This is a genomic window from Streptomyces sp. NPDC058665 (assembly GCF_042714995.1).
GTDB lineage: Bacteria > Actinomycetota > Actinomycetes > Streptomycetales > Streptomycetaceae > Streptomyces.
Map to the genome: position 1 here is coordinate 1 of NZ_JBHXRX010000011.1, position 111,100 is coordinate 111,100.

General features: G+C 69.0%; 106 protein-coding genes, 3 tRNA genes, 4 pseudogenes and 2 riboswitches (1 of these 115 cut by a window edge). Of the genes and pseudogenes, 62 read left to right on the plus strand and 51 right to left on the minus strand.

Annotated features, from left to right (window positions below):
• Together ACFWV8_RS09180 and ACFWV8_RS09185 are read right to left on the minus strand one after the other, a co-directional pair.
• Positions 1-860: pseudogene (locus ACFWV8_RS09180) on the minus strand (hypothetical protein); the annotation flags it as partial.
• 117 nt (positions 861-977) lie between these two features.
• On the minus strand, positions 978-2,597 hold the full coding sequence (locus ACFWV8_RS09185; RefSeq protein ID WP_384199122.1) for a tetratricopeptide repeat protein: 1,620 nt from the start codon (positions 2,595-2,597) through the stop codon (positions 978-980).
• Positions 2,598-2,695: 98 nt separating this feature from the next.
• Here ACFWV8_RS09185 and ACFWV8_RS09190 point away from each other — a divergent pair, with 98 nt between their 5' ends.
• Positions 2,696-4,114 (plus strand): FAD-binding oxidoreductase, encoded by a 1,419-nt coding sequence (locus tag ACFWV8_RS09190; RefSeq protein WP_384199124.1) that lies wholly within the window; start codon positions 2,696-2,698, stop codon positions 4,112-4,114.
• A gap of 2 nt (positions 4,115-4,116) precedes the next feature.
• On the opposite strand, the gene ACFWV8_RS09195 is transcribed toward ACFWV8_RS09190, so the two are convergent.
• Positions 4,117-4,593: an SsgA family sporulation/cell division regulator gene (locus tag ACFWV8_RS09195; RefSeq protein ID WP_384199125.1), complete on the minus strand. Its 477-nt coding sequence runs from the start codon at positions 4,591-4,593 to the stop codon at positions 4,117-4,119.
• Between the two features lie 231 nt (positions 4,594-4,824).
• On the opposite strand from ACFWV8_RS09195, the gene ACFWV8_RS09200 reads away from it, so the two are divergent.
• The gene (locus tag ACFWV8_RS09200) at positions 4,825-6,369 is read left to right on the plus strand and encodes an RDD family protein (RefSeq protein WP_384199127.1); all 1,545 of its coding nucleotides are present in this window, start codon (positions 4,825-4,827) and stop codon (positions 6,367-6,369) included.
• Between the two features lie 103 nt (positions 6,370-6,472).
• A complete protein-coding gene (locus ACFWV8_RS09205; RefSeq protein WP_384199129.1) occupies positions 6,473-7,186 on the plus strand; it encodes an RDD family protein in 714 nt (237 codons plus the stop codon).
• Here ACFWV8_RS09205 and ACFWV8_RS09210 read toward each other — a convergent pair.
• Positions 7,172-7,471 carry a hypothetical protein gene (locus tag ACFWV8_RS09210; protein ID WP_384199131.1) on the minus strand — a complete coding sequence of 100 codons (300 nt, stop codon included), beginning with the start codon at positions 7,469-7,471 and terminating at the stop codon, positions 7,172-7,174. The genes ACFWV8_RS09205 and ACFWV8_RS09210 overlap by 15 nt on opposite strands.
• A gap of 397 nt (positions 7,472-7,868) precedes the next feature.
• Between ACFWV8_RS09210 and ACFWV8_RS09215 the strand changes: the two genes are divergently transcribed.
• Positions 7,869-10,280: an immune inhibitor A domain-containing protein gene (locus ACFWV8_RS09215; protein ID WP_384199133.1), complete on the plus strand. Its 2,412-nt coding sequence runs from the start codon at positions 7,869-7,871 to the stop codon at positions 10,278-10,280.
• 123 nt (positions 10,281-10,403) lie between these two features.
• Positions 10,404-10,706 (plus strand): annotated as a pseudogene (locus ACFWV8_RS09220) (hypothetical protein); the annotation flags it as partial.
• 175 nt (positions 10,707-10,881) lie between these two features.
• Here ACFWV8_RS09220 and ACFWV8_RS09225 read toward each other — a convergent pair.
• Positions 10,882-11,469: an isochorismatase family protein gene (locus tag ACFWV8_RS09225; protein WP_384199135.1), complete on the minus strand. Its 588-nt coding sequence runs from the start codon at positions 11,467-11,469 to the stop codon at positions 10,882-10,884.
• A gap of 139 nt (positions 11,470-11,608) precedes the next feature.
• Positions 11,609-12,952, minus strand: coding sequence for a nicotinate phosphoribosyltransferase (locus ACFWV8_RS09230; RefSeq protein ID WP_384199137.1), 1,344 nt, complete (start codon positions 12,950-12,952; stop codon positions 11,609-11,611).
• 187 nt (positions 12,953-13,139) lie between these two features.
• Between ACFWV8_RS09230 and clpS the strand changes: the two genes are divergently transcribed.
• The 11 genes from clpS (at position 13,140) to ACFWV8_RS09285 (ending at position 22,203) form a co-directional block, all read left to right on the plus strand.
• Positions 13,140-13,445 carry an ATP-dependent Clp protease adapter ClpS gene (gene clpS / locus ACFWV8_RS09235; protein WP_329387191.1) on the plus strand — a complete coding sequence of 102 codons (306 nt, stop codon included), beginning with the start codon at positions 13,140-13,142 and terminating at the stop codon, positions 13,443-13,445.
• Complete coding sequence (locus ACFWV8_RS09240; protein ID WP_384199139.1) at positions 13,445-14,032, plus strand: DUF2017 domain-containing protein; 588 nt, start codon at positions 13,445-13,447, stop codon at positions 14,030-14,032. The genes clpS and ACFWV8_RS09240 overlap by 1 nt, the downstream gene beginning before the upstream one ends.
• A 306-nt stretch (positions 14,033-14,338) precedes the next feature.
• The gene (locus tag ACFWV8_RS09245; RefSeq protein ID WP_384199141.1) at positions 14,339-15,805 is read left to right on the plus strand and encodes an amino acid permease; all 1,467 of its coding nucleotides are present in this window, start codon (positions 14,339-14,341) and stop codon (positions 15,803-15,805) included.
• A gap of 127 nt (positions 15,806-15,932) precedes the next feature.
• The gene (locus tag ACFWV8_RS09250; protein WP_384199143.1) at positions 15,933-16,346 is read left to right on the plus strand and encodes a Mov34/MPN/PAD-1 family protein; all 414 of its coding nucleotides are present in this window, start codon (positions 15,933-15,935) and stop codon (positions 16,344-16,346) included.
• Positions 16,346-16,480: riboswitch (cobalamin riboswitch) on the plus strand. Its footprint overlaps the gene before it by 1 nt.
• A 40-nt stretch (positions 16,481-16,520) precedes the next feature.
• Positions 16,521-17,507 (plus strand): ABC transporter substrate-binding protein, encoded by a 987-nt coding sequence (locus ACFWV8_RS09255; protein WP_384199145.1) that lies wholly within the window; start codon positions 16,521-16,523, stop codon positions 17,505-17,507.
• A 12-nt stretch (positions 17,508-17,519) separates the two neighbouring features.
• Positions 17,520-18,572 carry a FecCD family ABC transporter permease gene (locus ACFWV8_RS09260; RefSeq protein ID WP_384199147.1) on the plus strand — a complete coding sequence of 351 codons (1,053 nt, stop codon included), beginning with the start codon at positions 17,520-17,522 and terminating at the stop codon, positions 18,570-18,572.
• Positions 18,569-19,405, plus strand: coding sequence for an ABC transporter ATP-binding protein (locus ACFWV8_RS09265; RefSeq protein WP_384199149.1), 837 nt, complete (start codon positions 18,569-18,571; stop codon positions 19,403-19,405). Before ACFWV8_RS09260 ends, ACFWV8_RS09265 begins: the two co-directional genes overlap by 4 nt.
• A gap of 69 nt (positions 19,406-19,474) precedes the next feature.
• Positions 19,475-19,588: a putative leader peptide gene (locus ACFWV8_RS09270; protein WP_384199151.1), complete on the plus strand. Its 114-nt coding sequence runs from the start codon at positions 19,475-19,477 to the stop codon at positions 19,586-19,588.
• A gap of 92 nt (positions 19,589-19,680) precedes the next feature.
• Positions 19,681-19,998, plus strand: coding sequence for a MoaD/ThiS family protein (locus tag ACFWV8_RS09275; protein ID WP_384199153.1), 318 nt, complete (start codon positions 19,681-19,683; stop codon positions 19,996-19,998).
• Positions 19,998-20,948 carry a PLP-dependent cysteine synthase family protein gene (locus tag ACFWV8_RS09280; protein WP_384199155.1) on the plus strand — a complete coding sequence of 317 codons (951 nt, stop codon included), beginning with the start codon at positions 19,998-20,000 and terminating at the stop codon, positions 20,946-20,948. The genes ACFWV8_RS09275 and ACFWV8_RS09280 overlap by 1 nt, the downstream gene beginning before the upstream one ends.
• A gap of 142 nt (positions 20,949-21,090) precedes the next feature.
• Positions 21,091-22,203, plus strand: coding sequence for a hypothetical protein (locus tag ACFWV8_RS09285; RefSeq protein WP_384199157.1), 1,113 nt, complete (start codon positions 21,091-21,093; stop codon positions 22,201-22,203).
• A 55-nt stretch (positions 22,204-22,258) separates the two neighbouring features.
• Here ACFWV8_RS09285 and ACFWV8_RS09290 read toward each other — a convergent pair whose 3' ends face one another.
• Positions 22,259-22,753 carry a type II toxin-antitoxin system PemK/MazF family toxin gene (locus ACFWV8_RS09290; protein WP_384199159.1) on the minus strand — a complete coding sequence of 165 codons (495 nt, stop codon included), beginning with the start codon at positions 22,751-22,753 and terminating at the stop codon, positions 22,259-22,261.
• Positions 22,754-22,964: 211 nt separating this feature from the next.
• Here ACFWV8_RS09290 and ACFWV8_RS09295 point away from each other — a divergent pair, with 211 nt between their 5' ends.
• Positions 22,965-23,717, plus strand: coding sequence for an MBL fold metallo-hydrolase (locus ACFWV8_RS09295; protein ID WP_384199161.1), 753 nt, complete (start codon positions 22,965-22,967; stop codon positions 23,715-23,717).
• Positions 23,718-23,873: 156 nt separating this feature from the next.
• On the opposite strand, the gene ACFWV8_RS09300 is transcribed toward ACFWV8_RS09295, so the two are convergent.
• Both ACFWV8_RS09300 and ACFWV8_RS09305 read right to left on the minus strand, forming a co-directional pair.
• Positions 23,874-25,136 carry a PTS transporter subunit EIIC gene (locus ACFWV8_RS09300; RefSeq protein ID WP_384199163.1) on the minus strand — a complete coding sequence of 421 codons (1,263 nt, stop codon included), beginning with the start codon at positions 25,134-25,136 and terminating at the stop codon, positions 23,874-23,876.
• A gap of 293 nt (positions 25,137-25,429) precedes the next feature.
• Positions 25,430-26,710 carry a PTS transporter subunit EIIC gene (locus tag ACFWV8_RS09305; RefSeq protein ID WP_384199165.1) on the minus strand — a complete coding sequence of 427 codons (1,281 nt, stop codon included), beginning with the start codon at positions 26,708-26,710 and terminating at the stop codon, positions 25,430-25,432.
• A gap of 203 nt (positions 26,711-26,913) precedes the next feature.
• Between ACFWV8_RS09305 and ACFWV8_RS09310 the strand changes: the two genes are divergently transcribed.
• The 4 genes from ACFWV8_RS09310 to rdgB all read left to right on the plus strand — a co-directional run bounded on the left by ACFWV8_RS09310 (position 26,914) and on the right by rdgB (position 29,125).
• A complete protein-coding gene (locus ACFWV8_RS09310; protein ID WP_266545595.1) occupies positions 26,914-27,147 on the plus strand; it encodes a PTS glucose/sucrose transporter subunit IIB in 234 nt (77 codons plus the stop codon).
• A 106-nt stretch (positions 27,148-27,253) separates the two neighbouring features.
• On the plus strand, positions 27,254-27,991 hold the full coding sequence (rph, locus tag ACFWV8_RS09315; RefSeq protein WP_384199167.1) for a ribonuclease PH: 738 nt from the start codon (positions 27,254-27,256) through the stop codon (positions 27,989-27,991).
• Between the two features lie 101 nt (positions 27,992-28,092).
• Complete coding sequence (locus ACFWV8_RS09320) at positions 28,093-28,476, plus strand: hypothetical protein (RefSeq protein ID WP_384199169.1); 384 nt, start codon at positions 28,093-28,095, stop codon at positions 28,474-28,476.
• A gap of 46 nt (positions 28,477-28,522) precedes the next feature.
• Positions 28,523-29,125 carry an RdgB/HAM1 family non-canonical purine NTP pyrophosphatase gene (rdgB, locus tag ACFWV8_RS09325; protein ID WP_329387227.1) on the plus strand — a complete coding sequence of 201 codons (603 nt, stop codon included), beginning with the start codon at positions 28,523-28,525 and terminating at the stop codon, positions 29,123-29,125.
• 76 nt (positions 29,126-29,201) lie between these two features.
• Here the strand turns inward: rdgB and ACFWV8_RS09330 are convergent.
• The 5 genes from ACFWV8_RS09330 to bcp all read right to left on the minus strand — a co-directional run bounded on the left by ACFWV8_RS09330 (position 29,202) and on the right by bcp (position 33,038).
• Positions 29,202-29,275, minus strand: a tRNA-Leu gene (locus ACFWV8_RS09330).
• Positions 29,232-30,083 (minus strand): HNH endonuclease, encoded by an 852-nt coding sequence (locus tag ACFWV8_RS09335; RefSeq protein ID WP_384199365.1) that lies wholly within the window; start codon positions 30,081-30,083, stop codon positions 29,232-29,234. The genes ACFWV8_RS09330 and ACFWV8_RS09335 overlap by 44 nt, the downstream gene beginning before the upstream one ends.
• A gap of 65 nt (positions 30,084-30,148) precedes the next feature.
• On the minus strand, positions 30,149-30,772 hold the full coding sequence (locus ACFWV8_RS09340; protein WP_384199367.1) for an HNH endonuclease: 624 nt from the start codon (positions 30,770-30,772) through the stop codon (positions 30,149-30,151).
• 167 nt (positions 30,773-30,939) lie between these two features.
• Entirely contained in the window at positions 30,940-32,448 is a 1,509-nt protein-coding gene (gene proP, locus ACFWV8_RS09345; protein WP_384199171.1) for a glycine betaine/L-proline transporter ProP, read from the minus strand.
• A gap of 122 nt (positions 32,449-32,570) precedes the next feature.
• Positions 32,571-33,038, minus strand: coding sequence for a thioredoxin-dependent thiol peroxidase (bcp, locus tag ACFWV8_RS09350; protein WP_329387233.1), 468 nt, complete (start codon positions 33,036-33,038; stop codon positions 32,571-32,573).
• 126 nt (positions 33,039-33,164) lie between these two features.
• On the opposite strand from bcp, the gene ACFWV8_RS09355 reads away from it, so the two are divergent.
• The 3 genes from ACFWV8_RS09355 (at position 33,165) to ACFWV8_RS09365 (ending at position 34,402) form a co-directional block, all read left to right on the plus strand.
• Positions 33,165-33,512: a DUF3618 domain-containing protein gene (locus ACFWV8_RS09355; RefSeq protein WP_384199174.1), complete on the plus strand. Its 348-nt coding sequence runs from the start codon at positions 33,165-33,167 to the stop codon at positions 33,510-33,512.
• Between the two features lie 104 nt (positions 33,513-33,616).
• The gene (locus tag ACFWV8_RS09360; protein ID WP_189107154.1) at positions 33,617-33,919 is read left to right on the plus strand and encodes a co-chaperone GroES; all 303 of its coding nucleotides are present in this window, start codon (positions 33,617-33,619) and stop codon (positions 33,917-33,919) included.
• Between the two features lie 70 nt (positions 33,920-33,989).
• Positions 33,990-34,050: riboswitch (guanidine-III (ykkC-III) riboswitch) on the plus strand.
• Positions 34,051-34,081: 31 nt separating this feature from the next.
• Entirely contained in the window at positions 34,082-34,402 is a 321-nt protein-coding gene (locus ACFWV8_RS09365) for a DMT family transporter (protein WP_384199176.1), read from the plus strand.
• A gap of 200 nt (positions 34,403-34,602) precedes the next feature.
• Here ACFWV8_RS09365 and ACFWV8_RS09370 read toward each other — a convergent pair whose 3' ends face one another.
• Positions 34,603-37,074: a transglycosylase domain-containing protein gene (locus ACFWV8_RS09370; RefSeq protein ID WP_384199178.1), complete on the minus strand. Its 2,472-nt coding sequence runs from the start codon at positions 37,072-37,074 to the stop codon at positions 34,603-34,605.
• A gap of 221 nt (positions 37,075-37,295) precedes the next feature.
• Here ACFWV8_RS09370 and ACFWV8_RS09375 point away from each other — a divergent pair, with 221 nt between their 5' ends.
• Genes ACFWV8_RS09375 through ACFWV8_RS09390 form a run of 4 tightly spaced genes read left to right on the plus strand, consistent with a single transcriptional unit; the run spans position 37,296 to position 40,720 of the window.
• Positions 37,296-38,096, plus strand: a complete 801-nt coding sequence (locus ACFWV8_RS09375) for an ABC-2 family transporter protein (RefSeq protein ID WP_329387241.1) — start codon at positions 37,296-37,298, stop codon at positions 38,094-38,096.
• On the plus strand, positions 38,089-38,949 hold the full coding sequence (locus tag ACFWV8_RS09380) for an ABC transporter permease (protein WP_384199180.1): 861 nt from the start codon (positions 38,089-38,091) through the stop codon (positions 38,947-38,949). Before ACFWV8_RS09375 ends, ACFWV8_RS09380 begins: the two co-directional genes overlap by 8 nt.
• A gap of 36 nt (positions 38,950-38,985) precedes the next feature.
• Positions 38,986-40,002: an ATP-binding cassette domain-containing protein gene (locus tag ACFWV8_RS09385; RefSeq protein WP_384199182.1), complete on the plus strand. Its 1,017-nt coding sequence runs from the start codon at positions 38,986-38,988 to the stop codon at positions 40,000-40,002.
• A 31-nt stretch (positions 40,003-40,033) separates the two neighbouring features.
• Entirely contained in the window at positions 40,034-40,720 is a 687-nt protein-coding gene (locus ACFWV8_RS09390) for a DUF1707 domain-containing protein (protein WP_384199184.1), read from the plus strand.
• Between the two features lie 14 nt (positions 40,721-40,734).
• Here ACFWV8_RS09390 and ACFWV8_RS09395 read toward each other — a convergent pair whose 3' ends face one another.
• Positions 40,735-42,096, minus strand: coding sequence for an SGNH/GDSL hydrolase family protein (locus ACFWV8_RS09395; protein WP_384199185.1), 1,362 nt, complete (start codon positions 42,094-42,096; stop codon positions 40,735-40,737).
• Positions 42,097-42,286: 190 nt separating this feature from the next.
• Between ACFWV8_RS09395 and ACFWV8_RS09400 the strand changes: the two genes are divergently transcribed.
• Both ACFWV8_RS09400 and ACFWV8_RS09405 read left to right on the plus strand, forming a co-directional pair.
• Complete coding sequence (locus ACFWV8_RS09400) at positions 42,287-43,771, plus strand: DUF445 domain-containing protein (RefSeq protein WP_384199187.1); 1,485 nt, start codon at positions 42,287-42,289, stop codon at positions 43,769-43,771.
• A gap of 87 nt (positions 43,772-43,858) precedes the next feature.
• On the plus strand, positions 43,859-44,431 hold the full coding sequence (locus ACFWV8_RS09405; RefSeq protein WP_384199189.1) for a dihydrofolate reductase family protein: 573 nt from the start codon (positions 43,859-43,861) through the stop codon (positions 44,429-44,431).
• 149 nt (positions 44,432-44,580) lie between these two features.
• Here ACFWV8_RS09405 and ACFWV8_RS09410 read toward each other — a convergent pair whose 3' ends face one another.
• Positions 44,581-44,991 (minus strand): MarR family winged helix-turn-helix transcriptional regulator, encoded by a 411-nt coding sequence (locus ACFWV8_RS09410; protein ID WP_384199369.1) that lies wholly within the window; start codon positions 44,989-44,991, stop codon positions 44,581-44,583.
• 216 nt (positions 44,992-45,207) lie between these two features.
• Between ACFWV8_RS09410 and ACFWV8_RS09415 the strand changes: the two genes are divergently transcribed.
• Together ACFWV8_RS09415 and ACFWV8_RS09420 are read left to right on the plus strand one after the other, a co-directional pair.
• Positions 45,208-46,089 (plus strand): nitroreductase/quinone reductase family protein, encoded by an 882-nt coding sequence (locus ACFWV8_RS09415; protein ID WP_384199190.1) that lies wholly within the window; start codon positions 45,208-45,210, stop codon positions 46,087-46,089.
• A 77-nt stretch (positions 46,090-46,166) separates the two neighbouring features.
• Entirely contained in the window at positions 46,167-47,147 is a 981-nt protein-coding gene (locus ACFWV8_RS09420) for a hypothetical protein (RefSeq protein ID WP_384199192.1), read from the plus strand.
• A gap of 10 nt (positions 47,148-47,157) precedes the next feature.
• Here ACFWV8_RS09420 and ACFWV8_RS09425 read toward each other — a convergent pair whose 3' ends face one another.
• Positions 47,158-47,823 (minus strand): class I SAM-dependent methyltransferase, encoded by a 666-nt coding sequence (locus ACFWV8_RS09425; protein ID WP_384199194.1) that lies wholly within the window; start codon positions 47,821-47,823, stop codon positions 47,158-47,160.
• A gap of 84 nt (positions 47,824-47,907) precedes the next feature.
• Positions 47,908-48,390, minus strand: coding sequence for a hypothetical protein (locus ACFWV8_RS09430; protein ID WP_384199196.1), 483 nt, complete (start codon positions 48,388-48,390; stop codon positions 47,908-47,910).
• A 356-nt stretch (positions 48,391-48,746) separates the two neighbouring features.
• On the opposite strand from ACFWV8_RS09430, the gene ACFWV8_RS09435 reads away from it, so the two are divergent.
• The 3 genes from ACFWV8_RS09435 (at position 48,747) to ACFWV8_RS09445 (ending at position 50,402) form a co-directional block, all read left to right on the plus strand.
• Complete coding sequence (locus ACFWV8_RS09435; RefSeq protein WP_384199198.1) at positions 48,747-49,172, plus strand: helix-turn-helix transcriptional regulator; 426 nt, start codon at positions 48,747-48,749, stop codon at positions 49,170-49,172.
• A gap of 75 nt (positions 49,173-49,247) precedes the next feature.
• The gene (locus ACFWV8_RS09440) at positions 49,248-49,682 is read left to right on the plus strand and encodes a hypothetical protein (RefSeq protein ID WP_384199200.1); all 435 of its coding nucleotides are present in this window, start codon (positions 49,248-49,250) and stop codon (positions 49,680-49,682) included.
• Positions 49,683-50,027: 345 nt separating this feature from the next.
• Positions 50,028-50,402 (plus strand): hypothetical protein, encoded by a 375-nt coding sequence (locus ACFWV8_RS09445; RefSeq protein WP_384199202.1) that lies wholly within the window; start codon positions 50,028-50,030, stop codon positions 50,400-50,402.
• 82 nt (positions 50,403-50,484) lie between these two features.
• Here ACFWV8_RS09445 and ACFWV8_RS09450 read toward each other — a convergent pair whose 3' ends face one another.
• The 4 genes from ACFWV8_RS09450 to ACFWV8_RS09465 form a co-directional block, all read right to left on the minus strand.
• A complete protein-coding gene (locus tag ACFWV8_RS09450; protein ID WP_384199204.1) occupies positions 50,485-50,697 on the minus strand; it encodes a hypothetical protein in 213 nt (70 codons plus the stop codon).
• A gap of 4 nt (positions 50,698-50,701) precedes the next feature.
• Positions 50,702-51,094 carry a carboxymuconolactone decarboxylase family protein gene (locus ACFWV8_RS09455; RefSeq protein WP_384199206.1) on the minus strand — a complete coding sequence of 131 codons (393 nt, stop codon included), beginning with the start codon at positions 51,092-51,094 and terminating at the stop codon, positions 50,702-50,704.
• Positions 51,095-51,207: 113 nt separating this feature from the next.
• Complete coding sequence (locus ACFWV8_RS09460) at positions 51,208-51,408, minus strand: DUF397 domain-containing protein (RefSeq protein ID WP_384199208.1); 201 nt, start codon at positions 51,406-51,408, stop codon at positions 51,208-51,210.
• A complete protein-coding gene (locus tag ACFWV8_RS09465) occupies positions 51,405-52,253 on the minus strand; it encodes a helix-turn-helix domain-containing protein (protein ID WP_384199210.1) in 849 nt (282 codons plus the stop codon). The genes ACFWV8_RS09460 and ACFWV8_RS09465 overlap by 4 nt, the downstream gene beginning before the upstream one ends.
• Positions 52,254-52,453: 200 nt before the next feature.
• On the opposite strand from ACFWV8_RS09465, the gene ACFWV8_RS09470 reads away from it, so the two are divergent.
• Complete coding sequence (locus ACFWV8_RS09470) at positions 52,454-53,146, plus strand: ATP-binding protein (RefSeq protein WP_384199212.1); 693 nt, start codon at positions 52,454-52,456, stop codon at positions 53,144-53,146.
• Positions 53,147-53,581: 435 nt separating this feature from the next.
• Here ACFWV8_RS09470 and ACFWV8_RS09475 read toward each other — a convergent pair whose 3' ends face one another.
• Positions 53,582-53,791, minus strand: coding sequence for a hypothetical protein (locus ACFWV8_RS09475; protein WP_384199214.1), 210 nt, complete (start codon positions 53,789-53,791; stop codon positions 53,582-53,584).
• Between the two features lie 395 nt (positions 53,792-54,186).
• Here ACFWV8_RS09475 and ACFWV8_RS09480 point away from each other — a divergent pair, with 395 nt between their 5' ends.
• The 3 genes from ACFWV8_RS09480 to ACFWV8_RS09490 are packed head-to-tail and all read left to right on the plus strand — an operon-like array spanning position 54,187 to position 58,111.
• Positions 54,187-56,268, plus strand: coding sequence for a helix-turn-helix transcriptional regulator (locus ACFWV8_RS09480; RefSeq protein ID WP_384199216.1), 2,082 nt, complete (start codon positions 54,187-54,189; stop codon positions 56,266-56,268).
• Positions 56,265-57,239 carry a hypothetical protein gene (locus ACFWV8_RS09485; RefSeq protein ID WP_384199218.1) on the plus strand — a complete coding sequence of 325 codons (975 nt, stop codon included), beginning with the start codon at positions 56,265-56,267 and terminating at the stop codon, positions 57,237-57,239. Before ACFWV8_RS09480 ends, ACFWV8_RS09485 begins: the two co-directional genes overlap by 4 nt.
• Positions 57,236-58,111, plus strand: a complete 876-nt coding sequence (locus ACFWV8_RS09490; protein ID WP_384199220.1) for a DUF6339 family protein — start codon at positions 57,236-57,238, stop codon at positions 58,109-58,111. Before ACFWV8_RS09485 ends, ACFWV8_RS09490 begins: the two co-directional genes overlap by 4 nt.
• Positions 58,112-58,144: 33 nt before the next feature.
• On the opposite strand, the gene ACFWV8_RS09495 is transcribed toward ACFWV8_RS09490, so the two are convergent.
• The 8 genes from ACFWV8_RS09495 to ACFWV8_RS09530 form a co-directional block, all read right to left on the minus strand.
• On the minus strand, positions 58,145-59,395 hold the full coding sequence (locus ACFWV8_RS09495) for a DNA cytosine methyltransferase (protein WP_384199222.1): 1,251 nt from the start codon (positions 59,393-59,395) through the stop codon (positions 58,145-58,147).
• Positions 59,396-59,489: 94 nt separating this feature from the next.
• Entirely contained in the window at positions 59,490-60,488 is a 999-nt protein-coding gene (locus ACFWV8_RS09500) for a DNA cytosine methyltransferase (RefSeq protein ID WP_384199223.1), read from the minus strand.
• A 40-nt stretch (positions 60,489-60,528) separates the two neighbouring features.
• A complete protein-coding gene (locus ACFWV8_RS09505; protein WP_384199225.1) occupies positions 60,529-63,456 on the minus strand; it encodes a Z1 domain-containing protein in 2,928 nt (975 codons plus the stop codon).
• 14 nt (positions 63,457-63,470) lie between these two features.
• Positions 63,471-64,442, minus strand: coding sequence for a PD-(D/E)XK motif protein (locus ACFWV8_RS09510; RefSeq protein WP_384199227.1), 972 nt, complete (start codon positions 64,440-64,442; stop codon positions 63,471-63,473).
• Positions 64,435-65,970 carry an ATP-binding protein gene (locus ACFWV8_RS09515; RefSeq protein WP_384199228.1) on the minus strand — a complete coding sequence of 512 codons (1,536 nt, stop codon included), beginning with the start codon at positions 65,968-65,970 and terminating at the stop codon, positions 64,435-64,437. Before ACFWV8_RS09515 ends, ACFWV8_RS09510 begins: the two co-directional genes overlap by 8 nt.
• 103 nt (positions 65,971-66,073) lie before the next feature.
• A complete protein-coding gene (locus ACFWV8_RS09520; protein ID WP_384199371.1) occupies positions 66,074-66,520 on the minus strand; it encodes a very short patch repair endonuclease in 447 nt (148 codons plus the stop codon).
• Between the two features lie 109 nt (positions 66,521-66,629).
• Positions 66,630-67,628 (minus strand): SEC-C metal-binding domain-containing protein, encoded by a 999-nt coding sequence (locus ACFWV8_RS09525; protein WP_384199229.1) that lies wholly within the window; start codon positions 67,626-67,628, stop codon positions 66,630-66,632.
• A 64-nt stretch (positions 67,629-67,692) separates the two neighbouring features.
• A complete protein-coding gene (locus tag ACFWV8_RS09530) occupies positions 67,693-69,135 on the minus strand; it encodes an MFS transporter (protein ID WP_384199231.1) in 1,443 nt (480 codons plus the stop codon).
• A 103-nt stretch (positions 69,136-69,238) separates the two neighbouring features.
• Here ACFWV8_RS09530 and ACFWV8_RS09535 point away from each other — a divergent pair, with 103 nt between their 5' ends.
• From ACFWV8_RS09535 to ACFWV8_RS09560, 6 genes and pseudogenes are all read left to right on the plus strand, one after another.
• On the plus strand, positions 69,239-69,769 hold the full coding sequence (locus ACFWV8_RS09535) for a winged helix-turn-helix transcriptional regulator (protein ID WP_384199232.1): 531 nt from the start codon (positions 69,239-69,241) through the stop codon (positions 69,767-69,769).
• A gap of 111 nt (positions 69,770-69,880) precedes the next feature.
• On the plus strand, positions 69,881-70,201 hold the full coding sequence (locus ACFWV8_RS09540; protein ID WP_384199234.1) for a DUF6412 domain-containing protein: 321 nt from the start codon (positions 69,881-69,883) through the stop codon (positions 70,199-70,201).
• Between the two features lie 140 nt (positions 70,202-70,341).
• On the plus strand, positions 70,342-71,106 hold the full coding sequence (locus ACFWV8_RS09545; protein WP_384199236.1) for a YidC/Oxa1 family membrane protein insertase: 765 nt from the start codon (positions 70,342-70,344) through the stop codon (positions 71,104-71,106).
• A gap of 171 nt (positions 71,107-71,277) precedes the next feature.
• Positions 71,278-72,135 (plus strand): fumarylacetoacetate hydrolase family protein, encoded by an 858-nt coding sequence (locus ACFWV8_RS09550; protein WP_384199237.1) that lies wholly within the window; start codon positions 71,278-71,280, stop codon positions 72,133-72,135.
• Complete coding sequence (locus tag ACFWV8_RS09555; RefSeq protein WP_384199239.1) at positions 72,132-72,791, plus strand: disulfide bond formation protein DsbA; 660 nt, start codon at positions 72,132-72,134, stop codon at positions 72,789-72,791. The genes ACFWV8_RS09550 and ACFWV8_RS09555 overlap by 4 nt, the downstream gene beginning before the upstream one ends.
• 189 nt (positions 72,792-72,980) lie before the next feature.
• A pseudogene (locus tag ACFWV8_RS09560) lies at positions 72,981-73,187 on the plus strand (IS630 family transposase); the annotation flags it as partial.
• A gap of 145 nt (positions 73,188-73,332) precedes the next feature.
• Here the strand turns inward: ACFWV8_RS09560 and ACFWV8_RS09565 are convergent.
• The 3 genes from ACFWV8_RS09565 to ACFWV8_RS09575 all read right to left on the minus strand — a co-directional run bounded on the left by ACFWV8_RS09565 (position 73,333) and on the right by ACFWV8_RS09575 (position 75,426).
• Positions 73,333-73,710: a nuclear transport factor 2 family protein gene (locus tag ACFWV8_RS09565; protein ID WP_384199241.1), complete on the minus strand. Its 378-nt coding sequence runs from the start codon at positions 73,708-73,710 to the stop codon at positions 73,333-73,335.
• 130 nt (positions 73,711-73,840) lie between these two features.
• On the minus strand, positions 73,841-74,329 hold the full coding sequence (locus ACFWV8_RS09570) for a heme-degrading domain-containing protein (RefSeq protein WP_329387310.1): 489 nt from the start codon (positions 74,327-74,329) through the stop codon (positions 73,841-73,843).
• Positions 74,326-75,426, minus strand: a complete 1,101-nt coding sequence (locus ACFWV8_RS09575; protein WP_384199243.1) for a Gfo/Idh/MocA family oxidoreductase — start codon at positions 75,424-75,426, stop codon at positions 74,326-74,328. Before ACFWV8_RS09575 ends, ACFWV8_RS09570 begins: the two co-directional genes overlap by 4 nt.
• A gap of 140 nt (positions 75,427-75,566) precedes the next feature.
• Here ACFWV8_RS09575 and ACFWV8_RS09580 point away from each other — a divergent pair, with 140 nt between their 5' ends.
• From ACFWV8_RS09580 to ACFWV8_RS09615, 8 genes are all read left to right on the plus strand, one after another.
• Positions 75,567-76,772: an ROK family protein gene (locus ACFWV8_RS09580; protein ID WP_384199373.1), complete on the plus strand. Its 1,206-nt coding sequence runs from the start codon at positions 75,567-75,569 to the stop codon at positions 76,770-76,772.
• A gap of 179 nt (positions 76,773-76,951) precedes the next feature.
• Positions 76,952-77,143, plus strand: a complete 192-nt coding sequence (locus ACFWV8_RS09585) for a hypothetical protein (protein ID WP_384199244.1) — start codon at positions 76,952-76,954, stop codon at positions 77,141-77,143.
• 252 nt (positions 77,144-77,395) lie between these two features.
• Complete coding sequence (locus tag ACFWV8_RS09590) at positions 77,396-77,896, plus strand: hypothetical protein (protein ID WP_384199246.1); 501 nt, start codon at positions 77,396-77,398, stop codon at positions 77,894-77,896.
• Between the two features lie 260 nt (positions 77,897-78,156).
• Complete coding sequence (locus ACFWV8_RS09595) at positions 78,157-79,254, plus strand: 2-aminoethylphosphonate ABC transporter substrate-binding protein (protein WP_384199248.1); 1,098 nt, start codon at positions 78,157-78,159, stop codon at positions 79,252-79,254.
• A 136-nt stretch (positions 79,255-79,390) separates the two neighbouring features.
• Positions 79,391-80,170: an HAD-IIA family hydrolase gene (locus ACFWV8_RS09600; RefSeq protein WP_384199249.1), complete on the plus strand. Its 780-nt coding sequence runs from the start codon at positions 79,391-79,393 to the stop codon at positions 80,168-80,170.
• Positions 80,171-80,283: 113 nt separating this feature from the next.
• Positions 80,284-81,243: a hypothetical protein gene (locus ACFWV8_RS09605; protein WP_384199251.1), complete on the plus strand. Its 960-nt coding sequence runs from the start codon at positions 80,284-80,286 to the stop codon at positions 81,241-81,243.
• 18 nt (positions 81,244-81,261) lie between these two features.
• Positions 81,262-81,951, plus strand: a complete 690-nt coding sequence (locus ACFWV8_RS09610) for a class F sortase (RefSeq protein ID WP_384199253.1) — start codon at positions 81,262-81,264, stop codon at positions 81,949-81,951.
• A 112-nt stretch (positions 81,952-82,063) separates the two neighbouring features.
• Positions 82,064-83,083: a glycoside hydrolase family 6 protein gene (locus ACFWV8_RS09615; protein WP_384199255.1), complete on the plus strand. Its 1,020-nt coding sequence runs from the start codon at positions 82,064-82,066 to the stop codon at positions 83,081-83,083.
• 53 nt (positions 83,084-83,136) lie between these two features.
• Here ACFWV8_RS09615 and ACFWV8_RS09620 read toward each other — a convergent pair whose 3' ends face one another.
• The 3 genes from ACFWV8_RS09620 to ACFWV8_RS09630 form a co-directional block, all read right to left on the minus strand.
• Entirely contained in the window at positions 83,137-85,089 is a 1,953-nt protein-coding gene (locus ACFWV8_RS09620) for a galactose oxidase-like domain-containing protein (RefSeq protein ID WP_384199257.1), read from the minus strand.
• The gene (locus ACFWV8_RS09625) at positions 85,086-87,011 is read right to left on the minus strand and encodes a glycosyltransferase family 2 protein (protein WP_384199259.1); all 1,926 of its coding nucleotides are present in this window, start codon (positions 87,009-87,011) and stop codon (positions 85,086-85,088) included. The genes ACFWV8_RS09620 and ACFWV8_RS09625 overlap by 4 nt, the downstream gene beginning before the upstream one ends.
• A gap of 428 nt (positions 87,012-87,439) precedes the next feature.
• Positions 87,440-87,513, minus strand: a tRNA-Lys gene (locus ACFWV8_RS09630).
• Positions 87,514-87,693: 180 nt separating this feature from the next.
• On the opposite strand from ACFWV8_RS09630, the gene ACFWV8_RS09635 reads away from it, so the two are divergent.
• From ACFWV8_RS09635 to ACFWV8_RS09645, 3 genes are all read left to right on the plus strand, one after another.
• The gene (locus ACFWV8_RS09635; RefSeq protein WP_384199261.1) at positions 87,694-89,040 is read left to right on the plus strand and encodes a peptidoglycan-binding protein; all 1,347 of its coding nucleotides are present in this window, start codon (positions 87,694-87,696) and stop codon (positions 89,038-89,040) included.
• Positions 89,041-89,055: 15 nt separating this feature from the next.
• The gene (locus ACFWV8_RS09640; RefSeq protein ID WP_384199263.1) at positions 89,056-91,065 is read left to right on the plus strand and encodes an SPFH domain-containing protein; all 2,010 of its coding nucleotides are present in this window, start codon (positions 89,056-89,058) and stop codon (positions 91,063-91,065) included.
• 154 nt (positions 91,066-91,219) lie between these two features.
• Entirely contained in the window at positions 91,220-91,813 is a 594-nt protein-coding gene (locus ACFWV8_RS09645) for a lytic polysaccharide monooxygenase (protein ID WP_384199265.1), read from the plus strand.
• Positions 91,814-91,974: 161 nt separating this feature from the next.
• Here the strand turns inward: ACFWV8_RS09645 and ACFWV8_RS09650 are convergent, their stop codons facing one another.
• The 5 genes from ACFWV8_RS09650 to ehuB form a co-directional block, all read right to left on the minus strand.
• Complete coding sequence (locus tag ACFWV8_RS09650; protein WP_384199267.1) at positions 91,975-92,733, minus strand: IclR family transcriptional regulator; 759 nt, start codon at positions 92,731-92,733, stop codon at positions 91,975-91,977.
• 255 nt (positions 92,734-92,988) lie between these two features.
• A complete protein-coding gene (gene ehuA, locus ACFWV8_RS09655) occupies positions 92,989-93,813 on the minus strand; it encodes an ectoine/hydroxyectoine ABC transporter ATP-binding protein EhuA (protein ID WP_384199269.1) in 825 nt (274 codons plus the stop codon).
• On the minus strand, positions 93,803-94,453 hold the full coding sequence (ehuD, locus tag ACFWV8_RS09660) for an ectoine/hydroxyectoine ABC transporter permease subunit EhuD (protein ID WP_384199271.1): 651 nt from the start codon (positions 94,451-94,453) through the stop codon (positions 93,803-93,805). Before ehuD ends, ehuA begins: the two co-directional genes overlap by 11 nt.
• A complete protein-coding gene (ehuC, locus tag ACFWV8_RS09665) occupies positions 94,450-95,196 on the minus strand; it encodes an ectoine/hydroxyectoine ABC transporter permease subunit EhuC (RefSeq protein ID WP_384199273.1) in 747 nt (248 codons plus the stop codon). The genes ehuD and ehuC overlap by 4 nt, the downstream gene beginning before the upstream one ends.
• Positions 95,193-96,116: an ectoine/hydroxyectoine ABC transporter substrate-binding protein EhuB gene (gene ehuB / locus ACFWV8_RS09670; RefSeq protein ID WP_384199275.1), complete on the minus strand. Its 924-nt coding sequence runs from the start codon at positions 96,114-96,116 to the stop codon at positions 95,193-95,195. Before ehuB ends, ehuC begins: the two co-directional genes overlap by 4 nt.
• Positions 96,117-96,288: 172 nt before the next feature.
• On the opposite strand from ehuB, the gene ACFWV8_RS09675 reads away from it, so the two are divergent.
• The gene (locus ACFWV8_RS09675; protein WP_384199277.1) at positions 96,289-96,789 is read left to right on the plus strand and encodes a DUF3830 family protein; all 501 of its coding nucleotides are present in this window, start codon (positions 96,289-96,291) and stop codon (positions 96,787-96,789) included.
• A 46-nt stretch (positions 96,790-96,835) separates the two neighbouring features.
• On the opposite strand, the gene ACFWV8_RS09680 is transcribed toward ACFWV8_RS09675, so the two are convergent.
• Positions 96,836-98,245 (minus strand): amidase, encoded by a 1,410-nt coding sequence (locus tag ACFWV8_RS09680; protein WP_384199279.1) that lies wholly within the window; start codon positions 98,243-98,245, stop codon positions 96,836-96,838.
• Positions 98,238-99,188, minus strand: coding sequence for a D-2-hydroxyacid dehydrogenase (locus tag ACFWV8_RS09685; protein ID WP_384199280.1), 951 nt, complete (start codon positions 99,186-99,188; stop codon positions 98,238-98,240). Before ACFWV8_RS09685 ends, ACFWV8_RS09680 begins: the two co-directional genes overlap by 8 nt.
• A gap of 131 nt (positions 99,189-99,319) precedes the next feature.
• Between ACFWV8_RS09685 and ACFWV8_RS09690 the strand changes: the two genes are divergently transcribed.
• The 4 genes from ACFWV8_RS09690 to ACFWV8_RS09705 all read left to right on the plus strand — a co-directional run bounded on the left by ACFWV8_RS09690 (position 99,320) and on the right by ACFWV8_RS09705 (position 103,237).
• On the plus strand, positions 99,320-100,321 hold the full coding sequence (locus ACFWV8_RS09690) for a decarboxylase (RefSeq protein WP_329387348.1): 1,002 nt from the start codon (positions 99,320-99,322) through the stop codon (positions 100,319-100,321).
• Entirely contained in the window at positions 100,318-101,037 is a 720-nt protein-coding gene (locus tag ACFWV8_RS09695) for a decarboxylase (protein ID WP_329387350.1), read from the plus strand. The genes ACFWV8_RS09690 and ACFWV8_RS09695 overlap by 4 nt, the downstream gene beginning before the upstream one ends.
• 63 nt (positions 101,038-101,100) lie before the next feature.
• The gene (locus tag ACFWV8_RS09700; RefSeq protein ID WP_384199283.1) at positions 101,101-102,162 is read left to right on the plus strand and encodes an LLM class flavin-dependent oxidoreductase; all 1,062 of its coding nucleotides are present in this window, start codon (positions 101,101-101,103) and stop codon (positions 102,160-102,162) included.
• Positions 102,163-102,307: 145 nt separating this feature from the next.
• The gene (locus tag ACFWV8_RS09705; RefSeq protein ID WP_384199285.1) at positions 102,308-103,237 is read left to right on the plus strand and encodes an NAD-dependent epimerase/dehydratase family protein; all 930 of its coding nucleotides are present in this window, start codon (positions 102,308-102,310) and stop codon (positions 103,235-103,237) included.
• 21 nt (positions 103,238-103,258) lie between these two features.
• Here ACFWV8_RS09705 and ACFWV8_RS09710 read toward each other — a convergent pair whose 3' ends face one another.
• Complete coding sequence (locus tag ACFWV8_RS09710) at positions 103,259-105,160, minus strand: putative bifunctional diguanylate cyclase/phosphodiesterase (RefSeq protein ID WP_384199287.1); 1,902 nt, start codon at positions 105,158-105,160, stop codon at positions 103,259-103,261.
• A gap of 307 nt (positions 105,161-105,467) precedes the next feature.
• Here ACFWV8_RS09710 and ACFWV8_RS09715 point away from each other — a divergent pair, with 307 nt between their 5' ends.
• Positions 105,468-106,742, plus strand: a complete 1,275-nt coding sequence (locus ACFWV8_RS09715; protein ID WP_384199375.1) for a M6 family metalloprotease domain-containing protein — start codon at positions 105,468-105,470, stop codon at positions 106,740-106,742.
• Positions 106,743-106,829: 87 nt separating this feature from the next.
• Here the strand turns inward: ACFWV8_RS09715 and ACFWV8_RS09720 are convergent.
• The 5 genes and pseudogenes from ACFWV8_RS09720 to ACFWV8_RS09740 all read right to left on the minus strand — a co-directional run.
• Positions 106,830-106,903: transfer RNA gene (locus ACFWV8_RS09720), tRNA-Lys, on the minus strand.
• Positions 106,894-107,649 (minus strand): annotated as a pseudogene (locus ACFWV8_RS09725) (bifunctional DNA primase/polymerase). The gene ACFWV8_RS09720 and the pseudogene ACFWV8_RS09725 overlap by 10 nt, the downstream one beginning before the upstream one ends.
• A gap of 144 nt (positions 107,650-107,793) precedes the next feature.
• Positions 107,794-108,141 (minus strand): hypothetical protein, encoded by a 348-nt coding sequence (locus ACFWV8_RS09730; protein ID WP_329387362.1) that lies wholly within the window; start codon positions 108,139-108,141, stop codon positions 107,794-107,796.
• Between the two features lie 136 nt (positions 108,142-108,277).
• The gene (locus ACFWV8_RS09735; RefSeq protein ID WP_384199288.1) at positions 108,278-109,633 is read right to left on the minus strand and encodes an AAA domain-containing protein; all 1,356 of its coding nucleotides are present in this window, start codon (positions 109,631-109,633) and stop codon (positions 108,278-108,280) included.
• Positions 109,630-111,100, minus strand: partial view of a hypothetical protein gene (locus tag ACFWV8_RS09740; RefSeq protein WP_384199290.1) — the 3' portion only. The gene runs 233 nt beyond the window's last position; only the last 1,471 of its 1,704 coding nucleotides appear in the window; its start codon lies off the right edge, out of view; it ends in the stop codon at positions 109,630-109,632. The genes ACFWV8_RS09735 and ACFWV8_RS09740 overlap by 4 nt, the downstream gene beginning before the upstream one ends.

Sequence of the window (111,100 nt, forward strand, 5' to 3'; positions counted from 1 at the left end):
CTGCCGAGATCGGTCGGCTTGCCGTCCTTGTCCTTCCCGCCCTTGCCCTTCGTGAAGGACTTGCCGAAACTGACGCTCCCCGCCGCCTCCGTGCTCGTCTTCGTGATGTCCACGTCCGGCGCCAGCTCCGGGTCGAGGTCGGGCTTCTTGGAGGCCGCGTCCGACTGGCAGGCTCCCATCGCCGCACCGGGGTTGTAGCCGCTCTGGTAGCGGCAGCCGTCGTTCTGTTTGAGGTACGAGGCGAACTTCTTGGCGTCCTCCAGATTCAGCTCCAGGTCCTTCTGGGGGTCGCCGGTCTTGTTGCCGTTGAACAGCCACTGACCGCCGCTGCCGCTGCCCTTCATATAGCTGCCGCTCAGCGAAGCGCTGCCACCCCAGTCCTTCAGACCGGGAATCCCGGCGGAGATGCTCGCGGTCGCGCCGATGCCGCCCTCGCCCACGCGCTCCAGGGTGACGGTGCCGTCCGACCACTGCTGGAGCTTGACCTGCTCGGAACCGCTGATCTTGATGAAGACGATCTGGACGACGACCGTGTCCTTCGTCTGCTCCTGGGCGAGCAGGCACTTCGCGGGCTGGAAGGGGTCGCCGGGTATCCCGCCGTCGTCGCCGTCCCCGCCACCTCCTCCTCCGCCGTCGTCCCCACCGCCGCCCCCGGAGTCGCAGCCGTCACCGCCGTCGCCCGCGTTGACGATCCGGCACACCGCGTCCTGAAGGCCCACGGCCGTGTCGGCGGGGACGGTCAGCGCCAGGATCGCGGCGACGACCGCGGCGACGACACCGATCATCGCGACGTACTCGACACCGCCCTGACCCTTGTCGCGTGGCCGACGTGAACTCCGTACGCACTCCGTGCCGTTCATCTGGACTCCTCGCCCAAGCCGTCAGCCATTTCCCCGAGGGAAACGGAGACTAGGGACGAGGGCGGGCCCAGACGCAGGGCCTCAGGACCCAGATTCGGGCCCAGCGGAGGCGGTCACTCAGCTTCGGGCGGCGGAAGATGCCGATACGGGCGGCGTGGACGTGGGAACGGGCTCCGGCCGGGCCGGTGACGCGGACGGTACGGACGGCCGTGCGGACCGCGCGGACGGCGTCGACGGTGACGCCGCCGACGGTGCCGTACCCCTCGACGGTGCGCCGGACGACGACGGTGCCGTGGGCTGTGCCGTCAGCGGCGTGCTCTCCCCGTCGCCGTACATGTCCTTCGGACCGCCGTCCGGCAGCTCGCCCAACTCCTTGAGCGCCGCACGTGCCTTCGGCGCCAGCAGCGGCGAGAAATGAGGATTCGTCCGCAGCGCCTCGTCCAGATGGCGGCGCGCCGGACCCTCCATCCCGAGCTCGCGCTCGATCTCTCCCCGGTGGTACGAGAAGAGCGCGCTCCGCATCCCCTGTTCCGTCGCCCGCTTCGCGTACGGCAGGGCCTTCTCCGCGTCACCCGCCCGGTACAGCGCCCACGCCAGCGTGTCGGACACCCGCATGCTCCGGTGGCCGCGCCGCCACTCCGACTCCAGCCGCTCCACCGCGGCCCGGGGACTGCCGTGGTCGGCCTCGTAACGGGCCAGCGTCAGCTCCTCGTTGACCCCGTCGGCCTGCGCCCTCGCCGTACGGTCCCGGAGCAGCTCGTACTGGCTCCGCGCGTCCCCGCCCAGCCCCTGCGACTCGTACAACTCGCCCAGTTCCAGGGCGTATTCGGGCATCGGGCGCTCCGCGAGAGCCGCCTGGTAGTCCTGGCCGGCCTCCTCGGTCCTGCCCAGCGCCGCGAGGGCCCGCGCCCGGCCCGCCAGCGACGGGTGGTGGTCCCGCGTCACCTTCAGCGCGGCGTCGTAGTAGCGCAGCGCATCCTTCGGCTCGCCGCGCTCCCAGGCGAGCCCCCCGAGCGCGTTCAGCGCGCCGGCCTTCTCGGCGGGCGTGGCCGCCCTCCCCGCCGCCTCGTCCGCCTTCGCCGCCGCGTCCTCGCGCCAGCCCCGGTCGCGGTAGACCACCGACGACATGGACAGCACGCGCACGCCGGAGCGCAGCGACCGCAGCTTGTCCAGCGCCCTGCCCGCCGCGGTGTAGTCGCCGAGCCCGTTGTACGCCTCGATCAGCACCGGGTACGTCGTCCAGCGCTCCGGGGCCGCTTTCCGTACCGCCTCGCCCCACTTCCTGGCCGCCGCGTAGTCGTGCCGCGCGTTCGCCAGCGCGGCCAGCCCCGTCGTCGCCGCCGGGTTGCGCCGCTCGCCGGGGGTGACGGCGAGCGAGCGCCGCAGCGCCTGCTCGGCCTTCGGGTAGTACGCCGTGTCCGCCCGCAGCCCGCCCCGCTCCACGTACGCCGCGCCCAGCACCGCCCAGGACCCGGCGTCCTTCGGGTTCTCCCGCAGCCATGCCTCGCGGTCCCTGATGAGCGCCGCCACGTCCGGCAGCGAGGCGGGCCCGCCCGCGCCGACGGCGGCCCGCGCCCGCGCCTCGGGGCCGGGTGGAGGAGGTGCCTCGTCCCCGTCCGGTACGAACACCAGAACGCCCACGACGAGTACCGACCCCACACCCGCGGCCAGCGCGGCCCTCTTGATGTGCCCCATGTGCCCCAAGTGCCACGTGTTCAAGATCTTCTTGGCGTCCATGTGATTACTGTGCGTCAATATGAAGAGCACACCTGTCCTTGTGGATGTGGATCGCAGACGGGTTCACACCGATGGCCCCGGGGTGCCACGCTGGGACGATGGATGACCTTGCCGCGGCCGTGCCCACCGCCTCCCCAGCCACCGTCGCCACGGACGGCCTCCTCGCCGAGCTGCGAGCCGGTCTGCCCGCCGAAGCCCTGATCACCGACCCCGACATCACGGCCTCCTACGCGCACGACATGGCGAGCTTCTGCGAGGCGGGCTCCCCGGCGGTGGTCGTCCTGCCGCGCACCGTCGAGCAGGTCCAGCACGTGATGCGCACGGCGACGGCCCTGCGCGTCCCCGTGGTGCCGCAGGGCGCCCGTACGGGACTCTCCGGTGCCGCCAACGCCTCCGACGGCTGCATCGTGCTGTCCCTCGTCAAGATGGACAGGATCCTGGAGATCAGCCCGGTCGACCGGATCGCGGTCGTCGAGCCGGGCGTCGTCAACGCGGTGCTCTCCCGCGCGGTCGGCGAATACGGCCTCTACTACCCGCCGGACCCCTCCAGCTGGGAGACCTGCACCATCGGCGGCAACATCGGCACCGCGTCCGGCGGTCTGTGCTGCGTGAAGTACGGCGTCACCGCCGAGTACGTCCTCGGCCTGGACGTCGTCCTCGCCGACGGTCGGCTCCTGACCACCGGCCGCCGCACCGCCAAGGGAGTCGCCGGATACGACCTCACCCGGCTCTTCGTGGGCTCGGAGGGCAGCCTCGGCATCGTCGTCAAGGCCGTCCTCGCGCTCAAGCCGGCGCCGCCCCAACAGCTCGTCCTGGCCGCCGAGTTCGCCTCCGCGTCCGCCGCCTGCGACGCCATCTGCCGGATCATGGAGCGCGGCCACACCCCCTCCCTGCTCGAACTGATGGACCGCACCACCGTCCGCGCCGTCAACTCCCTGGCGAACATGGGCCTTCCCGAGACCACCGAGGCGCTGCTGCTCTGCGCCTTCGACACCGCCGACCCGGCGGCCGACCTCGCCGCCGTCGGCGAACTCTGCGCGGCGGCCGGCGCCACCGAGGTCGTCCCCGCCGACGACGCCGCCGAGTCCGAACTGCTGCTCCAGGCACGGCGGCTGGCGCTCGTCGCCCTGGAGGCCGTCAAGGGCACCACGATGATCGACGACGTGTGCGTCCCGCGCTCCCGGCTCGCCGAGGTCCTTGAGGGCATCGACCGCATCGCCGTCAAGTACGGCCTCACGATCGGCGTCTGCGCCCACGCGGGCGACGGCAACACCCACCCCACCGTCTGCTTCGACGCCTCCGACCCCGACGAGTCCCGGCGCGCCCGCGAGTCGTTCGACGAGATCATGGCGCTCGGCCTGGAGCTGGGCGGCACCATCACCGGCGAGCACGGCGTCGGCGTCCTGAAGAAGGAGTGGCTCTCCCGTGAACTGGGCCCGGTCGGGATGGAGTTGCAGCGCGGCATCAAGAAGACCTTCGACCCGCTGGACCTCCTGAACCCCGGAAAGCTCTACTGACGTCAGCACTCGCCGTCCGCGGACTCGTCCGACGGCCACGGGCTCCGCAGCCACAGATCGTCGGCCGGCAGCGGGGTGAGCAGCCGGGTCAGCCCCGCGTCGATCCCCAGCCGGGCGCTCTCGGTGCCCGGCGCCACCAGCACCAACGTCCGCTCCAGCCATGCCGAGACCGCCGCCGAAGGAGCCTCCAGGAGCGCGTCGCCGTCGGGGGAGCTGAGCGCCAGACACAGGACGCTGCGCCCTTCGACCTTCGTGGGCCAGATCCGTACGTCACCGTGGCCGCACGGCCGGAACACCCCTTCGACCAGAAGTTCGCGTGCGAACGTCCAGTTGACGGGTGTGTCCGAAGAGATGTGGAAGCTCATGTGCACCGCGTACGGATCGTCCGTGCGGTACGTCAGTCTGGCGGGGACAGGGACGCTGTGCTCGGGCGAGAGCACCAGATTGAGCTCCAGCTCGCGTTCCACCACGGTGTTCATGTCAGGTGCCTCCTTCGTCGTACGACGCCCGGGAGCGGGCCGTACCGATGGAGAGCGCCGACTCCCGCCGCCATTACGCGACTTCGGCCAAGAACTTGCTCCCGCGACCTACCGTGACTCTTTCGTGACCGAATCGAGGTCCAAACGGCCGGATGGCTCCTGGGCCATGCGGTGGTCTGATAGATGTGGACCCTTGAGTTGAGCCCATCGAAGAGATACGGGACCACGGTGATGAGCGCCCCGACCTCGGCAACCGGAGACGGCAGCCCTTCCCCCGGCTACTACCCGGACCCTTCCATCCCCGGATACGTCCGGTACTGGAACGGCGGCTCCTGGGTACCCGGCACCAGCCGGCCCGCGCCGCAGGCCGGCGAGGCCATGCCGGAGCCGCCCCCGGGAGTGGCCGCGGCGGCCACCCCGTCCCCGGCCCGGCGGGCCCCGGCGACCCCGGCGGTCGAGGAGACCGGGCCGATGTTCTTCGACGAGGACCCCGCCGATGAGCCCCGTCAGGAACCGGCCTCCGCCTGGCAGGCGGACACCCGGCGGCAGTCCGGCTTCGGCGGGGAGCGTGACGCCCGGGTCTCCTGGGGCGAGTCCCCGTCGTCCGCGCCCGCCCCGGAACCGGAAGACGCCAGGGACCCCCGGTACGCCCGGGACACGCGCGACCCCCGGGTGCCCGGCCAGGCCACGGATCCGGCGGCCGACCCCACGGGCGGCGCGCTGCCCGGCGTACGGTCCCTGGGACCGGGCCCCGATGCCGGCGCGGATGACGGGGACTCACCCCGTAACGAGGGCACGGTCGCGATCCGCCTCCCCCGCCCGGGACGCGGGGGACAGGGCCAGGGTCAGGCTCAGGGCGGCCGGGCCCGTACCGGCGAGGGCACCACGCCCGCGCCCCGCAGCGGCGAGGCGCCCGACGGCGGCGGCGCGCCGCAGAGCCGGCAGGCCACCGGACGTACCGGCCAGACCGAGGGCACCATGGCGCTGCGCGCCCTGCGGCCCCGTGCCGCCGGCCCGGCGCCCGCCCCGCCGGTCCAGCCCCAGCCTCAGGCGCCTCAGCCTCCGCAGCAGCCGGACGCGCTCGGCTCCCGCTCGATGCAGCCCCCCGCCAACCCGGTCGCGCCGGGCCCAGGACCCGGCGGCGGCTCGGCCTCCTGGGCACAGCAGGTGCACCAGCTCGCGCAGTCGGCGTCGGCGCCGTCCGCCGGGGGCGGCCCCGCGCAGGGGCAGCCGGTCGTGCCGTGGAAGCCGCCGGTCGACGACCCGTTCCTGCGGGCCGCGCAGGCCCAGGCGGCGGCCCGCCCCGCCGGGCTCGGTAAGCGGTTCGCCGCCAGGCTGATCGACACCGTCGTGCTCCTCGGGGTCGTCGGGGCCGTCTCCGTACCGCTGGTGTCCAAGGCGCTCGCGCACATCGACGACAAGGTCGAGGCGGCGAAGCAGACCGGCGAGACCGTCACCGTCTGGCTGATCGACGGCACGACCGGCGGCTACTTCGGCGGGGTGCTCGCCGCGCTGCTGATCATCGGCGTCCTGTACGAGGCGCTGCCCACCGCCAAGTGGGGCCGCACGCTCGGCAAGAAGCTGTGCGGGCTTGAGGTGCGGGACATCGAGTCGTTCGAGTCCCCGTCCTTCGGCTCGGCCCTGCGCCGCTGGCTCGTGTACAGCGTGCTCGGGGTGCTCGTGGTCGGCATCGTGAACGTGGTGTGGTGCTTCTTCGACCGGCCGTGGCGGCAGTGCTGGCACGACAAGATCGCGCGCACCTTCGTCGCGGGGTGACGCCGGGTCACCCCTAGGCCCTGTCCGGCCCTGTCCGCCGGGGGCTCCCCCGAACGGCGGGTGATCCGTTGCGGGCGTGCACGCGGCGCGGTGCACTGCCCCCATGAGCAACGATCAGCCGCCGCCCGGTCAGCCGCCCGAGGACGACCCGTTCCGCAAGCAGCCGCCGCCCGGCGGCCCACCCCCGGGTGGCGGCACGCCCCCGCCCTACGGCGGGGCCAATCCGCCTCCGCCGGGTCAGCCGTACGGTGGCGCCAATCCGCCACCGGCGGGTGACCCGTACGGCGGATCCGCTCCGCCGCCCCCCGGCGACCCGTACGGCGCGAACGATCCCCTCCGCGGGATGCCGCCGCTCGCGTCCGTGGGCAAGCGCGTTCTCGCCCGCATCGTCGACTGGATCATCGTCGCGGTCCCGCTCGCGCTGATCGCCATCCCGTTCAGCGTCTACCGGCACTGGTCGGACGAGTCCAACAGCTGGGACGACACGGTCAACGGCATGAACGGCGGCGGCCAGTGGGTCTTCCGGATCATCACGATCATCGCGTACGTCGGCTACGACACGGTGATGACGCGATGGCGCGGCCAGACCGTCGGCAAGAAGCTCTTCAAGATCCGTGTGGCGATGCTCAACGACGGCCGGGTGCCCGACTCCCGCGCCTCGTTCCTGCGGGCCGTCGTGCTGTGGCTGCCCGCACTGATCTGCTGCGCCTGCCTCTGGCCGCTGCTCCTGCTGATCCTGATCCTGCTCGACCGGCCCTACCGGCAGGGCCTGCACGACAAGGCGGCGAGAACTGTCGTGGTGTCAGCGCCGCAGTGACGCGGGAATCCTGTTCTCGGCGGCGGCCGGTGACGGGCCCACCACCGGGACGACGGAAGCGGCGGTGGAGTGGCTCGCGGGGCTCGTACGGACCGGCCGCAGCGCCGTGGAAACGCGCGGACGCACCGCCTTCACCGAGACGAGAAGCCCGAGACAGAGGGCGAAGAGTGCGATCACCGCGATGCCGACGACCGATGTGATGCCGGAGAGCAGCAGCATCGCGAGTGTGGAGAGGACGACGGTGGCGGAACCGTAGGCAAGCTGTGCGGCAGTCGGACGCGGCATGGCTGATCCGTCCCTCGGGGCGATCGGGTTTGGTTTCGGGGGTGTTGGGGGTGTCTCGCGTGTCCGTGCGGAGTCGCACTGCAAGCGACCCTACGACGGTGGATGCCCGGCAGGAACCGACAGTAAGCGTGACCTAACCCACGACGCCGGAGCATGGGGGGCGCACGGAGTCACGCGCCCCCTGTATATGACATATCGATGCGCCCACCGACGAGCCTTCGGGGTGTCCGGATACCGGAACGGAACGTCTGCATAGTGCAGTTGGCCTGTGCAAGTCAAGGGCTGTCTTTTCTCCATCAACTCCGGTCGAATGTCGTCACTTGTGACGCGCACCCCGCGCGCGGATCCCCACACAGCCGGTCCGCGGACTCCGGGTGCGGGGAGAGGACAGCATCAAGTGACCATCAATCGACGGGCGATCAGAGCGTCCGCGGTGTTCGTGGCACTCGCCACGGCTGCCGCGACGGCGTCGGCGCTCGCCCCGGCCCAGGCCGAGGGCAACCCCACATCAGGTCCGGCGAGCATCGAGCGCCGTGATCCGGCGCCGCGGAAGGGTGATGTCGAGCACGACCTCGAAGGCCCCTTCAGCAAGCAGCGGGAACAGCAGCGCAAGGCCGCGCTGGAGCAGGTGATCTCGGGTGACGCCAAGATCCTGAAGCGCGGCGGCTCCCAGGTCGTGAAGCTCGACGACAAGAAGTACGTCGAGCTGGGCCGGGAGAAGACCGACAAGATATTCACGATCCTGGTGGAGTTCGGCGACGAGGTCGACGACACCACCATGTACGACCCGGACGGCGCGGACGGCCCCGAGGCCCCGATCAAGAAGTACGGCGGCGAGCCCGGCCCGCAGCACAACGAGATAGCCGAGCCCGACCGGAAGGTGGACAACTCCACCGCCTGGCAGGCCGACTACAACCAGCAGCACTTCCAGGACCTCTACTTCGGTGAGGGCAAGGACAGCGAGGGCAAGCAGAAAGAGTCGCTGAAGACCTACTACGAGAAGACCTCGTCCGGCCGCTACTCGGTCGACGGTGAGGTCTCCGACTGGGTCAAGGTCAAGTACAACGAGGCCCGTTACGGCTCCAACTACTGCGGCGACAGCAACTGCGCCAACGTCTGGGACGCGGTACGCGACGGCACCGAAGCCTGGGCCGCCGACCAGAAGGCCCAGGGCCGTACCGACGCCGAGATCAAGGCGGACCTCGCGAGCTACGACGAGTGGGACCGCTACGACTTCGACGCCGACGGCGACTTCAACGAGCCGGACGGCTACATCGACCACTTCCAGATCGTCCACGCGGGCGAGGACGAGTCGGCCGGCGGCGGCGCCGAGGGCGAGAACGCCCTGTGGGCGCACCGCTGGTACGCGTACGGCACGGACGCCGGCAAGACGGGCCCCGCGGAGAACAAGTCCGGCGGCACGCAGATCGGTGACACCGGCATCTGGGTCGGCGACTACACGATGCAGCCCGAGAACGGCGGACTCGGCGTCTTCGCGCACGAGTACGGCCACGACCTCGGCCTGCCCGACCTGTACGACACCGCGGGCGGCGAGAACTCCACCGGCTACTGGACCCTGATGTCCGCCGGTTCCTGGCTCGGCCGGGGCAAGGGCTCGATCGGCGACCTGCCCGGCGACATGACCGCCTGGGACAAGCTCCAGCTGGGCTGGCTCGACTACGACGAGGCCAAGGCCGCGACGGCGTCGACCCACAAGCTGGGCGTGTCGGAGTACAACACGAAGAACCCGCAGGCGCTCGTCGTCGAGCTGCCGAAGAAGCCGGTTACCACGACTGTCGTGAAGCCCGCCGAGGGCTCCAGGCAGTGGTGGAGCGACATGGGCGACGACCTCAAGAACACCCTGAGCCGCCCCGTCGACCTCACCGGCAAGGCCAAGGCGTCGCTGGAACTGGACGGCTGGTGGGACATCGAGGCCAACTACGACTACCTGTACGCCGAGGTGTCGGAGGACGGCACCAACTGGACGCCGGTCGACGGCACCGCCGACGGCAAGGCCATCACCCGTGACGCGGGCGACAAGCCGGCCCTGACCGGTCCCTCCGGCGCGTACAAGAAGCTCGTCTACCCGCTGGACGCGTACGCGGGCAAGAAGATCGACGTCCGCTTCCGCTACCAGACGGACGGCGGCGCCGGCGGCAAGGGCTTCGCGGCCGACGCGATCAGCGTCGTCGCCGACGGCACCCCGCTCTTCACCGACAACGCCGAGACGGACGACGCCGGCTGGACCTCGAAGGGCTTCTCGCGCATCGAGGAGTCGTTCACCAAGGACTACGACCAGTTCTACATCGCGGAGAACCGGCAGTACGTCAGCTACGACACGACCCTGAAGTCGGGCCCGTACAACTTCGGCTTCAAGGCGCCGAAGGACGACTGGGTCGAGCACTACGCGTACCAGAACGGCCTCATGGTCTGGCTCTGGGACACCTCGCAGAAGGACAACAACACCAGCGTCCACCCCGGCAAGGGTCTGATCCTGCCGGTCGACGCGCACGCCAAGCCCCTGAAGTGGGCCGACGGCACGGTGATGCGCAACAAGATCCAGACGTTCGACTCGTCGTTCAGCTGGTACCCGACGGACCTGTTCCAGCTGCACAACGCCGACAAGGCGCAGTGGATCAAGCCGCAGGCCGGCAAGCCGGTCTTCGACGACCGCAAGGGCACCTACTGGTACAAGGAGAACCCGACGGGTTCCGTCGACGTTCCTGACACCAACACCAAGATCTCCATCGTGAGCGAGCCGCTCAGTGGCTCCACGATGACGGTGAAGGTGGACCGCTCGACCAAGTAACGGACATCGCCGCAGGTCAAACCATGATCGGCCGTCGCCCTCTAGCGGGCGGCGGCCGATCGTGTTTAGGTGCGTCCTATCGACTCTTATTGACACGACGTCTTACGGGGGGATTGAGGACATATGGCAGGTGGAGGCTTCAGCAGACTCCCGAACGGCACCGTGGTGGTGGCTCTGACCGTGCCCAGCCCGGTGAGCGAAGGCCGTACGGTCCGGATCCTGGTCCATGCGATGAACCGGGCCCGCGCCCTGACCAGGCTGCGGAATCTGGGGCTGCGCGCCGTCTATCTCCGCGGCAACGCGGAACCGCCCACACCGGACGAGATCACGGCGGTGCTGCACCATCCGGACGGCCTGCTCTGGCGGGGCACACCGGAGCGCGCACAGGAGCTCTGGCAGCCCATACGGGCCCTGCTGCGCCCCGCACGGCGCTACGGGAGCGGCGAGCCGCGCGGCGGGCGCACAGGGGTGCCGGCGGGGCCCCCGCCGGGCGCGCTGCCGGGCCCGCCGGCGGGACCGTCGACCGCGCCGCGCCCGGAGCTGTCGAGGGGCAGCGGGAGCGACCTGAGCGCCGCGTAGCGCGAGCGGGCGGGCGGCGGGGTCAGGCCACGACCGGTTTGCCGGTCAGGCGCACACCCGCCGCCCGCAGCTCCTCCAGGGCCCGCTCCGTCGTCCCCTCGGCGACGCCCGCCGTCAGGTCGAGCAGCACATGTGTGGCGAATCCCTCACGCGCCGCGTCCAGGGCGGTCGCCCGTACGCAGTGGTCGGTGGCGATCCCGACGACGTCGACCTCGGTGACCTCGCGTGCCTTCAGCCACTCCGCGAGCGACACGTTGTTCTCGTCGGCGCCCTCGAAGCCGCTGTACGCGCCCGAGTACGCGCCCTTGTCGAAGACCGCGTCGATCGATCCGGAGGCGACGGCGGGCGCGAAGTTGGGGTGGAAGCCCACCCCCTCGGTGCCCGCCACGCAGTGGACCGGCCAGGTGTGCTCGTAGTCGGGCCGGGCGGAGAAGTGGTTACCGGGATCGATGTGATGGTCACGTGTCGCGACCACATGGCGGTAACCGGCGGTGGTCTGGCCGATGAGGTCGGTGATGGCCGCGGCCACGTCGGCGCCGCCGGACACCGCGAGGCTGCCGCCCTCACAGAAGTCGTTCTGAACGTCCACGACTATCAACGCGCGGTGCATGGCGGGTGTCCTTCGGTGGGGAGCGGGCGGGCGCTGGTGCGAGTCTTCCGGATCCTGTCGGAGGCCGGTCTGTCGGAGCCTGGCGTTCCCGGTGGTTCTCCGTTCATGCCTTCCACACCTCATCCATGCCTCGTGTACGTCACATGTAGACGGTCGGGATGACCGGCTCGCCGCGCGACAGCTGGATCGCCGACATCGGCAGTCCGGCGCGCGCCGCGACGTGCCTCTCGCGCACCGCGTCCAGCGGCTCGCGGGCGACCACCTCGCCGCCCTTGACCAATTCCACCAGCAACTGGCGGTCCAGCAACTCCGCGGGTACGGGGCCGGTGCCGACGACCTCGGCGTCCGCGTACCCCTCCGCGTCCACCCGGCGGGCCGCCCACTTGCGGCCGCCGATCGACGTCTTGCCGCCCAGCGACTTCTTCGCCACCGCGTGCAGCGGCGCCTTCGGATCGGCGGAGTGGGCACGGGCGACGAGTTTGTACACCATCGAGCAGGTGGGGTGGCCGCTGCCGGTGACCAGCTGGGTGCCGACGCCGTACGCGTCCACCGGAGCCGCCGCCAGCGAGGCGATCGCGTACTCGTCCAGGTCGGATGTGACCACGATCCGGGTGTTCACCGCGCCCAGCTCGTCGAGCTGCTGCCGCACCCGGTGCGCGACGAGCAGTAGGTCGCCGGAGTCGATGCGTACGGCGCCGAGACCGGGCCCCGCGACCTCCACGGCGGTACGGACCGCGTCGGCCACGTCGTAGGTGTCCACGAGCAGCGTCGTACCGCTGCCGAGCGCGTCGACCTGCGCCTGGAAGGCGTCCCGCTCGTTGTCGTGCAGCAGCGTGAAGGCGTGTGCGCTGGTGCCCACCGTCGGGATGTCGTAGCGGAACCCGGCCGCCAGGTCGGAGGTGGTGTCGAAGCCGCCCACGTACGCGGCGCGCGAGGCGGCGACGGCGGCCAGTTCGTGCGTACGGCGCGCGCCCATCTCGATCAGCGGGCGTCCGCCGGCCGCGGCGGACATCCGGGACGCGGCGGCGGCGATCGCCGAGTCGTGGTTGAGGATCGACAGGACCACGGTCTCCAGCAGCACGCACTCGGCGAAGGAGCCCTCGACGCGCAGGATCGGCGAGCCGGGGAAGTACACCTCGCCCTCGCGGTAGCCCCAGATGTCGCCCCTGAAGCGGTAGTCGGCGAGCCAGTCGAGTGTCGGCCCGTCGACGATCTCCCGCTCGCGCAGGAAGCCGATCACCTCCGGGTCGAAGCGGAAGTTCTCGACGGCGTCGAGGAGGCGGCCGGTGCCGGCGACGACTCCGTAGCGCCGTCCCTCGGGCAGCCGCCGGGTGAAGACCTCGAAGACGGAGCGGCGCCCGGCCGTCCCCGCCCGCAGCGCGGCCCGGAGCATCGTCAACTCGTACTGGTCGGTGAAGAGCGCGGTCGAGGGAACGCCGAGCCGCCGGCCGCCCTCGTCCTTCGCAAGGTCCGCAGAGTTCATGACAGCAATGCTACAGCGGATCTCGTCAGAGTGACGATTTCTAACGTCGGACCCTGGAGCCGCCGTTCGCCCTGGAGTCGCCGTTTGTGCGACAGGCCCCTCCGGGTGGCAGCATGGGGGGCAGTGAGGCTGTGCATCCCGGGGCGTGTCCCGGGACCCCCGGCGGAGAAGAAGGTCGTCCCGAACCGTGAGTGTTGCCCCGACAGAGATCGAACTTCCCGAGTCGGCCGAGGAGACGTTCACCGTCCCGGAACCTGACGTGCCGTGGATGACGATCGTCCACAACGACCCTGTCAACCTCATGAGTTATGTGACGTACGTCTTCCAGACGTACTTCGGCTACTCCAAGGACAAGGCGCACAAACTGATGCTCGACGTCCATCACAAGGGCCGCGCCATCGTCTCCAGCGGCAGCCGCGAGGAGATGGAACGCGACGTACAGGCGATGCACGGATACGGCCTATGGGCCACGCTCTCCCAGGACACCGCCTGATGGCCGGGCAGTTCGAGGCGATCCCCGGCGGTGGCGCCGCCGTCGCGCTCGACGAGGTCGAGATCTCCATCCTGCGCTCGCTCGCCGTCCAGCTCCTGGAGCTGATCGGCCCCGGCGAGGAACCGGCCAAGGGGGAGGACCCACTGGCGGCGCTCTTCGCCGAGGGGCCCAGCAAGCCGCCGTCCGACCCCGCGCTCGCCCGGCTCTTCCCGGACGCGTACGGCTTCGGTGACGACACCGACGACGAACTGCGGGAGTACGCGGCCGAGTTCAGGCGCTTCACCGAGAACGACCTGCGGTCGCGCAAGCGCGAGGACGGTCTCGCCGTGGTCCGCACCCTGGACGAGCTCTCCGCCGCGGGCGAGGGCGGGGCCGTACTGAAACTGGCGCCCGACGACTGCCGGCACTGGCTCGGCGCGCTCAACGACCTGCGCCTGACCATCGGCAACCGGCTGGAGATCTCCGACGAGGACGAGGGCGAGAGCCTGTACCGGCTGTCGGACGACGACCCGCGCAAGCCGATGGTGATGGCGTACCTGTGGCTCGGGGCGCTCCAGGAGACGCTCATCGAGACGATGATGCCCTGACGGGACGGCGCGGGGCGGGACGGGACGGCACCGCGCGAGACGGGTCGCGCCGTCCCTCGAAGCGCCCGTCACGGCGTCTTCGCCAGGCCCTCACACCGTCTTCGGACGGACACCTTCCGTTTCCGTCGGCGGACGCTCAACTCCGTATGGCGATCGCGTCCCCGCCCCCGCATGCTTTGCGATCCGGGATGCGATTCGTCCGCTTCTTCCTGTGTGCCGCGCCACAGCGACCTCCGCGGATCGCCGCCCGCGCCGTGGTAAATCTTCACGACCACCGGCACAGGCAGGGAGAAAGGGCGCATCACCATGACCTCCCCACAGGTCGACAGCACCTCGGAAGGCCCCTCGGGAAAGACCTCGGAGGAGGGCTACGAACGCGGACTCGGCAGCCGCCAGGTCCAGATGATCGCGATCGGCGGCGCCATCGGCGTCGGCCTGTTCATGGGCGCCGGCGCGAACATCGCCAAGGCCGGGCCCAGCATCATCCTGATGTACGCCCTCGCCGGCGTGGTGATCTTCTTCATCATGCGGGCGCTCGGCGAACTGCTGCTCTACCGGCCGGTCTCCGGCTCGTTCGCGGAGTACGCCCGCGAGTTCCTCGGCCCGTTCTTCGGTTACGTCACCGGCTGGACGTACTGGCTCATGTGGATCGTGACCGGCATGGCCGAACTCACGGCGGCGGCGATCTACATCCACTTCTGGTTCCCCTCGATCCCGCAGTGGGTCAGCGCCCTCGTCTTCCTCCTGGTGCTCTTCGGCGTCAACCTGATCTCCGTCAAGATCTTCGGCGAGGTCGAGTTCTGGTTCTCGATGGTCAAGGTCACCGCGATCATCGGGATGATCGTCATCGGTCTCGGCGTTCTGACCCTCGGCTTCTCGGACGCGGGCGAGACCGCCGCCACCGGCAACCTCTGGCAGCACGGCGGCATCTTCCCCAACGGCATCGGCTCCAGCCTGATGACCCTCCAGGGCGTGATGTTCGCCTACCTCGCCGTCGAACTCGTCGGCGTCACCGCGGGCGAGTCGGAGAACCCGGAGAAGACGCTCCCCAAGGCGATCAACACGCTGCCCTGGCGCATCATCGTCTTCTACGTCGGCGCGCTCACCGTCATCCTCGCCGTCGTGCGGTGGACCGAATTCAGCGAGGGCGAGAGCCCGTTCGTGCACGCGTTCGCCAAGATCGGCATTCCGCTCGGCGCCGGGATCGTCAACTTCGTGGTGCTGACGGCGGCCCTGTCGTCCTGCAACTCCGGCATGTACTCCACCGGCCGGATGCTGCGCGACCTCGCCGCCAACAAGGAAGCGCCCCAGACCCTGGGCAGGCTCAACTCCCGCCGGACACCGGCCGCCGGCATCACGGCGTCCGTGGCGCTGATGGGCATCGGCGTCGTCCTCAACTACGTCGTCCCCGAGAAGGCGTTCCTGTACGTCACCTCGGTCGCCACCGCCGCCGGTATCTGGACCTGGATGATGATCCTCGTCAGCCATATCAAGTACCGCTCCGCCGTGGTCGCAGGGCGGCTGCCCGCTTCCTCGTTCCCGGCCCCGGGCGGCTCGGCCCTGAGCTGGGTGGCGCTGGTCTTCCTGGCCTTCGTGACCTGTCTGATCGCGTACGACTCCGACGCCCGTATCTCGCTGTACGTCGGCGCCGTCTGGGCGGTCTTCCTGGCCGGCGGCTGGGCGCTGCTGGGGCGCCGCGCCCCGGAGCCCGCGGGCCCCGTGGACGGGCCGGAGGGCCCGTACGAGCCGGAGTACGCGAAGGTCTCGGACTGACACGCGGCCCGTTCGACGGGCCTTCCACAGCAGGTCCGGCGGTGCGTCTCACCGGCGCCCCGCCCACCGTCTCACCAGGTGGCCTCCGCATCTCAACAGCGGAGGCCACCCGTTTATCCTTCGACTCATGCTCACCATCACCCAGGCGCTGTACGACCAGATCGTCGCCCACGCACGGGCCGACCACCCCGACGAGGCGTGCGGCGTGATCGCGGGCCCCGAGGGCAGCGACCGCCCCGAGCGCTACATCCCCATGCGCAACGCGGCCCGCTCGCCCACGTTCTACGAGTTCGACTCGATCGAGCACAAGCAGCTCGACAACGAACTGCGTGAGCGGAACGAAGACATCGTGGTCATCTACCACTCCCACACCGCGACCGAGGCGTACCCCTCCCGCCGCGACATCGGCCTTGCCATGGAGCCGTTCGCCCACTACGTCCTGGTCTCCACGGCCGACACGGACGACATGGGCCCGTTCCAGTTCCGCTCGTACCGCATCGTCGACGGCGAGGTCACGGAAGAGGACGTGGAAGTCGTCTGAGAGACTGACGCCACCCAGGGCGGCAGGACCCAGGAAGCCGGTGTGAATCCGGCACGGTCCCGCCACTGTGACCAGGCCCTCCGCGCGAGCGGGGGCCCGGAAGCCAGGAACTGACCTGTCGCCCTTCTCCCACCATGCCAGGGGACGCGGAAATCCCCCGGAGGAGGCCCAGTCATGTCCTTGCGGCGCCACGCCCTCATACCGGCGGCCCTGCTCCCGCTGCTGCTCCCGCTCGCCGCCTGCGGCTCCACGCCGGAACCGGCCGGGCGCGCCGGAGCACCGGCCGCCGGATTCCCGTACACCGTCACCAACTGCGGTGTGAAGACCACCTTCGAGGCGCCCCCGAAGCGTGTGGTCACGATGAACCAGCACGTCACCGAGATCATGATCGAGCTCGGTCTGACCAAGTCCCTCGTCGGCACCGCCTGGCTGGACGACGCCGTCCTGCCCGCGTACCGGAAGGCGTATGACAGCGTCCCGGTCGTCGCCGAGGAGTACCCCTCCAAGGAGAAACTCCTCTCCCTCAACCCCGACTTCGTCTACGGCGGTTACACCAGCGCCTTCGCCGCCAAGGACGGCCGCACCCGCGACGACCTCGCGGACGCCGGCATCGACACCCGGCTCAACCTGGAGGGCTGCCCCGAGGACGGGACCCCCATGGACGACCTCTTCCGCGAGATCAACGAGGTCGGCCGCACCTTCGGCGTCGCGGGCCGCGCCGCCAGGTGGACCACCGGGGCCCGCGCCACGCTCGCCACCACCGCCGCCGGACTGGGGGGCATGAAGCCCGTCTCCGTCTTCGTCTACGACAGCGGCGACAAGACCGCGTTCACCGCGGGCGGCGCGGGCATCGGCAACGAACTGATCGAACGGGCGGGCGGGCGCAACGTCTTCGCCGACCTCGACAAGCCCTTCGGCGACGCGACCTGGGAGCAGGTCGTCGCCCGCAAGCCCGAGACGATCGTCATCTACGACTACGGCTCCACCACCGTCGCCCAGAAGAAGAAGCGGCTGCTGGAGGACCCCGTACTGAAGGACGTCCCGGCGATCAGGAACAAGCGGTTCGCCGTGCTGCCGCTCTCGGACGCCGTCCTCGGCGTCCGCGCTCCCGCGGCCGTCGGGCGGCTCGCGTCCCAACTCCATCCGGAGGCGGGCGAGTAGGGCTTTCCCGCCATGAGCTGCAAGACCAAGCCGGTCCGGCGCGGGCCGCGCCATGTCCTCGTACTCGCCGGGCTCTCCGTGGCCCTCGCGTGCGCCGTCGTCGCCGGGCTCGCGCTCGGCTCCGTCCGTATCCCGCCCGGCGAGGTCCTGACGATCCTCACCGGCGGTGCCGAGGCCGGCCCCTTCCGCACGATCGTCCTCGACGTACGGCTGCCGCGCGTGCTGCTGGGCGCGATCGTCGGCGCGGGGCTGGCCGTCGTCGGGACGGTCCTCCAGGCCCTCGTACGCAACCGGCTGGCCGACCCGTTCCTGCTCGGGATCTCCTCGGGGGCGTCCACCGGCGCCGTACTCGTCCTGGTCCTCGGCATCGGCGGCGGTATCGGCGGCGGGATCACCACCACCGTCGCCATGCCGGCCGCCGCCTTCGCGGGCTCGCTCGTCGCGATGACCCTCGTCTACGCGCTGGCCCGGCGCGGCGGCACGATGACCGGCGGGCGCCTGGTGCTGGCCGGGGTGACCGTTTCTTACATCCTCTCCGCCCTCACCACCCTGATCCTGGTGGTCTCGGCCCGGCCCGAGCACTTCCAGGAGGCGCTGTTCTGGTCGCTCGGCGGGCTCGGCAGCGCCCGCTGGGGCATGCTCGCCGTCCCGGCGGTGGTCCTCGTCGCCGGGACCGCCGTCCTCATGGCGCTCGCCAGGCCGCTGGACCTGCTGCTGGTGGGGGAGGAGGGCGCGACCGTACTGGGCCTGGACACCGCGCGCTTCCGCGCCGCCGTGTTCGTCCTCGCCTCGCTGGTCACCGGCGTGATGGTCGCCGCGAGCGGGGCCATCGGCTTCGTCGGGCTGCTCGTGCCGCACGCCGCGCGGATGGCCGTCGGGGCCGCGCACCGGCCGCTGCTGCCCGTCGCCGCGCTCGGCGGGGCGGTCGTGCTCGTGGTCGCGGACCTCGCCGCCCGTACCGTCGCCGCGCCGCAGGACATCCCCGTCGGCGTCCTCACCGCGCTCACCGGCGGGCCGTTCTTCCTGTGGCTGATGCGCCGCCGTCCCGAAGGAGCCCCGGTATGAGCCCTGGTACGAGCCCCCGTACGGCGGCACTGCGCGTGGAGGGCCTGTCGTACGGGGTCGGCGACGGCCGGCACCTCGTCGACGCCGTCGACCTGACCGCCGCCCCCGGCGAGACCGTCGGGCTCGTCGGCCCCAACGGCAGCGGCAAGACGACCCTGCTGCGCTGCGTGTACGGCACGCTGCGCCCCACCCACGGCCGGGCGCTCCTGGACGGCGCCGACCTGCACACCATGACGGCCAAGGCGCGCGCCCGGCGCGTGGCCACCGTCCCGCAGGACGGGCAGACCGAGTTCGAACTCACCGTCCGCGAGGTCGTCGCCATGGGCCGCTCGCCGCACCGGCGCTTCTGGGAGGCGGACACGGCGGCCGACACCGCCCTCACCGACGCCGCGCTGGACCGTGTCGGCATCGCCCCGCTCGCCGGCCGCGCCTTCCCGTCCCTCTCCGGCGGCGAACGCCAGCGCGCCCTGGTCGCCCGCGCCCTGGTCCAGCGGCCCGCGCTCTTCGTCCTGGACGAGCCGACCAACCATCTGGACATCCGTCACCAGCTCGAAGTCCTCTCCCTCATAAGGGAGTTGGGCACGACCAATCTGCTGGCCCTGCACGACCTCAATCTCGCCGCGTACTACTGCGACCGGCTCTACGTCCTCAAGGCGGGTACGGTCGTCGCCTCGGGAACCCCGGCCGAGGTCCTGACCCCCGCACTCCTCGCCGACGTCTACGAGGTGACGGCCGACGTCGCGCCCCACCCCCGCACAGGCGCGCCCACCGTTGTCTATCTGCCCCCGTCACCGGCGGCCCCGGGGGCCGGTTCGCCTGCCAAGTCCATCTGACGAACGTCCAGCGTCCATCATCCGAGATCACATACCGGGATGCGGACCGGGAATCGATACGATGACCCCATGGTTTCCCACGACGTGAGCGACAAGACACCAGGCGATCTGCTGGTGGCGCGCCTGCACGTCGATCTGTGCCGACTCGCCAGCGCCATGTGTACGGCCGGCACTACCGCCTGAGCCGCGGCAGCACGCCCATCCCGAGCACCACCCCCCGCGCGGGGGCAGAGCCGCGCGCCCGTCACGCCTCTTTTCCGACAGGAGCCCACGCCATGGCCATCGAGGTCCGTATCCCGACCATCCTCCGCACCTACACAGACGGAGCCAAGGCCGTCGAGGGCACCGGTGACACCCTCGCGGCGCTGCTCACCGACCTCGAAACCCGCCACACGGGCATCCGCGAGCGCATCGTCGACGCCGACAACGGCGACCAGTTGCGCCGCTTCGTGAACGTCTACCTCAACGACGAGGACGTCCGCTTCCTGGACGGCATCTCCACCAAGCTCTCGGACGGCGACAGCGTCACCATCCTCCCCGCCGTCGCGGGCGGCGCACCCGAGACGCCGATGCCCGACATGCCCGCGCTCTGATGCGGTACGACTCCCCGCTCGCGGTCGTCGGCGACACCCCTCTCGTACGGCTGCCACGCCTGTCGCCGTCGGACGACGTCCGGATCTGGGCCAAGCTGGAGGACCGCAACCCGACCGGCTCCATCAAGGACCGCCCGGCGCTGCGCATGGTCGAGGAGGCGGAGAAGGACGGGCGGCTCACACCCGGCTGCACGATCCTGGAGCCGACCAGCGGCAACACGGGCATCTCGCTCGCGATGGCCGCGAAGCTCAAGGGCTACAAGATCATCTGCGTGATGCCGGAGAACACCTCGCAGGAGCGCCGCGAACTGCTCGCCATGTGGGGCGCCGAGATCGTCCCGTCCCCGGCGGCGGGCGGCTCCAACACAGCGGTCCGTGTGGCGAAGGAGCTGGCCGCCGAGAACCCGACCTGGGTGATGCTCTACCAGTACGGCAACCCCGACAACGCGGGCGCCCACTACGCCACCACCGGTCCTGAGATCCTCGCCGACCTGCCGTCCGTGACGCACTTCGTGGCCGGCCTCGGCACCACCGGCACACTCATGGGCGTCGGCCGCTATCTGCGCGAGCAGAAGCCCGACGTCAGGATCGTCGCGGCCGAACCGCGCTACGACGACCTGGTCTACGGTCTGCGCAACCTCGACGAGGGCTTCGTGCCGGAGCTGTACGACGAGTCCGTCCTCACCACCCGCTTCTCCGTCGGCTCCGCCGACGCCGTCATCCGTACCCGCCAACTCCTCCAGCAGGAAGGCATCTTCGCGGGAGTCTCGACCGGCGCCGCCCTGCACGCGGCCATCGGCATCGGCAAGAAGGCCGTCACCGCGGGCGAGAGCGCCGACATCGTCTTCGTCGTCGCCGACGGAGGCTGGAAGTACCTCTCCACCGGCGTCTACACGGCGGCCACGGACGAAGAGGCGATCGAGACCCTTCAGGGCCAGCTCTGGGCCTGAGCCGACGGGTTGAGCCGGCGGAGCACTTGAGTCGGCGGAGCAACAGTGGTGCAACAGTCCCCGTGCGGGGGCTGTTGCGCTACGGCTCCCCACCGTGACGATCGGTGTCGATACACGCGCACCGACACCACGGGGGACAGAGATGGACGACCGCTGGAGCGGCGGGTACGGCCCTTCCGACCACCGCGCGCCCGGCTTCGGGCCGCCCGCCTACGGGGCGCCCGGCCACGGCACGCCCGGCCACGGTCCGGCCGGTTTCGGTCCGCCCGAGCCCTTCGCGCCGCCGGAGCCGCCGGGTCGCGCGGACCGCCGGTATCGGGGCCCGTACATCGCCTCCGGCATCCTGCTGATCGTCTTCGCCTGCGTCCTCGCCGCCTGGATCACCGACATGGTGATCACCGTGAACGCCGACGCGGACGGGCTCCTCGAAAGCCTCGTCATGAACGACCCGGCCCGGCCGCTGCTCGTGTTCACCGCCCACGAATGGGCCTTCGCCGTCGCCCTGCTCGTCGTCGGCATCGCCGCCATCGCCCTGCGCCGTCTCGCACGCGGCGCCGCGCTGCTCCTCGCGTTCCTGCTCCTCGGCGTCGGGGCCCGCCAGCTCATCGGCCTGACCCGTACCCCGTACCGCGACGGCATGTTCGCGTCCGAGCACGGCACGCTGATCGTGCTCACCTATCTGTTCGCCTTCCTCGCCGCCGTGGCCGTGATCACGCTGATGCTGGTCGCCCGCGAGCGCGAGCTGCCCCGCGAGCCGGTGACCGGCGGCCTGCGCGCCGCGGGTGTCCTGCTGATCCTCATCGGCGCGGTGCGGGGATTCTGGTACGCGCGCAACCTGCGGGAGTTCAACGAGGCCGTCGGGCCGGCCGGGGGCCGGGGCGCCTTCGCCGAGTGGTGGCACGAACTGCTCAACATCAACGCCCGTGGCGGATACGGGACTTCGGCGGGTTTCACGTACTACACCAGCGCGCTCATCGCGGCGTTCCTGGTCGTCGGCGTCCTGCTGCTGCTGGGAACCCCGGCGGCGCGCGGCGCGGCGCTCGCGCTGCTCGGCATCGCCGCGTACATCCAGCTGCGCGACCTCGCGGGCATCCAGTACGACCGGCTCCCCGACTACTACCGGGACGCCACCCTCGGCTGGAGCCTGACCAGCTCCTTCGCGGCCGGCGCCGCGATGCTGGTGGCCATCGCCCTGACACGCCACGTCCCACGTCCGTACGCCCCGCCGCGGTACCCGACGGCGCCGCTGCCCTAGATCCTGTCCCGCCGACAGGACCTGAGGGGTGTCCGGGGCCGCCGGCAGCCGGCCGTCAGCGCGCCAGATGCCGGACCTGCCGCCAGAGTCCCGGATCCGCGGCGCCCGCCCGGCGGCGGAACGCACGCGAATCCACCCTCCGCAGCTCGTCCGTCTCCAGATAGCTCCGCCGTCCCCCCGTGTCGCCCACCACATCGGGCGGCAGCGGAATCACGCCGGGGCGGCCCTCGTGGAACTTACTGGTGATCTTCGCGACCAGCACCGTACGGCCCCGTACCGAGAGCACCAGACAGGGCCGGTCCTTCTCCCCGGTCCCGTCCTCGTACGGCACCATCGCCCACCAGATCTCGCCCGGCTTCGGCCCCCGGCCGCCCGCCCTGTCCCCGGGCCTCGTTCCCGGCCTCGTTCCGGCGGGTCCGCGGTCCGTACGCCCCGGCGGCCGGGAGCGCCCGCGCGGCGGCCTCGGGCTCCGGCCCCGCCCGTCCACGACCGTGGCGACCATCGCCAGCACCACCACCACGATCAGAGCCACCCACCAGGACGTGTCCATGCCCCAGACCGTACCGCCGCGCCGCCGCCCCGGCGCCGTGCGATCCCCGGCCCTTCACCAGGCCGCAGGGTCCGCCCGAACCGGTGACAGAGCAGGTGAGTTCCCCCACAACAGGCCGGTGTGGAGGAGCGACCAGCCGTTCAGCGCCTTACGCTCGACAGACCGAACGACCCCCGTCGCCCCCCTTCCACGCCACGGAGGTTCACGCTCCATGAAGCTCACCGTCGTCGGCTGCTCGGGCTCCTTCCCCTCCGTGGGATCGGCCTGCTCCAGCTACCTCGTAGAGGCCGACGGCTTCCGGCTGCTCCTCGACATGGGCAACGGTGCCCTCGGCGAGTTGCAGCGTCACAGCGGTCTCTACGACCTCGACGCCATCTTCCTCAGCCATCTGCACGCCGACCACTGCATCGACATGTGCGGCTACTTCGTCGTCCGCTACTACCGCCACGACGGCGGACGCTGCGACACCATCCCCGTCTACGGCCCCGACGGCACCGAACAGCGCCTGACCACCGCGCACGCGGACACCCCCACGGAAAAGTCCATGAGCGAGGTCTTCGACTTCCACACGCTCAAGCCGGGCTCCTTCGAGATCGGGCCCTTCTCGGTCCGTACGGAGAAGGTCGCCCACCCCGTCGACACGTTCGGCATCCGCGTCGAGCACGACGGCAGATCGCTCACCTACTCCGGCGACACGGGCGTCAGTGAGGCCCTGGTGGAGCTGGCCCACGACACGGATCTGTTCCTCTGCGAAGCCGCGTTCACCTACGGCAAGGAGGACATCCCCGGCCTCCACCTCAACGGCCGCGAGGCCGGCGAACACGCCGCCCGCGCGCGGGCACGCAGGCTCGTCCTCACGCACATCCCCCCGTGGACCGACGCCGAGCGGAACCTGAACGACGCGCGCAAGGAGTACGGCGGCCCGGCCGAACTGGCCACGCCCGGCGCGGTGTACGAGATCTGAACGCCGAACCGCCCGTACTGACACGTGCATACGATGGTGCCCCCGGCCGGGAACTTGAGTTCTAGTGGTCGTCGCAACACCCCAGATGAAGGGGCGCGATGGACTTCGAGATCCGGAAGGACCGGGGGCACCGTCGTACGCACCTTGTGCCGGAGGCTACTTGGCCTCGGCCTTCTGGAGTTCGGCCAGTTCCTCGTCGCTCTCCCGGCCGGGCGTCGGCAGGTTGAACCTGACGATGGCGAAGCGGAAGACCGCGTAGTAGACGGCCGCGAAACAGAGTCCGACCAGCGCCAGGCCCCACGGGTTGGTCGCGATCCCCAGGTTGAGGAAGAAGTCGACAGCGCCGGCCGAGAAGCCGAAGCCGTCCTTCATACCCAGCCCCCAGGTCAGCGCCATGGAGACACCGGTCAGCAGGGCGTGGATCGCGTACAGCACCGGCGCGATGAACATGAAGGTGAACTCGATCGGCTCGGTCACACCGGTGACGAACGCGGTGAGCGCGAGCGAGAACATCATGCCGCCGACGACCTTGCGGCGCTCGGGGCGGGCGCAGTGGACGATCGCGAGACAGGCGGCGGGCAGCGCGAACATCATGATCGGGAAGAAGCCGGTCATGAACTGTCCGGCGCTCGGGTCTCCGGCGAGGAAGCGCGCGATGTCGCCGTTCTTGCCCTCGTACGAACCGGCCTGGAACCACGGGAACGAGTTCAGCAGGTGGTGCATGCCGATCGGGATCAGCGCGCGGTTCGCGACACCGAAGATGCCGGCGCCTGCCGCGCCCGAACCGACGAGCCACTCACCGAAGTTGTGCAGTCCGGCGCCGAGTACGGGCCAGATGAGACCGAAGACGATGCCGATGAGCAGACCCGCGAAGGCGGAGAGGATCGGGACGAGACGACGGCCGCCGAAGAAGCCCGCCCAGTCGGGCAGTTTGGTCCGGTAGAACTTCTGGTAGAGCAGGGCGACCACGATGCCCATCACGACACCGCCGAGGACGCCCGCGTTCACGGGGGCGTCCGACATGACTATCTTGCCGTCGACGACGCTCGCGACCTGCGGCAGGTTTCCGTCCGTGAAAGTGGCAAGCACCTTCTGGAAGACCAGATAGCCGGTGACCGCGGCGAGCGCGGTCGAGCCGTCCGACTTCTTGGCGAAGCCGATGGCTATGCCGACGGCGAAGAGCAGCGGCATGTTGTCGAGGATCGCGCCGCCGCCGGCGGCCATATAACCGGCGATCTTGGTGATGAAGGTGGGGAACGACTCGCGCCCGAGCATGTCGGGGTTGCCGAGGCGGACCAGAAGAGCGCCGGCGGGCAGCACGGCGACCGGCAGCATGAGGCTGCGGCCGATGCGCTGCATGACGGACATCACGCCGGAGCCCTTTTTCTTGGCCGCGGGGGCGGCGCTGGCCGTGGACATCAACTTCCTCCAGAGGACAAGGCACCGCCGTGAGCAGGGAAGACGGGGAGTGGCGGCGACCCGGGGAACACGGCGCGCGGCCATGTGGTCTACACCTATGAGTGGTGTAGACCAGTTGTAGCATGGTGAGGGTTTAATAAGGAAGCTTCGTAATCTCTCGATCTGGACTCGGCGCTTCCGGGTGTGGGCGGGGGCCGGCGGGGGTGCGGCGGACGTGCGAAAAGGACCCCCGGACCGGGCGGTCCGAGGGCCCTCATGGCGGGCGGAGACCGCCCGCGGTCAGCTCTGCACGCTTAGCTCTGCGTGTTCTCCTTCTCCGCTTCCTTCGCCAGCTCCTCCGGCTCCCGCCCCGGAGTCGGGATGTCGAACCTCGTGATCGTGAACCGGAAGACCGCGTAGTAGACGACCGCGAAACAGAGCCCGATCGGAATGATCAGCCAAGGCTTCGTGTCCAGATGCCAGTTGACGACGTAGTCGATCAGTCCCGCCGAGAAGCTGAAGCCCGCGTGCACCCCCAGCGCCCAGGTGATCGCCAACGACGCACCCGTCAGCAGCGCGTGCAGCCCGTACAGCAGTGGCGCGGCGAACATGAACGAGAACTCCAGCGGCTCCGTGACGCCGGTCACGAACGACGTCAGGGCGACCGAGACCATCAGACCCGCCACCTGCTTGCGCCGCTCCGGCCGCGCGCAGTGCGTGATCGCGAGCGCGGCGGCCGGCAGGCCGAACATCATGATCGGGAAGAAGCCCGACATGAACTGCCCCGCCGACGGGTCCTGGGCGAAGAACCGCGTCAGGTCGCCCTGTACGACGGTCCCGTCCGCCGTCGTGAACTCGCCCGCCTGGAACCAGAAGAAGGTGTTCAGGAACTGGTGCATCCCGATCGGGATCAACAGCCGGTTCGCGACACCGAAGATGCCCGCGCCCCACGCGCCCAGATCGATCAGCGACTTGGCGAACGACGTCAGCCCGTCACCCACCGGCTGCCACAGCAGCCCGAACGCCACCCCGATGACCACCCCCAGGAACGCCATCTGGATCGGCACCAGGCGGCGGCCGTTGAAGAACCCGAGCCAGTCCACCAGCCTCGTACGGTGGAAACGCTGCCAGACCACCGCCGTCAGCAGACCGATCAGAATGCCGCCGAGCACACCGGGGTTCTGCGGATTGCCCTCCGGGAGTTCGTCGGTGACCGTGCCGTCGGCCGGGAACGCCACCAGCACGTTGTGGTAGACGAGGAAGCCCACGACGGCGGCGAGCGCGGTGGATCCGTCCGCCTTCTTGGCGAAGCCGATCGCGACCCCGATACAGAAGAGCAGCGGCAGACCGAAGCTCCCGTCCAGGATGGCGTTTCCGCCCTGGAGGAAGACCGCGGTCGTCTTGTCCCAGAAGGCGCCGTGCAGATACGCGTCGAAGAGATTGCCCAGACTGACCAGCAGACCCGCCGCCGGGAGTACGGCGACCGGCAGTTGGAGGCTGCGCCCGACTTTCTGGAGCCCCTGGAAGAGACCGTTCCACCATCGTCGCCGGGGTACCGGGGGGAGGGCTGACGCGTCGGCACCCGTCGAACTCATCCGCGTCCTCCCGTGGCACAGTGGTGTAGACCAGTTGCGATACGCTCCCGGGGCCGGGCCCCGGCAGGCGTATCACTGGTGACCGTTATCTTTCGGTATGGGTCGATCACCCGCCCGCGAAGATGGGCCAACTGTGCGTTAACGTGAAAAATCGGATCCACGGTGACCCGGGACACCACCCCTTGAACAGCAGGGAGCAGGACATGGCCAGCAAGGCTGAGAAGATCGTCGCCGGGCTCGGCGGGATCGAGAACATCGAAGAGATCGAAGGCTGCATCACCCGCCTCCGTACCGAGGTCGTGGACCCGGGCAAGGTCGACGAGGTCGCGCTGAAGGCCGCCGGCGCGCACGGCGTCGTCAAGATGGGCACCGCGATCCAGGTCGTCATCGGTACGGACGCCGACCCGATCGCCGCCGACATCGAAGACATGATGTGAACGACTGAGGAGTTCGAGGGGCCCGATCCGGACAACCACCGCAGGTAAGGCGGGGAACCGGAACGAGCCCCTCACCCATGTCCCAGGTCCGGTTAGGCTCACACCCATGTCTCGAATCGACGGCCGCACCCCCGAACAGCTCCGACCCGTCACCATCGAACGCGGATGGAGCAAGCACGCCGAAGGATCCGTACTCATCTCCTTCGGCGACACCAAGGTCTTCTGCACCGCCTCCGTCACCGAAGGCGTCCCGCGCTGGCGCAAAGGCAGCGGCGAAGGCTGGGTCACCGCCGAGTACTCGATGCTGCCCCGCTCCACCAACACCCGCGGCGACCGCGAAGCCGTACGCGGCAAGATCGGCGGACGCACCCACGAGATCTCCCGTCTCATCGGACGTTCACTGCGCGCCGTCATCGACTTCAAGGCACTCGGCGAGAACACCATCGTCCTCGACTGCGACGTTCTCCAGGCCGACGGCGGCACCCGCACCGCAGCCATCACCGGGGCGTACGTCGCCCTCGCCGACGCCGTCGAGTGGGCCAGGGCCAAGAAGATCGTCAAGGCCGGCCGGCAGCCCATCACCGGAACCGTCTCCGCGATCAGCGTCGGCATCGTCGACGGCGCGCCGCTGCTCGACCTCCGTTACGAGGAGGACGTGCGCGCCGACACCGACATGAACGTCGTCTGCACCGGCGACGGCCGCTTCGTCGAAGTACAGGGCACCGCCGAGGCCGAGCCCTTCGACCGCAAGGAACTCGGCGCCCTCCTCGACCTCGCCGCCGGCGGCTGCGCGGAACTCGCCACCCTCCAGACCGCGGTGCTCGAAGAGGCCCTCGACAGGTAAAGAAGCAACCAAGTACGCCGGTGCCGCGTCGTTACAGTCGCGACTCAGGGGCGTACGGACCTGCCCGTACGCCCTTCCGTACCAAGAGAGGGAACCGACCCATGGCCTCGCGCCGACGCACCGCGGTGACCATAGCCGCCGTCCTGCTCACGCTCACGGGAGCCGCCGGCTGTGGCGCACTCGACAAGGCACTCGACTGCGTCCAGACCGCCGACGCCATAGCCACCAGCGTGGACAAGCTCCAGCAGGCGATCTCCACCGCGGCGGACGACCCGACGCAGGCCCAGGAGGCCCTGGACGACATCGACACCGAGCTCGACAAGCTCCAGGACAAGACCGACAACGCGGACCTCGGCAAGGCAGTCGACGACCTCACCACCGGCGTCGGCACGGTCCGTGAGTCCATCGAGAACGGTGACGCCACCCCCGACCTCACGCCCGTGACGGACGCGGCCACCGAGATCGGCAAGGTCTGCACCCCGTAGCCGAACCCCGTAACGGAGCACCCGGCCAGGGGCGGATAATCGGCGCATGACGCGTCTGATCCTCGCCACCCGCAACGCCGGGAAACTCTCCGAGCTCAAGGCCATCCTCGCCGACGCCGGTCTCACCCACGACCTCGTCGGCGCGGATGCCTACCCCGACATCCCGGACGTCAAGGAGACCGGCGTCACCTTCGCCGAGAACGCCCTGCTCAAGGCCCACGCCCTGGCCCGCGCGACCGGCCACCCGGCCGTCGCCGACGACTCCGGCCTCTGCGTCGACGTCCTCGGCGGCGCCCCCGGCATCTTCTCGGCCCGCTGGTCCGGCACCCACGGCGACGACCGCGCCAACCTCGACCTGCTGCTGGCCCAGCTCTCCGACATCACACCCCCACACCGCGCGGCCCACTTCGCCTGCGCGGCGGCCCTCGCACTCCCGGACGGCACGGAACGGGTGGCCGAAGGCCAACTCCACGGCACCCTGCGTCACATCCCCTCGGGCACGGGAGGCTTCGGCTACGACCCGATTCTCCAGCCGGACGGCGACACCCGCACCTGCGCGGAACTGACCCCGGCGGAGAAGAACGCGATCAGCCACCGGGGCAAGGCTTTCCGCGCGCTGGTACCGGCGGTGCGGGAGCTGCTGGGCTGACGTCGAGAACAGACGTCGAGAACAGACAAAGAGCCTGCAACCTTCGTTTCGAAGGTTGCAGGCTCTCGATACCTTGTGCGCCCGGTCGGATTCGAACCGACAACTACTAGTTCCTAAGACTAGCCTCTCTACCAGTTGGAGTACGGGCGCGTGTCCGCGCCCTTACTGTACTTGCTGTCGCCGGATGCCCGGAGGTGAATTGTCGAGCGAGAGCGCGTCCCGAGTGGGTACGTGTCTGGCTGTGGCATGACGGGCAGAGGTAGCGGAGATTCTCGCGGCGATTGTCACAGCGATCGCCGTTGATGTGGTCGATCTCCAGCACGAGCCGTCTTCCCTGCCACAGCTCGCCGGTGCCGCACGCGGCACAGGTGTGTGGAATGTCCAGATCGTCGAGAGCGCGCCTCAGTTGTGCGGTCCTCACCCGCGGAGAGCCGGGCGCGAGGCGGGTCAGGATCTCTTGCGCCGACTTCCGGTAGCGGGAAGCGACACCACGGAAGTGCCCCTGCCCGGCGAAATGACTGATGGAGATGGAGTGGGCCACCAAGCTGCGATCGACCTGCTTACGGCCGGTTTCGTTGACGGGTATACCCAGGATGCGCAGTACTCCGGCGATGCTGTTGGATTTCGCTACGGCGCTGGTCAGTTCGTCTCTGGGGAGTAGCTTCGGGCCGCTCCGTCCTTCGGCGAAATGCGACGTGTCGATGCCCAACTGATCGAGCCTCTTGCGTATATGGCCGTAGGGGCTGTCGTCCGGTGGGAAGCCCAGGTACTCCAACACTTCCCGGATACTGTGCGAATGCGCCGCTGCCTCTTGCAGCCGCTCCTTCGAGTAGCTGCGTCGTTCTCGAACTGGCAGCGGCTCGTCGGTGAAGTGCGAGGTGTCGATTCCGTACAACTCCAGCCTCTGACGCAGATATCTGCGTGGGATGCTTCCCAAGGGGGCGTTCACCCGACGCATCAGGTCGACAAGACTGGTGGATTCGGCGGCAATTCGCTCCAGTGTCTCTCGTGGGTACTTGTTGCTCACCTCGTGGCCCCGCGCTTCCGTCCGCGATACGTGTCGGTCACCGCGTGGCAGTTGGGGCACAGCAACCGGAGGTTCGGTGCGCGGTTGTCCCACCAGTCGCCGTTGATGTGGTCGACCTCAAGACTCAAGGGCCGACCGTTCCAGACAGTCCCGATGCCGCACATCGCGCACAACTCCGGTGTTCCGATACGGATGAGTTCCTGCCGCAGACGCTTACCGGGAACGCGGCCGTGCTCCGGTGTCCGGAGAAGGAGTGGATTCTCTTTCGGCCGCTTGGCCTGCCGCCGTGCCTGGTTGAAATGCGTCGTGTCAATACCCAGTGTCGCGATGCGCCTGCTGATGTGTGAGTGGTTGCCGCCCACCGGGTTGATGCCCAGATGTCTCAGCACCCCTTTGACGCTTGTCGACTCGGCAACTGCCGTCCGTAGCCGTTCCTCGGTGTGCCGGACGCGCCCGGAGGTGAAATGCGTCGTGTCTATACCCCACTCGGTCATCTTCTGGCGGGCATAGCGCCGGCTGTTGGATGTCGGCGTTCTGCCACACCAGCGCAGAGCCTCGTCCAAGTTGGTGGTCGCGCGAGCCGCCTCTCGCAGTGCTTCACGTGTGTATCTCACCCGTATCGTTCCTCCGCCCCGTATCCGGCCGCACGTTCGCGCTCCCGTACGGAGTAACGAACCGTTAATCGGATGGTCACGACCGGAATGTGGAGAACTCGGGTCGTGCCTCGCGGCGACGGAGGAGGATCAAGTCATGCCCACGCCTCAGAACCTCAGAACGACACCACGCCTCACGACGACCGCACGGAAGCCTGCGCCTGCGCCTGCAAAAGGACCAGTTCCGCCGCCTCCTCCCGCGTCCCCACCGACGGTGGCGATCCCTCCAGCGGCAGGCCCGCCGTCTCCGTCATACAGGCCACCGCGGCGACGCCGATCAGGGCCGCGAACATCGCGTAGTACGCGGGCATCAGATTGTCGCCGGTGAGGCTGATGAGACCGGTGATCACGAACGGGGTCGTACCGCCGAAGAGGGACGCCGAGAGGTTGTAGCCGACCGACAGGGAGCCGTAGCGGACGCTCGTGGGGAAGAGCGCCGGCAGGGCCGCCGACATCGTGCCGAGGAGGCAGACCAGGGAGAGCCCCAGCATCGCCATCCCGGTGACGATCGCGAGATAACCGCCCTGCTGGATCAGCAGGAACGCCGGAAGGGAGAGGACGAAGAACCCGAGCATCCCCGCCATCAGGAGCGGCTTGCGGCCGAACTGGTCGCTGAGACGGCCCACTTGGCTGATCATCCCCATCAGGGCGACCATGACGCCGAGCAGGATGAGCAGCCCATGGGTGTCGCTGTAGTGGAGTTGGTCGGAGAGATACGTCGGCATGTAGGACAGCAGCATGTAGTCGGTGACGTTGTACGCGCCGACGAGGCAGACGCAGAGGATCAGCCTCGGCCAGTGGTCGCGGAAGATCCTGCCGAGATCGGACGCGGTGCTGGTCTCGACCAGATCGGCGGCCTCGGTCGCCTGGACCGTGTCCTGCTCCATCTTCGTGAACGCGGGGGTCTCGTCCAGCCTCAGCCGCAGATAGAGGCCGATGAGCCCGAGCGGCGCGGCGACGAGGAACGGTACGCGCCAGCCCCAGGCCTCCATGCCCGCGGAGCCGAGCACGGCGGTGAGCGCGGTGACGAGCCCGGCCGCGCCGACGTAGCCGGCGAGGGTGCCGAATTCGAGGAAGCTGCCGAAGAATCCGCGCCGTTTGTCGGGGGCGTACTCCGCGATGAAGGTGGAAGCGCCGCCGTACTCGCCGCCGGTGGAGAACCCCTGCACCAGCCGGAAGAGGATCAGCAGAACGGGGGACCAGAAGCCGATCGACGCGTACGAGGGGATCAGCCCGATCGTGCCGGTGCCGACCGCCATCATGATCATGGTCATGGCCAGGACCTTCTTGCGGCCGATGCGGTCACCCAGAGGGCCGAAGAACATGCCGCCGAGTGGTCGTACGAGGAAGGCCACCGCGAAGGTCGCGAAGGAGGAGAGCAGTTCGACCGTGGCGTTGCCGGAGGGGAAGAAGACATGGCCGATGGTGACGGCCAGATAGCTGTAGATCCCGAAGTCGAACCATTCCATGGCGTTGCCCAGCGCGGCCGCCTTCACCGCCCGCTGGACCGCAGCCTCGTCGGTGACGGTGATGTCGGACCTGCGCAGCGGGGGGTTCTTACGGCGCCGGCGCGCACGGAAGAGCGCCGGGTGGCGTCGGGACGCCGGGGAGTCGGCAGCCTGGTCGCGCGCGGGCTCCGTCATGGGCCGGTTTCCTTTCCCAGGGCCTGTCTTCGGGGACGTCCGTCCCTAGGGAAAGCCTCCGCGCCGCTGTGACGGCCGCAAGCCGGAGCCGCACGACGGGCGGCTCCGGCCGGCCCCGGCCGTCAGATGCCGAGATCCTTAATGATCTTCGCGACATGGCCGGTGGCCCGGACGTTGTAGAGCGCCTGCTCGACCTTGCCCTCCTCGTCGACGATGACCGTCGAGCGGATAACACCCGTCACCGTTTTGCCGTAGAGCTTCTTCTCGCCGAAGGCGCCGTACGCGGCGAGGACGGACTTGTCGGTGTCGCCGACCAGGGTGACCTTCAGGTTCTCCTTGTCGCGGAACTTGGCGAGCTTCTCCGGCTTGTCGGGCGAGACCCCGATGACGTCGTAGCCGGCGCCGGCCAGCACGTCGAGGTTGTCGGTGAAGTCGCAGGCCTGCTTGGTGCATCCGGGGGTGAGCGCGGCCGGGTAGAAGTAGACGATGACCTTGCGCCCCTTGTGGTCGGCGAGCGAGACGTCGTTGCCGTCGGCGTCGGGCAGGGTGAAGGCGGGGGCGGTGTCGCCGGGCTGAAGTCGCTCGCTCATGGTTCTCCTCGGTACGGGGGCGGGCAGGTGTATCGGCCCGAGCGTAGTAGCGCCGCGGAGTGCGAGGGCGGTGGAGCTGACAGACTGTCCGGGTAGGCGAAGGATCGAAGGACCAACCAACCGGACATGACGACGGAGGCAGCGGTGTCGGATGCCAGGACCCCTGCGCAGATCGAGGCGGACATCGTCCGCAGGCGCGACCAGCTCGCCGAGACGCTCGACGAGATCGGCGTGCGGGTGCACCCGCAGACGATCGTGGGCGACGCGAAGGCTCGGATGGTCTCCCGGGTGGACCAGACCGCGGGCAGGGCGTACGTCGCGGTGAATCGCACGGTGGCGGGTGTGAAGGGCAGGTTCGTCTCGGACGACGGCGCCCCGAGGCTGGAGCGGGTCGTTCCGGTGGCGCTGGTCGTCGTCGGACTGGTCGGGCTGCTCGCGGTCTCCGCGCGCCGCCCGCGCCGCCGCCGGCGCTGAGGACGGGACCACCCCTCCGGCGTACGGCACGGCTTCGGGCGGGTAAATTCGTGGGTGTGAGCAACAATTCCCACCACTCCTCCCATGACAAGCTGCCCATCCGGATGCTGCACGACCGGGTGTTGGTCAGGACCGACATCCCGGAGGGCGAGCGGCGTTCGTCCGGCGGCATCGTCATCCCGGCGACCGCGGCGGTCGGGCGGCGCCTGGCCTGGGCCGAGGTGGTCGCCGTCGGGCAGAGCGTGCGGACGGTCGAGCCCGCGGACCGGGTGCTGTACGACCCCGAGGACCGCGCCGAGGTCGAGGTCCGGGGCGTGGCCTACGTACTGATGCGGGAACGGGACCTGCACGCGGTGGCGGCGGACCGGTTCGAGGGGTCGGAGGACTCCACGGGGCTCTATCTCTGACCCTGACTCTGACAAGGCTCCACGGAAGGGCCTGGTGACCATCGTCACCAGGCCCTTCCGGTGTCTCTTTGCTAGGTTTGCCGGACCCCGACGAGACGCGCCGTACCGGGTCAAACGAAAGACGACGCACCCGTTGTCCGCGTTTCGCTCGGAGGTGCCGTCATGGCCTGGGTCCTGCTCGTTGTCGCCGGTCTGCTCGAAGTGGGCTGGTCGATCGGAATGAAGTACACCGACGGATTCACCCGGCTGTGGCCGAGTCTCTTCACCGGCGCCGGAATCGTCGCCAGCATGCTGCTGCTCTCGCACGCCGCCAGGACGCTGCCGATCGGCACGGCGTACGGCGTCTGGGTCGGGATCGGCGCCGCCGGCGCGGCCGTCGTCGGCATGGCGGTCCTCGGCGAACCGGCGACCGCCGCCCGGATCTTCTTCGTCTGTCTGCTGCTGGTGGCCGTGGTGGGCCTCAAGGCGACGTCCGGCCATTAGGGCGTGTTTTAGAAGTAGCGTCGTCCGCCCGCAAGGGCGGGGCCTACGGCGTCTGGTGCGTGCGATCGCAAGGCGGAGGATCAACCCCGTAGATGGACCGGACGTACTTGGATGACTCCGACAACGCGGCGAGCGCGCGTGCCAGGCGTCGTGGGCCAGACGGGACTTCTCAAACACGCCCTAAGCCCCGGACGCGGGCGTTACTCGCGGGGGCGTGAGGTGCGGGGTGGGCCGTTGCCCGTGGATCCGTCCGCCGCGCCGCCGCCCCCGTTGTCGCCTCCGCCCCCGATGAGCCCGTCGGTCAGGCCGTTCGTCCGGCCCTCGCTCTGGCCCTGCGCACCGCCGTCGCCCTGGCCGCCGTCCGTACCGCCTCCGCCGCCGTCGGTCCCTCCCGAGGTCTGGCCTTGCGCCTGGCCCTGGGCCTGGCCCTCGTTTCCGCCGGTGTCGGCGCCCTCGCTCCGGCCCTGCGCCGCGCCCGCGTTCTGTCCCCCCGTCCGGCCGGGCGCCGCGGGCTGGTCCGGGGAGCCCGGACTCTCCGACCGGCCCGGTGACGCGGGCTGTTCGGGGCTGCCGGACTCGTCGTCCGGCGGGGTGATCTCGTCCACGCCGTCCTCCAGCGTCAGTTCGAAGTCCGTGGCGGCGGTGCCCTCCAGCGCCGCCGCCGTGAACTGGCCCCAGATCTGCGCGGGCGGCCCGCCCCCGTTGACGCGCGCCAGGCCGAGCGCGCCGTACAGCGGCTTCTGGCGCGCCGTTTCGGGGTCGGCGCCCATGATCGCGACGACGGTCGCCAGGTCGGGCGTGTAGCCGGCGAACCAGGCCGCCTTGTCGTCCTCGGCCGTCCCCGTCTTGCCGGCCGCCGGACGGCCGGCGGTCTGGGCCGCCGTGCCCGTACCGCCCTCCACGACGCTCTGGAGGATCGCCGTGGTGGTGTCGGCGGCCTGTCGGCTGACGGCCTGTGTCTGCCGCCCGCGCGGCACTTCGACGGTCGCACCGTCCTTGGTGATCTCCGAGACCATCGTGTACGTGCCGTGCCGGCCGTGGTTGGCGAGCGTCGCGTACGCCTCCGTCATGTCGAGCACGCTCGCCGTGGCCGGGCCGAGCGCGATGGACGGGGACGCCGTGAGGTCGGGGGTGTCGTCGGGGATGCCGAGGCGGACCGCGGTGTCGCGGACCCGGCTCGGGCCGACGTCCTGTGCCATCTGCGCGTACACGGCGTTGACGGACTTGTCGGTGGCCTCACTGACGCTGACGGGGCCGTACGAGACGTCGTCCTCGTTGGCCGGGTCGTACCCGGTGGACCCGTCGGGCCCCTCCACCATGCGCTTGTTGGTGCCGTCGTACTCGGTGTTGGGGGTGATCTGTTCGCCGTCCTGGGTGTGTGAGTCGTTCTCGACGGCTGCCGCGAACACGAACGGCTTGAAGGTGGAGCCGACCTGGTAGTCGCGGCGGGTGGCGTTGTTGACGTACTGCCGCGTGTAGTCGATGCCGCCGTACATGGCCACGACCTCGCCGGTGGCGGGGGCGATGGAGACGCCGCCGACGCGTACGTTGCGGTCGGCCGCGCGCTTGGTGTCGACCTTCGACGTCACCTGTTCGTCCACCGCGTCGACCAGTGCCCTCTGTTTCGGCCGCTGGAGCGTGGTGGTGATGCGGTAGCCGCCGCTGGCGAGGGTTTTGTCGTCAAGGATCTTGTTCTCCGTGAGATAGTCCTCGACCGCCTGGACGATGTAACCGCGCTGCCCCGACAGGCCGGTGGACGGCTTGGCCTTGCCGGGCAGCGGGAAGACCATGGCGTCGCGGTCGGCGGGGGAGAGCCAGTTCTCCTTGACCATGCCGTCGAGCACATAGTTCCAACGGCCCTCCGCCTGCCCCGTGTTCTCCGGGTGCAGGGCGACGTCGTACGCGCTGGGCGCGTTGAGCAGCGCGGCCAGGAAGGCGCCCTCCGCTGTGTCGATGTCCTGGATGTCCTTGCTGTAGTAGGCCTGTGCGGCGGCCTGGATGCCGTACGCGTTGCGCCCGAAGTAGCTGGTGTTGAGGTAGCCCTCCAGGATCTGCGCCTTGCTCTCCTCGCGGTTGAGCTTGATGGCGATGAAGAACTCCTTCCCCTTGCGCACGAGGGTCTGTTCCTGCGCGAGGTAGTAGTTCTTGACGTACTGCTGGGTGATCGTGGAGCCGCCCTGGGTGCCCTTGCCGGTCATGGTGTTCCAGGCGGCGCGGACCATGCCCTGCGGGTCGATGGCGGGTTCGTTGTAGAAGTCCCGGTCCTCGGCGGCGAGTACGGCGCGGCGAACGCTCTTCGGGATGTGGGAGAGCGGCACGTTCTCGCGGTTGACCTCGCCGTCGCGCGCCAGTTGGCTGCCGTCCCCGTACAGATACACGTTGGACTGGGCGACGGCGGCGACGTTGGCGGCGGGGATCTGGACGAGCGTGTAGCCGGCGATGAAGCCGCCGATGAGCACGAACGCGCAGAACAGGAACCCCCCGAGCAGCATGCGCCAGGTGGGGAAGATCCGGCGCCAGCCGGAGCGCTTGCGGCGGGCCTTGCGGGCGGCCTTGCGCGCGGCGCGCCCGCCGGTGAGTGTCCCGCCGCCGGGGCCGCCGCCCGGTCCCTCGCCGCGGCCGTGGTCGGTCGGGTCGCGCGGGGGCCAGCCCTGCTGCTGCGCGTCGCTCATGTGTGCGGAGGCTCCTCGGCCGGGTCGAATCGGTAGTTACGGGCTATCCGGGTGATTCGGTCGCGGCACCATGAAACACGGTCGAAACGGACCCGGGGCCACCGACCGGATAACCGCTCGCGGTGGGTGACCCTCTTGGGCTAGGGTCGGGCGCTTTGGTGCCGTACTGCGGAAACGGCACGGGGAGACCACACGTAACGGGGCCGAGGGGGAGTGCTGACGTGCGTCTGTACGCGGTCGTCGCGGCGGGCGGGTTCCGCCGCTACGCGACGTACCGGACCGCCACGGCCGCGGGGGTGTTCACCAACACCGTCTTCGGCTTCATCGTGGCGTACACCTACACGGCGCTCTGGGAGCAGCGACCCCAGCTCGGCGGCTACGACCTCTCGCAGGCGGTCACCTACGTCTGGATCGGCCAGTCGCTGCTGATGACCTGCGCGATGATGGGCGGCGGCTTCGAGGACGAGTTGATGGACCGTATCCGCACCGGCGACGTGGCGATCGATCTCTACCGGCCTGCGGATCTCCAACTGTGGTGGCTGGCGAGCGACTTGGGGCGCGCCGCGTTCCATCTGCTGGGACGCGGGATCGTACCGATGGCGCTCGGCGCGCTCGCCTTCGAGCTGTCGCTGCCCGAGAACCCGCTGGTCTGGGCCGCGTTCCTCTGCTCCGTGTTCCTGGGCGTCGTGGTCAGCTTCGCCGTGCGCTTCCTGGTCGCCCTGTCGGCTTTCTGGCTGCTGGACGGCGCGGGAGTCGGCCAGATCACCTTCCTGGCGGGGATGTTCTTCTCCGGGATGCTGCTGCCGCTGACACTCTTCCCCGGGCTGCTGGGCGAGGTCGCGAGGGCGCTGCCGTGGTCGTCGCTGCTCCAGATCCCGGCGGACGTCTTCCTGGGGCGGCACACGGGGTGGGGGCTGGTCGGGGCGTTCGCGTTCCAGGCCGGGTGGGCGCTGGCGCTGCTGGCGCTGGGGCGGCTGCTCCAGTCCGTGGCGACGCGAAGGGTGGTGGTGCAGGGTGGCTGACGGAGTGTCGTCGGAACGGACGTTCGACCGGGAGTGGTCGCGCTCGGCTCTGTGGGAGGGGCTGCGCGCGTACGGCCTGATCGTGGCCATGTGGATGCGGTCGACGATGGCCTACCGCGCGTCGTTCGCCATGACCGCCTTCGGGAACTTCGCGGCGACCGCGTTCGACTTCGTCACGATCCTGCTGATGTTCTCCCATGTCGACCAGCTGGGCGGCTACTCGCTGCCCGAGGTCGCCTTCTTGTACGGCGCGGCGGGCGCCGCCTTCGGCCTCGCCGACCTTGCCTTCGGGTCGATGGACCGGCTCGGCCGCCGGGTCAGGGACGGCACGCTGGACACCCTGCTGGTGCGCCCGGCGCCGGTGCTCGCGCAGGTCGCGGCGGACAGGTTCGCGCTGCGGCGGCTCGGCCGTATCGTCCAGGGCCTGCTGGTGCTCGGATACGCGCTGACGACGCTCGACATCGCGTGGACCCCGCTCAAGGTGGCGATGGTCCCGATGATGATCCTCAGCGGTGCGGTGATCTTCGCGTCTGTGTTCGTCGCGGGCGGGGCGTTCCAGTTCTGGGCGCAGGACGCCGCCGAGGTGCAGAACTCCTTCACGTACGGCGGGACCACACTGCTCCAGTACCCGCCCACGGTCTTCGCGAAGGACCTGGTGCGCGGGGTGACGTTCGTGGTGCCGCTCGCCTTCGTCAACTGGATGCCCGCGCTGTACGTGATGGACCGTGACGATCCGCTGGGGCTGCCGGACTGGGCCGCCTTCCTGCCGCCGGTGGTGGCGGTGGGGTGCTGCGCGCTGGCGGGGCTGGCGTGGCGGGTGGGGCTGCGGGCGTACCGGAGTACGGGAAGTTAGGACCGCTGGGGAACTCGGCCTGGAGAGGGACGCGCAATGGATTCGGACGGCTCCGGTTTCATCGAACTGGACGGCATCGAGAAGGTCTTCGACGTACGGCGGAAGGCGGGCGTGCTGCGCCGCGAGCGCCATCAGGTGCGCGCGGTCGACGGCATCAGCTTCCGCGTGGCACGCGGCGAGATGGTGGGCTACATCGGCCCCAACGGTGCCGGGAAGTCGACCACCATCAAGATGCTCACCGGCATCCTGACGCCGAGCGCGGGCCGGCTGCGGGTCGCCGGGATCGACCCGTCGCGCGAGCGTACGAGGCTGGCGCGCCGGATCGGCGTGGTGTTCGGCCAGCGCACGACCCTGTGGTGGGACCTGCCGCTGATCGACTCGTACCGGCTGGTGCACCGTATGTACCGCATCCCCGACAAGCGGTACCGGGAGAATCTGGAGCGCTGCGTCGAACTGCTGGAGCTGGGCGAGCTGTTGGACGTTCCCGTACGGCAGCTCTCGCTCGGCCAGCGGATGCGCGGCGACATCGCGGCGGCGCTGCTCCACGACCCCGAGGTGCTCTACCTCGACGAGCCGACGATCGGCCTGGACGTGATCTCCAAGGCCAGGGTCCGTGAGTTCCTGCGGGATCTGAACGCGGAGCGCCGTACGACGGTGCTGCTGACCACGCACGACCTGACGGACATCGAGCAGCTGTGCGCGCGGGTCATGGTCATCGACCACGGGCGGCTCGTGTACGACGGGGCGCTCGCCGGGCTGCACGAGGTGGGCGAGAGCGAGCGGACCCTGGTGGTCGACCTCGAACGCGAACTGCCGCCGGTCGAGTTGCCGGGGGCACGGGTGGTGAAGGTGGAGGGGCCGCGGCAGTGGCTCGCCTTCCCGGCCGCGGCGTCGGCGGCGCCGCTGGTGGCGCGGATCGCGGCGGACTACCCGCTGATGGACCTGTCGGTGCGGGAGCCCGACATCGAGTCGGTGATCGCGAAGATGCTCTCCAGAGGAAAGGTCCCGGATCCCGCGGTGGGCGAGGAGGCTACTGGGGTCACTGCGCTGTGACGTCCGCCTCACCTTTGACTAGGCTGACAACATGACGAGTGAACTTCCTGAGATGCGCGCCTCGGACTCCGAGCGCGAGCGTGTCGCCGAACTGCTGCGCGATGCCTTGTCCGAAGGGCGCATCGACATGGAGGAGTTCGACACCCGCCTGGACGCGGCGTACAAGGCCCGTACGCACGGTGAACTCCAGCCGCTGGTCAGGGACTTGCCCGCGCCGGGCTCGACGGCCGACCTGTCGCCCGCGCGTAGCGTCGAGGGCGCGGGCCGGTGGGCGACGTGGATCGGCCGGGGACGCGCGACGTCCCGTGCCGCCGTCTCCTTCTGGGGAGGGTTCAACCGCAAGGGCACCTGGACGGTGGGCCGGCGGTTCCACGCCTTCACGATGATGGGCGGCGGCCAGATCGACCTGCGTGAGGCGCGGTTCGAGGAGCGAGAGGCGTCCATCCGCTGCTTCGCGCTGATGGGCGGCATCCATGTCGTCATCCCGCCGGACATGGATGTCACGGTGCGCGGCCTGAGCCTGATGGGCGGTTTCGGGGAGAGCGGGGAGACCACGGAGCTGAGCCCCGGCTCGCCGCGGGTGGTCATCACGGGGTTCGCGCTGATGGGCGGCGTGGGGGTGGAGCGCAAGATGAGGTCGGCGGAGAAGCGCCGTCTCAAGGAGGAGCGCAAGAAGGCGGAGCTGGAGAAGGACAGGCTCCGCAAAGAACTCGACTGATCCCTGGGACGCGCTCAGAGCAGTGCGGGCTCCTTGCCCACCAGGTCCTCGATGCCGACGAAGCGCCCCATGGCCGCGTATCCGTTGTCGCTCGGGTGCAGACCGTCGCCCGAGTCGTAGTCCGGCCGCAGCCGGTCGGGAGCGTACGGATCGCGCAGCAGCCGGTCGAAGTCGACGGTCCTGTCGAAGACTTCGCCCGACCGGATGGCGTCGTTCACCCGGTCCCGCACGGCCTCCAGCCGGTCGGTGTGGCGCGGGTTGCCGCCGAAGGGCGTGAGCGTCGAGCCGACGACCCGCAGCCCCCACGCGTGCGCCTGCCGGGTGAGGGACTTCAGCCCGGCGGTGATCCGGTCCGGGTCGGTCTCGTTCGGCCGGCGGATGATGTCGTTGATGCCGAGTTCGACGAAGACGACCTCGGTCCCCGCCTGCCCCAGGACGTCCCGCCCGAAGCGGGCGAGGGCACTGGGCCCCTTCCCGGCGGCGAGGCTGGGGCGCAGGACGCGATTGCCGCTGATGCCCGCGTTGAGTACGCCCAGGCCACTGCCGCTCACCCGGTCCGCCAGCACGTCGGTCCAGCGGTGGCCGGCGCCGTAGGAGGAGCCGATGCCGTCCGTGATCGAGTCGCCGATGACGACGACCGAGCCGCGCGCCCGCCGGTTGAGCACGTCGACGGCGGTGAGGTAGCGCCAGACCGGGGCGCTCTCGGTGTACGCGGCGCCGCCGAGGTCCCGCGTACGGTCGCCCACGGCCGTGTACGAGGGTCGCAGGGCGCGCGGGTGGTACGTGACGGGGCCGCCGGGCGCGGGCGTGTGGACCGTTACCAGGAGGTCGGTGTCGTAGGGCACCCGGAGCCGTACGAGATCGCTGACGACGCGCCCGCCGGGCGGGATGACGACGGACGTCTTCTTACCGAAGGTGATGAGGCGCATGGTGCCGGGGGCTGCGCTCGGGCTCTCATGTCGGCCGTGGTCGTCGCCGTCGTTGCTGTGCGAGACGGCGATCGAGGCGTGGCCGATGAGCAGGGCTTCGCGGCTGAAGAGGTTGGAGAGCGTGATGCGGGCGGCGGTGCCGCCGATGCTGGTGTGGACGACGTTACGGATGGAACGCCCGGCGTGGCCGTTCGGTACCCCGGGCTCGACCCCCGCCGGCGCGGCGGCCCAGGTCCCGATCCACGCGTCGGCGGACGCGGGCGCCGCGGACCCCACGGGCGTACGGGCGCCCGCGCCGCTTCCGGACGCGGCTGCCTGGTCACGGCGGCCCTGGTCGGAGCCCCCGTCACCGCCCAGCGCGCCGACCGCGGCGAATATCGTGGCGACCACCAGTGCCACGACCGTCATAAGGCCCGCGAGCAGGACGAATCCCCGTTGTCTGTTCATGTCCCCCGTGACTCCCTCACACCTACGTACAAAGGACATCATCCGGCATGGCGCGGGAACTCGGGATGCGTCCCGGGAGTACCAGAGGTAGGGACAATGCGCACAGATGGGTGAGGGGTCCCGTTGGCGGGCCGGTTTTGGGTACGGGACGGTAGGTCACGGCGGGCACGTACGCGGATGGGTGGAGTGAATGGAACGACGCGATCCGGCTGATCCGGACAGCACGACGGGGTCCGGGGCGGCAGGGAGTGACAGGGCTCGTACGGGCGTGGCCGGCGGCCCGGCGGGCAGGTCGGCGACGGCCGTCTCCGCCGCACGTCCGGACGCGGAGCCGGGGGCGGAGGCGATTACGGACGGGGGCGCAGGAGCCTTCGCCCTGGGCTCCGGCCCCGGCAGGCGTTCGCCGTTCTCCCCGCTCGGCTTCACCGCCGCCGACGAGGAGAAGCGGCGCGGCGTCCGCCGTATGAAGGCCACCGCGACCGGCCTGCTGCTCTTCGTCGCGCTCATCTACATCCTCGCCACCTGGGCGAAGAACTCGGGCGTCACCGGCTGGCCCGCGTACGTGGCGGCGGCGGCCGAGGCGGGCATGGTGGGCGCCCTGGCGGACTGGTTCGCCGTCACGGCCCTCTTCCGCCACCCGCTCGGCCTGCCGATCCCGCACACCGCGATCATCCCGAACAAGAAGGATCAACTCGGCGCCTCCCTCGGCTCGTTCGTGGGGGAGAACTTCCTCTCCGGCGATGTCGTACGGACCCGGCTGCGCGGACTCGGCATAGGCGGCCGGCTCGGCGCCTGGCTGGCCGACCCCGCCCACGCCGACCGCGTCACCGCCGAACTGGCCACGGCCCTGCGGGGCGCGCTGACCGTCCTGCGGGACAGCGACGTCCAGGCGGTCGTGGGCGAGGCGATCACCCGCCGCGCGGACGCCGTGGAGGTCGCCCCCGGCATAGGGAAGACGCTGGAACGCGTGGTCGAGGACGGCGCCCACCACCGCGCCGTCGACCTGATCTGCGCCCGCGCGCACGACTGGCTGGTCGAGCACGGCGACTCGGTGATGGACGCCGTCCAGGGAGGCGCGCCCGGCTGGACGCCGCGCTTCGTCGACCGCAGGATCGGCGACCGCGTCTACAAGGAACTGCTGCGCTTCGTCACGGAGATGCGTGACATGCCGAGCCACCCGGCGCGCGGCGCGATCGACCGCTTCCTCAAGGACTTCGCCTCCGACCTCCAGTCGGACACGGAGACGCGGGCACGCGTCGAGCGCCTCAAGTCGGAGCTGCTGGCCCGCCCGGAGGTGCAGGACATCATCGCGTCGGCGTGGTCCTCCGTACGCGCGATGATCATCGCGGCGGCCGAGGACGACCGCAGCGAACTGCGCCTGCGCGCCCGTGCCTCCCTCCTCTCGCTCGGCGCCCGCCTGGCGACGGACGAGAGGCTCCAGCGGAAGCTGGAGGGCTGGGTGGAGGACGCGGCGGACTACGTCGTGACGACGTACAGGGGCGAGATCACGTCACTGATCTCCGACACCGTCGCGAGCTGGGACGGAAAGCACACGTCGAAGAAGATCGAGGCCCACATCGGCCGTGACCTGCAGTTCATCCGTATCAACGGCACGGTGGTGGGTGCGCTGGCGGGTCTGCTGATCTATACGATCTCGCATGCGCTGGGCGGCTGACCGATGAGTTTCGAGGCGCTGCCCGGTCAATCAGACGCAACTGCCGCACCCATCACCCACCAGCACTCACCACCCAGGAGACCTTCGATGCGCACACTGATCACCACCGCCTTCGTCTCGCTCGACGGAGTCGTGGAGGCCCCGGGCGGCGAGCCGGGTTACCGGAACTCGGGCTGGACCTTCAAGGACGTGGAGTTCCTCCCGGAGGCGTACGAGATCAAGGGCCGGGAGCAGGAGGAAGCCGCGGCCATGCTGCTGGGGAGAACGAGTTACGAGGCGTTCAGCCCGGTCTGGCCCGGCATGGAAGACTTCGCCCGGTACAAGGTGCTGCCGAAGTACGTGGTCTCCTCCACCCTCACCGACGACGAACTGGTCTCTGACTGGGGCCCGACCTCGATCCTGCGGTCGCTCGACGAGGTCGCCGCGCTGAAGAAGACCGAGGGCGGCCCGATCATCGTCCACGGCAGCGCCACCCTGAACCGGAACCTCTCGGACGCCGGCCTGATCGACCGATACCACCTGCTGGTCTTCCCGCTCCTGCTCGGCGCGGGCAAGCGGCTGTTCAGCGACACGGACAAGGACACCCAGAAGCTGCGGCTGGTCGAGCACGAGGTGTATGCCAACGGCCTGCAGAAGAACGTCTTCGACGTCGTCCACTGAGGACGGTCTCCGGCCGGGTGTGGCGCTGGCTGGGTGTGTGAACCGGACCGCCCGGCCCACACACCCAGCAACCATGGGGGAGTGCCCTCAAGTACGTGGATCGGTACGAAGGCGTTCAACGCGATCCGGTAAAAGGTGGAGCCGTCCGCCTAGAAGTCGCCGTCCGGGCCGTCCAGCCCCCGCTCGTACGCCTCAAGGGTGTTGACGAACATGCGCCGCTGCGCGGGCGTCAGCGGCTCCAGCGCCCTGCGCCAGGCCCCGGCCCCGCGCGCCAGCCAGCCGTCGATGGCGGGCCGGTGCTTGTCGCTGATGCTGACGATGGTGCGCCGCCGGTCGCTCTCGTCGGCCTCGCGCCGCAGAATCCCCTGCCTGCTCAGCTCGCCGACCATCAGGCTCACCGTCGCCGGGGCGACCTCCAGGCGCGTCGCGAGCGTGTTGACGGTCATCGGGCCGTCGAAGAGGAGGAAGGCGAAGAGGGACAGATGGCGGGGGGCGAGGGAGAACGACTCCAGTTCCGCGGGGATTCTGATCCGCTTCACGCGCCCGATCATCCGGGGCATGAGCAGCAACAGCGTACGGATCCCGTCCTCGACGCCGAGGCCGCCGAGGCCGTCGGGGTCTTCGGGGCTGTTGGGCTCGTCGGGGTTGTCGTCGTGCCGCCGGCTGCCGGTTGACATCCGTACCGCCCCTCCATAGCTTTGAGTTCAAAGCATCTTTGCTTGCAAAGCAAATGCGTCTTCTGGTCGAGCGCCGAGCGTATCCGGAGAGGCCACCTCATGACCGACCCCGCACAGCACAGCGACCGCGGCACCCCGCAGAGCCCCACACCTCAGGAGTTCAACCAGCTGATCATCGAGGAGTTCCGGACCAACGGCGGCCGGGTGGGCGGCATGTTCGAGGGGGCACCGCTCGTCCTGCTGACGACGCTGGGCGCGAGGACCGGCAAGCGCCGTACGAACCCCACCGCGTACGCGCGCGACGGCCAACGGCTCCTGGTCTTCGCGTCCAACGCGGGTGGCCCGACGCATCCGGGCTGGTACTTCAACCTGCTCGCGGACAACCGGGTGACCGTCGAGATCGGTAAGGAGGAGGGCGGCGTCGACACGTTCTCGGCCCGCGCCGAACCGCTCCGAGGCGAGGAGCGCGACCGCCTGTTCGCTCTCCAGGCCGCGCGGGACCCGGGCTTCGCGGCGTACCAGGCGGGCACGGACCGCACGATCCCGGTGATCGCCCTGTATCCGTTGAGCCTGACGGACCCGGCGCGGAACCGGGCGATAGGCGAGGAGCTCGTACGCGTCCACGCCCAGCTCCGGGCCGAGCTGACGGCGCTCCGCGCCGGCGCCTCCTCCCCGTCGCCCTCTCCCGACGAAGGGCTGCTGCTGCACTGCCTGAGCTTCTGCGAGTCGCTGGGCATGCACCACACCGCCGAGGACGGCGCGTTCACGGCCTTCGGCCGGCAATTCCCGGAGCTCGCACCGGTGTTGGAGCGCCTGCGTGCGGACCACCGCGCGGTCTCGGCGGCGCTGACGAAGCTCCGACTGGATCCGCCGGCCACGCCCGAGGCTCTCCGAGAGGAACTGGAGAGGCTCGCCGCGGACCTGGACGAGCACTTCGCGTACGAGGAGAAGCATCTGCTCCCGGCGCTCAACGGGCACTGAACGCACCCCACACCACGCAAGGCATCAACTTTCCACGATTTTGGCTACGCAGAGTCACGGTTGGGCAGAACCCGTCCATGCCGAAACCCACGACAGCGGACACCGAGGCGATCGACCGCCTGGCCCGTACCCAACAGCGCCTGGCGACCACCGGCCAGCTGTGCGCCACCGGCCTGGCCTCCAGCACGGCGACCCGCCGCTGCGCACCGGGCGGCCCCTGGCAACGGCTGCTGCCGGGTGTCGTCCTGATACAGACAGGCAAGCCGGACATCTGGCAACAACTGCTGGCGGCGGTCCTGTTCGCGGCCAGGGGTGCCTCCGTCATGTCGGGCCACACCGCCGCGCTGACGGGCGAGGCGGTCCTGGCCATCTACGGCGTACGCGGCGCCCGCACCGACCGGGCCGACGTCCTGGTCGGCGCGGACCGCCGGCTCCGTGACCGCTCGTACGTCCGCCTCCACACCACCCGCCGCTGGCCACCGACCCTGCGCGGCGAAGGCATCCCCTGCGTCCGCGCGGTCCGCGCAGCCGCCGACTTCGCCGCCCACGAGCCCTCACCCGACCGGATCCGCACACTGCTGGTCAGCACCGTCCAGCGGGGCCGCTGCCACCCGGACGACCTCCGCGCCGAACTCCACGCCTCCCACGCCCTGCGCAACCCCGCGGCCCGCGCGGTCCTTGACGACCTCCGCGTCGGCATCGGCTCCATCGCCGAGGGCGAAACCCGCGACACCCTCCTCCGCGCGGGCATCCCGGACCCCCTCTGGAACCCCACACTCCGCACCCCCACGGGCACCTTCCTGGCCCGCCCGGACGCCTACTGGCCCTACGAGGGCGTGGCCCTGGAGGTCGACTCGGCGGAATACCACCTGGGCATCACGGAATACCGCGCCACCCTCCGCCGCCGCCTCCTGCTGGAATCCCACGGAGTGGGAGTCCTGAGCGTGACCCCTACGTTGGTCCGCGACCACCCGGAAGAACTGACAAGGGCGGTCCTCACCAAACTCCACCTCGCCACGACCCGCACAACCCGGCCCCGGGTCGTCCTGCGACCGTGACGCCCTTGGCTCAACTCACCACGGCGCGCGCGACGAGCGTCCCAATGTGGCCGGGCTTCGGGGCATCCAGTACTTCCACCTCGGCATGCGCGAACCCGCTCCGCCTGAGCAGACTGAGCCACTTCCGAGGTGTATAGCTGTACCGATAGGTAAACATCGCTTTGCCCGCGAAGCCACCCTTATACATGCCCTGCGGTCCGTACGCTCCAGGGATGGCGGGCGGATGAGAGAAGACGAGAACCCCACCTGGGTTGAGCCGCCTCGCGACCAGGGGAAGCAGCCGCGCCGGATCGGCGAACCAGACAGCCCCGAAGATCGAGTAGATGGCGTCATAGGTCTCGGTGCTGTCCTGAAGGTGATCGAGCGCACCGGCACAGATGAACCGCGCGCCCGTGTGCCCCCAGCGCTCAGCGACACGCTCGACCATGACGGGGGAAAGGTCGACCCCGGTCGCCTTCATACCCTGTTGAGCGAGAAAGGCCACCGCACGTCCCGTGCCACAACCGATCTCAAGCACGGACTCGGGCTCTCCCAACAGCTCAACTCCCGGCCCGTGCCCGGCATACTGAGTCCAACGGAAGACGGGCTCGCCGTCGAGAACATCGCCCTTAGTGCTGCTCTCGGCGTAGGTATTCCACAGCTCGCGTTCCACATCCATGTCATGCCGTGCTGACAACGTGCTTCCTCGGGTTGACGGTTGAAGTCGTGAACCTGCGCCCGACCTCATGAGGCAAGGGCAGGCGCAGGACTCTAGTTGCTGTCAGTGGCTGTCAGGGACCTTGTCGTCGCACGGAGAGCAGTCGGCTTCATCCTTCGCCCAGAGCTCTTCGTCAACCTCGAATCCGTTGTCCCGAAGCAGCTCGGCCGTACGAAGCACGAGCCCGTCGCGGCGACGCCTGACGAGCGGCGCGTGGTGCTTGTACGTACCGCTGTTGTACTCGGCACAGAAGGCCCAGTACAGCGGTGTGTCGAGGATGAGCTGATGTACCGCCACGTCGACGGTGTAGCCGACGCCCATGTCCACACCACGCCGTTCCATCGCCGTGATTGTGTACGCGATGGCCTGCCCGAGCAGCCTCTCAGGGGTCTCCCGGGTCATGATCGGGTTGTCACGGACCAGAAGCGCGATCTCGCGCTCCCACAGGGTGGGTTCTTCGGCTGTGATCAGATTGGGTACTCGCTGGGCGAGTGCGTTAAGGATGATGCGTGGATCGCGAGTGAGGGTCTGAACGGCAGTGCTCACGGTGGAACCTCCGCATCATGGTTGTTGCGGCTGCGCGCGCTGATGTCGACCTGCCCCACGCGGCTGACAAACTCAAGGGAATCGCGTTCACCCGGATCGCTCCACGGCAACGATGCGGCAGTCGTGACGCACATCTGAGGCGGTGGGCGCATTACCTGGCTAAGGGCTGTCCCGTAATCCCTGGCGGGCGCGCGACGACAGCTACGGCACCTCGCTGCGTTGTCGGAACGTCCGAATACATCCAGTATGCGGACGTCCCTCCGCCTTGCGATGCACCGCATCTGACGCCGCGCGCTGATCCACCAGGGATTACGGGACAGCCCTTAGACGTGGGTTCGGGCGGAAAGGGGACCGGTATGGGTCTCGCGGAGCGGCGGAAGACGCTGGGCTACAGTCAGGAGGGGTTCGCTCACGCCCTCGGTGTCGACCGCACCACGGTCGGGCGCTGGGAGACCGGGCGGACCATGCCTCAACCCGCGTTACGACCGAGGCTGGCCGAGGTTCTGCAAGTCAGTCTGAGTGAACTCAGCACCCTGGTCGGTCAGCTGGCTTGTGCCGAGGAGCCCGCCCGGACGCCATCGGCAAGCGACCACCACGGCTCGGGGGATATCGACGACATGATCCGACGTGAATTCCTACGGGTGATCGCCGTAGCTGGGACTCTCTCCTCGCTGCCGCCTACTGACGCGCACGCCTTGGCGGAAGGTGTTGAGCGCAACGCTTCCGAGGACTTCACCCGTATGAACAGCCACCTGTGGCAGGTGTACCAACTCGCGCGGTAGAAGAGTTCGGTCTATCCGATCGTGCAGGACCAACTCGCCACGCTCATAAGGACTCTTGAAGCTCGTTCGGACACCGTGTCCGGCGCTCTATGCGGCGCCGCCGGGGACCTCTCCCAACTCGCGGGCGAATTGGCTTTCGACAACGGTCGCTACACGGACGCGGCTGCGTCCTACACACTCGCGGCGTCGGCGAGTAGGGAGGCAGGGGCATACGACCTCTGGGCGTGCGCGCTTGTGCGGCACGCGTACGTCGGTATGTCGGGGGAGCAGTACAAGGAAGCCGCAGGTGTTCTCTCCGCAGCCGAAAGGATCGCCAAGCGGGGCGACGGCTCACTCTCCACCCGATACTGGGTGGCCTCCGTCCAGGCGGAGGCATATGCGGGTATGGGCCACCTCACCGCCTGCGAGCGAGCCCTGGACGCCGCCGAAAAGGTGGCCGACCTGACCGGTGTCACCGCCTCCAGCGGCTGGCTCCGCTTCGATGGCTCGCGGCTGGCCGAGGAGCGTTGAGCGCGATACGTACAACTGGGCCGACTCGACCTCGCTGAGTCCGCACTTACGGGCGCGCTGAAACAAGACGCGTTGGCTCAGGGACAGTCGTACCGCCGCCGGGGTGCTGTCCTCACCGACCTGGCCGCCATCGGCGCAAAAGCGACGCGACCCCGACCAAGTGGTGACCTTCGGCCGGGAAGCACTTGAACTCGCTCGCGCTTCTTCCTCCGGATACGTCGCCCGTAGACTCCGTGGCCTACGAGCCGGGTTCGGCCCCTTCGCCGACGACGGCCGTGTGACCGAGCTGGGCTCTGAGATCGACGCGTTGAGCACTTCGTAGCAGACCTGACGAGAGGCGTGGGCATGCCCCAGACCAACGGTGCGCGACTGTTCCGGGAGACCTGGATCGCCGGAGTGCGCAAGCACTTCCCCGGCGAACCGAAGGCCGGCTACGTCACCCCCTGGGACGAGACCCCGGAGTGGGAACGCCGGGCTGCGGGCGCCGTCCACGACCAGGTCGTTCAGCTCTTGGACGTAAGCGACGGAAACGCGTCGAGGCTTTCCCGCGAGCAGAAGAGCCGCTTCGTCGCGACGTGCTGGACGGCTCAGATGTACAAGCACTTCGAAAACCCCAAGCCCGGCTACGTGGCGGACTGGTCCGATCTCCCAGACTGGCAGCAAGAGACCGATGCCGACATCTTCGAGGCGATCGAGGGATCTTCTACAGCCCAGAAATGATCGGGGTTCAGGAACCACCGAATCTCAACCGGAGGCCGCCTTCACCCCGGCAACCGCGCCTGTTACGGGAGAGCGCCTGCACTCAGGCGCCGTCCACAGGGGACGGCGCTTCACGCAGACGCACCGCTTGGGCGTCGTACTCATCGAGTATCTGACGGAGCTGTTCCAACGCCTCCGGAGGGATGTCGGGTGACGCGGACTCGGCCACCAACCGGGCGGCGGACACCAGCGCGGCGAGCTCGTAAGCGTGAGCGGTCGCCCGTACGACACCCGGTCTGGCCCACTCAAGGCGCATGGTCTCAGCCCTTCGATGCCATGTAGTCCTTCATCTGCCCGAGTTCCTCCGCGAACGCGTCGTAGTCCTGACGAGTACCGTTGAGGTAAACGCTCCAGCCGACGCTGTTCTTCGCGTAGTGGACAGCTTCCTGAATCTCCTCGTCGGTGGCCCCGAACATCTTCGCGGCCTCCGTGTGGAACAGCGTGCAGTAACGGCACTTCGTCTCCGAGTGCAACGCTATCCCCATCAGTTCCTTGTACTTGTTCGGGATGAGCGTCTCACCGAGTTCGATCTTCTTGAAGATCTCCCACTCGGCATCCAGCAGGTCCTCGGGGATCTGTGCCAGGAAGTGCGGTACGAGACCAAGGGTCTCCTTGATCTCCGACTCAACTTCGCTTCGGCTCCGGCTCGCCATGGTGATCACTCCCTCTCCACCAAGCGAACGAATCTCCTCTTCCAAGGCTATATCGCACCGCTAATTACAGCGACCGCCGCCGCCCTCACCGGGAGCGCCGGGGTTGACCTTGGTCAGGCAAGCCGGGACGCGCGCAGCGCGCCGACGAAGTCGGCCCACGCGGCCTGCGGTATGTCGACACGGGGCCCGCCGGCCACCTTCGAGTCGCGCACGGCAGTGACGCCGCCCAACTCGGCAACCTCGACGCACTCACCGCCAGCTCCATTGCTGTAGCTGCTCTTTCGCCACTGGGGGTCGGTGGGGGATGGAGTCATCGCGAGTGTTCCTCCAAGGCTGAACGGATCAGTGCATCTGATCGCTGAGGGCTCAGGGCGAGGGCCCTGAAGTGGTCGAAGGCTTTCGTGTAGATGCGTACGTCTGCCGGGAGTTCGAGGTAGACGGAGTCTGTCAGGCCCTCTCGGTACACCACATCTGGATCCTCCTGCTCGGGAAAGCCAAGGATGGTGAAGGGGCCGGTGGTCGGGTACGCGCCTGCGTCGTACGGCAGTACTTGCACTGTCACGTTCCGCCGCTGACCCAGATCCAGCATACGTTCGAGCTGCCCCGCCATCACCTGTCTGCCACCAATGACGTGCATGAGAGCGCTCTGGTGAATCACCGCCCAGAAGTCGGGAGCTTTGCTCTCGGTCAGCAACTGCTGACGGCGCATGCGCACGTCGACGAGACGTGGGATCTCGTCATGGTCCTGGTCAGGCGTGACCCGACTCAACGCGGTGGCGTACTCGGGTGTCTGCAACAAGCCAGGGATGAACTCGCCCTGGTAGGTGTGCAGGTTGGCGGCAGCTTGCTCCAGTCCCACGTACACCGAGAACCACGAGGGCACGGCATCACCGTGCGCGTGCCACCAACCCTTGGTCTTGGACTCCTTGGCCAGTCCCTTCAGCAACTCTCGCAGCTCGTCCGACGTGCCGTAAAAGCGACACAGCGCGTCCACGTCTGACGGCTGTACGCGCCCCTGGCCCGTCTCCATCCTGTTGACCTTGGAACCGCTCCAGTCCAGTTCCTTGCCGACCTGGTTGCAGGTCATCCCGCTCTCATCGCGCAACTTCCTGAGCTCGATCGCCAGGCGACGGCGTCGTGCGGTGGGTGATCCGGCCACTTCAACTCCTCTTGCGGTAACGGGGGTTCTATCCCATCGGAAGCGAGCGCTCACGCCAATCACTCGTTCGGGCGAATCCCTTCATGCACATTGCATGAAGGGATGCTCCGCTGTCATCCTGTCATGGCGAGTGACAGAACGTCACGGCTGGCTCAATCGAGTGCGACGACGCGGGTCGTCCCGGCGGGAGGAGCAGGACCATGGCCATCTACCAGGAGAGTGGTTGCGTGCAACGGCGGCCATGGAAAGTGCCGTTCACCGCTGAACCGTGCATGGCCCCCCGAGTGCGCCGCGCGATGCGGCTGCATCTGTCGCTCTGGGGGCTGTCAGATCTTGAGGACGTGGCTCAGATCTGCGTCTCGGAGCTGGTCGCGAACGTGATCAACCACGTAGGCCCCGGAATCCCGGTCACCCTTGCGGTTTCTACGGACGGCGCCCACCTCCGTATCGAGCTGAGCGCCCCGGACACACGAGCGGTGCCCACGCTTCTCACTCCCAAGTCCGACATGGAGTCGGGCCGCGGCTTGATGATCCTCGATGCGGTGGCCGATCGCTGGGGTGTCATCTCGCGGGCCAACTCGAAGGCGGTGTGGTGTGAGTTGGCCACAGGACTAGAGGCACCGAGCGAACGCCCGAGGAATCCGCGCGTCGCGCAGGCCGAGATGAGCATCATCCGGCATCGGGCTATTCAGTACTCCCCATCGGAGGATGGAAGCCCACTGGCGATGGCAGTGGTAGAGACGTCGGCGATCGACCTCATCGCCGACGTCTTGCACTGGCTCCGCGCCCACGGCTGCGACCCGGACGAAGCCCTTGATCGCGCTCAAATGCACTTCGAAGCGGAGCTGGAAGAAGCCGGCCATGGAAACGGTCAGAGTTTGCTGGTGCATTGAACCCTGGCCGTCACTGCGGCCTTCACCCGCGCTGTTGCGTGGTCGAGTTGGGCGTCGAGATTGATGCGTTGAGCACTTCCCAGGCGAGACCGAAGGCGGCGCGTCGAGGTTCTCCCCCTAGCTGAAGAGCCGCTTCGCCGCGATGTGTTGGACGGCCCAGATGTACAGGTAGTTCGAAGACCCCAAGCCGGGTTACGTGGCGGACTGGTCCGAACTCCCGGCCTGGCAGCGGGAGACGGGCGCCGACATCCTTCGGGGCAAGCGGCGAGGCGCTGGATGTACGAGAGTCTCGATCTGGACTCCACCCGATGCGCCGGCTGATCAAGCGGCCCTGTCGGTGCTCGGGACCTTGGGCGTGCCGCTGCACCCATGACCGAAGGGCGTGGCGATCAGTCGATCGCCACGCCCTTCGGTCATGAGCCTGATCGGGCCGTCTCAGGCTTCAGCGGGCTCCGGCGGATCCGTGTCGAGGTGATGACTTTCTGCTTCCCCCAGGACGAACTCACGGCGAGACCAGTCGTGATAGTGGGCGTCCTTGCATTCGATTGTGCATACGGTGCTACCGGGGGAGTGATTGAGCGAGACCGATGCCGTGCACTCGGCCGGAACCGAGACGCTGTACTCGACCATCTTCTTCGCGGCCACGCGTGAGTCCTTTCTGGGGCTCCATGAGGAGGGGGGTTCCGTGGAGAAGCGATCGAGCATCCGCATCCACAGATCCGTTCAATACAGACAAAAGCCTCTTCTTGCTCACGCTTCCCGCCCCCCTTCGCGGCGCTGTGCGCGAGGGTGGGGGGTAGCCTCCATCACCTCGGATTTTGATGATGATTGACCCTGCTCCTGGTCGCCGATCGTACACGCGTTCCGGTCTTGAGCCACACCGATTGTCGTACCGACTCGGCACCTCGAACGAACTCCCTGATCGATTTCTAGGGCTATGACTGTTTTGCCCGTTCATCGATGATGGAACTCTTAATTTCATCTCCCACGATGAACTTTGGTCTTGTACGCTGCTGGGACGGACAGCGAGAGGGGCTGGAGTGACGCAGGATTTCGCGGACTGGCTGATTGGCATGCTCAATCAACGCGACCTGACCCAGAAGGAGTTGGCCGCGATGGTGGAGGTGACGCCGGCGGCGGTCAACGCTTGGGCGAACGGTCGGTCGGTGCCCCGGTACGCGAAGATAGCTTCGATAGCGGAGGCGTTGGGGGTTGCTGTCGAGGACGCTGTGAACCGGCGCCCCCCGGAGTCGTCAAGTTCCGAGCTGGAATGGGTCTTTCAGAAGGCACCCGAGGACGGCAGCAGGATCGGGGGCAACGCGGCTGCCTACGCCTTCGCCGCGAACCTTGAGGTACTCGCACGCGAGGCCACGCAGAACAGCCTCGACGAGAGGCATTTGGAGGATCAGCCAGTCACCTCTCGTTTCGTGCTGCACGAGTTGACGGGCAGTCACTTGAACATGTTCCTCTCGGCGCTGAGGTGGGATTCGATCGAGCAGCACCTCCGGAAGGCAGCCGACGGCCGGCAGAAAGCCGGCCGTGTATTGCTCGACGGGTTGAATGAACTCGATCGAACTGGCCGCCTCGTCCTGCTCCGAGTTGACGACTACAACGCCAACGGACTGACCGGACCCGAATACGGTGACGGTCGTTTCGCACGGGTCGTCCGTCGCACCCTGGACAGCGGTAAGGCAGAGGGACAGGGCGGCTCGTACGGACTTGGGAAGGCCGCTCTCTGGGCGACAAGTCGATTCGGGCTGGTCCTGGTCAACAGCACGCTGTCCGAGAAGCAGGATGGACGCCACGAACGGCGCATGGCGGGCCGGTTGGAACTCCCCTGGCACACTCTGGGCACTGAGGAGTTTGCCGGGCCTGCCTGGTTCGGCGCCGCTGACCACGAACGCAGCAACGCCGCGCGATCCTGGTGGGCCGACGGCTCCACCACGGAGAGTCTCTACTTGGAGAGGAATGATCCGTTGCCCGGAACCTCGTTCCTCGTGGTGGGGGCCTACGACGGGACCGGGGACACTGAGGAACTGGAAGAGATGCAGGAGCAGTTGACCACCGGTATCGCCGGCAACTTCTGGGCGTCGATGGTCGGCGGCGAGCAGGCCGGCCCCATGCTGCGAGCGTCCGTCGCGTCGTGGCGGAATGGTGTCTCGGTCAGTCCCGAGCGATTCATCGATCCCCACATTTACGAGCCCGCCAGATCTCGTGCAGTCAAGGCGTTCCTCGATGGGAGGACTACTGCCGAGTTGACCTCTCGCGAAGATGTGCTTCAGGGATCGGTGCGGCTCAAGTTGCCTGCTCGTAAGCAATCGGGGAGGGGAACTGCTCAGCCTGCTCAGTTCCACGAGGCGGTATTGCTCGTTACTCCGACGCTTGAGACGGATCCGAAGCCGGATCATATTTCCTATATGCGTGCCAACCGCATGGTTGTCAAGAACAAGCGTGTGAGCGATCTTCCCTTGGGTCATCGCCGATTTCAGGCAGTCCTGCTGGCCGGACTGGCCACTGGGCACAGCGGGCCTGATGCGCTCGAAGCCGAACAGTTTCTGCGTACCGCCGAGCCTCCGGACCACAACGACTGGACGAGTACCGAAGATCTCACGGCAACTTATGTTCGTGGTGCTCGACAGTGCATCCTGAACTTCAAGAAGGCGGCTGAGCAGGAAATTCGTGACCTGCTGAAGGATCAGGAGGAGGAGAGCGACGCAGACGAGGGTCCGCAAATTCTCAGAGACTTGTTGACCCTGGGAACACCGAAAAAAACGCGTACACAAGGCTTTCCTGTGGTGCATGCTGTCTCGGGGGAGGTGGCCGGCAACGGTGCTTGGCAGCTTCGGGTGACGGTTAAAATTCCGGAGCGAGAGGAACCGTGGGTGCTCTCACCCGTTGCTCGCTTCGTTGTGCGCTCCGGAGTAAATATTCCCGTCGAGTGGGCAGGAATGTTGGTTCCCGAGCAGGCCTGTGAGCTGACAAGGAACGGGAATCTCCGATTCCAAGAAGGTGCGAGGCGGGGCGTCTTCAGGGGAGTAACCGACATGTCCAGTCATCCTGTGGCGGCCGACATGTCGTGCATCGAGGTCGACCTGCCCCGCGCCAAGGAGATCGTTGAGTGAAAACCGTCTTTCCCTATCCAATACTTGCAGGGGATGTCGCGCTCCTTGTTGAAAAGGTTTGGGTGGACAATATTCCACTCTCGCTCAGTCTTGTGTCTGATGACGAGTCGGTGATCGCCCTTCATTCACTCAAGCGTGACTGGAACGAAATCCGTGTGAACGTGGTTGTCATGGCCGACGCGGATGAAATTTCCTCTGACGAGTGGGCGAATCCCTCCTGCGTGGCGGTGTTGCGCAACAGGAAAACGAATGTTCGTCTGACATTTCCCCTCCATGAGGAGGAAGCGGGTGTCTGGCGTGGCGAGATCGAGCTGCGCCAAGGTGAGCACGTCGGCCGTTGTGAGATCGACGCATGGGTGGTGGCCGAGGTCAGGGGGGTCGGAAGTCGGTTCATCGGCCGTGCGGTACGACGCTGGAGCGCAGATTTCGATGCCAGACAACCCACGAGGCAGAGAAGCATCAAAATGATCTGGAAAGATTTTGCGGACCATCCTTTTCTCAAGGAGTTTCGTGACGATCCGTGGATGCTGGATGCGGAGGCCGGAGAGCCAGTTCTCTATCTGAATTCTTCGATCGAAGGGTTTCGAGCCGTGCTGGACGCGCCTTCCAACTCCAGTGCCGAGCGGAAACTCGTTCGCGAAGTAATGGCCACCCAAATTGCCTCCGAGGCGTGGACGGCTATGTTCAATACCGCTCTGTACGCCAGTTCGGTGGATGCGAGTGGCGCACCGCAGTGGCCGGGGGGCTGGCAAGAAGAGGTCCTCCGCAAGATGCTTCCCGACCTATTTCCCGAGATAACACCCGATGAGGCGTTGGCGGAGCTCGTTGCCCGTCGAGAAGGCGGGGAGAGCGGATCGGATCTCCATGCGCGACTCATGCACTCGGCCACTCTGAACTCCAAGAAGCAGAAAATCGTGGCAGATACTGTCAGGACATTGACGCGGATGGCCAACGGGAGGGAGCAGGGATGAGCCCGGGAAAGGCTGTCGAAGTGCCGTCAAGAATAGGTAGGCTGCCGGATCTGGTTGCTGCGCGAGCGATCACACCAGGTGTTCTGCAAGGCCACGACAAACTCTCCTTCGCCTCGTTCAAGGAAAAAGTCGAGGATCCTGTCGACAACACGGCACGGTGGGACACGGAGCCCGTCAGGGAACTGTTGGTGGAGGCCCGCCGCCGATTCGCGGACAGTGCACCGACAGCCAGCGACGCGTGGCTGGCTCCGCGCCTGCACTACACGCTGCGTCTCACGAGAAGTGAGGCGTCGGACTCGGGGTTGTGGAACTTCCTGGCGCTGTGTGTCGCGCCCGAATTCGTTCATTGGCGGTGGGCCGGCGGCAAGAGCGGGAAAGGGGTGGGACAGGCGGCGCGTTTTGCGGGCAGGTGGGACTTGCAGTGCTTCTCTCGACTGTGGTGGGCCGCAGAACTCTTCCGTGACGGTAGCAACTACGGTCCGGTCGAGGTCGCATGCGGCAATCAGGACATACTGAACACAGTGTTGCGACAAGAGATGATCCAGCACCGTCCCGCTGCGCAGGCTTTGCTGAGACTCCAGAGAGGCCGTGTCGTCCGTACGGGCCGGGACGTGAACGCCGCCGCATCCGCGGCGAATGCCGCAGCAGCCACGTTGGTTTACGAAGCCATGGCGCCTGATGAACTTCAAGATTCAGATGCTCTGCGCGAGTGGGTACTCGCTGCCGGGGACGACGCGTCGATCCAGTACGAAAGGCTGCCCCAAGGACCTGGTGATGGAAGCGTCCCTCACTGTTCGGCGGAGATATTGGCTGAATGGTTCGAGAAGTTGTTCAAGGACGCACCAGTGCGAGGCAAAGGCAAGGCCGAGTAGCCCACGGTCGATCCGAGCGCCGGCAAACCTTGATCAGCCGCGCAGCCGCTCATGAATGGCCTGGGCCAGTACTCGGCCCAGGCCGACGGGAACGGCGTTGCCGATCTGGCGGGCAATCTGCACCTTGCTGCCGAACCACTTGAAGTCGGCAGGGAATCCCTGAATGAGCGCTGCTTCGTAGTGGGTGATGGGACGATCGGCGACAGGGTGGAGGTAGCGCCCTTTCTCAGGCTTGTAGAACTCCGTGCGGATAGTGACGGAAGGACGGTCTACATGCATACGTCCCATCACGTCGCCGGAACCAGAATTATGTTTGTCCCAGCTCTCCGTGGACAGATACGTCTGTTCACCGAGGACCAAGGCTGATTTATTTCTGAGATCATGGCGGTTGCCACCGGGACCGATTGCCCGGTATCTCGCCAGTGACAGAGGCGTAGGACTTCGTCCGATGTGAAGCTCAGTGGTTTTGTAGGGGCCCGGCAGGACGACACCCAGAGGTTTGTCCGTGCGTTCCGGGAGGTTGATCAGGCTCGTGGTCTCCCGCGTATGTGAGAAAACGGCGTCACCGACCGCCACCCAGGGCTGGAGGAGCCGAATCTCGTCAGATTCCTCGTCGAGGGTCGCCTGTGCTCCGCCGGCGTTCCGTGCGTGGGTGGGGAGAGGGTGCTCCAGCGCTGTTCCCAAGTCATTCCTCGTCGCGATGACGATTGCCCGTCTGCGGGCCTGCGGGACGCCGTAGTCCGCTGCGTTGAGAATTTTCCAGCGCAACGTGTAGTCATCCAGGTCCCCGCCGGTGTCGGTCGATGCTTTGAGATCCTCGAATTCCTGGGACTTCAAGAAGCGGTCGACGTTCTCCAGGACGAAAATCTTGGGCTTGATCCTCGTGACAACACGCATGTACTCGCGCCACAAGAGATTTCGTGGATCGTTTGCCTTCGGAGGCTTTTTCGCGGGATTGTCCCTGTTGAGCGCCGAAAAACCCTGGCACGGGGGGCCGCCCATGATGACATCGATCTTCTCCCCCTCGTAGGGGAGGGTGTCCCACTTGCTGATATCGATGTTGGCAACGTGTGCGGAGCCAAAATTGGCCGCGTAGGTTGCCGCCGCCGCCTCGTCGAATTCCACAGCAGCCACGGATTCGAACGGTGACGACCCCGACCCGGCGGGTTGGTAGGCGCGAAATCCCGCGGAGAATCCGCCCGCACCCGAGAAGAGGTCAACCACCTTGATCGTGGGTTCGGCGTTTGTCGCTGCCGAGGCAGTACTGATCGAGGTGGTCACCATGTTGCGTGAGTGTACTTGCCTCGAAGATCCATTGGGATGCGGTCCCGCCGATGCGGGGCTCTTCGGGCGACACGCGGGAACCAGGCCGGGTCCTTCAGAGAGTACCAGCGGACCGTAGAGCCGCCATGATCTGTCGACCGAGTGCGGCGGACACGGGCGGAGGCGTGGTCTGACTGATCTGTCGGTACGTCGACGTCTTCCCACCCACGATCTGCCAATCGGTGGGGAGGCCTTGGAGCAGTGCGACTTGGCCGACCGTGAGTTTGGGCAGACCGTAGCGCGGCTCGATGTCGAAGTTCCGACGGAAGTCGAGTCCAGGCACCGAGTCGCCGATGCTCCCGCCATAGATGCCCCAGCGGGCCCAAAGCGCCTTCGCGCGGGTGGCCCCGAGATCCGCACCCCCTCGGCCCGTGGCGCCACCCATGATCAAGGGTGCCGGCTCCGAGGCTTTGGCAGCCCAGTCGGCCGCCTCCGGCCATCCTGCCGAAGCCATCGACTCGTAAAGAGTCTCGCCGAGGCTCGGACAGCGTTCGGAGATGGGAGTGGGCCACGTGAAGTGGGCGAGGTCGTCGGCATGCATGGCGACCATGAATCCGTGTGTTCGACGCTGGGGCACCCCGAAATCGGTGGCAGTCAGTGTGGACGAAGCCATTTCGTAGCCCAGGTCCTCGACGGACTCCCGTACCGCTGCCCGTGCGGATTCGAACCTCGGGGCACGAAGAAACGTTGGGATGTTCTCGATGACGAGAACTCGCGGCCTGATGTATGCGGCCATATCGAGTGTCGCCCGAAGAGCGTCGCGACGGTCATTCGTCGCGAGTTGTTTGCCGGCGATGCTGTAGGGAGATCGGGGGAGGCCACAACTCAGAACGTCGGCGTAGTCCATGGGTTGATGACTCACCGGTTCGATGCGCTTGAGGTCGTCGCAGACCGCGTACCACCCCGGGCGGTTGCGGGCGAGGGTGGCGCAGGTGTCCGGATCGATGTCGACCGCGGCAACCACATCGAATCCTGCCTGCTCGAACCCCAACGCCTGCCCGCCCACGCCCGCGCACAACTCGATCGCGGTGAACCGTGCTTCCTGCGTGCCCATGTATCCCCCGACATCGACAACGAACTCCGTGTACCGACTGTCACGTGTCCTTGGAATCGATTGTAGTGAATCGAACCACCTTCCCGTCACGACTGCGTGCGGTCGCCGGAGCGACAAAGGTGAATGCCATCACAACCCTGCTCGGATCCATTCGGCCAGAGGCTTCGAATTCGGCCCGGTGCTCAGGTTCCACCACGGGGTAGAGGGATACCACTCCACGACGTTCCCCGACGTACTGCTCGATTGTCGTGTTTCCTCCGTGGGGCAATGCGCCCGCGATGCGCAGGGCGGCCGCGCGATGCTTGGGCTCGCTGATGGCGCCGAAGACGTCACCACGCCTGCGCCGGCGGCCGAACCAGGAGAAGGCCCGTGAGGAAGTGCCCACAGGAAGCCGCTTGTTCCGGGAAGAGTGCTGGGGGGCCAGGACGACCCAGTCGTCCACCTTCGCCGGTGAGGCGAGAGTGATCTCTTCGAGATAGGTGAGATGAGGTTCGAACCTTCCCGCGGCATCCCATTTGAGAGCTCGTAGCAGAGTCAGGAGTTCGCCGGAGGAGATCCTTCCGGAGAGGGCGTCGAAGCGGTGGTATGTCGTTGCCTCGTCGTCGAAGTGATAGGCGAACCTACTCGGCTCGCTCGACAACGACTCCAGGATCGGCATCCACAACTGAGTGTTGTGCCGCAGGGCGGGCGTTCCGGAGGGGTATGCGGTCGGTTCCTCCCACTTGCCCGGTGAATGGATCTCCACCAGGCGGGAGTTGTACATCTTGTTGGTGCTCGCGGGTCGGAGCCAGGCCAGATGCTGCGACACAAGGGGAGGCACCTGCGCGGGCGTGACCTGGGATTCGCCGTCGACCAGGGTCGAGTATTGCTGCAACTGCTCCCTGAAACTCTCTTCGTCGCGGCAGATAGCCTCGAAGGCTTCGTACAGATCGATGTCCCGCGTGCCCATCGTCTCCTCCCGACCCAGGTAGAGCCGGACCAGATCCTGGTATCCCTTGCGGAAGCCGAACCACCGGCCCATTTGCATAAGAGTGGAGGCGTTGTTGGTCCGGCGGCGGTAGTACGTGACGGTCAGGCCTTCTACAGTGAAGCCGCGAGCGAGCTTCTGGCCGCCGATGATGATTTTCCACAGGGGCCGCTTGTCGAAGTCCGCTTCGCCGTTCTCGATGTCCGTGTCGCCGTTCACCACGACGATCGGTTGATCGTCACCGCCGATACGGATGGCCGCAGCGCCGACGTACGGAGAAAGGTCCTCGTAGGACGCCGGCACGGGGAATCCGTCGGCTCGCACGCGCGAGACCGGAGCGACGTCCTTCTCGAAGAGGTCGCGCAGTCGGGCGTGACCGTTCGGACCGGTGTAACCGGCGGACCACCACATTTTATGGACCCGGCCCCGCAGCGCGCGGTGGTCGGCCGTACGAACCGACTCATGGATCAGCATGGTGTGATGCTGGAAGTAGCGGTCTCCCAGCCCGTTGCTCTCACGGTAGAGCTTCATGGCCGCAGTGAGCACGAACATGTCCATCGCCTGCTGAAGGGCGGTATCGTCCTCCTCCGAGTCCAGATGGATGTCGCGGACATGTGCTTTCTCGTTGGAGTTGGCGAAGTTGCGGTCATCCAGAGGGATCGGTGAGTCCAGGTCGTGGAAGTCCTGGACACCCATGTACCCGTCCGGCCGGGGAAGGGAGACGATGAAATCCTTGGGGAAAATGTCCTCGGCGTCGCTGGGGTCGATGAAGACATTCGCAAAGGGTGTCGCTGTATAGCCGACATACTGGGCGCGGGGGAGAAGGCGGAGCAGTTCCGAGATTTTGTCGTTGATCGCGGTGCGTTCGGAGTCCTGTTTGTTGGGATTCGCGGTGTTGACCGATGCTTCGTCGGACTCGTCATCGATGATCAGGACCGGAATTTCGGAGAGTGGTGTCTTGATCTTGTTGAGGTCTTTGACGAGTTTCCCGAGCACGCTCTTGTTCTTCTTGACCACCATCAAGCGGGCGGATGAACGGTGGAGATTGCGCGGGTCGTGCAGAGGCAGTGCCGGTTCCTGTTTCTCGAATTCCAGCGCCACGATTCCTTGGAGCAGACTCTTGTAGTCGTTGTCCCGTGTAGTCATACGGACGATGTCGAAACCGCCCAGGGCGGAGGGCAGTCCGCCGTGGGACAGGAATTTACCCTGGGGCCATGCCGGGTCGTCGGCGTAGTCGGACTCGTACTCGGAGGCGCCACGAAGAATGTTCTCGCGACCGACGAGCTCCATGTCCAACCTGCGCTGTGTCTGTGCCCTCAGGAGGTTGAGGGTGCCGCCGAGGACGATGACCAGGCGATACCCAGAGTCCACTGCCTTGGCGATGACACCGGTGAAGTTGGCAGTCTTTCCCGACTGGACGTATCCGACAACCAGGCCTTTGGACTGGTAGGCGCTGTGAGCCGTGGGGTCCGCCAAGCGCTCCACGACGCGATCGGATGCCGCGTCCAAGCTTGCGACCGCAGTCTCGGACCAGCCCTTTTCTGAAAGGAGTTGGCGGTATGCGGGCCAGTACCAGCTACGGCCTTGCTGCGACTGGGGTGTGTACCAGGGTTTGAAGGTCTCACTGATGACAACCGGTCCCGTCTCCTTGGGAACGGGGATCAGAGAATTGAGGATCTTCCCGGTTGCTTCGGCCAGCCCCAGAATTTTCAGGACCACTTCACGGCGTTCCTCTGTGCGGGGCTCGGTCTCCGTCCATGCGGGGTTCTCCGAGTAGTCCCATTGCGTCAGCTGTTTGCGCCACAGTTCTACGAACTGGTCCGTGGCGTGGGCAGCATTGAGAGTCTCGAAGAAGTCGGCCTCGGTGGCGAGCAGTTCGGCCTCCGCCCCCTCCTCCTCGGATTGGTAGGCCAAAGCGCGCAGGAGATTCTTGGGGCGGCTGTCCATCCCGGCAAGGGCCGAGGTGTGCAGGGTGAGCCGCAGTAGTTCGGAGCTGTTCATCATCATTCCTCGGCTTACGGGATCCGGATCTCGTGCAGTTCGAAGGGGAATTCGGCCGGTTGTGGCAGGCCGCTCACATCGAGCGCGTATGTCACATCGCGCACCCGATCCAGCACGTGCGCCGGCACAGTTCTCATGTCGAGACGCGGTAGTCGGTCGTCGACCGGAAGGACGACGGGATCGGTGCGCATGTGCCAGCGCTCGTCGTCCGGCAACTCAGGCTCCCAGCCCGATGCGGAGAGCTGTTCGTCGAAGCGATCGAGAGACCTCGGAGCCTGTTCTGCGATCTCGTGACGTACGGCGTGAACGGAGTCCCGCAATGAACGTCCTCGGGCGCCACCCCGTGTGACCTGCAAGGACAGGAACCACAGAGGGCGATCACCGGTAGGTGTCAATTGGCCGAGTCCATGGACCGTGTGGCTGCGTTGCTCGGAGGCGGTTGTTTTCACTTCGACGTCGAAGTCCGGTAGCCCGAAGTCGTGTTCTTCGCCGTACGGGCCCTTCCAAGCCTGAACGGCAGCGGACCAGTCGCGGGTGTGAGCGATGGAGACAAGGACGGAGAGCTCACCGAGCATACCGATACGTTTCTGCGTTCCGAGGCCTCTCGGGCGTTCCAGGAGAGCGCTCCAGGCTCTCACTGTTTCGCCGAAGGCCTGATCCAACGTGCGCTCGTGGGTGACGATCCGGTCGGCCACGGCGTTCAAGAGATCATGGAAGTCACGGACGAGCGCGGCCTGAGTGGTTCTGATGCGAGCCATGCGCATGCCCCGCTCGGCGATCTGATCGATGCGAATCAGCGGCAGGGGCGACGTCGGGGGTTTGCGGCGACTGTCCAGTTCCACATAGAGGGCGATTTCCTCGTTGCCACCCACGACGTAGGACACTTCGGGATGGGCCGAGGGCGCGGACAATCGGTAGGAGGTCGCCTGGTTTTCGCCGAGGTAATATTCGACGGCGCGCCATGGAACGAACGGCTCGTCAGTCATGGTCTCCCACTCTGTCGAGCTCGGCCCGCGCGGCCGATACAAGGATCGACTGCCAGAGCTGCAGGTTGTCCCGCTCGCGGCTACCGCTGTACTCCTTCTCGAACACGTCGTGCAGCAGCAGGTACATCAGGGACTTGATCAACGGCGCGTCGTTGAGTCCACCGCGGCGCCCACCCAGTATTGCCGCCCGGTAGTGCTGATTGAGGACGATCGAACGGGTCGCACGGTCGATCTCGAAAAAGAGCTCGTTGTCGAGTCGCTGCCAGCGAATTTCGATGGCATCCTCGTGTGGGATGACCGGAAGCTCCTCCTCGATGGTTTCGCGCACGGCGCGGTCGAGACCTCTACCTGGAGGCAGTACTGCCTTTCGAGCGGTACCTGCGCGCTTACGGGCATCCCGGTAGGCGGTGTCGCTCGACGACAAGTAGTCGAGAAAGGTCAGTGCCTTTCCGTCCGTTGCCGATTCGAGGGCGGAGGCGAACTCAGGGGATGCGTCAACGCCCGACTTTTTCACCGTGAGTCGGAAGGCGTCGCCGGGGGTGTCCGGGAGATCAATGGCAACGCGTGCCAGTGAGAGATGCTGCTCAGGTTGACGGAAGGTGTTCCATCCCCCGGCCTGGACAAGTCGATTGTGTCGGTAGAAGTAGAAGCCCTGACGCTCGATGACCGACCCAACCGCCTTGTACTCGTCGAGGTTGGACTTGGGCGTCCAGACGTGAGCATCCAACGTGATGTCGCCGATGGAGGACAGGGACGCTGTGAATTTTCTTGGGTAGTCGGGATGGCCCGATACGGGATATGCGAAGGGATCGAGAGGCTCCACGCCGAAGCTCATGTAGACCGTGCCGCTACGTACATCCTCCACCGCGACAGTGATGTTGAAGTCGTCGCGGGCCAGGAACCGATGCAGATGAAGTCCGAGGTGCAGGCCCAACTTGTTGATCGTCTTGTGGAGGTAACGGTCGGTCTGGCCTCCACCTCCATGTTTGGGGAAGTCTTTGACACCGTCCCAGCGGACAACGGTGCCTTGCCACTCGATCGGTCGCCCGTTGTCGTATCGATCGATCAACGTTTGGGCGTAGTCGGGATCGACGATGTCGCAATGGAATCCCGAGAGGGCACGTTCCATCACCCAGCGGCGGCCGGCGGTGCGTGTCCGCTTGGTGGTGCTGACGACGGTGACGGCGGACGCGTGGCTGAGCGAGGCGGACTTGAGGCCCGTTCCGAACATGCCCAACGCGTCGACGGCGTAGTCGCGACGTCCACCCACCGTCATCGCCACGTCGAGGGCCTGTTCATCCATGCCACGGCCGTCATCCACGACCAGGAGGCTGACCAACTGATCCCCGTCACGGAGGAAGTGGATGACAACGTCCTTCGCCCCGGCGTCGAGTGAGTTGTCGACGAGATCGGCGATCGCGATCTCGAAACCGTACCCCTGGTTGCTGAGCGCTTCCATGTATCTCGCGTCGGGCGGCAGGCGCTTGCTCCCCACTGTGGGGACGTCGAACTTCCAGTCGTGGATCATTTCCTCGCCTTGGAGAACCGTGCAACTAATATGATGAATAGTGACGGTAGCGGTTGGGTCCGACAGTCGGTGAGGAAACCCTTGACGAGGGGTAAGGGTGAGGTCACGTTCCGCTTGTCGGTGGACGACGCGTCGGCAAGGCCGTCTCCCGAGCCCGCGCGACCGTTCGTGAAATGACTTCCGGATCCTCGTGCTCCCAGAATCTCAGAACCGTCCATCCCTGGGCTTCGAGGTGCTCCGTGGTCTCGCGGTCGCGTGCAATGTTCTTGTCCAACTTCGTGCGCCACCACTCGGCGTTCGACTTGGGCTGGGTCGCGTGCTCGGGGCAGCCGTGCCAGAAGCAGCCGTCGAGGAAGACCGCGACCTTGGCCGGGCCGAAGACGATGTCGATGGTGCGGCGAGGCATGTCGGGGACAGGCACGTTCACGCGGTAGCGCAACCCGGCCGCGTGGAGGATCTTGCGCACGGCGACCTCCGGGGCCGTGTCGCGAGAAGACTGGCGGCTCATACGGGCCGAGACTGCGGCGGACGAGGGAACGACTTTGGGCATCCGGGCATTCTGCCGGCCAACACGCACAGAGGCGCGCTAAGTCCGGTCGAACGCGATACCGAGGTTGCGGCGTCCCCCGTCCCCGGTTTCTCCCTCCTCCTCCAACCCCCTAACCCGCCCCGTGGCACTCCCTGTACGCCTTCCCCGAGCCGCACCAGCACACTGCGTTGCGGGCCGGGGGCCACGGGGTGGCGCGGCCGCGGGCCGCCAAGGTGGTGGCGTATTGGGGGAGCAGCGTCGGGTCCGACGGGGAAGCCGACTCCGAGGCTGCGAAGGCCTCGTAGGAGGGGACCGTGCCCGTCACGATGCCCAGGTTGGGGGTGCCCGTGGAGGCCAGTTCGCGGAGGGAGGACTCCAGTTGGGCGAGGTGGGCCTCGCGGGAGGGGTACTCGGTGCGGAGGGCCGGGTACGCCGTGAGGAGTTCGGCCAGTTCCGCCTCCGGCCAGTGCAGGACCGCGACCGGGAACGGGCGGGAGAGGGCCGAGCGGTACGAGCCCAGTTCGGCGCGCAGGCGGACGATCTCGGCCTGGAGTTCGGCCGGGTTGTCGGAGCCGAGGGCCCAGAGGCGTTTGGGGTCGTGGAGTTCGTCCAGGGGCACGGACGTCTTGTTCACCTGGTCGCCCAGGGCGTCCCAGTCGTCGTGCTCCAGGCCCAGCAGGCGGCGCAGGCGGTGGCGGCCGAGGAGGAGGGACCCGGCGGAGTACGGGACTTCCTCGCCGGGGGTCAGGAGCAGGTTGAGGGCCGTGGTGTAGGAGTCGTGGGCCGCTTCGAGTTCGTCGTGGGCCTCCAGCGTCTCCGCCACGATCTCCCACGGCGCCGGTTCCAGCGGTTCGGCGATGCGCAGGCCGTCGATGATCGCGCGGGCCTCGGCCTCGTGGCCGTACTCCCACAGGTTGGCGGCCTTCAGCGCCTTCACCAGGTGGGGGTGGTCCGGGGTGCCGGCGAGGAGGTCGTCGTAGAGGCCGGTGGCGCGGTCGCGGGCGCCGGCCAGTTCCAGATGGGCGGCGGCCTGGAGAAGCAGGGGCTCGCGGTCCTCGGGGTACCGGGAGGCCGTGCGGAGCAGGCGCTCGGCCTCGGTGGTGTGGTCGGCAGGGATGTCGGGGCGCATGGTCCACACCGTACTGCTGTACGCCGGTCGGGGCGGAGGGTGTTCGGGCTACGGGAACCGGGCGTCACCCGCCGTCACCGCGGCGGCCGGGCCGCAGCGCCAGCATGATCGCCGCACCCAGTACCGTCACCGCCGCCGACACCACGATCGCCAGGTCCGTGCCCCGCTGAGGGGTGTCCGCCGAGGTCGCCACCGCGATCATCAGCGCGACGCCGGCCGCGGAGCCGATGTACCGGGCCGTGTTGTTCGCGCCCGAGCCCATCGCCGCGCGCTCCTGCGGGACGGACTCGACGGAGAGGCGGGGCAGCGCGGCGTTCAGCAGGCCGCTGCCCACGCCACCGACGACGAGCCCCGGTACGAGCCGCCCCCACGACCCCGCGCCCACCGCGCCCAGCATCGACAGGGCGCCGGCCGCGTGCAGGAGGAAGCCGAGCGCCAGTTGGTGGCGGGCGGCCACGCGGTGCGCGATACGGCGGGTCTGGAGGGCGACCAGGAAGCCCGTACCCGACCAGAGCACGAACAGGCCCGCCGCGCCCATCGGGGAGATGCCGAGCGTGCGCTGGAGCAGCGCGGGCAGATAGCTGAACAGCCCGATCACCGCGAGCCCCGTGAACAGCGCCCCCGACGTGGCCGCCTGGAACGGCCGCCGCCCCAGCAGCCCCAGATCGATCAGCGGAGCGCCACCGCGCCGCTCCACGACGGCGAAGACCCCGGTCAGTACGGCGGCGGCCACCAGCAGCAGGATCACCGGCGTACGCAGCCACCCGTCGCGGCCCAGCGTCAGCGCGCCGACCAGCGAGGTCATGGCCAGCCCCAGTACGACGGCGCCGAGCAGGTCGGGCCGTCCGCCGCGCGGCGCGCGGGACTCGGTGAGCGTACGGAAGGCGAGCACCGCGGTGACGAGGGCCGCCGCGGCGAGTACGGCGTACGGGAGCTGCCAGCCGTACGAGCCGAGGCCGCCGGCCAGCAGCGGCCCCGTGGCGATCCCCGCGCTCACGAACGCGCCCCAGACGCCGGTCGCCCTGACGCGGGCGGACCCCGCGGGGAAGGCGTGGACGAGGAGGCCGAGGCTGCTGGCGATGATCGCGGCGCTGGATGCGCCCTGCGCGACGCGGGCGAGGGTGAAGGTGAGGGTGGAGTCGGCGAGCGCGCCGAGTCCGGTCGTGAGCGCGAGGCCGAGCGTGCCGGCGAGGAAGAGCCGACGTCTGCCGTAGTCGTCGGCGAGGCTGCCCGCGACGAGCAGAAGGGCCGCGAGGCCGAGCGGGGCGCCGTTGAGTAGCCATGCCTGGGCCGATATCGCGGTGCCGAAGTCGGCGGCGAGATCGGGGAGCGCGAGCATGGGGACGGTGTAGTTCATGAGCGCGACGGTCGTGGCCGCGCTGGTCACGGCGAGCGTCGCGGCGGGGTGGGGGCCGGAGCGGCGGTCCGTGCCGCCGCCGTCCCTGTCGCCATGGGACGTGGACGTGGTCGAGGTGGCGGGACTCGCGGACGCGGGCGTCGGGGACATGGCGAGACGGCACCTTTCAAGGTTCGGTGAATGAACTCGTGCTCGCGCCGACCGTAACATGGTGAGTTCGTTGATCGAACCTTGAGCTTGTTAAGGTGACCCCATGGCCCTCGGGAAGGACTACGCCAACCAGCAGTGCTCGATCGCCCGCGCACTGGAGATCGTCGGCGAACGCTGGACACTGCTCGTCGTACGCGACGCCTTCTACGGAGTCCGCCGCTACAACGACTTCCTCACCCACCTCGGCGTCCCCCGCGCGGTCCTCGCCACCCGCCTCAAGAGCCTCGAACAGGCCGGCATCCTGGAGAAGCGGCGCTATCAGGACTCGCCGCCGCGCGACGAGTACGTCCTGACCGAGCGCGGCATCGCCCTCTGGCCCGTCGTGCGCTCCCTCGGTTTCTGGGGGCGCGAACACATCGAAGGCGTCCTCCCGATGCGGGTGTTCACCCATGCAGCCTGCGGGACGGAACTGGGCTCCTACGGCGAGTGCCCGGCCTGCGGCACCGCCGTACCGCCGCGCGATGTGGAGATGCTGCCGGGGCGCGGGCTGGATCCGGACCCGGACGATCCGGTGAGCCGCGCGCTGCTCGGCCCCCGGCGTCTCCTTCTGCCCATCGAAACGGATCGTGTATAACGGCTGGAGGGCCCTGCGTCCGGTCTGACACACCCGGCGGTACGACGCCGGGGCCAGGCGCCGAGACCGGGCACCAGGCACCAGGCACACGACACCAGGAAGGGGCAGGCCATGATCCGACGCGCGACCCGGCCACCACGCCCCGCCGCCCCGGTGTTCTTCCTGCTCGTCGCCCTCCTCCAGGTCCTGCTCCTCGACGCCGGCAGCCTCTCCGCCGCCGTCGCACTCGCCGCCACCGCCGCGGCCTCCACCGCGTTCGCCGCCGCCGCGGTCATCTCGGCCCGGTGCGCCCCCGCCGTACCGCACACCCGCGTGCGTACGGCGATCCGCGACCGCGAGCATCGAACGGCCTTCCTGCCCCAGCGAGATCCCGACGCGCGGGGCCGCACCAGGCCCCGGGCTCCAGGGCGTCCCGTCCTGACGACCGCGTAGGGCCGGTTCGCCGCTCCACCTCTCCCTGAACCCTTGAGCGATCCCGGCCTCACGCGGGTCGTCATGCCGAGCCGCGCCGTGCCGCACCACCGGCGCCGCGCATCCCATCCGGCACGACGAGACCCTCGGAGGGCTCACCCATGTCCGTCTTCCTGTCCGGCTTCGCCTCCCTGGTCGGGCACTTCGCCGATCTGCTCGCCCCGCTCTTCCACGGCGGCGCGACCGCGGTGGCGATCATCCTTTTCACCGCCTGCGTACGGCTCGCGGTCCACCCGCTCTCCCGGGCGGCGGCCCGCGGCCAGAAGGCCCGCACCCGGCTCTCGCCGCAGATCGCCGAGCTGCGCAAGAAGCACCGCAAGAATCCCGAGCGCCTCCAGAAGGCGATCATGGAGCTGCACGCGAAGGAGAAGGTCTCGCCGCTCTCCGGCTGTCTGCCGAGCCTGCTCCAGCTGCCCGCGTTCTTCCTGATGTACCACCTCTTCTCCAGCCGGGAGATCGGCGGAAAGCCGAACGAACTGCTCGGCCACTCCCTCGGCGCCGCGCCGCTCGGCGAACGCTGGAAGGACGCCATCGCCGACGGCGGGATCTTCGGCGGGGCGGGCCTGGTGTACGTCGCCCTCTTCGCGATCGTCGTGGCCGTCGCCACCTTCAACTACCGCCGTACGAAGCGGCAGATGGCGGCCATGCCGGTGCCGGCGGCCGGTGCCGACGGGCAGCGGATGCCCGGCATGGGCGCGATGACCAAGCTGATGCCGCTGCTCTCCTTCGCGACGCTCCTCACGGTGGGTGTGGTCCCGCTCGCGGCCGCGCTGTACGTCGTGACGAGCACCACATGGACCGCCGTCGAACGGGCCTTCCTCTACCGGGACGTACCGGCGCCGGGCGCGCTGGCCACCGCCGTGTGAGTCCGAACCAGGCGCCCGTCCACGCCCTTCGGCCGCGGTCCAGGGTGTGAACGGGGTCTTGCGGAGTGATCCGATGTCTTGGACGATCGGCCAACACCCCGATGGCCGCAACCCGTCGGTGGGGCCCCCGCTCGACCAGGTCGATCCGTTCGACCAGAGGGAGAACAGACCATGAAGCTGCTGCGTGTCGGTACGGCGGGTGCGGAGCGCCCGGCGCTGCTCGACCAGGACGGGACCCTGCGGGACCTGTCCGGACTGGTCACGGACATCGACGGCGCGCTGCTCGCCGACGAGGCCGCGCTCGACCGGGTACGGGCCGCAGCCGTGTCCGGCGAGCTGCCCGTCGTCGACTCGGCGGGACTGCGCACCGGGCCGCCGGTCGGCCGGATCGGCAAGATCGTGTGCATCGGGCTGAACTACCACGACCACGCGCGCGAGACGGGCGCGGACATCCCGTCCGAGCCGATCATCTTCTTCAAGGCCGCGGACACGGTCGTGGGGCCGGACGACACCGTCCTCGTACCGCGCAAGAGCGTCAAGACGGACTGGGAGGTGGAGCTGGCCGTCGTCATCGGCCGTACCGCCCGCTACCTGGACTCCCACGAGGAGGCCCTGGCGCACGTCGCGGGCTACGCCGTCTCGCACGACGTCTCCGAGCGTGAGTTCCAGATCGAGCGCGGGGGCCAGTGGGACAAGGGCAAGAACTGCGAGACGTTCAACCCGCTCGGCCCCTGGCTCGTGACCGCCGACGAAGTGCCCGACCCGCAGGCGCTGTCGCTCAAGCTGTCCGTCAACGGGGAGCCGAAGCAGGACGGGACGACGGCCGAGCAGATCTTCCCGGTGGCCGAAGTGGTGCGCTACGTCAGCCAGTTCATGACGCTCTACCCGGGCGACGTCATCAACACCGGTACGCCGGCGGGTGTGGCGCTCGGGCAGCCCGAGCCGAAGCCGTATCTGCGGGCGGGTGACGTGGTGGAGCTGGAGATCGCGGGACTGGGGCGGCAGCGCCAGGAGCTCAAGGACGCGTGACTCCCCTTCCGGGGAAGGGGCTTGACGAGGGGGCGGACCGGCGAGGGGAGCGCTCCGTGGTGGCCATGGCCGACCGCCGGACCGTCGACTTCTGGTTCGACCCCGCCTGCCCGCTCAGCCGCGTCACCGCGTCCTGGATCGTCACGGTCGCGGAACGTCGGCCGATCGACATCCGGTGGCGGGTGATGAGCCTCGCGGTACTGAACGAGGGCAGGGACGTCGACCCCGAGGGCGACGAGGAGGGCTACCTCTGGATCCCCGCGCGGGTCTGTGCCGCGATCCAGATGGCGTACGGGCACGCGGCGCTCGGCAGGTTCTACGACGCCCTGTGGACCACGCCGGACGGCGGGCGGCGCGGGTGGATCGGCGACATCGCCGAGGCCCTGGGCGCCGCGGGGCTGCCGGCGGTGCTGGCCGGGGCCGGCTCCACCACCGACCACGACGCGGCGCTGCGCGACTCGCACGCGGAGGCGATGAGCCTGGTGGTGGGGGAGGTGGGCACGCCGATCCTGGCGGTCACCCACCCCTCCGGGGCCCGGCACGCGTTCTTCGGGCCCGTGATCGGCGAGACGCCGGGCCCCGAGGACGCGCTGCGTCTGTGGGACGGAACGCTTCTGGTCGCGAGCGTGCCGGGGTTTCTGGAGATCAAGAGCTGAGGCAGGGTTCGGAGGCCCCGAGGCTCGCGCGAACCGACCTGAGCCCACGCGGGTTTACCTGGCCCGCCGCCCAGGGGGCCCTCGCGGGGCTCCTTGTGCCGGCGTGAGTCGAGGCCGGGACGGTGCGGCCGGGACCGGCTCGCGGAGCCCGTCCGGGCTTCTGGAGCCCACGCGAGTTCACGTGACTGCTTCCCGGACCGGGTCTTCGCCTTCGACGAGTTCGGGCCGTTGGGGATCCGGCCCACCGCAGGCTCCTGCTGGCCGAAGCAGGGCAAGCCGAACCGGCTGCCGGCGACCTGCCGCCGCACCCATGGCGTCACCTACTTCCACGGCTGCCACTCCGTGGGCGACGACCGCCTGTGGGGCGTCAACCGCCGCCGCAAGGGCACCGCCAACGCAAGGAACGCGCCCGCATCCGCAGCGAGAAGGGCATCCGCTGGGCGGAAGCCCCCTCAATGCCGCAGCCTGACCGACCGCGAACCGCAGCCCCGGAGTGCCGAAAGGGACAAGTTCGCGAGAAGGACAGCGACAGAAGGACGACTCAGGAGGCGGACGGCTCGATCTCCCCCGCAAAGACGATGACCTGGTCGATGAGGCTCCGCCGCAGATGGACGACGTCCGTTCCCGCCAAGCGGGGGCCTCCATCCGGCGTGGTGAAGACCCACTGGTACCGGGCCCACTCGTCAGGCATGTCCACCGCTGAGCAGCGCACCATCGTGCCGGTCCCCGCCGGGTGGCGCCGGATGTCCAGCACGAACCGCTCGACCGCCGCGATTCCTTCGCTGCGACCCAACGGCCCCCAGAGGACCACGTCTGAGGTCAGGGCCTGGGAGAGCAAGGCAGTCACATAGCTGTCGTCCGAGGCGTTGAACGCGGAGATGAACGTGTCGATCGCGGAGCGTGCCGTCTCTTCCTGCATGCCCCAGTAATACCAGCCGTTGCGCGTGCGCTCGTCCCGCGAGCCGCCTTCCGATCGCGGTGGACCATCCCGGTCACAGCACCAGGCCGTGCCAGACGCCGGGCGCCAGGCGGGATTTGTCAGACACGGCCTACGACATCCGCCCCAGCAGCCACCCCAGTGCCTCCACCACCAGTGCGTGGTCCTCCTCCTGGGGGAGGCCCGACACCGTCACCGTGCCGACAACTCCCGCCCCCTTCACCGCGATCGGGAACGAGCCGCCGTGGGCCGCGTACCTGTCCGGGTCGAGGCGGGAGGAGTCCTCGAACGTGCTGCCCTTCGCGCGGAAGCGCGTACCGACCAGGAACGAGCTCGCGCCGTACCGTTCCACCACCCGCCGCTTGCGGTCGATCCAGGCGTCGTTGTCCGCCGACGAGCCCGGCAGCGCGCAGTGGAACAGCTGCTGGCCACCCCGCCGGATGTCGATCGCGACCGGCGCCTCGCGCTCGCGCGACAGCTCGGCGAGCAGACTGCCCAGCGCCCACGCGTCGTCGTACGTGAAGTGGGGCAGGACCAACCGGGCCTCCTGCGCCTCCAGTTCGTCCACCGTAGGCAGCGCGCGGCCCTCGCCCGCCGTCATGACGAGGCCCCGATCGTGACCGTGACGCCCTCGCGGGCGGAGCGCCGCGCCGCCTCCAGGACGTCCAGCGCCGCGGCTGCCTCGCGCGCGGTCACCGGCGGCGCCGTACCCTCGCGCAGTGCCCGCGCGACACCCGCGTAGAACGCGGGGTAGTCGCCGGGCGTGCTCTCCACCGGGTGCCCGCCACCGGTCGCCGGAGACTCGCCGGCCCCGATCCGGCCCCACAGAGACTCGGGCTCCACACCCCAATTTCCGGCCATTTCCTGGGTGTTGGGCCGCTTGCCGTCCCGGAGGTCGGCCTCCTGGGGGTCCAGGCCGTACTTCACATAGCCCGCCTTCGAGCCCAGCACCCGGAAGCGCGGGCCGAGTTGGGCCGTGGTGGCGCTCACGTACAGATGCGAGCGGACACCGTTCGTGTGCGTGAGCGCGAGGAACGTGTCGTCGTCGGCCGCGGCACCCGGCCTGCGTACGTCGGACTCCGCGTACACCGACGCCACCGGACCGAACAGCACCAGCGCCTGGTCCACGACGTGGCTGCCCAGATCGTAGAGCAGCCCTCCGATCTCTTCGGGCGATCCCGACTCGCGCCAGCCGCCCTTGGTCTCGGGACGCCACCGCTCGAACCGCGATTCGAAGCGCTGTACGTCACCCAGCTCGCCGCCCGCGATGAGGCGGGCCAGGGTGAGGAAGTCGTTGTCCCAGCGGCGGTTCTGGAAGACCGAGAGCAGCAGGCGCCGCTCCTCGGCGAGAGCGGCCAGTTCGCGCGCCTCGGCGGCGGTACCGGCGATCGGCTTGTCCACGACCACCGCGAGACCGGCCTTGAGCGCGGCCGTCGCGATCGGGACATGCGTCTTGTTCGGCGACGCGATCACGACCAGGTCCAGCTCGCCGGCCCGCTCCCAGAGCTCGTCCGGCGACGCCGCGAAGCGGACGTCGGGGAACTCGGCGCGCGTCTGCGCCTGCCGCTCGGGGTTCGAGGTGACGACCGTGTCGAGGACGAGGCCCTCGGTCGTGGAGATCAGCGGGGCGTGGAAGACGGAGCCCGCGAGGCCGTATCCCACGAGTGCGACGCGCAGAGGCGTACTGGTGCCAGTCATGAGTTCCACTTAAGCAACGGTGTTGCCATAGTGCAAGCGCGCGGGACAATGAGACCGTGGGCAACAGTGACGCCGCCCTCGGCGGCAACAGAGCCGGCGACGGAGCCGGCAGCAGAGGCAGTGACGGCTCGGGCGACGGCGTGCCGGCGGTGAGCGGCGTCCGCACGGGCGTGCACCCGACCCCGCGCGCACCGCACACCGGCGCGAATCTGCCGTCGCTGCGCAGCCACAACTCCGCCCTGGTGCTCGACCTCCTCCGTACGGCGGGCGAGGCCGGCATCAGCCGGCTGGAACTCGCGGAGTCCACCGGCCTCACCCCGCAGGCCGTCAGCAAGATCACGGCCAGGCTCCGTGCGGAGGGCCTGGCGGCCGGGGCCGGCCAACGGGCGTCCACCGGCGGCAAACCCAGGACCGTCCTCTGCCTGGTCCCCTCCGCCGCGCACGCGGTCGGCCTGCATCTGGACCGCGACGAGCTGACAGCCGTCGTGGTCGACCTGGCGGGCACGCAGGTCGCGGCCCGCACGGTGCCGTTCGATCTGGGAGCCGGGGCGGCCGAGGTCGTGGAGACCGCGGCGGCCCAGGTGGAGTCGGTACGGGCGGAGGCGGCGTCCCACGCGGCTACCCGGTCGGCGTCCCACGAGGCAGCTCACGCGCCGGCTGCCGGGGCATCGGGCCCCGGCGGCATGCTGGGCGTCGGGGTCGCCATGCCCGGCCCGCTCGACCACACCACCGGCGTGCCCCAGCGGGTCACCGGCTTCCCTCAGTGGGACGGCTTCCCGCTGCGCGACGCCCTCGCCGCCCGCCTCGGTCTGCCCGTCGTCCTCGACAAGGACACCAACGCCGCAGCCCTGGGCCTCGCGCTGAGCGGGCCGGGCGACTCCTTCGCCTATCTCCACCTCGGTACGGGCCTGGGCGCCGGCCTCGTACTCGACGGCGCCCTCTACCGGGGCGACCGCACCGGCGCGGGCGAGTTCGGGCACCAGGTCATCCAGCTCGACGGGCCGCTCTGCGACTGCGGGAACCGTGGCTGCATCGAGGCGCTCTGCATGGCGGCGGTGGCGCGCGGAGACCTTGCCGAGGCCGCGCGGGTGCTGGGCGCCGGGGCCGCGAATCTGGTCGGGCTGCTCGACATCGACCGGGTGCTGCTCGGGGGCCGTGCCGTGGCCGCCGCCGAGGAAGAGTTCGTCACGGGAGTCGGAGCCGTACTCGAAGAGCGGGCGCGTGGCCCCGTCGTCCCGGTGGCCGTGGCATACGGCGGCGGGCACTCGGTCGCGGAGGGGGCGGCGCAGCTGGTGCTCGCGCCCGTGTTCGGGCACGCGCGGGTCTTCGGCCGGGGGCGTCCGTAGGGTCCTGGCGTCTCCGTCGAGCGGAGCCGTTGAGGTGCACTTGTATGACTTTCGGACCATGGCTGGGATGTGGCTCCCCGGCCGGGCGGACGGTCCGTGGCAGCGTCGGAGTTTCCCCGCGCCCCTGCCCCGTCCTCCCGACCCCTTCGCGATCAGCAAAGGTCCCCGCCATGCGATCCATGCGATCCACGCGACTGCGCCCCGCCCTCGTCACCGGAATCCTCGGCGCCACCGGAGCTGTCGGTGTCACCGTCGGCACGATCGTGCCCACCGCGCTGCCCGCGACGACGGCGACCGCGAACGCGACGACGGCGAACGCGACGACCGCAGTCGTGGCCGAGACGGACGACGAATCAGGCGATGGCCCCTAGAAGGCGGACCGGCAGCCGACCTGCGGCAAGGCGTCCGACCCGGACTTCCCCATCGACACCCGTATCCACGGCGGCCCCGACGCGTACCGCCCCGGCGGCCCGCCCGGAGTCTGGTCCATCGATCTCACCAACAGCACCGACGAGGCCTGCCACAACATCCACCCGGTCATCGTCCTCAGCGACCGGCACCGGTCCCTCGCCGAGAACCAGGTCCGGCTCCAACTCACCGACGACAAGGGCCGTTGGCGGACCATGTCGCTGGAGAAGTCGGACGAGGACGAGACGATCGCCGTTCTCGAAGGCGGCTTCTCCGGCTTCGCCGTCCCGGCAGGGGGGACCGTCACCGTACGGGCGAAGCTGGCCTTCACGGCAGCGGCCGACGCCAACAGGATCGTGGCGAACGCGGCCACCGTGCAGCGGCGCGGCGGTGACGGCGACTGGGTGGGGGAGTCGAACGACTACCGCTTCTCCGTGGGCGATGCGAACGGCGACCCCGACACGGACGCCACCACGGACGCCGAAGCGGACGCCGACCCCGGCTCGGCCGCCCCCCACACGACCCCCACCACCACCCGGGCCCCCGCCCCCAACTCCCCGAGCCCAGGCGAGAAATCCTCCCTCCCCCTCGGCATCGGCTCCCTCGCCGACACCGGCTCCGGCTCCCTCCGCGGCCCCGCGATCGGCGCCGTACTGCTCGTACTCTCCGGTGGCGCCCTGCTCTTCGGCCTCCGCCGCGCCCGCAACCGCTCCTGACCCTGTCTCGATCCGTGCACGCACGCTGTCAGGCGGCCCGTCGGACGGTAATCTCGTCGTCGTCCTGGGCCTGAACGAAGCGATTCCGGAGTCCGGTCACCCCCGCGACCCACGAAGTCGCGTGCGTGGCCCTCGACATCGCTGTTTCCGCGGGTCCCTATGTGATCTACGGGGTGGTGAGCCGACGTGTTCGTGCACAGCTGTACGGGACGCGCCCGGCCCCGCCCCGTGCCACCTCCCGCTAGGAGATACGAGCCGTCATGCCCCCCAACTCCCGTACCGTCCACCCCTCCAGAAGCTGTCGCACCTCCTTCATTCCCCTGACCGCGGTCGCCGGGAGCCTCGTCCTCACCGCCTCGCTCGCCGGGTGCGGCGGCGGCTCCGGTGCCTCGGAGGAGAAGGTCGTCACGGTCTACAGCGCCGACGGGCTCAAGGGCGTCGCGGACGACGGCTGGTACGACAAGGTCTTCGCCGAGTTCGAGAAGGAGACCGGCATCAAGGTGAAGTACCAGGAGGCCGGTTCCGGCGAGATGGTGGACCGGGCCCTGCGCGAGAAGGACAAACCCCGCGCCGATCTCCTGATCGCTCTGCCGCCGTACATCCAACACGCGGAGCGGAAGGGGCTGTTGGCGTCGTACGACCCGAAGGGCTCCGACAAGGTGCACGGTTCGGTGAAGTCCTCGGACGACCGGTGGACATCCATAGTCAACAACTACTTCGGCTTCATATACAACAAGAAGGAACTGACGGACCCTCCGACGACCTGGGAGGAGCTGCTGGACACCAAGTACAAGGACAAGATCCAGTACTCCACCCCCGGAGTCGCCGGCGACGGCACCGGCCTTCTCATCAAGGCGATGCAGGACTTCGGCGGCGAAGCCCCGGCGATGGACTATCTGCGGAAGCTCGAAGAGAACAACGTCGGCCCCACCCCCTCCACCTTCAAGCTCGCGGCCAAGGTCGACAAGGGCGAGATCCTCGTCGCGAACGGCGACGTCCAGACGAACTTCGCGCAGTCCAAGAGCATGTCGAACCTCGCCATCTGGTTCCCGGCGAAGGAGGGCGGCAAGCCGACCACGTTCGCCATGTACTACGGGGCGGGCCTGGTGGACGGCGCCCCGCACAGCGCGAACGGCAAGAAGCTGCTCGACTATCTGCTGACCGAGAAGGCGCAGAAGCAGGTCAGCGGCATCGGCGGCGGCTTCCCCGCGCGTACGGACGTCAGACCCACCGACGAGAACGCCATCGAACTGGCCCGGGTGATCGACGGCGTCTCGCTCTTCGAGCCCAACTGGCAGCGCATCGAGCCCAGCCTCGACGGATACGTGGACTCCTGGAAGGAAGCCACGGGCCACTGAGGGAGCCACCGGCCACGCACGGCCGAGCCCTCCACGAGTCAAGATCATCGGAAGCTGATTAGGCTGGGGAGGCCGAGCGGTACGGAGCAGTGCCGTCGGCCCCACCAGCAGACTGCGTACGGCAGGAGTCCGTCACATGTCAGAGCGCAAGCCGATCGATTCCTGGCTCACCGACATGGACGGTGTTCTCGTCCACGAAGGCATCCCCATCCCCGGCGCCGACGGCTTCGTCAAGCGCCTGCGGGACTCGGGCAAGCCCTTCCTCGTCCTCACCAACAACTCCATCTACACCCCGCGCGACCTACAGGCGCGGCTCGCCCGGATGGGGCTCGCCGTGCCCGTGGACAACATCTGGACCTCGGCGCTGGCGACCGCCAAGTTCCTCGACGCCCAGCGCCCCGGCGGTACGGCGTACGTCATCGGCGAAGCCGGCCTCACCACCGCGCTGCACGACATCGGCTACATCCTCACCGACCAGGAACCCGACTACGTGGTGCTCGGGGAGACCCGTACGTACAGCTTCGAATCCCTCACCAAGGCGATCCGGCTGATCAACGACGGCGCGCGGTTCATCTGCACCAACCCCGACGAGACGGGTCCGTCGGCCGACGGACCGCTGCCCGCCGCCGGTTCCGTCGCCGCGCTGATCACCAAGGCGACCGGCAAGGCACCGTACTTCGCGGGCAAGCCGAACCCGCTGATGATGCGCACCGGGCTGAACGCCATCGGGGCGCACTCCGAGACCAGCGCGATGATCGGCGACCGGATGGACACCGACGTCCTGGCCGGTCTTGAGGCGGGGATGGAGACCTTCCTGGTGCTGACCGGTCTGACAAAGCCGGCGGACATTGACCGCTATCCGTTCCGGCCGTCCACGATCGTCGACTCGATCGCCGATCTGGTGGATCTGATCTGACCGGATCTGGCTGAATAACCGCAGGTCGCAGCCGCGTGTCGGACTTTCCGGCGCGCGCTGCGGATGCGAGATACGGCGGGACGCGTGAGGCTTCCTTCATCAGGAGGTTCACGATGCGTTCAGGCTTGCTCGCTCTCCGTGCCGCCGGGCTGGTGGCCGCCATGGTGGCGGTCCCCGTCCTCGGCACCACCGCCGCCGACGCCCACGACTCCGTGAACGCGACGGTCAGCCCGTCGGACGTCCGCCCTGGCGGTGAGGTGAAGCTCAAGGTCACGGGCTGTGCGAACCCGCGCTCGGTCGCCGCCCGGTCCGATGTCTTCGTCGCCGACTCCGAACTCGCGGCCCGCAAGGGCGACGACGAGAAGCCGACGCTGCTCGGGGAGGCGAAGATCAAGTCCTCGACCAAGGACGGCAAGTACAAAGTCGACGTCTGGTGCGACGGGCACGATCACCGCGGTGCGGCGGCCTTCAGGGTGGACCGCGACGCGAAGCCGAAGTCTTCGAAGAAGCCCTCACCGAGGGCGTCCGCGAAAGCGTCTCCGAAGGACTCGGCGAAGCCCAAGCCCAAGCCGTCCGCCAAGCCGTCCACCAAGGCTTCGAGCAAGCCGCCCGCCAAGCCCTCGGCCAAAACCTCGGCGAAGACCTCCGCCAAGCCGCAGTCCTCCCCGAAGTCCGAGAAGGCCATACCCGAGGCGTCCCTACCCGAGAAGGCCGAGAAGTCCGAGGGGGCCAACCCGGACCGGCCGAAGCCCGAGGGAAAGACCCATTCGGCGTCCGCCCCGCCGCCGCGGAACCTGATGCCCGCGCCCCTCCAGAACGGCCGGCAGTCCCCGGCACCCTGGACGCCCCGGTCCGCCCAGCCCCAGCCCCACCCGAGCGAGCGGCAGGCCTCGCCCGTCGCGCCGGTGCGCGCCGGCGGTGGCGGCAGGACGAGCACGGTTCTCGCCGGGGACGAGGCCGGCCCCAGCACCCCCCACGCCGTGATCGGTCTCGTCCTCGCCGGCGTCGCCGCCGTGGCCGTGGCGATCCGCAGTGCGCGCCGGAGACGTTCCGCCGCGCGGGACTCCGACTGAGAGGCGGAGACGGCTGACATGGGTGACAAGGCCGAGGCGCCGACCACCGACCGCCCGAGCGGATCGGGCCGACTGCTGACCGGGGTGGCCTGGGCCGTGCTGCTGCTCGGCCTCTGGGGCTGGGGCCACGACGGCATCGTCGGCGCCTCCGCGCCCATGACCGGTGACGTCGCCGCCGTGGGCCGCCCGATGGAGGAGCGGCCACCACCGGCCCGCGACCCGCGACAGCCCGCCGAACCGCGCCGTATCGAGGTTCCCTCCGTCGGCATAAAGGCACCCGTCGTATCCCGTGGCCTCGACTCCGCGGGGGCTGTCGAGCCGCCGCCGTACGAACTCCCGGAGACCGTCGGCTGGTACGGCGGCGGCGCCCGGCCCGGCGCCACGGGTACCGCGCTCTTCGTCGGCCACGTCGACACCCGCACCGAACCCGCCGTCTTCTACGACCTGAGCGCCACCCGGCCGGGCGAGAAGATCCGGGTGACCCGGGCCGACGGCTCGATCGCCGAGTTCACGATCGACGACGTACGCGTCTACAGCCGGGAGAAGTTCGACGCGCGGAAGGTGTACGGCCCGCACGAGCCGGACCGCGCCGAACTGCGACTGATCACCTGCGGCGGGACCTTCGACCGCGAGAGCCGTACGTACACGGCGAACGTCGTCGTCTCGGCGTACCTCACCGATGTGAAAGAGGCACCTCGCCATGGCTGATCCGGTGTCACCGGGACCCCGCTGTCACAGCTCGCACACGAAGCCGAAGAGGCTCCGTTACGGCCCCGGCCCGTGTGCCAGGATGGCTTGGACGGGCACCGAGGGGGAGTGGATGTACGGCAGCAATTCCGGCCGCGGTCTTCGAGTGACAGCGTGCGCGGCGGCCACGGGGGCGGCTCTGCTCATCGCGGGCTGCTCGTCCGACGGCGAGGACAAGGGCGAGAAGAACCCGGCGACGAGCCAGCAGCCCAAGGCGACCGATCCGTACTGGGTCAACCCCGACGGCAACGCGGCCAAGCAGGTCGCCGACTACACGAAGGACGGCGACGACAAGAACGCCGACCTCATCAAGAAGATCGCCTCGCAGCCCGTCGGCGAGTGGATCGGCCCGGACAGCCCCGAGGAGGAGGCCCGCGGTTTCACCGAGGCCGCCGCCAAGGCCGACCGGGACGCGCTGCTGGTCCTCTACAACGTCCCGCACCGTGACTGCGGCCAGTTCTCGAAGGGCGGCGCCTCCGACGGCAACGCGTACCGGGAGTGGGTCGACAAGGTCGCCAAGGGCATCGGCGACCGGCGGGCCACGGTCGTCCTGGAGCCCGACGCGCTGCTGCACCTGGTGGACGGGTGCACGCCCCAGGAGTTCCACGAGGAGCGTTTCGACCTGCTGAAGGGCGCCGTCGAACGGCTCAAGCAGCAGCCGGCCACCACGGTCTACGTGGACGCGGGCAACGCGGGCTGGCAGTCGCCCGACGCGCTCTTCGAGCCGCTCCAGCGGGCGGGCGTCGACAAGGCGGACGGGTTCTCGGTCAACGTATCCAACTTCTTCCCGACCGACCTGAGCCAGGAGTTCGGCAAGAAGCTGTCGGCGAAGGTCGGCGGCAAGCCGTTCGTGATCGACACCAGCCGTAACGGCAACGGCCCTTACACGGCAGGCGATCCGGCCGAGAACTGGTGCAACCCGCCGGGCCGCGCGCTCGGCGAGCCGCCGACCACGAAGACCGGCGACCCGCTGGTGAAGGCGTATCTGTGGGTCAAGCGCCCGGGGGAGTCGGACGGCGACTGCAAGGGCGGGCCCAAGGCCGGCGACTGGTACCCGGAGTACGCGCTGGAGCTGGCGCGCAACGCCAAGTAGAAGCGCCGGCAGGAGCGTGAGGCGGGCCGGTACGCGTACGGGCCCGCCCAGGTCTACGGCACCTCGACCCACACGCCCTCGGACGGGGTGCCCTTGTCGTCCGTCACGAAGAGCATGTACCAGCCGGCCGGCACCAGCGCCCGGTTCTTCGGCACCGTCACCTTGATTCCGTCCGCCGTCTTCTCCATGTCCAGTGCGATGGACCGCTGTTCGACATCGGTGACATGCGTGACGGCGCTCGGCCGCATCAGCTTCGCGGACGTGAGCGAGGCGGCGTCCTTCGTCTTGAAGGTCCCCGAGTCACCGTGGTCGATCCGCTTCGGTCCGTCGGTCAGCTCCGGCTTCGAGTCCCGGAAGAGATACGGCGGGGTGTAGATCTCGATCCGCTGATCGAAGACGCCCGGCTTGGTGTTCGCCTTGTCGGCGTAGAGCGAGTCGGAGCCGAAGATCATGACGCGGCCGTCGGGCAGCAGGACCGAGCCCGAGTGGTAGTTGCGCCCGACCTGGGGGTCGGCGACGCGCGTGTACTCGCCCGACTTCGGGTCGTACGTACGCGCTTCGAGGATGTTGGAGCCGCCGCGGCCCCGGTAGTCCTGGGCGCCGCCCGTCACCAGGACCGTGTCGTCCGGCATCAGCGACGCGCTGGGGTAGCGGGTGCCCTTGTCGAGCGCGGCGCCGTCCTTGAACTCCGGCTTGTCCTCCTTGAGATCGACCAGCCGGGACTTCTCACTGGACTTCTCGGACTCGCCGACGCCACCGCCACCGATGACCATGAATCTCTGGTCCTGCGCGGGCGGCAGCATGACGGTCGCCGACGTCTCCATCGTGTCCGCGTCGCTCAGCCCCGGGATGTTCTTGAACTTGTTGGTCTCCAGGTCCCAGATACCGGGCTTGCGGCCGACGTCGGCGGGGCCGTAACCGGCGTTGGAGCCGCTGTAGAAGAGCTTGCCGTTGTCCATCAGGAAGATCGCCGGGTACGTGGGGAACTTCCGGATGATGCCGGTGTACTCCCACTCCTTGGTCTCCGGGTCGTAGATCTCGTCCTTGCCGGGGACGATCTGCCCGATCTCGTCCAGGCCCGACAGCGCGAGGACCTTGCCGTCCTCCAGCGTCGTGAGCGTCGGATACCAGCGGGCCTCGTTCATCGGGTCCACTTTGATGTACTTCTCGGCGACCGGGTCGAACTCGAAGGCGTCCTTGATGCCTTGGAAGTCCTTCTTGTCGAGCGCGAGCTTCTGCGCGATGCCATAGACATTGCGGGCGTCGGAGCCCTTCATGCCCTGCACCCGGTAGTTGTCCTCGGTGCCGGTCTCGTATTTCTTACCGGACTTCGCGGCCTCGACGTAGATACGGCCGAGACCGGGCTCGGTCCGCAGAAAGGCGCCGGTCGCCGGGTCGAATATCTTCTTCGCCTTCTCGACCAGGACCGGGTCCTTGGACTCGAAGGTCTTGCCGTTCTTCTTGCCGGTGAACATCGTGCCCGCCGGCAGCGTCATCGGCTTGTCGGGGTCCTCGTTGTGGACCACCATCAGACCGCCGGCCTTGGTGGTGTCGCCCTTGAGCTTCTCGTACCGCTTGGTGCCGCCGGCCACCAGGAGCTTGCCGTCTGGCAGTTGGGTGTGCCCGGAGCAGAACATGTCCTTGGGCGTCGGGATCATCTTGAAGTCGTTGGTCGCCGGGTCCCAGAGGACGGACTCGAACTTGTTCGCGTCGAAGTTCTTCTGGTTGTTTCCCGACCCGGCTATCAGCAGCACCTTGCCGGTGTGCAGCAGCGAAGCGTGAATTGAATTGATCTTGTACTTGGACGGGATGTCGAGAAAGTCCCAATGACCGTTCTCGGCCTTGTAATCGGGCCGGTTGATCTTGTAATCGTGGTACTGCTCCGAACCGAACCGCCACATCGCAGGCCCGTTCATCCCGGCCACCACGACAACCACCGCCGCGCCTATCGCGAGGCGACGGGCGCGGTTCCTGCGGTGGTTCGGCCGGACGGGAAGCGCACTCATTGCTTAGGTCCCCCAAGGGATATCTGTATGGTCTGGTCGACGGCTCCGGGCGGCGTCCGCTGCGAGGTCCGAGGGGCCGGCGGAGGTGTGTTCCCGCGGCCCCGGTGCGACCCGTGCTTTCCGCGCTTCTTCTTCTCCGCGCGCATCCCCAGTCGCCAGACGATGATCGGCGCGGCCGTGATCAGGGTCGCCAGCGTCGCCCAGGTGATCATCGCCGGATGATCGTGCCCGAGGAAGAAGGACGAGACCAGCGAACCGGCGAAGACGAGAATGAAGAACAGATGGATCCGGAACGTCCCGAACAGCGTGTCCGGGCTGGACGAGTCGCCCTTCGGCGTCACCACGAAGCTGCTCTTGCGGCGCAGGACGGCGTCGAGCAGCGAGCGCGCGTAGACGGGCGCGGAGAGCGCGGACATCGCCATGCCGGCCAGACCGCCGGACCCCTCGGGCTCGTGCGGCGAGACGTTGTGCCGCCGGTTCCAGATGTAGAGGCCGATCTGGAGGGCCGACGCGTTGCCGTACAGCATCATCCAGATCGCCGGGTCGATCTGCACACCCGAGGCGCCCATGCCCAGGAACAGCGCGCAACTCAGCGCCGCCAGGATCCAGTTGAGCGCCGACATCGGGTAGAAGATGATCATCATCGTGTAGTTGAAGAGCTTGCCGGGCGGCAGTGTGGTGAAGCCCCGCCAGTACTGCTTGAGGATCGTCTCGTACGTCCCGCGCGACCAGCGCAGCTGCTGGGTGAAGAAGTCCGTCCAGGCGGTGGGGCCTTCACCGACGGCGAGCACGTCCGGGGTGTACACGGAGCGCCACTTGTTGCCCGTCTGCGGGTTCCTGGCGCGGTGCATCTCGAAGCCCGTCGCCATGTCCTCGGTGATCGAGTCGTACAGCCCGCCGATCTGCTTGAGCGCCGAGATCCGTACGGCGTTGCTCGTGCCGACGAACATGGGCGAGCCGTAGCGGTTGCCCGCGCGCTGGATCAGGGCGTGGAAGAGGAACTGCTGCGACTCGGCGGCCTTCGTGACGAACGTGTCGTAGTTGCCGTAGACCTGCGGGCCGATGACGAAGCCGACATCCGGGTCGCGGAAGTAACCGAGCATCCGCTCGAGGTAGTTGGCCATCGGGACATGGTCGGTGTCGACGGAGGCGAAGAAGTCGTAGTCGTCGCCGTGCGCGTCGAGCCAGGCGTTGTAGTTCCCGTGCTTGGTCTTGGCGCGGTGCGCGCCCTTCGTCTGATTCCACTTCGCGACGCCCTTGCGCGAGAAGTGGTGCACACCGAGACGGGCGCAGACCTCCTTGACGGCCGGGTCGTCGCCCTCGTCGAGGAGCCAGACGTGCATCAGCCCGCGGTGCCGGATCTTGACCGCGGCCTCCAGTGTCTTCGTCACCATTTCGAGGGGCTCCTTGCCCGGCACGAAGGAGGTGAGGAAGGCGACGCGGGTGCCGCTCGCGGGCACGACGGGGACGGGGTCACGCGCCACCAGTGTCGCGTGCGCGTTGGAGAGCACGTTCATCGTGCGGAACAGCTCGATCAGTCCGATGGACACGAGCATCACGATGTCGAGGATGAGCAGCGTGTCGTTCTTCAGGTTCGGGTCGCGCTCGGTCCAGTGCTGAGGCTGCATCAGCCAGGCGAAGAGACCGAGGGAGAGCAGCGGGGCGGCGCCGAGCAGCAGGGCGGCGCGGATCCGGTGCGGCTCCTGCGAGAGCAGTGAGCGGTACTGCACCTTGTACGGCTTGTCCGGGGCGGGCTGGGTGAGCGGCCCGGCGAGCCGGCTGTAGTGCTCGTAGTCGTACTTGGGCAGTTCGGCCTTGGGCCGGAACCGGGCCCTGGCGTTCCTGAGCTGAGAGGGGACCCGGAGCTGGGTGGTCCGGGAAGCGTCGTTGTTCGGCCGCTCGCCGTTCGGCGTCGACGTCATCAGTCATCCCCCCGCACGCATGCTGGTGCGTGATTGGTCGGTCGGTTCGTCGGGTCGCGCACCACCGTGAGTACAGACACGCATCGGGACCTATCCGGTTGCATGACGCCGTTTGCGACATCGGCCCCTGAGCGGGGACCCCCACCCCACTCGGTATGCAAACCGGAGCAAATTCTTCGGCTGCCCCAACTGCTGTGAACGCGTGCCTCTTTGGACCCGTCGGCTTCAGGATAGGTTCTACGACCCCAGCCATGATCGCAAGGAAGAAAGATACTACTTGCGCGTCATATGCCCTGATTGAAGGCTTGCTGGAGGTGGAGCTGTGGCCGGACTGTGAAGTTCCCGCGAAGGCGATCCCTGCTCGCGGTGCGAAATCGGGGAACGAGCGAGGCCCCCTCGCGTAAATGCGAGGGGGCCTCGGCCGTGCGTGCGCCGCCAGGGACTCGAACCCCGGACCCGCTGATTAAGAGTCAGCTGCTCTAACCAACTGAGCTAGCGGCGCCTGCTGACCTGGAGAACTCTACCCGACGCTCCGGAGTGCTCCCAACCATTTGATGAGCGATGTGGCCTGTCGGATGGTCGTTTTTTACCTTTGATCCGTCAAAATGCGATTAGTCAGGATTGTTGGGCCTGGCACCCGTGCAACACCGCACAGCACCTTGTCGAGTGTGGAGGGGATCGCATGACCGCACCGGTCTTCGAGGAGTACGAACCCGCTGGTGACTGCCCCTGTGGCGGTTGCGCCGAGCGGCGCCGCCTGCTGGCCCGGGGCCTGCCCCTGCGCGCGGGCGGCCACCCCGCCGCCCACGGCGCGCGCCGCGCCCTGGTCCTCGTCACCGCGGCCGGAGTCGCCCTCGCCGCCACGGGCGTGGGCGCGGGTGAGGCCGACGCGGACACCGGCGGGCCCGCGCCCGGTGCCGCGCTCGGCACCGGACGGGCGGGCGCCGCGGCGGTGGCCGAGCCGGATCCGGAGACCCCGCAGGGCGTACGCGGCCCGCTGTACGGGCCGCCGTCGGCCGGGCCTTCGTCCAACCACTCGGTCGAGGGGCTGCGCGCGACCAGCCGCGCCGACATCATCAACCGCGCCAAGCGGTGGGTGAACGCGAAGGTCCCCTACTCGATGACGAAGTACTGGTCCGACGGCTACCGCCAGGACTGCTCCGGCTATGTCTCCATGGCCTGGAACCTGGAAGGCAACGAGTGGACGGGCAGCCTGTCCCGCTTCGGCACCCGTATCGCCAGGGAGGAACTCCAGCCCGGTGACATGCTGCTGTTCCACAACTCGTCCGATCCCACCAAGGGGTCGCACGTGACGATCTTCGGCGGCTGGACCGACTACACGCACTCCTACTACCTCGCGTACGAGCAGACGAAGCCGGCCACGCGGGCGCAGGCCACGCCCATGGCGTACTGGAACAATTCGGCGAGTTACGTGGCGTACCGCTACAAAGGCGTGACCGGAGGAAACAGCGGCAGCACGCCGGAGACGGCGAAGCCGACGGCCTTCCCCGGTGCGAAGTCGTTCGGGCCAGGGGCCGACGGCGCGCACGTCACCGAGCTCGGCCGGATGCTCGTCGCCCGGGGCGGCGCACGCTTCTACTCCGTCGGTCCCGGCCCCCGCTGGAGCGAGTCGGACCGGCGCGCCACCGAAGCCTTCCAGCGGGCGCAGGGCTGGCGGGGCGCGGAGGCCGACGGGCTGCCGGGGCCGGACACCTGGCGTTATCTGACGGACGGGATCGGCAAGAACATCCCGGCGAAGCGGGCGACCCGCCCCGGCGGTACGAGTGCGCGGCCCGCGTACCCCGGCAAGGGGCAGTTCCGGCCGGGGCGGTCCGGCGAGTACGTCACCCAACTCGGCAAGCGGCTGGTGAAGCGCGGCTACGGCAGCCATTACGTCACCGGCCCCGGCCCGCGGTGGGGCGAGGCCGACCGGCGCAACGTCGAAGCCTTCCAACGGGCGCAGGGCTGGCGCGGCAGCGCGGCCGACGGGTACCCCGGCCCCGAGACTTGGCGACGACTCTTCGCATGAAAGACGGAGGCAAGGATGACCACACAGACATCGCAACCGAACGGTGACGGGCAGCTGCTGCGCGGGGCCCAGGCGCTCCGGCTGGCGGCACGCAACGCGCTGACGGCACGAGGGCCGGTGGAGCCGGCGGAGCCCGTGGAACCTGAGCAGCACGCGGAGGCCGAGGTCCCGGCGGCGCCCGCGGCTGTCGCGGCTGTCGCCCCGGCCGGCTGGAGCGAGACCGGCTGGCACCAGAACGTACGCCTGTTGACCGCGCCGCCGGCCGAGCCCGATCCACCGCACGAGGGGGAGCCGCCGGGGCCGATGGTCACGCCGGAGCGCGCGGACCTGTTCGCGAAAGCGCCCGCGGAGCCGGAGCGTGTCGCGGAGCCCGAGCCCGAGCCTGAACACGGCTTCGCGGACGGGCCGGAGGCCTGCTACGGCGGTACGGCGCCCGAGGTCGCGGACATCGTGGAGTGGGCGTCGGCCGAGAGAGACCGGGAGCGGCAGCCGGAGTTCGTGTCGGTGGAGCTGCCGGTGGAGTCGGGCACCTCGCTGTTCACGGCGGCCACGGAGTCCCCGGCCGAGCCGCAGGCCGTGGCGGTCGATGTCCTGGAGCCACCGGTGGCCGAGGCCAACTCGGCCGCCCCTGCCGCGTACGCCGAGCCGGCGTCGATGCCGGAGACGGAGGAGCGCCCCCAAGTGGCGGCCGAGCCCGAGCCGGACCTCTACGCGGAGGTGCCCGAGACCGACGCCCCGTGGCCGGACGACGGGGGCGATGGGGACGAAGCGGCGGTCGCGGCAAGTATTGATGACGATCCGTCAGATCCCGGACCCGGTGTATCGCCCGGCGTATCGAGCGGGATCCCCGCGCCCGTGTGGAACGTCACCGTGCCGACCGGGTCCGGCTCCGTCGTCCCCACGCGGGCGGCCCTCACCTTCGACAGCCGGCGCGGGAGCCCGCTCATCGTCGGCGAGGCCACCCACGAGATCCCCGTCCATCTCCTCTTCCGCGAAGAGGGGGTGGCGAGTGCCCCGACGGCCGGACGTCCGCAGCTCCGGCGCGGACCCGCCGTCGCCACTCCGCCCGCGCCGCCCGTGCTGGCCCCCGCCGCGGCCTCGCGGCCCGCGACACCGGTGGACACGAAGCTGGTCGAGCGGCCCGGCCCCACGCTGCCCGGCTGGACGGCGGCGCTCGCCGGGGTGGCCGGGCTGTTCAGCTGTCTGACGGTGCTCTGGTGGGTCGGGGCGGTGCCCGAGGCGCTGACGGAGATGTTCGGGCTGGGCTCGAATCCTTATAACGGCATCGGCATCGGTATGTGGGCCCTGCTCGCCCTCGCCGTGATGCTCACGCTCTTCGCCTTCGGCGGGCTCGGCCGCGGCCGGGTCGGGCACGCGTGGGTGCTGACGCTCTTCGGTGAGTACCGGGGGAGCGTGCGCCGTACGGGACTTCTCTGGGTCAGCCCGCTCCTGCTGCGCCGCCGCGTCGACGTTCGGCTGCGGCACTGGCGCAGCGAGCCGATGCCCGCGGTCGACGCGAACGGTACGGCGCTGCGGGTCGTGGTCCTGGTGGTCTGGCGGGTCAGGGACACCGTCCGGGCGGCGCTCGGGGTGCGCGACCACGAGGAGTATCTGCGCGAGCAGGTCGAGGCGGCGATGGCGCGCGTGCTCTCGCAGCTGCCCGCCGACGCGTTCAACGAGACCGCGCCGACGCTGCGTAACGCCGAGTTGGTGGGCGAGGCGCTGACCCGGATGCTCTCGGCCGAGTGCCGGCCCGTCGGGCTGGACATCTTCTCGGCGCAGCCGACCCGGATCGAGTACGCCCCGGAGATCTCGGCGGCCATGCAGCGCAGCCGGATCGCGGCGATCGACGCCAGACACCGGGACACCGTGCTGACGTCGGTGGTGGACGCGGTGGACGACACGGTGCACCGGCTGACGTCGCGGGGGCTCGTGGAGCTGGACGACTACGAGCGCAAGGTCCTCGTGAAGGATCTGACCGTGGCCTTCTACACCGGCAGGCACGGTCTGAACGAGGGGAGCTGACCGCCTCCAACCCCTGGGGATTGGTCTGGACCTTTCTTGGCTCTGTTATGGACACGGTCACGTGCCGTCTCTACCCTGAGCCTTGGTCTAGACCTGATTGCGCAGTCAGGAGTCACCGCACCACCGGCATCCCCACGGTCCCTGGAGCGAGAGCATGCGAAAGAAGAGAATCAGCGCCGCGATACTCGGTCTCGCGGTGGCGGGCGTGTCCCTGCTCGCCACCGGCAGCGCGACCAGTCACGGCTACACCGACTCACCGATCAGCCGTCAGAAGCTGTGCCAGAACGGCACCGTCACCGGATGCGGAAACATCCAGTGGGAGCCGCAGAGTGTCGAGGGCCCGAAGGGCTTCCCGGCCGCGGGTCCCGACGACGGAAAGATCTGCGCGGGCGGCAACGGCCAGTTCGCGCAGCTCGACGACCCGCGTGGCGGCGACTGGCCCGCCACCAGCGTCTCGGGCGGGCAGTCCTACAGCTTCCGCTGGCAGTTCACCGCCCGGCACTCCACGTCCGACTTCCGGTACTACATCACCAAGAACGGATGGGACCCGAACCAGCCGCTCACCCGCGCGGCCCTCGACCCCCAGCCGTTCATGACCGTGCCGTACAACAACATGCAGCCGCCGGCCACGCTCGTCCACCAGGGCACGATGCCGGCCGGGAAGACCGGCAAGCACATCGTCCTGGCGGTCTGGAACGTCGCGGACACGTCCAACGCGTTCTACGCCTGCTCGGACGTCAGGTTCTGATCCACCCGATCGAGATCCATCCGATCGGCATCCATCAGCATGTGACCGGCGAGGGTCTGCTTCATCGCTGACGGGCCGGGCCGTCGTACATGGGGTGTGTGCCGCACTCCGCCCGCGGCGGTCCGGTCCGGCGGTCTGTCCGACGGTCCGGACCGGACGTCCTAGATGGCCAGCGAGAGCACCACCGGGGCCGCGCCCCTGTTGAGCGTGTCCGCCGCCGAGCGCAGCCGGTGCGCGTGCTCGATCGGCATCGACAGCGCCAGACAGCCGACCGACGAGCCCGCCGTCAGCGGCACCGCCGCGCAGACCGTGCCCACCGCGTACTCCTGGAGATCCAGTATCGGCACCGTCGGCGGCTGGCTGTCCAGCTTGGAGAACAGCACCCGCTCGCTGGTGATGGTCCGTGAGGTGAGACGCGCGATCTTGTGCCGGGAGAGATGGTCCCGGCGGCTGTTCTGGTCGAGCTGGGTCAGCAGGCACTTGCCGACGGCGCTCGCGTGCGCCGCCGAGCGGAAGTCCACCCACTCGTTGACCGCGGGCGCGTCAGGGCCGTCGGCGATCTGCGTGATCTTGACCTCGCCGTCGATGTACCGGCTGATGTAGACCGCCGCCCCGACCGAGTCGCGCAGCTCGCGGAGCGTGTCCTGGAGCTTGGACTCCAGGGCTTCCTCGCGGGTGGCGCCGGAGCCGAGCAGCACCAGCGAGTCCCCCACCACGTACGCCCCGTCCGCGAGCTGCTCCACATAGCCCTCGCGGCGCAACATCGCCAGCAGCGGGGCGAGATGGCCGGTCGGCAGGCCCGTCTCGCGGGCGATCTGGGCGTCGGTGACACCACCGGTGTGGTTGGAAACCGTTTCGAGGACGCGCAGGACGTATTGCACCGAGTGGAACGGCGCGGTCGGCTCCGGCTTCAGCGCCACGGTTTCCCCCTAGCAGGTTGTGACCGCAAGCTTCCTTACCACGATAACCGTCAAGAGCCCTTTCCGGGGCGGCTGTTGAGCAGAATCACAGCCCGTCCGGCCCGCCCAGCTGGGGCGTATCGCATGGGCATATGCCAGCGTCACAACCTTCGTTCGCGAGACCGGGAAAACGGGGGAATCCGGTCCGCTTGATCGGACCGGGTTCCCCCGAATTCGGCGCGCCCGTCGCCTGCGTGAACGCGCCGGGCGTACGCCCTACAGCACCGCGCTCAGGAACTCCCTCGTGCGCTCGTGCTCCGGTTCGCTGAAGATCTTCTCCGGCGGCCCCGACTCGATGACATGGCCTTCGTCGAACATCAGTACGTCGTCGGATATGTCCCGCGCGAAGTTCATCTCGTGCGTCACGCACAGCATCGTGATGTCCGTCGTGTGAGCGATGTCCCTCAGTACGTCGAGGACCCCCGCGACCAGTTCCGGGTCGAGCGCGGACGTGACCTCGTCCAGGAGCAGGACCTGCGGCCGCATCGCGAGCGCCCGCGCGATGGCCACCCGCTGCTGCTGTCCGCCCGAGAGCTGACTCGGGTACGCGTCGCAGCGGTCCCCGAGCCCCACCAGATCGAGCAGACCGCGCGCCCGCTCCTCGGCCTCGTCGGGAGAGAGACCGAGCACATGCACCGGCGCCTCGGTGACGTTCCGCAGCACCTTCATGTTCGGGAAGAGGTTGAACTGCTGGAAGACCATGCCTATCTTCTTGCGCACCTCACGGACATGGCGGTCGCCGGCGGGGACGAGCCTGCCGTCCTTCTCCTCGTGCGTGAGGTAGTCGCCGGCCACCTTGATGGTGCCCTCCTCCGGCTTGATCAGCGTCATCAGGAGTCTGAGGATCGTGGTCTTGCCCGATCCGGAGGCGCCGATCAGCGTCACGTGCTTGCCGGAGTTGACGGTGAAGTCCAGTGAGTCCAGGACCGTGTTGGCCCCGAAGCGCTTGGTGACCTTGTCGAAGCGGATCAGCTCGCTGCCGTCGGCGACGGGATTGGCCGTTTCCTTCGAGGTGTTGAGGGGAGTGCTGTCAGCGGACAAGGCGACGCTCCAATGCTCGCATGAGAAGGGATGCCGGATAGGAGATGACGATGAAGGCCACACCCACGACGGTGAAGACCTCGACCGTCAGGAAGGTCTGGGAGGCGAACTGGCGTGCCTCGCCCAGCATTTCCAGTACTCCGATGACGAACAGCATCGGAGTGTCCTTCAGCATCGCGATGACGTAGTTGCCCAGCGCGGGCACGACGCGCCGGATCGCCTGGGGCAGGATCACCGCGCCCCAGGTGCGTGACCTCGGCAGGCTGAGCGCCGTGGCCGCCTCCCATTGGCCGACCGGGACGCCGTCGATACCGGCGCGGTAGACCTCGGCGGTGTACGTCGAGTAGTGCAGGCCCAGGCCGACCACACCGGTGACCATCGCGCTGAGCGTGAGACCCCACTCGGGGAGCACGTAGAAGAGGAAGAACAGCTGCACCAGCAGCGGGGTGTTGCGGACGAACTCGGTGATGACGTTCACCGGCCAGCGCACCACCGCCAGGCTCGACCGTTGGGCCATGGCCCACACGAGACCGAGCGCGAACGCGAGCAGCGCGCCCAGGACCAGTGCCTGGAGCGTGACGAACAGGCCGTCCCAGAACATCGGCATGAAGTCGCCGACCGCGGACCAGTCCCAGTTCATCGGCCCTCACCTCCGGCGGTCGCGGGGGTGGCGTCCTGCCGGGGGAGCTCGATCTTCCGGCCGAGCGGCCGGGACCTCTTCTCCGGGCGTTGCCCGATCCCGGCCTTCGCCTGCCGTTCGAGGACGCGCATCCCGCGCGTGAGGACAAAGGCGAGCACGAAATACATCAGCAGGATGACCGTGTAGACGGGGGCGCTCTCACCCGTCGCGTTACGCACCAGTGACGCGCCGAAGGCGATGTCGGCCACGCCCATGACGGAGACCAGTGCCGTGCCCTTGAGGAGCTCGATCAGGAGGTTGTTGAACGGCGGGATCATCTCCGGCCAGGCCTGCGGCAGGATGATCTTCCGCAACTGCTGCGCGGGCGTGAAGCTCAGCGCGATCCCCGCCTCGCGCTGGGCGGGAGCCACGGCCCGCACCGCGCCCCGGACGACCTCGGAGCCGTACGCCCCGTAGGTGAGCCCGAGCGCCAGCGTCGCCGCCCACAGCGGGACGAGCTGCCAGCCGAAGCCCAGCGGGAGCACGAAGAAGATCCAGAACATCAGGATCAGCGCGGACGTGCCGCGGAATATCTCGAAGTACGCCCCGGACACGAAGCGCACGATCCACAGCCGGTGGGAGCGGGCGAGTCCGACGACCAGCGACACCACGGCGGCCAGAGCGGCGCTGAAGACGGTCAGCTGGACGGTGATCCACACGCCCTTGAGGAGTATTTCCCAGAGACCCCAGGTCATTTCGCTCATGGCGCGCACTTCTCCTTGGCGGTGATGGTCGTCATCTGGTCCTTCGTGAAGCCGAAGGGCCGCATGATCTCCAGGAGTTCACCGCTCTTCTTGAGCTTGTGCAGCTCGCGGTTGAAGGAGTCACGGAGGTTGGTCTCCGGTGAGCGGAAGGCGAAGCCGCCGACGTCGATGACGGGCTTGCCGTCCACGATCGGTGTGACCTCCTTGGTCGCCTCGGCCTTCGTGCTCTCGGTCTCCTCGATGACGTTGAACACCGTGACCGCCGTGCCGGCGAAGACATCGACGCGGCCCTGCTCGACGGCGAGAAGTCCGGCCAGCTGGTCGGGCAGGGTCGTGATGCTCTTGACCCCGGCCTCCTCCGCGTAACCGATCTCCGCGTAACCGACGCCCGTCGCCATTCTGGCGCCGGCCTCGGCGATGTCCTTGTAGCTGTTCAGATTCTTCGGATTCCCCTTCGGCACGATGAACGCGTCGAGCATCTGGTATTCGGGGTCGGCGAAGATCACCTGTTCACAGCGTTCCGGGTTGATGTACATCCCGGCGGCGACCACATCGAACTGGAGCGAGTTCAGTCCGGTGATCAGCGAACCGAACTCGGTGGCGAAGGGCTGGACATTGTCCACGCCCAGCTCCTTGAAAATGCGCGACGCGATCGCCGGGGCCGAGCCCGTCATCTCGCCGTCCTTGCCGATGTAGCTGTACGGCTGCTCACCGGCCAGCCCGAGACGCACCGTGCCCTTGGCGCGCAGCTGGTCCAGGAGGGTTCCCCCGTCCCCGGCGTCGGCGGTGGCCACGCGGCTGCATCCGCTGGTGGCTCCGACGGCCCCCGCGACACCGAGTGCCGCGGCACCCGCGAGCAGCGAACGGCGCCGGAGCCCGCTTCCTGTGCTTCGTGTGTTGTTCCCCTTTAGTGGAGCCATAGGCGCGCGGCTACCCGGATCGTCCGAGGGTATGCGGATCATTTTCGGACCGATATGCCTATCGTTACCCGCGGGGAGGCGGGTCCGTCCGGCCCGGCATTCGCGCGGCCGGGGCGGGTATTCATGGCCGGACACCGGCTGTACCGAACCGACGAGAAGGGCGCGAAGACCAATGAGCGAGCGCTTCATCGAAGTCTCCCTGGACAAGCGCGGAGTGCGCTGCACCGCCAAGCTCCTCGACGAACTGGCCCCGATCACCTGCGCCGCGGTGTGGGACGCGCTGCCGCTGGGGGGTGACGTCTACCACGCCAAGTACGCCCGCAACGAGATCTACGCGCTGATGCCCGGGTTCGCGGCCGAGGAGCCGCCGCTGGAGAACCCGACGGTCACCCCCATCCCGGGCGACCTGTGCTATTTCACCTTCTCGGACACGGTGCTGGGCACCACGTCGTACGGGTACGAGGAGCAGGCCGCCCACCGGGGCCGCCGTACCGTCGTCGACCTCGCGCTGTTCTACGAGCGCAACAACCTGCTGATCAACGGCGATACGGGGTGGATCCCCGGCATCGTCTGGGGCTCGGTGGTCGAGGGGCTGGACGAGATGGCGGAGGCGTGCCAGGACCTGTGGCGCGCGGGCGCGACGGGGGAGACGCTCAACTTCCGCCGGGTCTGAGACGGGGCGGCCCGGACGGGACCGGTGAACCCGTGCGGTCAGAGCACTACGCGCCGGTGGGAGCCGGGAGCGACGCCGCGCCCGACTCGTACAGCGCGTGTGCCGCCCGCATCACCAGCGCGTCCGCGTGACGGGCACCGATCAGCTGGAGGCCGATCGGCAGCCCGTCCGCGTCCACTCCGCACGGCACGGTCGCCGCGGGCTGCTGGGTCAGATTGAAGGGGTACGTGAACGGGGTCCAGCCGGTCCAGCGGTGGTGCCCCGAGCCCTTCGGCACCTCGACGCCCGCCTCGAAGGCGGTGACGGGCAGGGTCGGCGTGACCAGCAGGTCGTACGTCTCGTGGAACCGGCCGAGCCGCCTGCCCAGCTCCATCCGCGCGTCCACGGCCGCCAGATAGTCCAGCGCGCTCGCCTCGGACCCCGCTGCGACGATCTCCTTCAGCCCCGGGTCGAGCAGCTCGCGCTGCGCGTCGCCGAGCGACTGCGTCACCCGGGCAGCGCCCGTGAACCACAGCGTGTGGAACGCCTCCACCGGGTCCGAGATGTCGGGGTCGGCCTCCTCGATGTACGCGCCCAGCTCCGCGAGCCGCGCCACCCCGCGCCGTACCGCCGCGGCCACGTCCGGCCGCACCGCGACCTGGCCGCCGAACGACGGCGAGTACCCGATCCGCAGCCCCGCCACCCCGTCGGCCAGGACGGCGCCGACGCCCGGCGCCGGGGCGAGCTGCGACCAGTCCCGCCAGTCCGGACCGCTGATGACGTCGAGCAGGAGCGCGGCGTCGGCGGCGTCCCGGGCCATCGGACCGGCGTGCGCCAGCGTGCCGAACGCGCTGGACGGGAAGAGCGGGATCCGCCCGTAGGTGGGCTTGAGCCCGAAGATGCCGCAGAAGGACGCGGGGATCCGGACCGAGCCGCCGCCGTCGGTGCCGATCGAAAGCGGAGCCGCGCCGAGCGCCACCGCCGTCGCGCTGCCGCCGCTGGACCCGCCGGCGGTCCTGGACAGGTCGTACGGATTACGGGTCACCCCGCTCAGCGGCGAGTCCGTGACACCCTTCCAGCCGAACTCCGGTGTCGTGGTCTTGCCGACGAGGACCGCGCCGTGCTCGCGCAGCCGCGCCACGGCGGGCGCGTCCTCGTTCCAGGGACCGGCCGGATCGACCGTCCGGCTGCCGCGCAGGGTCGGCCCGCCACGCTGGAGGAACATGTCCTTCACCGAGACGGGGACCCCGTCGAGCAGCCCCCGGGGCTCCTTCCCGCGCCACCGGACGGTGGACTCCTCGGCGGCGGCCAGCGCCGCGTCGGCGTCGACCCGGACGAAGGCGTTGACGAGCGGTTCGATCGCCTCGATCCGGTCCAGCGTGGCGCGCGCCACGTCGACCGGTGAGAAGTCGCCTCTCTCGTAGCCGGCCAGCAGCTGTCGAGCGGTGAGATCGGTCAGGAACATGGACTCAGTCATGCATGGGGACGTACCCACGTTTCTTGTCCACCACGTTAGGCAATGGCTTTCCGGACGCCCAGATGTCGTAAAGCTCGACGAACTGCTCGCCCAGTCGGTCGCGCCAGCCCACGGTGTCGCCGCTCATGTGCGGCGACACGATCAGGCCGGGCACGTCCCACAGACGGCTCTGCGGATCGATCGGCTCGGCCTCGAAGACATCGAGGGCCGCGCCCGCGATCCAGCGCTTGGACACGGCGTCCACGAGCGCGTTCTCGTCCACGAGCTGACCGCGCCCCACATTGATGAAGCGCGCGGACGGCTGCATCAGACCGAGGAGACGCGCGCCGAACATGCCGCGCGTGCTCTCCGTGAGCGGCGCCGCGCAGATCACCCAGTCGGACCGCGTCAGCAGCCGGTCGAGCTCGTCGGCGCCGTGGATACCCGGGCGCGCCGTGCGGCCGGTGACCGCCACCGTCAGGCCGAGCGCCCTCAGCGTGTCGGCGACCGCCCGGCCGATCGGACCCGCGCCGACGACGGTCGCGCGGCTGCCTGCGACCCGCAGTCCCTCACGGTGGCGCCAGCGCCGCTGGCGCTGGAGTTCGAGAGTTCCGGGCAGATCCTTGGCCATGGCAAGGACCAGAGCCGCCACGTATTCGGCAATGGGCTCCTCGAAGATGCCACGGGCGTTAGTCACCAATGTTTCGGAGTTGATCAGCTCGGGACTGAGCAGCCGGTCCACACCGGCGCTCGCCGTGTGGACCCAGACCGGCCGTGGGCCGTCCCCCGGCCAGGCGAGCCGGATCGCGTCCGAAGTGAAGTCCCACGCCAACAGGACGTCAGCCAGGGGGAGTTGAGCGGCGAGGGTGGAGTCGTCCGCGTACACGATCCGGGCTCGGCCGGTCAGCCGGCCGAGGCGAGGCGGCGGGTCGGCACCCAGGACGAGAAGGGTTGGTTCGGCCATCGGGAGAGCCCTTCTGAGCGGGGCGGGGATTTCCCCGAGGAAAACTCTTGCAACGTATTTCCTGTGCGGATTGACCACGCTCGCATTTACCTCCTACCGTCGTCAACAACAGCCAAAAGGGGGGCCGTGCCATGGATGTCTCCTTTCTGGGCGGACCGCAGCCGCAGCGTGGTGTCGGTGTGGTCGCCCCATTCGATTTCGCTCTTGATCGTGAACTCTGGCGTTGGATGCCGGACGAGATCTCGCTGCGCCTGACGAGGACGCCCTACGTCCCCGTCGAGGTGTCGCTGGACCTTGCCCGCCTCGTGAGTGAGCACGAGACCCTCGGAGAAGCGGTGCGGGCCCTGGGAGCGTCCGAACCTGAGGTGATCGCGTACGCCTGCACGTCGGGCAGCTTCGTCGGCGGTGTCGTCGGTGAGCGGGCCATGACCGAGGCGATGACGAGGGCGGGCGAGGTGCCCTCGCTCACCACGTCGGGCGCGCTCCTCGAAGCGCTGGAGGAGCTGGGCGCGAAACGGATCGCCCTGGTCACGCCCTATACGGAGTCGGTCACCGAGTCGCTGGAGGACTACCTGGCGGAGGCCGGGGTAACCGTCACGGGTCGCGCCTTCCTGGGGCTGACCCGGCACATCTGGAAGGTGCCGTACCGGTCGGTCGTGGACATGGCGCGGCAGGCCGTCGTCGGTGCGGCCGACGCGCTGTTCATCAGCTGCACGAACCTGCCGACGTACGACGCGATCCCCCAGTTGGAGGCTGAGCTGAGGATGCCGGTGCTGTCGGCGAACCAGGTCACGATGTGGGCGGCCCTGCGCAGAATAGGCGCGCACGCGGTAGGCCCGTATCAGGGCCTGCTGCTCGACCCGCCTCCGGTGCGCCACGTGCCTACGCTGGAAGTAATGGGAGACCTCTCCGAGATCTCGGACATTCCCGTGGTCCCGATCTCCGAGATCGCCCGGATCAACGAGATCTCCGAGATCGGCGACATCCCCGGCATGGCGGAGATGGAGCGGGCGGAGAAGGAGCGGATGGAACCGGTCCAGCAGATGCAGGACAGCCAGCCGGGCCAGCCCGGTGAGTGGGCGCAGCCCTCCCAGCCGGACGCTCCGACCGAGGAACAGGAAGGGTGGACATGACGACCGTCGGACTTCTCTACCCCGGCCACTCCGCCGAGGACGACTACCCCCGGCTGGAGATGCTCTTCGACAGCGACATCAGACTGCCCCTCGTCCACACCGACATCGGTGAGGACGCCCACCGCGTGGACGCGCTCCTGGAAATGGGCTCGGCGCGGCGGTTGGCGGACGGTGTCGAGGAGCTGCGGATGGCGGGCGCCGAGTCCGTGGTCTGGGCGTGCACGAGCGGCAGCTTCGTGTACGGCTGGGACGGCGCGCACGAGCAGGCCCGCACGCTGGCGATGGAGGCGGGACTGCCGGCTTCGAGCACGTCCTTCGCCTTCGCGCACGCGGTCCAGGCGCTGGGCGCCCGGAAGGTCGCGGTCGCCGCCACCTATCCGGAGGACGTCGCGGGCTACTTCGCCGCCTTCCTGAAGTCGGCGGGCATCGAGGTGGTCTCCACGCGCGGCAGCGGCATCATCACGGCGGCCGAGGTCGGCACCTGGGGCCGGGACGAGGTACTGGCCCTGGCCCGGGAGGGTGACCACCCGGACGCGGAAGTCCTTCTCCTGCCGGACACGGCGCTGCACACCGTGGCGTATCTGCCGGAGCTGGAGGAGGCCGTGGGCAAGCCGGTCCTCACCGCGAACCAGGTCACGGTCTGGGAGGGCCTGCGCCTGGTCGAGCGGCACGCGTGGGCCCCGAAGCTGGGGACGCTCTTCGCGAGCCGGGAATAAAACGGAGCCGTCCTCCTGTTGGGTGGAACCGTACTTGATTTCCGCTCAGGAGGGCTCCCACCGGTGGTTGACGCAATTCGAGGTACGGCGCTGGGCACCGCGCCCGTGCCGCTGTCCGTACTGGACCTGGTCACCGTCGGCAGCGGGAGCACCGCACGGCATTCGCTGCTGACCAGCGTCGAGATCGCCAAGCTCGGCGAGCGCCGGGGCTACGAGCGGCACTGGGTCGCCGAGCACCACTCGATGCCCGGTGTCGCCTCCTCGTCGCCGGCCGTGATCCTCTCCCACCTCGCCGCCCACACCGAGCGCATCCGCCTCGGCTCGGGCGGCGTCATGCTGCCCAACCACGCGCCGCTCGTCATCGCCGAGCAGTTCGGCACCCTGGAGGCACTCGCCCCCGGGCGCGTCGACCTCGGGCTCGGCCGGGCGCCCGGCACCGACGGGGCGACGGCCGCCGCGCTGCGCCGCACCGACCGGCTGAACGAGGGCGCCGACGACTTCCCGCAGCAGCTCGCCGAGCTCACCCGCTTCCTGGACGACGACTTCCCGAACGGGCACCCGTACTCCCGCATCCACGCCGTCCCCGGACCCGTCCAGGGCCCGGCGGCCCGGCCGCCGATCTGGCTCCTCGGCTCCTCCGGCTTCAGCGCCCGGCTCGCCGCCACGCTCGGGCTGCCGTTCGCCTTCGCGCACCACTTCTCGGCGCAGAACACCATCCCCGCGCTGGACCTCTACCGTGAGTCCTTCCGGCCGTCCGCCGTGCTCGACGCCCCGTACGCGCTGATCGGCGTCGCCGCCCTCGCCGCCGATGACGAGAACGAGGCCCGCCGCCAGGTGCTGACGGGCGCGCTGTCGATGCTGCGGCTGCGCACCGGGCGCCCCGGGCTCGTCCCGACGCCCGAGGAGGCGGAGGCGTACAGCTTCAGCGCGCAGGAGCGCGACTTCGTGGACAGCTGGCTGACGAACATCGTCCACGGCACCCCGGACGCCGTCCGCGCCGGCCTGGACGACCTCCAGAAGCGCACCGGCGCCGACGAGCTGATGCTCACCGCCAACGCCCACGGCGCCGAGGCGCGGCTGCGCAGCTACGACCTGATCGCCGACGCCTACGGCCTGCCGGCCTGACCACGGGACGTACCGCGCGTCCGGGCCCGAGGCCACCCACGGGTGCGGGCCCGGCGCGCGGTACGCCAGGATGCTCGGTGACACGCCCGAGGGCCCCTCGCGGACCCACTGGGCACGCACCGGGATACGGAACAGAGGTCGAGCCATGTCGCCGCATGTCATCGTCGGCGCGGGTCCCGTGGGAACGGCCACCGCTCGCCTGCTCGCCGACTCGGGCGAACGCGTCCGCCTGATCACCCGCTCCGGCGGCGGCCCCGAGCACGCGGGCATCGAGCGGGTCGCGGCCGACGCCTCCGACGCGGCCACCCTCACCCGCCACACCGCGGACGCCACCACCCTCTTCAGCTGCGGCGGCCCGGCCTACCACCGGTGGGGGACCGACTGGCCACCGCTGGGCGCGGCACTGATCGGCGCCGCCGAAGCCAGTGGCGCCGTACTGGTCACCACCGGGAACCTCTACGGTTACGGCCCCGTGGACGCCCCGATGACCGAGCGGACGCCCCAGCGGCCGAACTCTGTCAAGGGCCGGGTCCGCGCGAAGCTGTGGGCGGACGCGCTCGCCGCCCACGAGGCGGGCCGGATCCGTACCGCCGAGGTGCGCGGCTCCGACTACCTCGGCGCCGGCGTGACCTCCACCGCCACCGTCCTGCTCCTGCCGAAGGTGCTGGCCGGGAAGAAGGCGTCGGCGCCCGGGGACCTGGACGCGCCGCACAGCTGGACGTACGTGGGTGACGTCGCCCGCACCCTGGTGGCGGTCGCGGCGGACGAGAGCGCCTGGGGCAGGCCCTGGCACGTACCGTCCCCGCCACCGGTGTCCGTGCGCGCCCTGGCCGTCCGCGCCGCGGAACTGATCGGGGCCCCGGCCCCGCGCCTGGCGCCGATTCCCGCGCCGCTGCTCAGGATCGCCGGGCTGTTCAACACTGATGCCCGCGAGGTCTGGGAGATCCGCTACCAGAGCGCGGCGCCGTTCGTACTCGACTCGTCGGCGGCCACGGCGGCTTTCGGCATCACGCCCGCCTCCACCGACGACGCGCTCCTGGAGACCATGAAGGACCTGCGGGCCCGCGCCGCCTGACCGCGAGCGGCGGGGCGGGAGTCAGACCTTCAGCGGTCCTGCCCCGATCATCTCCGCGATCCGCTCCGGCCCCACCGCGCGCGAGTACAGCCAGCCCTGCCCGGTGTCGCACCCGATCCGGCGCAGACGCGCCGCCTGCCCCGCCGTCTCCACGCACTCCGCCGTGACGGTCAGGCCCAGCCGGTGGGCGAGATGGACCAGCGTCTCGACGATCGTCTCGTCCGCCGGATTGGGGTGCGCGCCCCCGTCGTAACGGAAGCCCCGTACGAAGGAGCCGTCCAGCTTCAGTACGGAGACGGGCAGCCGGCTCAGATAGGCGAGGTTCGAGTAGCCGGTCCCGAAGTCGTCGATGGCGATCCGCACGCCCATGTCGCTCAGCGCCTGAAGTGCCTGGAGCGGCCGGCCCGCCGAGCCCATCACCGCGGACTCGGTCAGCTCCAGTTGCAGCAGACGCGGCGCCAGACCCGTCTCGGCGAGGATCGCGGCCACATCGGCCACCAGGTCGGAGTCCCAGACCTGCCGTACGGCGACGTTGACGCTCACGAACAGCGGGCGCTCCGCCGGGTGGTCCCGCTGCCACTGCCGGGCCTGGAGACACGCCGTACGCAGCACCCACCGCCCGAGCTGCACGATCGAGCCGTCCTCCTCGGCGATCCCGATGAAGCGGTCGGGCGCGAGGACACCGAACTGCGGATGGCTCCAGCGCACCAGCGCCTCCACGCCCTGGACCGCTCCGTCGGCCATCCCCACCAGCGGCTGGTACTGGAGCACGAACTCCTCGCGCTCGACCGCCGGACGCAGCGTGGACGACAGCGCCTGGCGCGTCATCCGGTGCGCGTTGCGCTCCGGGTCGAAGAGGGTCCAGCGCGCCTTGCCGTCCGCCTTCGCCCAGTAGAGCGTCGTGTCGGCGACCTGCATCAGACCGGTGGGGGTGGTGCCGTCGGTGGCCCGTTCGACGACGCCGATGGACGCCGAGACCGAGAGCCGCTGGCCGGCCAGGTCGAAGGGGAGCTGGAGCGCGGCGAGTACGGTGCGGGCGAGGTCGGCGAGTTGTTCCGTACCGGCGGAGTCCTCGACCAGGACCGCGAACTCGTCGCCGCCGAGGCGCGCCACGAGATGGCTGCCGCCGCGGCTGTGCCCGTCGCTGTCGGCGCACTCGGTGAGCCGGCTCGCGACGGCGGCGAGCAGCCGGTCGCCGACCCGGTGCCCGAGGGTGTCGTTGACGGCCTTGAACCCGTCCAGATCCAGGTAGCAGAGACCGATCCGCCCTGTTCTGCCATGGTCGTACGACGATTCGAGCGCGGCGGAGAGCCGCTCGAAGAACAGCGTGCGGTTGGGCAGCCGGGTCACCGGGTCGTGCATCTGGAGGTGCCGGATCCTCGCGTGGAGTTCGCGCCGCTCGCTGATGTCCGAGAGGGAGAGCAGCACGGTGCCGCCGTCGGGCAAGGGCGCGACGGTGACCTCGGCCCAGAGCGTGCGGCCGTCGGGGTGCTTGAGCCGGCGGGTGCAGCGGAAGCGGGAGCGGCGCCCGCGCAGCACTTCGTGGTACGCGTGCCAGGTCCGGTCGTCGGATGCGAGGTCGACCAGGTCGGCGGCGGCACGGTCGCGCAGCTCGGCGCGCTCGCTGCCGACCAGTTCCGCGAGGGCGTCGTTGGCGGTGACGACGGTCCCCCGGCGGTCCACGACGGCCATGGGGAGCCGGGCGGCGTTGAAGGCCGCGCGGTAGTCGCGCAGGTCGCGGTCGGCGCGGTGGCCGGCGGGGGTGGGCTGGACGGGAGCGGGGCGCGTGAGGGCCCGCAGCTCACCGAGGGCGAAGCCCGTACCGTCCAGCATGGCCAGAGCATCACGTTCCGTAACCGAGGGTGCGCCGGAATCGGGTGCCGCGACTGCCGCGGCCCGCGGCCTTTCGGAGGTTCCGCTCACGGCTCGCTCCCGCGGTGCTGTGGTGTCGTACAGGGGGTGATTCGGGATGGTCGGCGCAGATAAGTCTGCCGATCATAGAGGCCGGGCGGCAGGCCGTTCCAGCTCCCGGCGGTGAACCCGGGCGCGCGAGGCCGACACCGGGGCACCGGACGATCGTTTCTGCGCGGCTGCGGCGCGGGATGTACGAGGGATGTCTCCGGCCTGACCGATTGTGACTTTCCGTGGTCCACCGGGGGTGTCGCCCCGCTCACCCAACCGGTCCAGCGGAACAGGGCGTTCTCCGGCGAAAAGGCACAAGGTGGGTGAGCTGTCCCGCATTCCACAGCCGGAGGTCCACGTGGAGCGTCGCCCGACACACGGGGGAGTGGAACGGCCACGCCTGCGCAGCACCGCCGCGGCCTTTACCTCCCTCGTCGCGGTCGCCGCCACCTCACTGGTGGCCGGCCCCGCCGTGGCGGCGAACTCCGCCGGACCGTGCGCCCTGCCCCGTACCGCGGCGCACCACTCGCTCGGCCTCGACACCTGGAACGCCGCCTACCCGCGCCCGGCCACGACCCTCGACGCGGTCATGGTCTTCCTGTCCTTCCCGGACTCGGAGCCACGGCTCGACCCGGCCGAGCTGGTCTCCGACCACTTCCCGGCGACCAGCAGATTCTTCGAGCGGGCCTCGTACGGGAAGTTCGCCCTGCGCGCGCACCCCCGGCTCCGGTGGATCGAGATGCCCCGCCCCTCCACGGACTACGCCATAAGGCGCGACTGGGAGCCGGAGATGCGCACCACGTACCTCCGGGACGCGCTGGCGGTCGCCGATCCGGTGATCGACTTCTCGCGGTACGACCTCGTCTATCTGGTCGCCGATCCGGACGCGCCCGGCGTGGACTCGGACGCGACGAAAGTGGTCAACTTCGACCGTCCGCTCACCGCGGACGGCACGGACATCGAGCGCGTCGTCACCGTCTTCGAGCGCCATCCCCCCGACCGCAATGTGCTGGCCCATGAGACCGGACACGTATTCGACCTGCCCGACCTCTATCACCGGCCGACCGACGGCAAGGGCGACTGGGACACCCACGTCGGCGACTGGGATGTGATGGGCAGCCAGTTCGGACTGGCTCCCGACCTGTTCGGCTGGCACAAATGGAAGCTGGGCTGGCTCGAAAGACGGCAGGTCAGCTGTGTGAAGCCGACCGGCAGCAGCATGCTCACCCTGGAACCGCTGGACACCGCGCCCCCGGTCGGCGCGAGCGCCGGGACCCGGCTCGCGGTGGTCAGGACGGGCGAGAACTCGGCCCTGGCGATCGAGGCGCGCGGCTCCACCGGGAACGACTCCACCACCTGCACCGAGGGGGTGCTGATCTACCGGGTGCGGGGCGAGACCGAGTCGGGCGGCGGCCCCATCGAGGTGGTGGACGCCCACCCGGACAGCGAGGCCTGCTGGGACCAGTCGGTCTACCCGCCGCTGGCGGACGCGCCGCTGGGGGTCGGGGAGACGTTCACGGTGCCGGGGGAGGGCACGAAGGTGGAGGTGGCCGACCGTACGCCGGCCGGCGCGTGGACGGTGAAGGTCACGACGGGGGTCTGAGGCCACGGGGGTCTGAGGCCACGACGGGGTCCGACGTCCGTACGTACGAAAAAGCCCCCCGCTCTCGCGAGGGGCTTTCCCTGTCTGTGCGCCGCCAGGGACTCGAACCCCGGACCCGCTGATTAAGAGTCAGCTGCTCTAACCAACTGAGCTAGCGGCGCCTGCTGACGTCGTAGACCTTAGCACCAGGATCGGTGCGAAGAAAAATCGATATGACAGGCCCCGAATGACGCTGGTGCGCTGCTCAGGGGCGGGAACCCGGCAGGCTCGTCACCGCGCCGGTGCGGGTTCGGGCGACCGCCGTCCGTAACGCGGGACGGCTCGCCCGCACACACGCCCACAGCAGCACCTCCGGGCCCGGGAGCCATGGATGACGGGTGTCGGGGGCGACCACCCAGCGCGGCGCCGCGCCATTGCCGGGGACCAGCGGCGGTACGGTCACGGCGTCGCCGGAGCCGTGGCAGAGCAGCGGCGGTACGGCCGGCGCGCGGCCCTCCGGGGCCGAGCGCCCCCACTCCTCCCAGGCCAGCAGCGACGGCAGGCGCTGGGCGGTGCCGGGGGCAGCGAACAGCATCATCCGGCCCCGGTGCGTGGCGACAGGACCGGAGCCCGGACCGTCGGACCACAGCCGGTCGAGCATGCGCCTGCCGAAGATGGTGGGCACGTTGACGACGTCGAAGACGGTGCCGCAGGGCAGTACACCGGGTGCGGTCGGCCGGGCCTCCCAGAGGGCGAGCGTGGAGCGGGGGTACGGCTCGGCGGAGGCGAGCCATCCGGCGCCGGTCGCGGTGACCTGCGCCGTGTGGTGGCGGCCTTCGTCGCGGAGAAAGTCGAAGATGTCGGTCCGGCGCTCGTCGTCGCAAGCACCCGGACTCAAAGGGGATTCATCTCGCAGCCATGCGCTCATGACACTTACATCTACCTGGAGTAACCGGCCGAATCCCGGTAGTTGCCGGAAACCGGGACAGGGTGGTGCGGGAGGGCGTAACCTGCGACCCGGCATATGCCAGGCGCCAGCCCGGCAGGGGCCCGCCGGATGTCCGCTACGGGATCACTCCCCTGGCGCGCGACCGTTGCGGAGCAGATCGCGCCCGAACTCCACCATCTTCTTGGCGTAGTCCTCGGTCCACTCCGCCCGTGCGGCGATGTCAGCGGCCGTGAGCCGGTCGAACCGCCGCGGGTCGGCGAGCTGGGCGGCGGCGAGGGCCTGGAACTCCACGGCCCGGTCGGTCGCGGCCCGGAAGGCGAGCGTCAGCTCGGTGGCCCGGTCCAGCAGGGTGCCCGGGTCGTCGATCGACTCCAGGTCGAAGAAGTGCTCCGGATCGGAGACCGCCTCCGACGGCTCGAACAGCAGCGGGGCGGGCCGCAGCCGCCGCTGACCCGACTCGGATTCCGCCATGTGTTCCTCCTGCTTGCTCCTGGTGCGGGTGCCTGAGATGTCGTACGTGTCGCCTCGGCCACCGTCCATTGTCCCGCCCCGCGCAAGTGGGCCTCCGCCGCTTCCGGCGGCTCGGCCTCGTGGCCACTGTCCGGCCTCAGGGCTGCCAGGGCACGCGGTGTTCCGCCAGGTGGGAGAGGACCGCGTGGTTCGCCTCCCACCCGTCAGGGAACTTGATCGTGACGCCCAGCTGGACCGGTTCCGTCGAGGGGTGTTCGTCGAGCAGTTCCGGGACTCCCGCGCGGCAGACCACGATGCACGCGTGGCGGTGCCGGGAGGTCAGCACGCACAGGCGGCCCGTCTCCAGATGGAACGCCGTCGCGTCCGGGCGGCCCGAGAGCGGGTGCAGGACCACCGTGACGTCGAACTCACGGCCCTGGAGCCGGTTCGCCGTGTCCACGGCCACCCCCGTCACGCCCAGCTCCGCGAGCGCCGCGCGGACCGCCGCCGCCTGGTCGCGGTGCGCCGTGCCCACCGCGACGCGGTCGGCCGTCAGCGGCGCCGCCCCAGGGCCACGCTCGCCGGCCGTCGCGCCGCCCCGGTCCAGCAGCCGGCGGACCACCAGCGCGACCGCCCGTACCGCCTCGGGGTCCGTACGGGGCGTACGCCGCGCGGGCAGCTCAAGCAGGCCCCAGCCGGACGCCGCCGCCTCGTCCACCACCCGGTCCGGGCCCGACCCGTCCGACGGGACGGCGAAGGTGAGCCGCCGGTCCGCCGGGCCCGTACCGCTGCGGAACGGCGTGTACGGGTAGAACGCGTCCGACACCAGCGGCGCGGCCGACGCGGGCAGCCGCCACGACACCGGGAGCCGGTGCTGCGGCAGTTCGGGATTGTGCGCGAGCAGCGTGGCGACCGCGCTGGCCGACGGGTCGTAGCTGAGCCCCGCCCACTGGTCGGCACCGACCACGCTGAACGGGTCCAACTGGCCCGGGTCGCCCACGAACAGCGCCCGCTCGAAGAGCCCAGCGACGGCGAGCAGCGCGTCCGAACGCATCTGGTACGCCTCGTCCACGATCGCGTGCCGCCACGGCTCCACGCCCTGCACATGCGCCCACTTGGCGGCCGTGGACACCACGACGTCCAGGCCCGCGAGATCGGCCGCCTTCGCCGACTTCCGTACGGAGGGCAGCTCGTCGAGCGACGGGTCGTAAGGGTCCGGGTCGTTGCTGTGCAGCCGGCCCACGGGCAAGTCGGGGGCTTTCTCGGCGAGCCGTGAGACGAGGTCGTCCACCTGCGCGTTGGTCTGCGCGACGACCATCAACGGCCGCCCCGCCGTGGCCAGTTCGAGCGCGGCGCGCACCACGAGCGTCGACTTCCCGGCGCCGGGCGGCGAGTCGACAACCACGCCCCGGTACGCGCCGTGCAGCGTGTCGTACAGGATCGCGTCGGTGGCCCGCGCGGCTTCGGCACCGGGGTCGAAACCGGCCCGGTCGGATGCGGTTGTGGCGGTCACAGGAAGTCGTCCTCGGTCACCGGGTCGGGAAGGGGCAGCGGGAGCGACGGCGCGGGCGCGTCGTCGGCGGGCGTACGGGACTCAGGAACGTGTACGGCTCCGAGGACGGGACCGGCGGCGTCACCGGCACCGGGTCCGGCCCCCGCACCCTCCGCCCCCGGCGGCCCCCCGTGCGTCCACGGCGTCTCCTCGGTCGACGGCAGCTTCGGACCCCCGCGCTGGTCGTGTTCGAACAGGGTCCAGGCGATCCGGTCGCCCTTCGCCGGGACCGACCCCTCGGCCGGCTCCCTGCCACGGCCCATCCGGTCCGTCAGCCGCACGACCAGCATGCCCTGGCCCCCCGGCTCCCAGCCGACGAACTCCGCCGACTGCGGTTTGCCGTCCAGCGAGCGGTAGACCTTCGTGCGCTCGCCGAGCTGCGGCAGGTCCTCGGTGTGCAGGGTGATCAGGGGGCGCGGGCTCGGCCGCTTGCTCTCGCTGTAGGCCATCACCACGTCCGTCACCTCCCCGACGAACGCCTCGCCGGAGAGCCTGCGCCCGGCCAGCACCAGCGGGTCGTCCAGCGCCTCCTGCGCCTCCAGCTGCGCCTGTGCCGTCTCCCGTGAGGCCAGCTTCCGCGCCGCCGTCACCGCGTCGTCGTGCCGGGGCTGCGGCGGTTCGCCGGAGCGCACCCGGTCGCGATGGCCCGTGAAGGACCAGCGGTCGCGTGTCCAGCGGTCGGCCACCCGCGCCCCCTCAGGCAGCTCCCGCAACAGGTCGAGACCCCGCCACACCGCGTCCCACGTGGGCCGCGCCTGGCTCTCCAGGAGCTTGCGGATCTCCCGTTCGGCCCTGGTCAGCCTGCCCAGTTGCTCGTCGGCGCCCAGGCCGTCCTCGGCGGCCCCGAGCGACTGACGCGCCCGGTCGTACTCGTCGATCGCCGGCGCCAGCAGCCTGTTGTCGAACGCCGGGTCCGTGGCCGGGCCCGCGGGCGGACAGAGCAACTGCCCGCGCCCGTCCCGGGAGGTCTCCGCACGCAGCGCCGCGTCCCGGCCCGACCCGCCGTCCGGCGGGTCGATCCAGGCCAGCAGCGCGCCGAGATGCTGGTCCTCCAGGTTGGACTGGCCGGTCGCCCAGTGCCTGTTGAGCAGATCGGTCGCCGCCAGCAGCAGCGACGATCCCGGCACCCGCGCCCGCTCGCCGTAGTGCGTCAGCCAGCGGCCCAGCAGCGGCACGCGCGCGGGCGCCGGATACGGCGTGTCCGGGTCCTGCTCCGCCGTACGCCGGAACCGCATCGACCGGCCAAGGAGCCGTACGAAGTCGATACCGGGCCGGTTCGGCACGATCAACTGCGGTGCGTCCACGCAGAGTTCGACCTCGACCTTGACGCGCTTGCCCGTCTCCGGGTCGGTCTCGCCGCGTTCGGCGGGCTCGACATCGTCCGCGTACGCGTCCAGATGCGGCAGCAGCGCCTCCGCCAGATCGGCG

Excerpts from the sequence above, each read along its gene's own strand:
- ACFWV8_RS09645 (WP_384199265.1), top strand. The coding sequence starts at position 91,220 with ATGCGAAAGAAGAGAATCAGCGCCGCGATACTCGGTCTCGCGGTGGCG.
- ACFWV8_RS09275 (WP_384199153.1), top strand. The coding sequence starts at position 19,681 with ATGGCCATCGAGGTCCGTATCCCGACCATCCTCCGCACCTACACAGAC.
- ACFWV8_RS09585 (WP_384199244.1), top strand. The coding sequence starts at position 76,952 with ATGCGATCCACGCGACTGCGCCCCGCCCTCGTCACCGGAATCCTCGGC.
- ACFWV8_RS09690 (WP_329387348.1), top strand. The coding sequence starts at position 99,320 with ATGGATGTCTCCTTTCTGGGCGGACCGCAGCCGCAGCGTGGTGTCGGT.
- ACFWV8_RS09595 (WP_384199248.1), top strand. The coding sequence starts at position 78,157 with ATGCCCCCCAACTCCCGTACCGTCCACCCCTCCAGAAGCTGTCGCACC.
- ACFWV8_RS09300 (WP_384199163.1), bottom strand. The coding sequence starts at position 25,136 with ATGTCCACGGCCAGCGCCGCCCCCGCGGCCAAGAAAAAGGGCTCCGGC.
- ACFWV8_RS09590 (WP_384199246.1), top strand. The coding sequence starts at position 77,396 with ATGTCGCTGGAGAAGTCGGACGAGGACGAGACGATCGCCGTTCTCGAA.
- ACFWV8_RS09185 (WP_384199122.1), bottom strand. The coding sequence starts at position 2,597 with ATGGACGCCAAGAAGATCTTGAACACGTGGCACTTGGGGCACATGGGG.
- ACFWV8_RS09200 (WP_384199127.1), top strand. The coding sequence starts at position 4,825 with ATGAGCGCCCCGACCTCGGCAACCGGAGACGGCAGCCCTTCCCCCGGC.
- ACFWV8_RS09270 (WP_384199151.1), top strand. The coding sequence starts at position 19,475 with ATGGTTTCCCACGACGTGAGCGACAAGACACCAGGCGATCTGCTGGTG.
- ACFWV8_RS09600 (WP_384199249.1), top strand. The coding sequence starts at position 79,391 with ATGTCAGAGCGCAAGCCGATCGATTCCTGGCTCACCGACATGGACGGT.
- ACFWV8_RS09435 (WP_384199198.1), top strand. The coding sequence starts at position 48,747 with ATGGGTCTCGCGGAGCGGCGGAAGACGCTGGGCTACAGTCAGGAGGGG.
- rdgB (WP_329387227.1), top strand. The coding sequence starts at position 28,523 with ATGACGCGTCTGATCCTCGCCACCCGCAACGCCGGGAAACTCTCCGAG.
- ACFWV8_RS09675 (WP_384199277.1), top strand. The coding sequence starts at position 96,289 with ATGAGCGAGCGCTTCATCGAAGTCTCCCTGGACAAGCGCGGAGTGCGC.
- ACFWV8_RS09390 (WP_384199184.1), top strand. The coding sequence starts at position 40,034 with ATGACGAGTGAACTTCCTGAGATGCGCGCCTCGGACTCCGAGCGCGAG.
- ACFWV8_RS09210 (WP_384199131.1), bottom strand. The coding sequence starts at position 7,471 with ATGCCGCGTCCGACTGCCGCACAGCTTGCCTACGGTTCCGCCACCGTC.
- ACFWV8_RS09520 (WP_384199371.1), bottom strand. The coding sequence starts at position 66,520 with ATGCCCAAAGTCGTTCCCTCGTCCGCCGCAGTCTCGGCCCGTATGAGC.
- ACFWV8_RS09610 (WP_384199253.1), top strand. The coding sequence starts at position 81,262 with ATGGGTGACAAGGCCGAGGCGCCGACCACCGACCGCCCGAGCGGATCG.
- ACFWV8_RS09285 (WP_384199157.1), top strand. The coding sequence starts at position 21,091 with ATGGACGACCGCTGGAGCGGCGGGTACGGCCCTTCCGACCACCGCGCG.
- ehuB (WP_384199275.1), bottom strand. The coding sequence starts at position 96,116 with ATGGCTCCACTAAAGGGGAACAACACACGAAGCACAGGAAGCGGGCTC.
- ACFWV8_RS09605 (WP_384199251.1), top strand. The coding sequence starts at position 80,284 with ATGCGTTCAGGCTTGCTCGCTCTCCGTGCCGCCGGGCTGGTGGCCGCC.
- ACFWV8_RS09335 (WP_384199365.1), bottom strand. The coding sequence starts at position 30,083 with ATGCGTCGGGTGAACGCCCCCTTGGGAAGCATCCCACGCAGATATCTG.
- ACFWV8_RS09385 (WP_384199182.1), top strand. The coding sequence starts at position 38,986 with ATGGATTCGGACGGCTCCGGTTTCATCGAACTGGACGGCATCGAGAAG.
- ACFWV8_RS09570 (WP_329387310.1), bottom strand. The coding sequence starts at position 74,329 with ATGACGGCGGGCGAGGGCCGCGCGCTGCCTACGGTGGACGAACTGGAG.
- ACFWV8_RS09290 (WP_384199159.1), bottom strand. The coding sequence starts at position 22,753 with ATGGACACGTCCTGGTGGGTGGCTCTGATCGTGGTGGTGGTGCTGGCG.
- ACFWV8_RS09365 (WP_384199176.1), top strand. The coding sequence starts at position 34,082 with ATGGCCTGGGTCCTGCTCGTTGTCGCCGGTCTGCTCGAAGTGGGCTGG.
- ACFWV8_RS09565 (WP_384199241.1), bottom strand. The coding sequence starts at position 73,710 with ATGCAGGAAGAGACGGCACGCTCCGCGATCGACACGTTCATCTCCGCG.
- ACFWV8_RS09445 (WP_384199202.1), top strand. The coding sequence starts at position 50,028 with ATGCCCCAGACCAACGGTGCGCGACTGTTCCGGGAGACCTGGATCGCC.
- ACFWV8_RS09405 (WP_384199189.1), top strand. The coding sequence starts at position 43,859 with ATGCGCACACTGATCACCACCGCCTTCGTCTCGCTCGACGGAGTCGTG.
- ACFWV8_RS09370 (WP_384199178.1), bottom strand. The coding sequence starts at position 37,074 with ATGAGCGACGCGCAGCAGCAGGGCTGGCCCCCGCGCGACCCGACCGAC.
- ACFWV8_RS09615 (WP_384199255.1), top strand. The coding sequence starts at position 82,064 with ATGTACGGCAGCAATTCCGGCCGCGGTCTTCGAGTGACAGCGTGCGCG.
- ACFWV8_RS09400 (WP_384199187.1), top strand. The coding sequence starts at position 42,287 with ATGGAACGACGCGATCCGGCTGATCCGGACAGCACGACGGGGTCCGGG.
- ACFWV8_RS09470 (WP_384199212.1), top strand. The coding sequence starts at position 52,454 with ATGGCCATCTACCAGGAGAGTGGTTGCGTGCAACGGCGGCCATGGAAA.
- ACFWV8_RS09680 (WP_384199279.1), bottom strand. The coding sequence starts at position 98,245 with ATGACTGAGTCCATGTTCCTGACCGATCTCACCGCTCGACAGCTGCTG.
- ACFWV8_RS09240 (WP_384199139.1), top strand. The coding sequence starts at position 13,445 with ATGGCCGGGCAGTTCGAGGCGATCCCCGGCGGTGGCGCCGCCGTCGCG.
- ACFWV8_RS09535 (WP_384199232.1), top strand. The coding sequence starts at position 69,239 with ATGGCCCTCGGGAAGGACTACGCCAACCAGCAGTGCTCGATCGCCCGC.
- ehuD (WP_384199271.1), bottom strand. The coding sequence starts at position 94,453 with ATGAACTGGGACTGGTCCGCGGTCGGCGACTTCATGCCGATGTTCTGG.
- ACFWV8_RS09635 (WP_384199261.1), top strand. The coding sequence starts at position 87,694 with ATGACCGCACCGGTCTTCGAGGAGTACGAACCCGCTGGTGACTGCCCC.
- ACFWV8_RS09530 (WP_384199231.1), bottom strand. The coding sequence starts at position 69,135 with ATGTCCCCGACGCCCGCGTCCGCGAGTCCCGCCACCTCGACCACGTCC.
- ACFWV8_RS09500 (WP_384199223.1), bottom strand. The coding sequence starts at position 60,488 with ATGGGCACGCAGGAAGCACGGTTCACCGCGATCGAGTTGTGCGCGGGC.
- ACFWV8_RS09550 (WP_384199237.1), top strand. The coding sequence starts at position 71,278 with ATGAAGCTGCTGCGTGTCGGTACGGCGGGTGCGGAGCGCCCGGCGCTG.
- ACFWV8_RS09410 (WP_384199369.1), bottom strand. The coding sequence starts at position 44,991 with ATGCCCCGGATGATCGGGCGCGTGAAGCGGATCAGAATCCCCGCGGAA.
- ACFWV8_RS09695 (WP_329387350.1), top strand. The coding sequence starts at position 100,318 with ATGACGACCGTCGGACTTCTCTACCCCGGCCACTCCGCCGAGGACGAC.
- ACFWV8_RS09450 (WP_384199204.1), bottom strand. The coding sequence starts at position 50,697 with ATGCGCCTTGAGTGGGCCAGACCGGGTGTCGTACGGGCGACCGCTCAC.
- ACFWV8_RS09545 (WP_384199236.1), top strand. The coding sequence starts at position 70,342 with ATGTCCGTCTTCCTGTCCGGCTTCGCCTCCCTGGTCGGGCACTTCGCC.
- ACFWV8_RS09360 (WP_189107154.1), top strand. The coding sequence starts at position 33,617 with ATGCTGCACGACCGGGTGTTGGTCAGGACCGACATCCCGGAGGGCGAG.
- ACFWV8_RS09415 (WP_384199190.1), top strand. The coding sequence starts at position 45,208 with ATGACCGACCCCGCACAGCACAGCGACCGCGGCACCCCGCAGAGCCCC.
- ACFWV8_RS09265 (WP_384199149.1), top strand. The coding sequence starts at position 18,569 with ATGAGCCCTGGTACGAGCCCCCGTACGGCGGCACTGCGCGTGGAGGGC.
- ACFWV8_RS09515 (WP_384199228.1), bottom strand. The coding sequence starts at position 65,970 with ATGATCCACGACTGGAAGTTCGACGTCCCCACAGTGGGGAGCAAGCGC.
- ACFWV8_RS09245 (WP_384199141.1), top strand. The coding sequence starts at position 14,339 with ATGACCTCCCCACAGGTCGACAGCACCTCGGAAGGCCCCTCGGGAAAG.
- ACFWV8_RS09190 (WP_384199124.1), top strand. The coding sequence starts at position 2,696 with ATGGATGACCTTGCCGCGGCCGTGCCCACCGCCTCCCCAGCCACCGTC.
- rph (WP_384199167.1), top strand. The coding sequence starts at position 27,254 with ATGTCTCGAATCGACGGCCGCACCCCCGAACAGCTCCGACCCGTCACC.
- ACFWV8_RS09460 (WP_384199208.1), bottom strand. The coding sequence starts at position 51,408 with ATGACTCCATCCCCCACCGACCCCCAGTGGCGAAAGAGCAGCTACAGC.
- ACFWV8_RS09490 (WP_384199220.1), top strand. The coding sequence starts at position 57,236 with ATGAGCCCGGGAAAGGCTGTCGAAGTGCCGTCAAGAATAGGTAGGCTG.
- ACFWV8_RS09250 (WP_384199143.1), top strand. The coding sequence starts at position 15,933 with ATGCTCACCATCACCCAGGCGCTGTACGACCAGATCGTCGCCCACGCA.
- ACFWV8_RS09525 (WP_384199229.1), bottom strand. The coding sequence starts at position 67,628 with ATGCGCCCCGACATCCCTGCCGACCACACCACCGAGGCCGAGCGCCTG.
- ACFWV8_RS09305 (WP_384199165.1), bottom strand. The coding sequence starts at position 26,710 with ATGAGTTCGACGGGTGCCGACGCGTCAGCCCTCCCCCCGGTACCCCGG.
- ACFWV8_RS09310 (WP_266545595.1), top strand. The coding sequence starts at position 26,914 with ATGGCCAGCAAGGCTGAGAAGATCGTCGCCGGGCTCGGCGGGATCGAG.
- ACFWV8_RS09705 (WP_384199285.1), top strand. The coding sequence starts at position 102,308 with ATGTCGCCGCATGTCATCGTCGGCGCGGGTCCCGTGGGAACGGCCACC.
- ACFWV8_RS09685 (WP_384199280.1), bottom strand. The coding sequence starts at position 99,188 with ATGGCCGAACCAACCCTTCTCGTCCTGGGTGCCGACCCGCCGCCTCGC.
- ehuC (WP_384199273.1), bottom strand. The coding sequence starts at position 95,196 with ATGAGCGAAATGACCTGGGGTCTCTGGGAAATACTCCTCAAGGGCGTG.
- ACFWV8_RS09455 (WP_384199206.1), bottom strand. The coding sequence starts at position 51,094 with ATGGCGAGCCGGAGCCGAAGCGAAGTTGAGTCGGAGATCAAGGAGACC.
- ACFWV8_RS09575 (WP_384199243.1), bottom strand. The coding sequence starts at position 75,426 with ATGACTGGCACCAGTACGCCTCTGCGCGTCGCACTCGTGGGATACGGC.
- ACFWV8_RS09505 (WP_384199225.1), bottom strand. The coding sequence starts at position 63,456 with ATGAACAGCTCCGAACTACTGCGGCTCACCCTGCACACCTCGGCCCTT.
- ACFWV8_RS09640 (WP_384199263.1), top strand. The coding sequence starts at position 89,056 with ATGACCACACAGACATCGCAACCGAACGGTGACGGGCAGCTGCTGCGC.
- bcp (WP_329387233.1), bottom strand. The coding sequence starts at position 33,038 with ATGAGCGAGCGACTTCAGCCCGGCGACACCGCCCCCGCCTTCACCCTG.
- ACFWV8_RS09260 (WP_384199147.1), top strand. The coding sequence starts at position 17,520 with ATGAGCTGCAAGACCAAGCCGGTCCGGCGCGGGCCGCGCCATGTCCTC.
- ACFWV8_RS09625 (WP_384199259.1), bottom strand. The coding sequence starts at position 87,011 with ATGACGTCGACGCCGAACGGCGAGCGGCCGAACAACGACGCTTCCCGG.
- ACFWV8_RS09255 (WP_384199145.1), top strand. The coding sequence starts at position 16,521 with ATGTCCTTGCGGCGCCACGCCCTCATACCGGCGGCCCTGCTCCCGCTG.
- ACFWV8_RS09620 (WP_384199257.1), bottom strand. The coding sequence starts at position 85,089 with ATGAGTGCGCTTCCCGTCCGGCCGAACCACCGCAGGAACCGCGCCCGT.
- ACFWV8_RS09730 (WP_329387362.1), bottom strand. The coding sequence starts at position 108,141 with ATGGCGGAATCCGAGTCGGGTCAGCGGCGGCTGCGGCCCGCCCCGCTG.
- ACFWV8_RS09420 (WP_384199192.1), top strand. The coding sequence starts at position 46,167 with ATGCCGAAACCCACGACAGCGGACACCGAGGCGATCGACCGCCTGGCC.
- ACFWV8_RS09295 (WP_384199161.1), top strand. The coding sequence starts at position 22,965 with ATGAAGCTCACCGTCGTCGGCTGCTCGGGCTCCTTCCCCTCCGTGGGA.
- ACFWV8_RS09320 (WP_384199169.1), top strand. The coding sequence starts at position 28,093 with ATGGCCTCGCGCCGACGCACCGCGGTGACCATAGCCGCCGTCCTGCTC.
- ACFWV8_RS09205 (WP_384199129.1), top strand. The coding sequence starts at position 6,473 with ATGAGCAACGATCAGCCGCCGCCCGGTCAGCCGCCCGAGGACGACCCG.
- ACFWV8_RS09230 (WP_384199137.1), bottom strand. The coding sequence starts at position 12,952 with ATGAACTCTGCGGACCTTGCGAAGGACGAGGGCGGCCGGCGGCTCGGC.
- ACFWV8_RS09540 (WP_384199234.1), top strand. The coding sequence starts at position 69,881 with ATGATCCGACGCGCGACCCGGCCACCACGCCCCGCCGCCCCGGTGTTC.
- ACFWV8_RS09495 (WP_384199222.1), bottom strand. The coding sequence starts at position 59,395 with ATGGTGACCACCTCGATCAGTACTGCCTCGGCAGCGACAAACGCCGAA.
- ACFWV8_RS09280 (WP_384199155.1), top strand. The coding sequence starts at position 19,998 with ATGCGGTACGACTCCCCGCTCGCGGTCGTCGGCGACACCCCTCTCGTA.
- ACFWV8_RS09195 (WP_384199125.1), bottom strand. The coding sequence starts at position 4,593 with ATGAACACCGTGGTGGAACGCGAGCTGGAGCTCAATCTGGTGCTCTCG.
- ACFWV8_RS09510 (WP_384199227.1), bottom strand. The coding sequence starts at position 64,442 with ATGACTGACGAGCCGTTCGTTCCATGGCGCGCCGTCGAATATTACCTC.
- ACFWV8_RS09355 (WP_384199174.1), top strand. The coding sequence starts at position 33,165 with ATGACGACGGAGGCAGCGGTGTCGGATGCCAGGACCCCTGCGCAGATC.
- ACFWV8_RS09225 (WP_384199135.1), bottom strand. The coding sequence starts at position 11,469 with ATGCACCGCGCGTTGATAGTCGTGGACGTTCAGAACGACTTCTGTGAG.
- ACFWV8_RS09395 (WP_384199185.1), bottom strand. The coding sequence starts at position 42,096 with ATGAACAGACAACGGGGATTCGTCCTGCTCGCGGGCCTTATGACGGTC.
- proP (WP_384199171.1), bottom strand. The coding sequence starts at position 32,448 with ATGACGGAGCCCGCGCGCGACCAGGCTGCCGACTCCCCGGCGTCCCGA.